This window comes from Streptomyces sp. NPDC030893, assembly GCF_055571535.1.
In genome coordinates, this window is sequence record NZ_JBVIFC010000006.1 from 114566 (window position 1) to 227441 (window position 112876).

Below are 112876 nucleotides of genomic sequence, written 5' to 3' on the forward strand. Positions count from 1 at the left end.
CGCGGCGCGGCGGCGCGGCCGGCCGCAACGCCGACCGTGACCTCGACGCCGTGTGCGCCCTGTTCGCGACCGCCGCCCGTGCGGAGGAACGCACCGGCGGCCGGGGCGCCCAGAACTTCCTGGAGGAGATCGAGGCCGAGGACATCGCCGCCGACACCCTCACCCGACGCGCCGCCCGGCCCGACGCCGTGCGCCTGATGACCGCGCACCGCTCCAAGGGCCTGGAGTGGCGCCTGGTCGTCGTGGCCGGTGTCCAGGAGGGCCTCTGGCCGGACCTGCGGCGCCGCGGCTCCCTGCTGGAAGCCGACCGCATCGGCCGCGACGGACTCGCCGAGCCCCTCACCCCCGGCGCGCTGCTCGCCGAGGAACGCCGGCTCTTCTACGTCGCCGCCACCCGCGCGCGCGAGCGTCTCGTCGTGACGGCCGTGAAGGCCCCCGCCGACGACGGCGACCAGCCCTCCCGCTTCCTGACCGAGCTCGGCGTCGAGCCCAAGGACGTCACCGGACGCCCCCGTCGGCCCCTGGCCGTCGCCGCGCTGGTCGCGGAACTGCGCGCCACCACGGTCGACCCCCGGGTCTCCGACCCCCTCCGCCGGGCCGCCGCCCAGCGGCTGGCCCGGCTCGCCGCCCTCGCCGACGAGGACGGACGCCCGCTCGTGCCCTCCGCTCACCCCTACCGCTGGTGGGGCATGCTCGAACCGACGGAGAGCAAGGTGCCGCTGCGCAACCGCGACCAGCCCGTCGTGCTCTCCGGCAGCGCCCTCGACCAGCTGGCCAACACCTGTGCCCTCCAGTGGTTCCTGGGCCGCGAGGTGAAGGCCGACGCCCCCGCCACCGCCGCCCAGGGCTTCGGCAACGTGGTGCACGTGCTGGCCGACGAGGTGGCCTCCGGGCGCACCCCGGCCGACCTCGCCGTCCTCATGGAGCGCCTCGACTCGGTGTGGAACGCGCTCGCCTTCGACGCGCCCTGGAAGTCGTCGCAGGAGAAGGAGAACGCGCGCGCGGCGCTCGAACGCTTCCTGAAATGGCACGTCATGGACCGCACCGGACGCACCCCGGTGGCCAGCGAGCACGACTTCGACATCACCCTCGAAGCGGGCGACTACCGGGTGCGCATCCGCGGCCAGATGGACCGCGTGGAGGCCGACGGCGAGGGACGCGCGTACGTCGTCGACTTCAAGACCGGCAAACAGGCGCCCAGCGCCAGGGAGGTGGAACGCCACCCCCAGCTCGCCGTCTACCAGCTCGCCGTCGGCCAGGGCGCCGTCGACGAGGTCTTCGACGGCAAGCGCCCCGAACCGGGCGGTGCCGAACTCGTCCAGCTGCGTCAGGGCGCCGCCAAGCGGGACGGCGGCGAGACCCTGCCCAAGGTGCAGGCACAGGAGCCACCGGAGGGGGAGTGGATCGGCGACCTGCTGGCCACGGCCGCCGGCAAGGTCCTCGACGAACGGTTCGCCCCGACCGCGGGCCAGCACTGCGCCCACTGCGCCTTCCGCGCCTCGTGCAGCGCCCGCCCCGAGGGCCGGCACGTCGTCGAATGACCGGCGTGACGCATCGCACCACCCGTGCCGACCTGCGGTTCTTCCCGTCCGACCGGTTCGGCCGGCCCTCGGTGTCAGTGCGCGCCGTTAGATTCTCCGTGTGCCCGCCCGTATCACCGATCCCGACCAGCTCAAGGAGCTCCTCGGGATCCCGTTCACCCCGGAGCAGACGGCCTGCATCGTCGCGCCGCCCGCCCCGCAGGTGATCGTGGCCGGAGCGGGATCCGGCAAGACGACGGTGATGGCGGCCCGCGTGGTGTGGCTGGTCGGCACCGGCCAGGTCGCCCCCGAACAGGTGCTCGGCCTCACCTTCACCAACAAGGCCGCCGCCGAACTCGCCGAACGTGTCCGCAAGGCCCTGATCAAGGCCGGTGTCACCGACCCGGACGCCATCGACCCGGACAACCCCCCGGGCGAGCCGGTGATCTCCACGTACCACGCCTTCGCCGGGCGCCTGCTGACCGACCACGGACTGCGCATCGGCCTCGAACCGACCTCCCGGCTGCTCGCCGACGCCACCCGCTACCAGCTCGCCGCGCGCGTCCTGCGCGAGGCCCCCGGCCCCTACCCGGCCCTCACCCGCTCCTTCCCCGACCTGGTCGGCGACCTCCTCGCCCTCGACGGCGAGCTCGCCGAACACCTCGTACGGCCCGACGACCTGCGCGCCCACGACGACGAACTGCTGCGCACCCTGGAGAAGCTCAAGCTCACCAACGCCGACCTGCGCAAGGTCCCCGAGGCGGCCGCCGCACGACGCGAACTCGCCGGCCTGGTGCTGCGCTACCGGGCGGCCAAACGCGAACGCGACCTGCTCGACTTCGGCGACCAGATCGCCCTGTCCGCCCGGCTCGCCGCCGTCCCCGAGGTGGGCCGCGTCCTGCGCGACGAGTTCCGCGTGGTCCTCCTCGACGAGTACCAGGACACCTCGGTTGCCCAGCGCGTCCTGCTGGCCGGCCTGTTCGGCGACGGCACCGGCCACCCCGTGACCGCCGTCGGCGACCCCTGCCAGGCCATCTACGGCTGGCGCGGCGCCTCCGTCGCCAACCTCGACGACTTCCCCGAACACTTCGCCCACGCCGACGGCCGCCCCGCCACCCGCCAGTCGCTCAGCGAGAACCGCCGCAGCGGAGGTCGCCTGCTGGACCTCGCCAACGGCCTCGCCGAACCCCTGCGCGCCCTGCACGCGGGCGTGGAGGCCCTCCGCCCGGCCCCGGGCGCGGAACGCGACGGCACCGTCCGCTGCGCCCTGCTGCCCACCCACGCGGAGGAGATCGACTGGATCGCCGACTCCATCGCCCACCTCGTGAACACCGGCAAGGCACCCGGCGAGATCGCCGTCCTGTGCCGCACGGCGACCGACTTCGCCGAGATCCAGGGCGCCCTGGTCGCCCGGGACGTCCCCGTCGAGGTGGTCGGCCTGTCCGGGCTGCTCCACCTCCCCGAGATCGCCGACCTGGTCGCCGTCTGCGAGGTCCTCCAGGACCCCGGCGCCAACGCCTCCCTCGTCCGGCTGCTGACCGGCCCCCGCTGGCGCATCGGCCCCCGCGACCTCGCCCTGCTGGGCCGCCGCGCGAGGAGACTCGTCTCCCACACGCGCGTGGACGGCGACGACGACCCCGACCGGCGGCTCGCCGAAGCCGTCGAGGGAGTCGACCCGGCCGAGGTGATCTCCCTCGCCGATGCCCTCGACACGTTCCTGGAGACCCCCCTGGACGGCCGCGGGGACGACGACGGCCTGCCCTTCTCCCCGGACGCCCGCGTGCGCTTCGCCCGCCTCGCGGCGGAACTGCGCGACCTGCGCCGCTCCCTCGACGACCCCCTCATGGACGTCCTGCACCGCGTCCTCGCCGTCACCGGCCTGGAGGTCGAACTGTCCGCCTCCCCGCACGCGCTGGCCGCCCGCCGGCGCGAAACCCTCTCCAACTTCCTCGACATCGCCGCCTCCTTCGCCGCGGGCGACGGCGAGGCCACCCTGCTCGCCTTCCTCGGCTTCCTGCGCACCGCCGCCCAGTACGAGAAGGGCCTCGACAACGCACTCCCCGGCGGCGAGAACACCGTCAAGGTGCTCACCGCCCACAAGTCCAAGGGCCTCGAATGGGACGTCGTGGCCGTCCCCGGACTGGTCACCGGCACCTTCCCCAGCGGCCAGGGCCGCGAGAAGTGGACCGCGCAGGGCAGAGTCCTGCCGCACGCGCTGCGCGGCGACGCCGACACCCTGCCCGACGTCCCGTCCTGGGACTCCAGGGGCCTGAAGGCCTTCCACGAGGCCATGAAGGACCACCAGCACACCGAGGAGCTCCGCCTCGGCTACGTCACCTTCACCCGCCCCCGCTCCCTGCTGCTCGGCTCCGGACACTGGTGGGGGCCCAGCCAGAAGAGGCCCCGCGGACCCTCCGACTTCCTCCACGCCCTCCACGAGCACTGCGCCGCCGGGTACGGCGAGATCGAGGCGTGGGCGGACGAACCCGCCGAGGACGAGGAGAACCCCGCCCTGCACCGCGCGGGCGACGACCACGCGTGGCCGCTGCCCCTGGACGACGCCGCCCTCGCCCGCCGCCGCGCGGCCGCCGAGACCGTCCTCGCCCACCTGGACGGCCTCACCGGCCCGCCGGACGCCCCCGCCACGGCCGTACACGACCCGGACACCTACGACGACCCGGACTGGCCACCGCCCCCGGACGACGAGGACCCCCACCCCGCGGAAGACCCTTTCCCCGGCGGCGACCCCCACCCCGCGGAAGACCCCTTCCCCGGCGACGACCCCTTCGCCGACGCCGGCCCGGACGACTGGGACTCCTGGTCCGCCACCCGCCCCACCGTCCCCCACCAGGCGACGGCCCCCGAAGCCACCGGACGCCCCCGCGCGGAGGAGAACCGGCCCGCCCGCGTGCCGGGAGAGCCCCCGCTCACACCCGAGGAAGCCCGCACCGTCGCCTCCTGGGACCGCGACCTCGACGCCCTCACCGGAGAACTGCTGCGCACCCGCGCGGGCGTCACCGAGGTCCCCCTCCCCGCCTCACTGACCGCCTCCGAACTGCTCCGCCTGGCCGAGGACCCCGACGGCTTCGCCCAGGAACTGGCCCGCCCCATGCCCCGCCCGCCCCAGCCCGCCGCCCGCCGCGGCACCCGCTTCCACGCCTGGATCGAGGCACGCTTCGAGGCACTGACCCTTCCCCTGCTCGGCCCCGAGGAGCTGCCCGGCAGCGACGCCGAGATCGACGACGAACGCGACCTGGAAGCCCTCAAGGAAGCCTTCGAACGCACCGAATACGCCCACCGGACCCCCCACCGCGTGGAGGCACCCTTCCAGCTGTCGATCGCCGGCCGGATCGTCCGCGGCCGCATCGACGCCGTCTACAAGGAGGACGGCGAGAACGGCACGACGTACGAGATCGTCGACTGGAAGACCGGCCGCGACCGCACCGCCGACCCGCTCCAGCTCGCCGTCTACCGGCTCGCCTGGGCCGAGCAGCAGGGAATCGAGGTGGAATCCGTCACAGCCGCCTTCCTGTACGTACGCACCGGCGAGGTGGTCCGTCCGCGCTCCCTGCCCGGCCGCGACGGGCTGGAGCGGCTGCTGCTCGAAGAGCCCCCCGGTGAGATACCGCACTCCGAGGACACCCCCGCGGGCCGATAGGCTCGAGACCATGAGCCAGCCCGTTGACAGTGCCGTCAGCGCCGTCCGTACGTACATCGAGCAGCACAAGGTCGCCTTCCTCGACGACCTCGCGGAGTGGCTGCGCATCCCGTCCGTCTCGGCCCAGCCCGACCACGCGCCCGACGTGCGCCGCAGCGCCGACTGGCTCGCGGCCAAGCTCAAGGAGACCGGCTTCCCCACCGCCGAGGTCTGGCACACGCCCGGCGCCCCGGCCGTCTACGCCGAGTGGCCCTCCGCCGACCCCGCAGCCCCCACCGTGCTGGTCTACGGCCACCACGACGTGCAGCCGGCCGCCCGCGAGGACGGCTGGGACACCGAACCCTTCGAACCCGTCGTCCGCGGCAACCGCCTCCACGCGCGCGGTGCGGCCGACGACAAGGGGCAGGTCTTCTTCCACACCCTCGGCGTCCGCGCCCACCTCGCCGCCACCGGCCGCACCACCCCGGCCGTCCACCTCAAACTGCTGATCGAGGGCGAGGAGGAATCCGGCTCCCCGCACTTCCGGTCACTCGTCGAACAGCACGCGGACCGGCTCGCCGCCGACGCCGTGATCGTCTCCGACACCGGCATGTGGTCCGAGGACACCCCGACGGTGTGCACCGGCATGCGCGGCCTCGCCGAGTGCGAGATCCGGCTGTACGGCCCCGACCAGGACATCCACTCCGGTTCCTTCGGCGGCGCGGTCCCCAACCCGGCCACCGCCGCCGCCCGCCTGGTGGCCGCCCTGCACGACGAGCACGCACGCGTGGCGGTCCCCGGCTTCTACGACGGCGTCATCGAACTCACCGACCGGGAACGCGAACTCTTCGCCGCGCTCCCCTTCGACGAGGACCGATGGCTGCGCACCGCCAAGTCGCACGGCACCCGGGGCGAAGCCGGATACAGCACCCTGGAACGCGTCTGGGCACGCCCCACCGCCGAGGTCAACGGCATCGGCGGCGGCTACCAGGGCCCCGGCAGCAAGACGATCGTCCCGTCCACCGCCATGGTGAAGCTCTCCTTCCGGCTGGTCGCCGGCCAGGACCCGGAGCACGTGGCGAACGCCGTCCGCGCCTGGGTGCCCGGGCAGCTCCCCGACGGCATCCGCCACGAGATCTCCTTCAGCCCCGCCACCCGGCCCTGCCTGACCCCGCTGGACCACCCCGCCCTGCGGTCCGTCGTCCGCGCGATGGGCCGTGCCTTCGGCAAACCCGTCCTGTTCACGCGCGAGGGAGGCTCCGGCCCGGCCGCCGACCTCCAGGACGTCCTCGGCGCACCGGTGCTCTTCCTCGGCATCTCCGTCCCGTCCGACGGCTGGCACGCCCCGAACGAGAAGGTCGAGCTGGACCTGCTGCTCAAGGGCGTCGAGACCAGCGCCTACCTGTGGAGCGACCTCGCCGAGCACTGGCGGCACGCCCCCTGACCGCCCCACGCCGTCCGAACCCGACGCCCGCGCGGGACACACCGGAACGGCCCGCCGCCACCGCGCCGCGCCGGAACCGCTCCCTCCCGCCGCACGTCCCGCCGAACCGCCCGCCGACCCAATCCGTTCCACCGGGGGAGTTGGAAGCACCCGTGACCACCTGGACCGACCACACCGCCGACCGCCCCATCTCGCTCACCACCCCGAGCGGCATCGACCGCGCCGCCCACCACCGGCTCGACGAGGCATGGCTCGCGGCGGCGTGGAGCCACCCCTCGACCCGCTGTTTCGTGGTCTCCGGCGGCCAGGTCCTCATCGACGAGACGGCGGACGGCCGCACCGAACTCGTCATGACCCCGTCCTTCGAGGCCCCGCTCACCGAGGCACACCGCTACTTCCTGGGCACCGACGAGGACGGCGTCAGCTACTTCGCCCTCCAGAAGGACTCCCTGCCCGGCCGCATGGACGACTCCGCCCGCCCGGCGGGCCTGCGCGAGGCGGGGCTGCTGCTGTCCCCGCGCGAGGCGGGCCTGATGGTGCACGCGGTCGCCCTGGAGAACTGGCAGCGGCTGCACCGCTTCTGCTCCCGCTGCGGCGAGCGCACGGTCATCGCCGCGGCCGGCCACATCCGCCGCTGCCCGGCCTGCGGCGCCGAGCACTACCCGCGCACCGACCCCGCGGTGATCATGGCCGTCGTGGACGACCGCGACCGCATCCTCCTCGGCCGCCAGGTCCACTGGCCCGAAGGCCGCTTCTCCACGCTCGCCGGATTCGTCGAGCCCGGCGAGTCCATCGAGCAGTCGGTGCGCCGCGAGGTCCACGAGGAGGTCGGCATCGACGTCGGCGAGGTCGAGTACATCGCCAGCCAGCCGTGGCCCTTCCCGTCCAGCCTCATGCTGGGCTTCACCGCCCGCGCCACCACGACCGAGATCAACGTCGACGGCGACGAGATCCACGAGGCCCGCTGGTTCTCCCGCGAGGAACTCGGCGCCGCCTTCGCCTCCGGCGAGGTGCTCCCGCCCTACGGCATCTCGATCGCGGCCCGGCTGATCGAACGCTGGTACGGCAAGGACCTGCCGACCCGCAGCGCCTTCTGAGCCGGGACACGAAGAAGCGGGGCGGCCTCCTCTCCCGGAGGGGCCACCCCGCTTCGCCGCACGAACCGCTCAGACGCCGACCTTCTGCTTCACCTGCGCCAGCGACGGGTTGGTGAGCGTCGAACCGTCGGGGAAGAGCACGGTGGGAACCGTCTGGTTGCCGCCGTTCGCCTTCTCCACGAACGCCGCGGACTCGGGGTCCTGCTCGATGTTGATCTCGGTGTACGCGATGCCCTCACGGTCCAGCTGGCTCTTCAGCCGGCGGCAGTAACCGCACCACGTGGTGCTGTACATCGTCACAGTGCCCTGCATGCCTCTCGCGCTCCTTCGGCGGCTCGGGGAAGTCCTCGTCGTGGGGGGAACGTACTCGAGAGCGCCGGCATTCCCACGGCCGGGTGTGCCGCGAGCGGGCGCACGGGCCGGGAGCGGGCGACGCCTGTCGTATTGATACGACTGCGAGGCCCTCCCTGTGGACAACCGGCTCACCTGTCTCCGGCGACCTGGCAGCATGGCTGTGTGACAGCAGCAACGCACTCCCCCCTCTTCCCGCAGGCACCGGACTCGGCCGACGCGGTGCTCGAAGGGCTCGACCCCGAGCAGCGGGCCGTGGCCACCGCCCTGCACGGTCCGGTGTGCGTGCTGGCGGGCGCCGGTACCGGCAAGACCCGGGCGATCACCCACCGCATCGCCTACGGGGTGCGCGCCGGGATCCTCCCGCCCTCCAGCGTGCTCGCCGTCACCTTCACCAACCGGGCCGCGGGGGAGATGCGGGGCCGGCTGCGCCAGCTCGGTGCCGTTGGCGTCCAGGCCCGCACCTTCCACTCCGCGGCGCTGCGCCAGCTCCAGTACTTCTGGCCGAAAGCGATCGGTGGCTCCCTGCCCCGGCTCGTCGACCGCAAGGTCCAGCTGGTCGCCGACGCGGCCGCAGCCTGCCGTATCCGGCTCGACCGGGGCGAGCTGCGGGACGTCACCGCCGAGATCGAGTGGTCCAAGGTCACCCAGACCGTCCCGGCGGACTACGCGGCCGCCGCGTCGAAGGCCGGCCGGGAGACGCCCCGCGACCCCGCGGAGATCGCCCAGCTCTACTCCGCCTACGAGGAGCTCAAGCGCGAGCGCGCGGTCATCGACTTCGAGGACGTGCTGCTGCTGACCGTGGCGATCCTGCAGGACCGGCACGACATCGCCGACCAGGTCCGTGCCCAGTACCAGCATTTCGTCGTCGACGAGTACCAGGACGTCAGCCCGCTCCAGCAGCGCCTGCTGGAACTGTGGCTGGGCGACCGGGAGAACCTGTGCGTGGTCGGGGACGCCAGCCAGACGATCTATTCGTTCACGGGAGCAACCCCCGACCATCTGCTCGACTTCCGCGCGCGGCATCCCGGCGCCACGGTCGTCAAGCTCGTCCGTGACTACCGGTCGACCCCCCAGGTCGTCCGGCTGGCCAACGGACTGCTCTCCCAGGCCCGCGGCCGCGCCGCCGATCACCGGCTGGAACTGGTCTCGCAGCGCGCCGCGGGGCCCGAGCCGGTCTTCACCGAGTACACCGACGAGCCCGCGGAGGCCGAGGGCGCCGCGAGCCGCATCCGTGAGCTGATCGACGCGGGAGTCCCGGCGAGCGAGATCGCCGTCCTGTTCCGGACGAACTCCCAGTCCGAGACCTACGAGCAGGCCCTCGCCGACGCGGGGGTGCCCTATCAGCTGCGCGGTGCCGAGCGGTTCTTCGACCGTCCCGAGGTGCGCAAGGCGATCGTTTCCCTGCGCGCCGCGGCCCGCTTCGGCCGCAATGACGCGCTCCTCGACGACGCTCCCGACCTGCCCTCCCAGGTGCGCGCCGTGCTCTCGGGCGAGGGCTGGACGGCGCAGCCGCCCGCCGGTTCGGGCGCGGTCCGGGAGCGCTGGGAGTCGCTGGCCGCTCTGGTGCATCTGGCCCAGGACATCGCCGCCGCCGGACAGCGCGTCACGCTCGCCGACCTCGTCGCCGAGCTCGACGAGCGGGCCGGCGCCCAGCACGCCCCGACCGTGCAGGGCGTCACGCTGGCCTCGCTGCACTCGGCCAAGGGTCTGGAGTGGGACGTCGTCTTCCTGGTCGGTGTCGCCGAGGGCATGATGCCGATCACCTACGCAAAGACGGACGAGCAGATCGAGGAGGAGCGCCGGCTCCTCTATGTGGGGGTCACGCGCGCCCGTGAACGTCTCCATCTCTCCTGGGCGCTCTCCCGCTCGCCGGGCGGCCGGCCGAACCGGCGCCCCAGCCGTTTCCTCGCCGGGCTGCGCCCCGGGTCGCACGCGGTCGCCGGGCGCGGCGGCGCGGCCGGTCCGGGAGGAGTGGAGCGGGGTTCCTTCGGAGCGGGGCCGGCACCGGCCGTGGAGCGTCCGAGGCGCGGGCAGCGCAGCCCGGCCCGCTGCCGGGTCTGCGGCCGGACGCTGACCGACGCGGGTGAGATGAAGCTGATGCGCTGCGAGGACTGTCCCTCCGACATGGACGAGGGGCTGTACGAGCGGCTGCGCGAGTGGCGTGCCGACCAGGCGCGGCGCAGTGGGCAGCCGGCCTTCTGCGTCTTCACCGACAAGACACTGATCGCCATCGCGGAGACGTCCCCCGACGACGAGCGGGATCTCGCCCGCATCCCCGGGGTGGGGAGGCGCAAGATGGGCCGGTACGGGGCGGATGTCCTGGCCATATGCGCAGGCCGTGAGGGAGTCCGGGAGCGGGATCCGGACTGATGCGAACTCGTCGAAAAAATAGTTTGCGCATGCCCCAGCGATCCCCATAGGTTCTTAGGCACGGGGACAGCGGCCTTCTCCAAGGCCCTGATTCCGTGTTCTACTTGCATATCCGCGGACTGGTTCACCCCAGTCCCTGAGACGCCGAGAGGAGGCGAGTCCAGTGATCAGCATCAACACCAGCTCCATCGTCAAACTGACCGATCGCTCGGCCGTCTCCGTGTGCATTCTCGGCGCCTCGAACCAGGGCACCGGTATGTCCGGCATCCGTGCCGCACACCTGGCGTCCTCCCTCGCTCCCGCGGCTCCTGCCGTCCGTGAGCGCGATGAGCGACCGACCGAGGCACTGGAAGCAGTAGTGGCACAGGCGCAGGCCTATGCCTTTGCGGCGGCCGGTGCCGGATTCCGGAAGCAGACGACGCAGCACCACCTGATGTGGGCCTTCCGTGGGCCAGAACCCTGGAGTGATCCAGCCTGATGTGATCAGGCCGGCGCCTTCAGGGCCGCGGAACCCCATCCGGGATCCGCGGCCCTTCTGTTTTCCCCGAACGGGGAGGCAGACCGAAGCGCCTCGGGACAAGAAAAGAACCCGGTACCAAGCCGCCACCCGGCCCAACCGGCCGGAAACGACCAGACGAGGAAGACGAACCGTGCAACTCGAAGCGCACGCCCCGTCCGTACCGCCTTCCGACACGATCCCCAAGTCCGGCCCCACGGAGGACCCGACCTTGACTCCGCTCACCGCGCTCACCGCGCTCGACGACGCCATCGAGAACCTCGGCGTGCCCGTCCCGTGCCGCTCCTACGACCCGGAGGTCTTCTTCGCCGAGTCGCCTGCGGACGTCGAGTACGCCAAGTCCCTGTGCCGCACCTGCCCGCTGGTCGAGGCCTGCCTCGCCGGCGCCAAGGAGCGGCGCGAGCCCTGGGGCGTCTGGGGTGGCGAGCTGTTCGTTCAGGGAGTTGTCGTCGCCCGGAAGCGGCCGCGTGGCCGCCCGCGCAAGAACCCGGTCACGGCATGAACACCGCAGGAACGATCGACCGCCCCCTCACGCACGACCCCCAGAAGCAGGCCCCGATGATGCCGTCCGCCCACGAGCCCGCAGGCTCCGCGACCGAAGACTTCACCACCAGTGGTGCGAATGACTCGCGCCAGAACAGGACCCGAGAGATGCAACTCATCCCAGAAGCCATGGCCCGTGCGCGAATGCACGAGCGACTGCACGAGGCGCAACAGGAGCGCCAGGCCGTACGCCTGGTGACCGCGCGCCGGATGCAGCGCCGGGCGGAGCGTGCCTCCCGGCGCGCCCGCCGCGCGCTCGCGATGGCGGTCATGCAGTAACCCGATCCACCTGAAGCGGTGGCCCCCCGACGGGGGGCCGGCTCTTCTTCCCGCGGGGGTCGGTCCGTGCCAACGGACCGGCCCCCGCGGTGCGTTGCGCCGGGCGACCGAGGCACGCCCGGACGAGCCGGCGGTGGTCGCGACGGACCCGCGCCTTCACCGGCCGCCGCGGTCATGCCTCCGCGGCCGGCTCCTCCTCCAGCGGCTCCTCGGGGACGAACATCGGCAGCCATTCCTCCAGTTCGTCCCGCAGCCGTACCGTCGCGCCGAGCTGGCAGAGCACTCCGATGGTGCTCAGGGTGACCCGGTGGATCAGCAGGTAGGCCGGGGGGAGGTTGAGCTGCTTGGCGAGCTGGGAGGCGGGGGAGCGGGGGTCGGCTATCCGGGCCGCCTGGCTGCGCATCCAGCCGCGGGTGAAGGTGAACTCGTCGGCCCGGGCCGGTTCGATGATCGGCAGGAGGTAGTCGAGGACGGCGTCGGGGTCCAGCTCGATCGACTCCTTGACGAAGCCCTCCGCGCAGAGCATCTCGTAGACGGCGTCCGCGTCGCCGTCCAGCGTCATGCGCAGGGCTTCCCCGATGGGGGAGGGCAGCCCGCCCGGGAGCCGGTCGACGGTGCCGAAGTCCAGGACGCCCAGGCGCCAGTCGTCCTCCCCGTCCGGCCCGCCCGGCAGCAGACGGAAGTTGCCCGGATGCGGGTCGGCGTGCAGCAGCCGGGTGCGGGCGGGGCCGGAGAACAGGAAGCGGGCCAGGAGCTGTCCGGCCCGGTCGCGCTGTGCCACGGTGCCGTCCGAGATGATCTCCGACAGCGGGATGCCGTCCAGCCACTCGGTGATCAGCACTTGATCGCACTGATGGACCACGTCCGGCACGACGACGTCGGGGTCGCCCGCGAACTCCTCGGCGTGGGTCCGCTGGGCCTGGGCCTCCAGGCCGTAGTCCAGTTCCTCCGACACCCGGTCCTTGAGTTCGGTGATCAGCGGCTTGACGTCCATGCCGGGGATGAGCGGGCCCAGCAGGCGGGCGAAGCGGCTCAGCTGGTTCAGGTCGGACAGCAGCGCCTCCCCCGCGCCCGGGTACTGCACCTTGACGGCGACTTCGCGGCCGTCGTGCCACACCGCCCGGTGCACCTGGCCGATCGAGGCGGCGGCGGACGGCTTGTCCTCGAACTCCGCGAACAGCTCCTGCCAGCCCTGGCCCAGCCGCTCCTCGAGCACCGTGTGAACGGTGCGGGTCGGCATCGGCGGGGCCGCTTCCTGAAGCTTCGTCAGCGCCGCGCGATAGGGACCGGCGACCTCCTCCGGCAGGGCCGACTCGAAGACCGACAGCGCCTGGCCGAACTTCATCGCGCCGCCCTTGAGCTCGCCGAGCACCTTGAACAGCTGCTCGGCGGTGCGCTGCTGCAGCTCGCGGCCGACAAGGTCGGCGGACTCGCCCACGATCCGCTTGCCGAGTCCCCAGGTCGCCCGCCCGGCGAAGCCGAGCGGGAGCGCGGCCAGCTTGGCGGTCCGGGTGACCGCCTTCCGGGGAAGATCAGACATGAGCCCTCCAAGTACCTGCCGGCCGCTCCGTGTCCGCCTGACGGCGCCGCGGGGACGGCCCCTGCACGGCCATTGTCGCGCGCGGCCCCCCGCATCCGGCGGTGTGTTCTCCCTTACCTTTTCCCGAGCCGTCGTCCGTCTCCTTCCCCGGGGCTCTCCCGGCGGCTCCGCACGGGCAGCCGGAGTGGGGCCACACCGGCCGGGCGTGCCAGTGCAGGCCGGGCAGGGACACCTCCCAGCGGGCGCCGGCCGTGGACGGAACATGGCCGTCCAGGAAGGCGAGCGCGTGGGCGGCCGCCAGTCCCGCCACCGTCGTGGCCAGGGTCAGATCGCAGGCGGCGGTTGCCCGGCGCCGGCGGCCCGAGCGCCACTGGGTGACCAGGCGGGGCCAGGTCGGGTCCCGGTCGACGCGGTCCTGCTGGAGACAGCCCGCGCAGCTCGTCTCGCCGGGCAGCACCAGCGGACCCGCCACGCCGGTTCCCTCCACGACTCCGGCGTAGAGATGGGGCGTACCGGAGGTGAGGAGGGGTTCGGCGGCCGACGGATCGGGCGCGTGCACGGCGACATCGTCCCGCGGGGCGATGACCACCAGGGAGAAGCCCGGGTCGTCCTCAGCGAGGCGCGACCGGGGGGTCCGGCGCGGCGGCCGGTCCGGTGCGGCGCGTCGCACCGCGCGGCGGGCGGCCTCCTCCCGGCGGTCGCCGACGGCCTCGGCGGGCAGCCCGCCCGGTGTGACGTCCCACGGTTCGACCCGTCCGACGTCCCGCACCAGCACCTCGCCCACACCGGCCCCCGACAGCAGCGCCGCGACCGTCGCGCCGACCCGGCCCGCGCCTCTCACCTGCACCCGCATGCCGCGCCGCGCCGCGAGCCGGCGGAGCGGATCGCCGGGCCCGGAGGTGGTCAGGCTGAGGGCGGCCAGGTCCGGGCGGAGCCGTTCGAGCAGTTCCGGCTTTCCGCGCAGGGCCTCGCCGGCCGGTCCGCCGCCCCGGGAGTCGTCCAGCAGCCCGGCCCGCGTCAGCCGCCGTACGAGCCGGTCGGTGTGACCGTCGGGCAGGTCCATGCGCCGTCCCTCCTCGCGCAGGAGCTCCAGACCGCGGGTGCCGTCGAGCAGGTCGAGGAAGCTGCCCGTGGCCGTGTCCATCGGACCCACCGTCAGCGCGTGCGCCGGTGTCATGCCGAACTGCACGGTGTTGAGATCGCGCCAGCCGCGCCTGAGCGCGGGCTTGACCATCGGATGCATGACTGGCCCCCGTATGTCCAGGATCGTCCCCGTCGACGGCCGAGCCCGTTCGCGGTTCGGCCACGCATGCCAGCATGCCGGGAGCTGTCGGAGACTGCCGAAAGTTGTCCACAGGCGCCGGAATTCATCGTATAAATCCGGCGCAGGGTGAGGCGATCGCCACGGAACCGTCCCGGAGTCAAGACTTCCCCGTGTGCAGCGGGTAACGTCGGGGCGTGCCCGCCGACCCACTGCACAGCGCCGGAACGTCACAGCGCAGCACGACGAGCCAGCCGACGAACGGCTCGAGGGCGAGCGCGATCGAGGTCCGCAGGAGCACCCGCCGACGCAGAACGGTCTCCGCGTACCGCGAGGGCGATCGCACCGTCGTGCTCATCCCCGCCCGGATGTCCGAGGCGGAGGAGCAGCGCTGGGTGAACGTCATGCTCGACAAGCTGGCCGCCCAGGAGAGCCGGCGGACCCTCGACGACACGGAGCTCGCCGAGCGCGCCCGGCGGCTGTCGGACCAGTACTTCGACGGGCGCGCCAGGCCCGCCACCGTGCGCTGGGTGACCAACCAGAACACGCGCTGGGGCTCGTGCACCCCTGCCGAGGGCAGCATCCGCCTGTCCCACCGGCTTCAGGGGATGCCCGAGTACGTCGTCGACTACGTGCTCTGCCACGAGCTGGGGCATCTCCTGGTGCCCGGGCACGGGCCCCGGTTCTGGCGGCTGCTGGAGGCGTACCCGAAGACCGAGCGGGCCCGCGGCTACCTCGAGGGCGTGGTCGCGGCCGAGCGGCTGCCGCACCTCCCCGGGGGCGCGTGATGCGTGAGCACGCCCCGAGGTGAGCGCACCGTAGGCCCGTGCACGCGTTGTGTACCGGGTCTGTACCGACTTCATCCGGTGTCGGTGTTTGCCGTTAGCCTGGCGCGACGCACTCACATTCGGGATGGGGGACGGTCGTACGCATGGCCAGGGAATTCCAACGCGGCCACAAGGCCAGGATCAGTGATCTGACGGCGGGCACGGATCTGTACGTAGGAGTGCAGATCTCCGGCCCGGGGCTGAACTTCGACATCAGCTGCTTCGGTCTCGACGCCGACGAGAGGCTCTCGGACGACCGGTACTTCATTTTCTACAACCAGCCGAAGTCCCCCGAGGAGTCCATTCAGCTCCTGGGCGCCCAGGCCGGCGACACCGAGTCCTTCCGTGTGACGCTGGACCGGATTCCGCAGCAGATCAGGAAGCTGTCCTTCACGGCGACGCTCGACGGCGACGGCCAGATGTCGCAGGTCGGCCCCGGCTACATCCGTATCGTCGCGGGCGGCGAGGAAGTGGCCCGGTACCCCTTCGGCGGTTCGGAGTTCTCCACCGAGCGGGCCGTGATGCTGGGCGACTTCTACTTCAAGGACGTGTGGCGGTTCGCCGCTGTCGGACAGGGCTTCGACGGCGGGCTCGACGCGCTGCTGAGGAACTTCGGCGGCGAGGTGGCCGAGGACGAGCTGGCCGCCCCGCAGCAGCCGCAGGCCGGCGCCGCCGCGCCCGGCTTCGCACCGCCCGACCAGGCCGCGGCCCCTCCCGCGTTCGGCGTACCCTCGGGCGGCGCGCCCGCCCCGGCGGCCTCCGCCCCGGCCGCTCCCGTCCCCGCGCCCACTCCGCCCCCCGCCCCTCAGCCCGCCGCGCAGGGCTTCGCGCCGCCTCCGGGCGCCACCCCGCCGCCGGCCCCCGCGCCCCCCGTACCGCCCGTGCACTCCGCGCCGACCATCGTCGCGCCCCTGCACACCCCGCCCGGCGGCTCCCCGGTACCGCCCCCCGCCCCGGCCCCCGCGCCGTACGGCCAGCAGCCGCCGCCGTACGGCCAGAGCGCCCCGCCGCCGCCGGGCTACGGCCACCCCCAGGCACCGCAGGCACCGCAGGCACCGGCCCCGCCGCCGGGTTACGGCCAGCCGCCCATGCCCCCTCCGGGCTACGGGCAGCAGCCCCCCGCCGGCCAGGTGCCCCAGCAGCAGGCCCCGTACGGCGCTCCCCAGGGCACTCCGCAGAGCCCCGGCGTGCTCGGCGCGCTCCAGCAGTTCAAGGAGACGCCCACCGGCCGGCGCTGGACCCAGCAGAACAAGAAGCTCGTCCGCGTGGACCTCGGCATCGGCGGGACGCCCGTGCTGGCCCGGCAGGGCAGCATGGTGCTCTACCAGGGCAAGGTCGACTTCAGCTACAAGGGCGCCGGCTTCTCCGGCCGCATCGTGGGCAACGCCACCGGCCAGGAGATGCAGCTGATGCGCTGCACCGGCCAGGGCCAGGTGTTCTTCGCCGAGAACTCCACGATGCTGCACCCGATCGAGCTCCAGGGGGACGCCGTGTGCGTCTCCGCCGAGAACGTCCTCGCCTTCGACGAGGGCCTCCAGTACGAGGTCCGCCGCATCGAGGGCCACGGCATCCCCGGCGGCGCCCTGTTCACCATGCAGTTCCAGGGCACCGGCACGATCGTCGTCAAGACCCACGGCACGCCCGTGGTGCTGCCGGTCACCCCCACCACCTTCGCCGACTGCAACGCCGTGGTCGCCTGGTCGGCCGCCTCCCAGGTGGTCGTCTCCAGCCAGGTGCGGATGCGACGCAACTCCTACCCCGGTGACACCGGGGAGAGCGTCAACCTCCAGTTCCGGGGCGCACCCGGCAACTTCATCGTCGTCCAGCCGTACGAGATCTAAGGAGCCCGTCATGAACCAGCCACTCGCGGGCTTCGCCCCCGCCCCCGTCACCGCCCGCATGGAGAACCACGGCAACCACATGCTGAAGGTCGCCATGCAGACCGGTAACGACCTTCTCGCACGTGTGGGCTCGATGGTCGCCTACGAAGGGTTCGTCCAGTACGAGCCCAACCCGCCGGCCGTGCGCCAGATCGCCAAGGACTGGCTCACCGGCGAGGGCGCGCCCCTGATGAAGTGCTCCGGCGACGGCCTGCTCTACCTCGCCGACTACGGCGCCAACGTCGTCGTGATCAACCTCAACGGCGACGGGATCTCCGTCAACGCCACCAACCTGCTCGCCTTCGACGCCCATCTCACGTGGGGCGTGGAGCGGGTCAAGGGCCTGGCGAAGTTCGCCGGACAGGGGCTGTGGAACACCAAGATCTCCGGACAGGGCTGGGTCGCGCTGACCTCGCGCGGCAAGCCGATCGTCGTCGACTGCGGCGGCGGCGACGACGAGACGTACGTCGACCCGGACGCCCTGGTCGCCTGGTCCCCGAACCTCAAGGTGAAGGGCAAGCGCAGCTTCCGCGCCCAGTCGCTGATCGGCCGCGGCAGCGGCGAGGCCTACCAGATGGCCTTCTCCGGTCAGGGCATCGTCGTCGTCCAGCCCAGTGAGGACAGCACCGACCGTCTCCGGGTCCGGGGCTGAGGGGGAGCAACCACATCATGCAGAGCCCGCTTTTCGCCTTCAACGACCAGCAGACTCAGGAACGCTGGAGCCTGCAGAACCAGCAGATGCTCCGCGTCGGCCTCGAGGGCCACGACGACGTTCTCGCCCGCAAGGGCACCATGGTCGCCTACCAGGGGCTCGTCGAGTTCGACGCCGAGTTCCAGAGCAACAGCGCCTCACGCGCGCGTGCGCAGACCGGTGAGGGTCTCGACCTGATGCGCTGCCACGGGCAGGGCACGGTCTACCTCGCCAACCTCGCCCAGCGCATCCACGTCATGGACGTGGACCAGGAGGGGCTGACGGTCGACAGCAGCTATGTGCTCGCCATGGACTCCTCGCTGCACCACGAGGTCATCGCCGTCGACAGCCTGTACGGCATTTCCGGCTCCGGGAAGTACCAGCTCAACATCACCGGCAACGGCAAGGTCGCGCTGATGACCTCGGGCATGCCGCTGCTGATGCAGGTGACACCGGACAAGTACGTCAACTGCGACGCCGACGCCATCGTCGCCTGGTCCACTTCGCTGCGCGTCCAGATGCAGGCGCAGACCCATTCCTCGGGGGTGTGGCGGCGCCGCGGCAACACCGGCGAGGGCTGGGAGCTCAGCTTCATGGGCAGCGGTTTCGCGCTGGTCCAGCCCAGCGAGCTGCTGCCGCCGCAGAACGCCCAGATCGGCTCGGGCCTGTCCGCCCAGTACGGCATGGGACAGCAGGGCGCCCGCGGCCAGAACCAGGGGAACGTCTGGAGCTGACCGGCGCACGGGCGAGGGGCGACCGCCGCGGCGGTCGCCCCTCGCCCTGTGTCAGAGGCCCAGCCTCGCCCGGGTCGCCTCGACCAGACGCAGGACCGAGGCGTCGGCCACCTCCGCGAGCGCGTCGCAGGGGAACCAGCGCAGGTCGAGGGATTCGTCGCTGATCGCGGGCGCCGCGTCCGGCGCGGCCACGGCCGCGTACTGGACGTCGAGATGCCAGTGGCAGGGCGGCGGAATGGGATGCCGGTCCAGCCGCACCGGCCCGCCCGCGAGGAGCGTCAGGCCCGGGATGCCGGACTCCTCCGTGGCCTCCCGCAGGGCCGCCGCGGCGAGCGAGGTGTCACCGGGCTCGCAGTGGCCGCCCATCTGGAGCCACATCCGCAGCTTCCGGTGCAGGGTCAGCAGCACCCGGTCGCGCTCCGGGTCGATCACCAGGGCGCTCGCCGTGAGATGGCCCGCCCGGCAGGCCTTCCACATGCCGTCCGGGTGGGCGGCGAGGTGGTCCAGGTAGGCCTGGCGCAGCTCGGGCTGGTCCTCGTACCCCTTGAGCACGAGGACCGCGTCGTCGTACAGGCTCACTCGGTGCCGTCGCCCTTGCCGTCGTCCTCGCCCTCGTCCTTCTTCCTGAGGTCGGGCTTGTCGGCGGCCTCGCCGAGCATCTTGTCCAGCTCCGAGAAGTCGATCTGCTCCCGGTGCACGAACCCGTCCGGGTCGTCCAGGTCGGTGGCCGTGGGCAGCATGTCCGGGTGGGCCCACAGGGCGTCCCGGCCGTCCACCCCGCGCGCGTCGGTGAGCGAGGCCCACAGCCGCGAGGCGTCGCGCAGCCGGCGTGGACGCAGCTCCAGACCGATCAGCGTGGCGAACGTCTGCTCGGCCGGACCGCCCGAGGCGCGACGGCGGCGCAGCGTCTCGCGCAGCGCGTCGGCCGACGACAGCCGCGGCTTGGCGGCCGCGTGCACCACCGCGTCGACCCAGCCCTCGACGAGCGCCAGCGCCGTCTCCAGACGGGCCAGGGCCGCCTTCTGCTCCGGCGTGTCCTCCGGCTGGAACATGCCCTGCTGGAGCGCCTCCTGAAGCTGCTCGGGGTTCTGCGGGTCGAACTGGCCGACCACGTCCTCCAGCTTGCCGGTGTCGACCTTGATGCCGCGGGCGTAGCCGTCGACCGCGCCGAAGAGGTGCGAGCGCAGCCACGGCACGTGCGCGAAGAGACGCTGGTGGGCGGCCTCGCGCAGGGCGAGGTACAGCCGCACCTCCTCCTGCGGGACGCCCAGGTCCTTGCCGAAGGTCTCGATGTTCAGCGGCAGCAGCGCGGCCCGGCGGGCCGGACCCAGCGGCAGGCCGATGTCGGACGAACCGACGACCTCACCGGCGAGCACGCCGACGGCCTGCCCGATCTGCGTGCCGAACATGGCGCCGCCCATGGAGCGCATCATGCCGATCAGCGGGCCGGCCATGGCCTGCATCTCCTCCGGCAGGACGTCGCCCATCGCGTTCCCGACGCGCTCGGCGACCGGGTCGACCAGCTCACGCCAGGCCGGCAGGGTGGCCTCGACCCACTCCGCGCGGCTCCAGGCCACGGCGGAGTTGGCGCCCGACGGCAGCGAGGTGGCGTCGTCCAGCCACAGGTCGGCCAGACGGACGGCGTCCTCCACGGCCTTGCGGTCCGCGGGGCCCACGCTCGCGTCCTTCGAACCGCCGGCGGTCCCCTGGGAGACCGTCTGCCGGGCGATCTGCTTGGCCATGTCCCAGTTCACCGGCCCGCCCTCGTAGGAGAGCATCTGGCCGAGCTGCTGGAACGCTGCCCCCAGGTCGCCCGGGTTCAGTGACCCGAACATCGCGGCGAACGGATTGTCCGCGCCAGGGCCGCCAAAGCCTCCGGCTCCGGGCATGCCGAAACCGAACGGGTTGGCCGGGCCCTGACCACCGCCGCTCTGCGGGTCCTTCTTCTTGCCCTCGTCGCCGTCGTCCGGCTCCTCCGGCGGAAGGCCGAATCCGAATGGGGTGTCACTCACGGGATTCCTCGGCTTGTAGGGCCGCCGGTTCTTTCCGGCGGCACGGCTGCCCGACAACACCACCCAGCGTAGACACCTGAAGCCGTTCGGGCCTCGGTGCTTCGCCGACAGAAGGCCTGCGGCAGGATGGATGCCACCTGGTACGTACGCGTCGCTTGCGCTCGTACTGAAGACAACCGCTGGAGACGCCCGGTGAGTTCCCCAGATCCGCAGGTTCGCGCAGCGCGAAACAACTCAACCAGTCCCGCCGCCGCACGCGGGCCCGTCGTCGCGGTCACCGGAGCCGCGTCCGGCGTCGGCGCGCTGCTCACCGCGCGGCTCGCCGCGTCGGAGGAGATCAAGCAGGTCATCGCCATCGACGAGCGGCGCGGGGAGTGCGCCGAGGCCCGCTGGCACATCCTGGACGTACGGGATCCGGCCATCGCGGACAAGCTGCGCGGCGCCGACGTGGTGGTCCACCTGGCGCTCGACCTCGATCTGGAGACCGACGCCGCCGCCCGGACGGCCTACAACGTACGGGGCACCCAGACGGTGCTGACCGCCGCCGCGGCCGCCGGAGTGCACCGCGTGGTGCTCTGCACCTCGACGATGGTCTACGGGGCGCTGCCGGACAACGAGCTGCCGCTCTCCGAGGACGCGGAACTGCGCGCCACGGCCGAGGCCACGGGCGTCGGCGACCTCCTGGAGATCGAGCGCCTAGCGCGCCGGGCACCCCGCGCCCACCCGGGTCTCAATGTCACCGTGGTCCGCCCCGCCGTGCTGGTGGGAGGCACCGACACCGCGCTGACCAGGTACTTCGAGTCGCCGCGGCTGCTCGTGGTCGCGGGGTCACGGCCCGCGTGGCAGTTCTGCCACGTCGACGACCTGTGCGGCGCCCTGGAGTACGCCGTGCTGGAGAAGGTCGAGGGCGAGCTGGCCGTCGGCTGCGACGGCTGGCTGGAGCAGGAGGAGGTCGAGGAGCTCAGCGGGATCCGGCGGATGGAGCTGCCGTCGGCGGTCGCGCTCGGCGCGGCGGCCCGGCTGCACCGGATCGGGCTCACCCCGTCCCCGGCCGGGGACCTGGCGTACACGATGTACCCCTGGGTGGTCAGCGGGAGCCGGCTGCACGACGCCGGGTGGCGTCCCGCGCACACCAACGAGGAGGTGCTCGAGGAACTGCTGGAGGAGGTGTCCGGCAGGCACACGGTCGCCGGCCGGCGGCTGGGGCGCAAGGACGCGACGGCCGCGGGCGCGGCGGGCGCGACGGTGGCCCTGCTGGGCGCGGCGGCGGTGGTGCGACGGGCGAGGAAGGCGCGGCGGCGGATCTGACCGACGGGCGCGCGGTGTCCCGGTTCCTCCTGTAGGAGGCTCCGAACGGGCCCGCGCGTGTACCGGGTGATGGCTCAATTCCGCGATGCCGGCGGGGTGGGGCACGATGGGGACATGGCATCGACGCACGATCACCCGGGTGAGCAGGCAGCACAGGATCCGCTCAAGCTGATCGCGATCCGCGACACGCCGCTGTCGGTGGACGAGGTCCTCCGCGCGGTCGGGGACGACGCGGCCGGCGGGACGGCGCTGTTCGTGGGGACCGTGCGCAACCACGACGGGGGCGCGGACGTCGACGAGCTCGGCTATTCGAGTCACCCCAGCGCCGAGGACGAGATGCGGCGGATCGCCGAGAAGGTCGCCGCCGAGTTCCCCGTGCGGGCGCTCGCCGCCGTCCACCGCGTGGGGGATCTCAGGGTCGGTGACCTCGCCGTGGTCGTCGGCGTGTCGTGCCCGCACCGGGGGGAGGCCTTCGAGGCCTGCCGGAAGCTGATCGACGACCTCAAGCACGAGGTGCCCATCTGGAAGCACCAGAAGTTCTCGGACGGGACCGAGGAGTGGGTGGGTGCGTAGCGCCGTCGTGGGTGGTGGCGGTCGGGTGACGGCAGGGCGGTGCGGCGCGTAGCGCCGTCGTCGGGGCCTCCGGTTGCGTAACCGCACCCCTGAGGTGAGCGTTGTCACTGCGGATGGTTAATCTGCTGATCACTCAGTTGCGGACGCTCATGGGGTTGGGAGGTCGGCATGGCGGCGCTCGCCTGGTTGCTGATTCCGCTTGTGGCCGCGATCGGAGCGGGGCTGTGGGGCAGTTGGGCCAACAGAACCCGCAAGGTGCGCAGCGACGGGCCCGAACTCATCGGTTACGCCCGTTTCCGCGAGGCCATGGAAAAGCCGCGCTCGGACCGCTGAAGCAGGAAAGCAGCAGGTCACGGCGTACGGTTCGGTCAGGGCCGCCCGTCCGGGCGGCCCTGACGGTGCGCTGACAGGCCCGTCCCGTACTGTCGATGCATGCCACGCCGCACCGCGACGATGCTCGCCTCCACCCTGATGCTGATCGCGTTGCTGTGCGCGGGAGTCTTCATCCCCGTGCCGTACTCGGAGATGTCGCCGGGGCCGACGGTGAACACGCTGGGCGAGCACGACGGGGAGCCGGTGCTGCAGATCGCCGGGCACAAGACCTATCCGGCGGACGGTCATCTCAACATGACCACGGTGCGGGTCACCGGCGCCGACTACCGGATGAACCTCGTCGAGGCCGTCTACGGATGGCTCGCGCACGACAACAAGGTCGTTCCGCACGAGACCCTCTACCCCGACGGCAAGACGGAGGAGGAGTCCACCCAGGAGAACGCCGAGGAGTTCAGTCAGTCCCAGGAGAGCGCCAAGGTCGCGGCCCTGGAGGCACTGGACGTGCCGGTGAAGTCGTGGGTGATCGTCGCCACCGTGGTCAAGGGGTCCCCGTCCGAGGGCAAGCTGCACGCGGGCGATGTGATCAAGGCCGTCGACGGGAAGGCCGTGAAGGAACCGGCCGACGTCGCCGAACTGGTCACCGAGCACAAGCCCGGCGAGGACGTCGTCTTCACGATCGTCCCCGCCGAGGAGCAGGCCGCTGCGGAGAAGGAGCAGCGGACGCCGGAGAAGACCGAGAAGGTCACCATCACCACCACGACCTCCGACGACGCCGGCGAGGAGCGCGCCATAGTCGGGATCTCCGCCGGCACCGACCACACCTTCCCGTTCAGCATCGACATCAAGCTCGCCGACGTGGGCGGGCCCAGCGCGGGCCTGATGTTCGCCCTCGGCATCTACGACAAGCTGACCCCGGGCAGCCTGACCGGCGGTGCGTTCGTCGCCGGGACCGGCACGATCGACGACGAGGGCAGGGTCGGGCCGATCGGCGGGATCGAGATGAAGACGGTCGGCGCACGCGACAAGGGCGCCGAGTACTTCCTCACACCCGCCGACAACTGCGCGTCCGCCGCCAAGGACACCCCCGAGGGCCTCACCCTGGTGAAGGTGGACACCATCGACGACGCCCTCGGCGCGCTGGCGGACATCCGCTCCGGCGACACCGCCGGCCTGCCGAAGTGCACGGCGTCCTGACCGGACGCCCTACTCCGCGAACGTCGCGGTCAGCGCCTCCGCCAGACCCGGCACCAGGTCGGAACCGGTGAGGACCTCCGTGGGCGAGTCCTTCTCGCGCAGCCGCAGCGCGGACTCGCGCGCGCCGTCGCGCAGCACCGCGACCGTCATCCGGACCTCCTGACGCTCCGGATGCCGGGCCACCCACTTGGTCAGCGCGGCCTGGTCGAGGTTCTCCGGGACCTGTGCCTCCGCCGACGGCGGCAGCATCAGACGTTCCACGGTCAGGGCGCAGCCGGCCACCGCCTCGGGCCAGGCGATCGTGCCCAGGAACTCGTCGAGCGGCTTGCCCGTTGGAATCTTGTCCTGCTCGATCGGAGTGAAAGCGGTGGCCTCCTGCTCGCCGTCGAGGCCGAGCCGCCCCGCGAGCGAGGGCTGCTCGGCCCGCAGCCGGGCGGTGTCGACGAGGGCGAACAGGCGGGCGGGCTGGTCCCAGCCGAGTCCGGAGGCGTACTCGTCGATCTCGAGCACGGCCCGGGTGAGCGGGTTCGCGGCCATGGGTGTGTTGGACATGGTCACAATCCTCTCTCGTTCCTGGGCCGAATCGGGAACCGAGTAAAGCGTGAGTAAGTTGCATAGGTGTGGACCCACGATCACAGGGGTCCGCACACGGTCCGTGGAACCGCGGGCCTGACGAATCAACAGCGAACTTCGAGGTGCCTACCTTGGCTTTCCAGATGCCGGACCGCGGCGGAGGCCCGACGGGGCCACGGATCAGAGTGGGCCGCCCGTCCCGGCGGGTCCGGACCCTGCTCATGACACTGGGCGTCCTGGCCGTCCTCGGCATGGTCTTCACCATGTTCGCGGGCTTCTGGACCGACTGGTTGTGGTACCGCTCGGTCGACTACTCGTCCGTCTTCACGACGACCCTGTGGACCAAGATCGGTCTCTTCTTCGTCTTCGGTCTGCTGATGGCCCTGGCGGTCGGCTTCAACATCTGGCTGGCCCACCGCATGCGGCCGCCGCTGAGCGCCATGTCGATGGAGCAGCAGAACCTCGACCGGTACCGGATGGGCATCGCCCCGTACAAGAAGTGGCTGCTGCTCGGCATCACCGCGCTGGTCGGTCTGATCGCCGGCGCCTCGGCGTCGAGCCAGTGGCGGACCTGGCTGATGTGGGTCAACGGCGTGCCGTTCGACCAGAAGGACCCGCAGTTCAACCTCGACGTCTCCTTCTACGCCTTCGACCTGCCCTGGTACCGGTTCCTGCTCGGCTTCGGCTTCGCCGCCACGATCCTGGCGCTGATCGCCGCCGCGCTCACCCACTACCTGTACGGCGGGCTGCGCATCACCAGCCCCGGCGCGCGCGCCACGGCCGCGGCCACCGGGCACCTGTCGGTGCTGCTCGGCGTGTTCGTCACGCTGAAGGCGGTCGCGTACTGGCTCGACCGGTACGGACTCGCCGTGAAGTCCAGCGACTTCAAGGCGACCGACAGCTGGACGGGCCTGAGGTACGTCGACGCGAACGCCTACCTGCCGGCCAAGACGATCCTGTTCTGCATCGCCGTGATCTGCGCGCTGCTGTTCTTCGCCACCCTGTGGCGGCGCACCTGGCAGCTGCCCGTCATCGGTTTCGGCCTGATGGTGCTCTCGGCGATCCTCATCGGCGGCCTGTACCCGGCGATCGTGCAGAAGTTCCAGGTCCAGCCGAACGAGCAGGCCAAGGAAGCGCCGTACGTCGAGAAGAACCTCAAGGCCACGCGTGAGGCCTACGGCATCGACGACGCGCAGGTCAGCGAGTACCCGGGCACGCCCCAGACCGACGACAAGACCCGGCTCCGGGACGACGTCGCCGACGCGGCGAGCATCCGGATCATGGACCCGAACGTCGTCTCGCCGACGTTCCAGCAGCTCCAGCAGATCAGGAACTACTACGCGTTCCCGACCAACCTGGACGTCGACCGCTACACCAAGGACGGCAAGGACCAGGACACGGTCATCGGTCTGCGCGAGCTGAACTACGACGGCATCCCGAAGCGGAACTGGATCAACGACCACTTCCGCTACACCCACGGGTACGGTGTCGTCGCCGCGGAGGGCACCAGCGCCGACGCGGGCGGCCGCCCGGCGTTCATCGAGTCCGACCTGCCGTCCGAGGGCGAGCTGGGCGAGTACGAACAGCGCGTCTACTACGGCGAGCGGACGACGACGTACTCGATCGTCGGCGGTCCCCAGAAGGAGATCGACTACTCCGACGACAGCGGCGAGAAGACGTACAGCTACAAGGGCGACAGCGGGGTCAACCTCGCCAACCCGATCAACCGGGCCGCCTACGCGGTCGCGTTCAGCGAACCGCAGATCCTGTACTCCGGCGCGATCGGGGACGGTTCGCGGATCCTGTACAACCGCACGCCCAAGGAGCGCGTCGAGGCGATCGCCCCGTGGCTGACCATCGACGGCGACGCCTACCCGGCGGTCGTGGACGGCCGGATCCAGTGGATCGTCGACGCCTACACGACGACCAACGGCTATCCGTACGCCTCGCGGACGACCCTCGGCGACACCACGGCCGACTCGCTGACCGCCACCAACGACCAGCGCGCGGTGGTGGCCCAGCAGAACCAGGTCAACTACATCCGCAACTCGGTGAAGGCGACCGTCGACGCCTACAGCGGCGAGGTCAAGCTCTACCAGTGGGACACCCAGGACCCCGTCCTCAAGACGTGGATGAAGGCGTTCCCGGACACGGTGGAGCCGAGGAGCGAGATCTCGGGCGACCTGATGGCCCATCTGCGCTACCCGCAGGACCTGTTCAAGGTCCAGCGCGAGCTGCTGACCCGCTACCACGTGAAGGACGCCAACACGTTCCTCTCGGGCAGCGAGGTGTGGCAGGTGCCGGACGACCCGACGAACAAGACGGGCGAGACGGTGCCTCCGTACTACCTGAGCATGAAGATGCCGGACCAGCAGGATCAGGTCTTCTCGCTCACCACGACGTTCACTCCCAACGGACGTGACAACCTCAGCGCCTTCATGGCGGTGAACGCCGACCCGGGCACCCAGGACTACGGAAAGATCAGAGTCCTGAAGGTGCCGACCAGTACGACGGTGTCCGGGCCGAAACAGGTCCAGAGCCAGTTCAACTCCCAGCAGGACATCGCCGAGACGATCAGGCTGCTGAGAGGCGGCGACTCCGAGGTCGAGTACGGCAACCTCCTGACCGTCCCGCTCGACGGAGGACTGCTCTACGTGGAGCCGGTCTACGTACGCGGCGGTGGACTGAAGTACCCGCTGCTGCGCAAGGTGCTGGTGACCTACGGCGGTCAGACCGCGTTCGAGGACACGCTCGAGCAGGCGCTGGACAAGGTCTTCGGCGGACAGGGCACGCCCGTGGAGCCACCGGCGGACGAGGGCGAGGGAACCGGTGAGGAAGAGGGCACCGAGTCGCCGCCGCCCGCGGCCGAGAATCCCACGGTCCAGAAGGCCCTGGACGACGCCCAGAAGGCCTTCGAGGCCGGCCAGGAAGCCCTGAAGAACAACGACTGGGAGGCCTACGGCAAGGCGCAGAAGGACCTGGAGAACGCCCTCCGCGAGGCCGAGGAGGCCCAGTCGGCCGAAGGGGGTGGCGGCGCCGGCGGCGGGGAGAGCAGTCCCAGCCCCGACGCGAGCCCCAGCGGTTAGCGAGCAGGCTGGTCGAACGCTCCTCCCGCGCCGTGCTACGGTTGCAACACAACGGCGCGGGGTGGAGCAGCTCGGTAGCTCGCTGGGCTCATAACCCAGAGGTCGCAGGTTCAAATCCTGTCCCCGCTACTGAAGTCGCCGGTCGGCGACGGCAAAGGCCCGGATTCCTCACGGAGTCCGGGCCTTTGTGGTGTGCGAACGCATGTACCTGGTCCGTCGACGGCCGTGCCGCCGACGGGAGTTGGCCGATCTGTGTTTGACTTGTCTCTCTGTGGGCATGTCGACAAAACGCTGAAGTGACCTCACTGGCTGCGGTATACCAGGTGTACCCAGGTTGCAGGTGGTGCGACGATGGATGTTATGGGGGACAAGGCAACTCTGTTCGGGACAGGGCGTTTTGTGCAGTCCTCCCTCCGGGAGGAACCTCGCGACGGGGAGGCCGCCGACGAGGCGGCGGAAGAGCTGCGCCGGCGGCTCGCCGCCGAGGCCGGTGATGTCGAGGCGATGAGTGTCCTCGGCGCCATGCTGCTGCGTCGCGGCGACCTCGACGGAGCCGAACCCCATCTGCGTGCCGCCACCGCAGCCGGCGACCGCGCCGCCGCCAACAACCTGGGTGTCCTGCTGCACCAGCGGGGCTACCCGGACGAGGCCGCCGGCTGGTGGCGGATCGCCGCCGTCGCCGGCTCCACCGCGGCGGCGCACGCGCTCGGCCGCCACCACCGCGAGCGCGGTGACGAGCCCGCCGCCGAGTACTGGCTGCGCCAGTCCGCCGAGCAGGGCCACGCCCTCGGCGCCTACGCCCTGGCCGACCTGCTGGAACACCGCGGGGACGCGGAGGGGGCGGAACGCTGGATGCGGGCCGCCGCCGAGCGGGGGCACCGGGAAGGGGCGTACCGGCTGGCCCGCGCACTGGACCGCCGGGCCGCGCGGGAATCCGAGCAGGACGGCGCCGCCCTGGTCGAGGAGGCCGGGCAGTGGTACCGCCAGGCCGCGGCCCGCGGCCACCGCCGGGCCGCGCTGCACCTCGGGGCGATCCTGGAGAAGCGCGGCGAACTCAAGGAGGCCGGCCGCTGGTACCTGACCTCCGCCAAGGACGGTGAGGCCCGGGCCGCCTGTGCGCTCGGCTTCCTGCTGCGCGACGCCGGTGACACCGAGAACGCGGCCGTGTGGTGGCTGCGCGCCGCCCAGGACGGCGACGGCAACGCCGCCAACGCGCTGGGTGCGCTGCACGCCGAGCGGGGCGAGACCCAGACCGCCGAGCGCTGGTACCGGGCCGCGATGGACGCCGGTGACATCAACGGCGCCTACAACCTCGGGCTGCTCTGCGCCGACCAGGGCCGCACCGCCCCCGCCGAGCAGTGGTACCGCCGGGCCGCCTACGCCGGGCACCGTGAGGCGGCGAACGCGCTGGCGATCCTGCTGCTGCGGGCCGGGGACGAGACCGGCGCGGAGCCGTGGTTCTCCAAGGCCGCGGAGGCGGGCAGCGTGGACGCCGCCTTCAACCTGGGCATCCTGCACGCCGGCCGGGGCGAGGAGCGGGCGGCGCTGCGCTGGTACGAGCGGGCGGCTGCCGCCGGACACACGGAGGCGGCGCTCCAGGTCGGCATGGCGCGCCTGCGGGACGGCGAGGAGAGCGAGGCGGAGCGGTTCCTGCGGTGCGCGGCGGGCGGGGGCAGCGCGGAGGCCGCGTACCGGCTGGCGTCGGTGCTGGACGCCCGCCGGCCGCCGGAGCCCGCGCACGAGCTGGGGGAGCCGGTCCACCGGCGCAGCGAGTGCGAGGAGTGGTACGAGCGGGCGGCCTGCCAGGGGCACCGGCGGGCGCAGGTGCGGGTCGGCATGCTGGCGGCGGCGCGCGGCGACGTGGTCGAGGCGGCGCGGTGGTACCGGGAGGCGGCGGAGGCCGGGTCGCGGAACGGGGCGTTCAACCTGGGGCTGCTGCTGGCGCGGGAGGGGAGCGAGCCGGAGGCGGCGGTGTGGTGGACGCGGGCGGCGGACGCGGGACACGGGCGCGCGGCGTTGCGGCTCGCGCTGGTGTACGCGCGGCGGGGCGAGCTGGCGGAGGGGCAGCGGTGGGCGGACCGGGCGGCCGTGCTGGGGCCTCCGGCGGTTACGGAGCGGGCTGCTCGGTTGCGGGACGCCTTGCGGGAGGAGCTGTCGGCGTGAGGTGTCGTGGCTGGGCGGGGGTGTTGCGCAGCCCGGCGTGTGCGGGGTGCCTCCCCCAGAGGGGGTACCCCCAGCGCCCACCCGTGCCGCCCCAGCGCCCACCCGTGCCGCCCCAGCGCCCACCCGTGCCGCCCCACCGGCACGACTGCCCGCAGCCAGCGGGGAGCGATTTGCTTTTGTTCTTGGGGTTGACGTAACGTTGCATTCATCGACGCGGGGTGGAGCAGCTCGGTAGCTCGCTGGGCTCATAACCCAGAGGTCGCAGGTTCAAATCCTGTCCCCGCTACTGAAGGCCGAGGGCCGGAATCCCACAGGATTCCGGCCCTCGGTCATGAAGCGAACAGCCCCGCTTCGGAGGCGCTTACGCCGACGCGCAGTTCGGGCAGACGCCGCGGTAGGTGACCTCGACGTCGGAGACCGTGAAGCCGAACCGCTCCGTGTCGGGCAGGTCGGCCAGCGGGTTGCCGGTCGGGTGGACGTCACGGATCGCCCCGCACCGCGCGCACACCAGGTGGTGGTGGGGACGGTGGGCGTTGGGGTCGTAGCGCTTGGCCCGCTTGTCGGTCGCGACCTCGACCACCTCACCGAGCGAGACCAGCTCGCCCAGGGTGTTGTAGACGGTCGCCCGGGAGATCTCGGGCAGCTTGGCGACGGCCCTGGCGTGCACCTCGTCGGCCGTCAGATGGACGTGTTCACCGTCGAGGACCTCGGCCACGACACGGCGCTGTGCGGTCATCCGCCATCCACGTCCACGGAGCCGTTCCAGAAGGTCACTCATGGGCACCAGCCTAACAGCAGGGGGATCGGGCCCCGAATGGGTGTGACTTTGGAGCCTCGCTTGACTTAGACATTGTCCATTGTAGGATCGAGTTCGGCTTTGGCCAAGCGTCCAGCGATCTCCCTCCGGGACGCGACCGACTTCGGCAAGCGGCTGGAGGCCGCGGTCAAGGCCCTGCGCGGCCGATTCCAGCGCTGGACCGCTTGTCGAACGCAACGGGCCGGACTCCCCTCGGGGGTCCGGCCCGTTCTCCATGCCGCTACACCGGGACCTGCTGGGCCCCCTGCCGTTCCGGTGCCCAGCAGCGGATGATGTCGCGGACCGAGACGATGCCGGCGGGTCCGCCGCGGTCGAGGACGATCAGATGGCGGAAACCGCCGCGGGTCATGGCGGTGGCCGCCTCCTCCAGGGTCCAGGACGGGGTGGCGAAGACGACGTCGGTGGTGGTGTGGGCGTGGGCGCGCTCGGTGTCCGGGTCCTGGCCCAGGCCGAGCGAGTTGAGGATGTCGCGCTCGGTCAGGATGCCGATGCCGGTGCCGTCGGGGTCGTGGACGACGGCCGCGCCCACCCTGCGGGTGGACATGAGGGTGGCGGCCTGGCGGAGTGTGTGGGCGGGGCCGATGGTGAGGACCACGGTGCTCATGGCGTCACGGACGAGCATGGATGGAGCCACCTCCTACCGGAAAACACGACGTCACGGGCGGGGGAGCCCGCTCGTTCGGGTTTTCACAAGTTCACAAGTGGGGGGACTCCCAGAGTGGCAGGCACAACGGGGGTCAACAAGAGGGCGCGTACGCCGGCTTGCGGAGGCTCGGCGGCGCTCCCCTTCTCAGTAGCGCTGGTTGAGATACCCCAGCAGCTCGTCGTGGAGCAGCCCGTTCGACGCCGCCGCGTTGCCGCTGTGCGGGCCGGGGCGGCCGTCGAGGCCCGTGAAGGAGCCGCCGGCCTCCGTGACGACGACCGCGGTGGCCGCCATGTCCCAGAGCGACAGCTCCGGTTCGGCGCACAGGTCGACCGACCCCTCGGCGACCATCATGTACGGCCAGAAGTCGCCGTACGCGCGGGTGCGCCACACCTCGCGCGTGAGGTCGAGGAAGCCGTCCAGCCGTCCCTGCTCCTCCCAGCCGCTCAGCGAGGAGTACGCGAACGAGGCGTCGGAGAGCCTGGAGACGCGGGACACCTGCAGCCGGGAGGCCGACGACAGGCTGCGGCCGGCGAAGGCGCCGTGCCCCCGGGCGGCCCACCAGCGGCGGCCCAGCGCGGGTGCGGACACCACCCCCACGACCGGCTGGAATCCGCCCTCGCCCGCCTCCATCAGGGAGATCAGCGTGGCCCAGACGGGCACCCCGCGGACGTAGTTCTTGGTGCCGTCGATGGGATCGATCACCCAGCGCCGCGGCCCCGTGCCCTCGACGCCGTACTCCTCACCCAGGACCGCGTCCCTCGGGCGGGCGCGCTGGAGATGGCCCCGGATGAGCTCCTCCGCCGCCTTGTCCGCCTCGCTCACCGGCGTCATGTCCGGTTTGGTCTCCACCTTGAGGTCGAGGGCCTTGAACCGGTCCATCGTCGCGGCGTCGGCGGCATCCGCGAGGACATGGGCGAGACGCAGGTCGTCGAGGTAGTCGGGCATGCAACGAACGGTATCCGCCGAGGTCGGTGCGGGGCTACCGGGGGCCGGGTCCGGGACCCCTTGACAGTGCCCGACGGCGCGTCAAATCTGAACCGCAGGACCGGCCGCTCGCCCCGAGGGAGGCGAAGATGCCTGCAGCGCGGGAATCTCTGCTCGACGCCGCGTACACGGCACTGGCGCGCCGGTCGTGGTCCGCCGTGCGGATGGTGGACGTGGCCGCCGCGGCGGGAGTCTCCCGGCAGACGCTCTACAACGAGTTCGGCAGCAAGGACGGCCTCGCCCGCGCCCTGGTCCGCAGGGAGGCCGACGGCTACCTCGCCGGCGTCGACCGCGCCCTCACCGGCCCCGCCGACCCGCGCGACCGGCTGACCGCGACCGCCGAGTGGACCGTCTCCAGCGCCCGCGGCAACGCCCTCGTCCGCGCCATGCTCACCGGATGCTGGGGCGAACGCCTGCCCGCGCCGGCCCTGGCGTCCGTGCCGTCCCGCTCCACCGTGCCCGCCCAGCGCCGCGCCGACGGCCCGCTGCCCTCACCCGCCGACCTCGTCGCCCTCGTCCGGGACCGCGCCGTCACCGCCCTGGCCGGCTCCGCCGCGCCCAGGAGCGACACCGCCGATCTCGCCCGCTCCTGCGAGCTCGTGGTCCGCCTCGCCCTGTCCTGCGTCGCCGCGCCACCGGCCGGCAACGGTGTCGCCGACCTGGTACGCGCCGCCCTGCACCGGCAGCCGGTGCCGTGAGAACCCCGGACCTCAGTGCGCCGACCCCGAGAGCTGGAGTCCGATCACGCCGACGATCACCAGCGTGATCGACACGATCTTCAGCGTGGAGACCAGGTCCCCCAGGAACACCATCCCGTAAATGGCCGTCCCCGCGGCCCCGATGCCCGTCCACACCGCGTACGCGGGACCCACGTCCAGCTTCTTCAGCGCCATGGTCAGCAGCCCGAAGCTGCCCAGCGCGAACGCGCAGAACGCGACGGTCGGCCACAGCCGCGTGAAGCCGTGCGACAGCTTCAGACACACGGCGAATCCGGTCTCGAGCAACCCGGCCACGATGACCAGCAGCCACGCCATGTGTCGTCCTCCCGCATTCCCACGCACGGTGACCGCTTCGCCAGGTTCGGCAGGTTCGGGTCCGGCTCGGTGCGATTATGCACTTACCGTCCGCACGGCCCGGCAAACACGCGAAGGTCAGTCGCCTTCGGTCCGCTCACGCGTGGCCAGCAGCCGCCGCAGCGAGTACAGCCGCGCCTGATCCGCGTGCCCCTCGGCCACCCAGGCGTCCAGCGCGCAGTCCGGCTCGTCGTGACTGCACGCGCGGGGACAGCCCTCGGTGCCCGGTTCCAGATCGGGGAAGGCGTGGATCACCCGGGACGGGTCGACATGGGCGAGCCCGAAGGAACGCACCCCCGGAGTGTCGATCACCCAGCCCTCGACGCCCGACAGCGGCAGTGCCAGCGCGGAGGTCGTGGTGTGCCGCCCCCGCCCCGTCACCGCGTTGACATGACCGGTCGTACGGCGCCGGTCCTCCGGTACCAGCGCGTTCACCAGCGTCGTCTTGCCGACCCCGGAGTGCCCCACGAACGCCGTGATCCGGCCGTCCAGCTGCTCGCGCACCCGGTCCGCCGCCGCACCGCTCTCCAGCTCCGCACGGCTGGTGACGACGTACGGGATGTCCAGGTCGCCGTACAGCTCCAGCAGCTTGTCGGCGGGCGCGAGGTCCGACTTGGTCAGCACCAGCAGCGGCTCCAGACCGCCGTCGTACGCCGCGACCAGACAGCGGTCGATCAGCCGCGGCCGGGGCTCGGGATCGGCGAGGGCGGTGACGACGGCGAGCTGGTCGGCGTTGGCCACGACCACCCGCTCGTACGGATCGTCGTCGTCCGCGGTACGGCGCAGCACCGACGTGCGCTCCTCGATCCGCACGATCCGCGCGAGCGTGTCCTTCCTTCCCGACAGGTCGCCCACGATCGCCACCCGGTCACCGACCACCGCCGCCTTGCGGCCCAGCTCACGCGCCTTCATCGCGATCACGGTCCGGTCCTCGACCAGGCAGGTCAGCCGGCCCCGGTCGACGGTGAGGACCAGCCCCTCGGCGGCGTCCTCGTGCTTGGGCCGGATGTGGGTGCGCGGCCGGTTGCCCTTGCGGTGGGGACGCGAGCGGATGTCGTCCTCGTCGGTGTGCTTGCCGTAGCGGCGCATGGCGGACCCCTACGCCCCGAGCATCCCGGTCCACAGGTCGGGGAAGTCCGGCAGGGTCTTCGCCGTCGTCGCCACGTTCTCGATCTGCACGCCGTCGACCGCGAGGCCGATGACGGCGCCGGCGGTGGCCATGCGGTGGTCCTCGTAGGTGTGGAAGACTCCGCCGTGCAGCCGGCGCGGGCGGATGTGCAGACCGTCGGCGGTTTCGGTGACGTCGCCGCCCAGTTCGTTGATCTCCTTGGTGAGCGCGGCCAGCCGGTCCGTCTCGTGCAGCCGCAGATGCGCCACACCGCGCAGCGTGGACGGGGAGTCGGCGAGGGCCGCCACGGCCGCGATGCCCGGCGTCAGCTCGCCGACCTCACTGAGATCCACGTCGATGCCGTGGACCGACCCGGAGCCGGTGAACACCAGTCCGTACTCGGTCAGCTCGCAGGAACCGCCCATCTCGGTGAAGATCTCCCGCAGCCTGTCACCGGGCTGGGTGGTGCGCTCCGGCCAGTCCGGGACGATCACCTTGCCGCCGGTCACCAGCGCCGCCGCCAGGAACGGCTGGGCGTTGGACAGGTCCGGCTCCACGGTCAGGTCCCGGCCGAGCAGGGCGCCCGGGGTCACCCGCCACACGTCGGGCTCGCCGCCCGACTCCGGGGTGTCCACCTGGGCGCCCACCGCGCGGAGCATGTCGACGGTCATCCGGATGTGTGGCAGGGACGGCAGCGTCGAGCCGGTGTGCCGGACCTCCACGCCCTGGTTGAAACGCGGCGCGGACAGCAGCAGGGCGCTGACGAACTGGGACGACGAGGAGGCGTCCACCTCCACGGTGCCGCCGTCCAGGGCGCCGCCGCCGTGCACCGTCATCGGCAGCGCGCCGCGGTCGTCGTCGTCGATACGGGCACCCAGCCGGCGCAGCGCGTCGATGACCCCGTTCAGGGGACGCTCGTACGACCGCGGGTCGCCGTCGAAGCGGACCGGGCCGTCGGCCAGCGTGGCGACCGGGGGCAGGAACCGCATCACCGTGCCGGCGTTGCCGACGTCGACGGTGGCCGGGCCGTGCAGGCCCGTCGGGAGCACCCGCCAGGCCTCGCCCGTGCCGTCGGGTCCGACGCCCTCCTCGATCTCCACGCCCATGGCGCGCAGGGCGCCCGCCATCAGCAGCGTGTCGCGGGAGCGCAGCGGGCGGCGCAGCCAGCCCGGCTCGGAGGCGAGGGCGGCGAGCACGAGGGCACGGTTGGTCACCGACTTGGACCCGGGCACGTGGACCGTCGCGTCGACGGCTCCGCTTGCGTACGGGGCGTGCCAGAGGGCGGTGTGCGTGGGGTTCGGGGCCATGGGGCCACTCTATAAGGAGGGGCGTGACAGGGCCGTTCGTCACCCGCGTCCGCGGCGGCCGGCCCGCGCGGCCGACGCCCGCGTGTGCGGTCGGCGTCACAGCCCCAGCAGCCACCTGCCCCCGCCCAGCAGCGAGCACAGCGACACCGCGTGGAACAGGAAGAGCCACAGCCCCGCCGGTACGTGCGTCAGCCGGGACAACTGGTCGGCGTCCGAGTCCCCCGCGCCCCCGCGCGCCCGCTTGGCCTGGAGCTCGAAGGCCGGACGCACCCCGCCGAGCAGCAGGAACCACACCACCGCGTACGCGAACGCCGCCTGCACCTGGGGCCCGGTCAGCCACGACACCAGCACGAACGTGCCGCCCGTGACCAGCACCGACACCGCCCCGTAGGCATTGCGGATCATCACCAGCATCGCCACCAGCAGCGCCGTCGCCAGCCACAGCAGCAGCGTGATGCGCCCGTCACCGAGCAGGGCGGCGCCGCCCAGGCCGAGCAGCGGGGGAGCGGTGTAGCCGGCGGCGGCGGTGAGGATCATGCCGATGCCGTGCGGTTTGCCGCGGCTGACCGTCAGGCCGCTGGTGTCCGAGTGCAGCCGTATCCCCGTCAGCGTGCGGCCGGTGAGCAGCGCCACCAGACCGTGCCCGCCCTCGTGCGCGATGGTGATGGCGTTGCGGGACACCCGCCACAGCCCGGGGGGCACGACCACGGCGGCCGCGACGACCAGAGTGGCCACCACGACCCACACATCGGGGTCGGGCTGGGTGCCGGACACCTCGTCCCAGAGGGAGCCGAGCGACGCGGACGCGGTGCTGACCATGCTTTCCATGTGTTTCGGATCGCTCCCTGTGTGCGTACGGAGTCTGGCAGTGTTGCACGTATGTGCGGACGGTATGCAGCGAGTCGCAGGCCCGAGGATCTCGCAGGAATCTTCGAGATCGAGACGTGGGAGCCGGAGGAGACCCTGGAGCCCGATTTCAACGTGGCGCCGACCAAGGAGGTCTACGCCGTTCTCGACCGTGCCCTCAAAGACGTGCCGGACCCGCGCCCGGTTCGGCAGCTGCGCAAGCTGAAGTGGGGACTGGTGCCCTCCTGGTCGAAGACCCCCGAGGGCGCCGCCCGGATGATCAACGCCCGCGCGGAGACCGTCCACGAGAAGCCGTCCTACCGCCGGGCCTTCTCGACCCGGCGCTGCATCCTGCCCGCCGACGGCTACTACGAGTGGGTCACCGGCAAGCAGGAGCGGGAGCTGGAGGTCGAGGGCAGGAAGAAGCGGCCCCGCAAGCAGCCCTACTTCGTGACACCGGCCGACGGCTCCGTCTTCGCCATGGCCGGGCTGTACGAGTTCTGGCGCGACCGGACGCTGCCCGACGACCACCCCCAGGCCTGGTGGGTGACGTGCTCGGTCATCACCACGGAGGCGGAGAGCAGCCCGCTCGCCGTCTCCCCGGAGGACGGCCCGCACGCCCTCGCCGAGATCCACCCGCGCATGCCGCTGATGCTCACCCCCGACCGCTGGGACGCCTGGCTGGACCCCGCCCGCACCGACGTCGACGAGCTGCGCGAGCTGCTCGCCCCGCCGCCCGCCGGCCTGATGCGCGCCTACCCGGTCGCCACGGCGGTCAGCAACGTCCGCAACAACGGACCGGAGCTGCTGAAGGAGCTGGCCGCGCCCGAAGAGGGCACACTCTTCTGACGTGACCCCCCACACGCCAGACATGACTGACACGCCAGACACGACAGACACGCCAGGCACGCCCGTCACGGCCGAGACCGTCGAGACGGAGGCGGGCACCGCCCGCGTCACCTGGCACCGTGCCCACGGCCGCGCCCGCCTCGTCCTCGCGGTGAGCCACGGCGCCGGCGGCGGCATCGAGGCCCGGGACCTGAGGGCGCTCGCCGCCGCGCTGCCCGCGCACGGAGTGAGCGTCGCCCTCGTCGAGCAGCCCTGGCGGGTGGCCGGCAAGAAGGTGGCCCCCGCGCCGAAGACCCTGGACACCGGCTGGCGCGGCATCTGGCCCGCGCTGGCGGAACCGGGCCTGCCGGTGATCTCGGCGGGGCGCAGCGCCGGCGCCCGCGTCGCCTGCCGCACCGCTGCGGAACTCGGCGCCCGCGCGGTGCTCGCCCTGAGCTTCCCCCTGCACCCCCCGGGCAGGCCCGAGAAGTCCCGCGCCGACGAGCTGCTGGGCGCGGGCGTGCCCACCCTCGTCGTCCAGGGCGGCAACGACCCGTTCGGCAGGCCCGGGGAGTTCCCCGAGGGGGCCTACGAACTCGTGGAGGTCCCGCACGCCGATCACGGCCTCGCCGTGCCCAAGCGGGCGGACATCAGCCAGGACCGGGCCCTGGCGGTCGTCACCGGCGCCGTCGTGCGGTGGACCGGCACGCTCCGCTGAGACGTGCGCCGGGAATGCCCCGGCGGCTCCGGCTGTTGGGACGGTCGTACGTGCCGGTGACGGCACCACCGTCGTAGGAGAGGAAGTCCGCCGCATGGGTTCCACCTTGTGCCCGCGCCCCAGTGCTCGCGCCGACCTGGACTGGACGGTGCTGCACGCGGCGAAGACCGCCCCTGTTCGGGCGGCGGGCGGACCGGATCGTCGTCTATCCTCCGATTCGGGTGAGACCGGCTTCGGTCTCACGACGACACTGGAGGAGGTGGGTCCGGTTCCCGGTACCGACGCAGGGACCGAACACGGCCAGGCGGAGCGGCCCGAAGGCGGGGGCGGCAGAGCGGAGTCGGCCGAGGAGCGCAGTGCGCGCTTCGAGCGGGACGCGCTCGAGTTCCTCGACCAGATGTACTCGGCCGCACTGCGCATGACGCGCAACCCGGCCGACGCGGAGGACCTGGTCCAGGAGACGTACGCCAAGGCGTACGCGTCCTTCCACCAGTTCCGCGAAGGCACCAACCTCAAGGCGTGGCTGTACCGGATCCTCACCAACACCTTCATCAACTCCTACCGCAAGAAGCAGCGTGAACCGCAGCGCAGCGCGGCCGAGGAGATCGAGGACTGGCAGCTCGCGCGTGCCGAGTCGCACATGTCGACGGGACTGCGCTCCGCCGAGTCGCAGGCGCTGGACCACCTGCCCGACTCGGACGTCAAGGAAGCGCTTCAGGCGATCCCCGAGGAGTTCCGCATCGCGGTGTACCTCGCCGATGTCGAGGGCTTTGCCTACAAGGAGATCGCCGACATCATGGGGACACCCATCGGTACGGTGATGTCCCGGCTGCACCGGGGGCGCCGCCAGCTGCGCGGCATGCTCGAGGACTACGCGCGTGAGCGCGGACTGGTCCCGGCGGGTGCCGGGGAGTCGAACGAAGCGAAAGGCTCGGGGTCATGAGCTGCGGAGAGCCGCACGAGACGGATTGCAGCGAAATCCTCGATCATCTCTACGAGTTCCTCGACCGTGAGATGCCGGACTCGGACTGCGCGAAGTTCGAGCACCACTTCGAGGAATGCTCGCCCTGCCTGGAGAAGTACGGGCTCGAGCAGGCGGTGAAGAAGCTGGTCAAGCGCTGCTGCGGGCAGGACGACGTGCCCGGCGACCTGCGTTCCAAGGTCATGGGCCGGATCGACCTGATCCGCTCCGGCCAGGCCGTCCCCGACCAGGACGTCACGGCCACCCCGCAGGAGTCCTGACCTCCCGCCGCACCCCGGCCCCCGTGTCACTCGTACGTGCTAATCCGCGGGCTGTCCGCCCGTGGAGGCAGCCCCCGCCGCCCTAGGCTCCTGAGCCTGGCGGACGGCAGGCCGAGACGGGGCGGGCACGGTCGGGGAGGGGCTCATGGAGGCGTTACCGGCACGGGCCCGCGCGTATGTCGCCGGTGTGACCCTGTCGGCCCTGCTCTGTCTGCCGCCCCTCCCGGCGCTCCCGTCACCGGGACTCCCGCCGGACGCCCCGATCCCCTGGACGCCGGTCCTCCTGCTCGCCGCGCTGTACGCCGGGTGCGAGCGTCTCGCCCGGTCGCGCCTCGTCCCCGCCCCGTACCCGGGCGGCATCTTCCACCCCGTGCTGCTGGCCGGGGCCTTCCTGCTGCCGCCGCAGGCCGCGGCGCTCGTCGCGCTGCCCGGGGCGCTGCTGCTCCCCGTGGACCAGCGGCCGTACCCGGTGCGCAGGCTCTGGCGGGCCGGTCGGCTGGTGCTCGCCGTGGCCGCCGCGAGCCGGGCCCACCTGGCGGCCGGGGGCCGCGACGCCGTGGCGGACTGCGACGTACCGGGCGCGCTCGCGGCGGCCGGGGCCGCGGTCGTGGCGTTCTGCCTGGTGCTCACCCTGCTCGACGGCGTCCCGGGGCCGGCGGTCGGCGGCAGCCCGCGCGGACGGCTCGGGGCGGTGCCCGCCGCATGGTGGCGGCGGTTTGCGAGGTCGCTGGCACCGCTCGCCGTGCACGGTCTCGCCGGGCTGATGATGGCCCTGCTGTGGCGCAGCGCGTACGGCCCCGTGGCGGCGCTGTTCGTGCTGCTGCCCATGGGCGTCTCGTGGTGGGCATTCGCCCAGTACCACCGCGAGCGGGCCGCCCATCGGGCCACGATCCGCGCGCTCGTCCAGGCCGTCGACATCAAGGACGGCTACACGCGCGGGCACAGCGAACGCGTCGGACGTGCCTCCATGATGATCGCGCGCGAACTCGGCCTGGACGACGAACGCGTCGAGGTGCTGCGCTTCGCGGGCATCCTGCACGACGTCGGCAAACTCGGCGTGCCCACCCGGCTGCTCACCAAGGACGGCCCGCTGACCCCCGAGGAACGCCGGGTGATCGAACTGCACCCCGAGTACGGGCACGAGATGGTCCGGGGCATCTCCTTCCTCGGCGAGGCCCGCGCGGCGGTGCTGCACCACCACGAGCGCCTCGACGGCTCCGGCTACCCCTACGGGCTGGCGGGCGGTCAGATCCCCGAGTCCGCCCGGGTCGTGGCCGTCGCCGACGCCTTCGACGCGATGACCTCCACCCGCTCCTACAGCAGGGCGCGACCCGTGCCGGTCGCGCTGGAGGAACTCCGCCGCTGCGCGGGCAGCCACTTCGACCCGCGCATGGTGGGCGCGCTGGTACGGGCGATCGGCCGGACGGGATGGCATCCCGCGGTGACCGCCGACGAGGCCCGCGCCACCGCCGTGCCCGGCCCCGCCGCCCCGGTCACCGACCGGCCGGGGGCGCACCGGTGAGGCCCCGCCTGCACACCGCCGTGCACGCCCTCGCCGCCCTCCTCGCCGCCGCCGCCCTCGCCGGCACCCTCCGCGACGGCGTCGGGGAACGGGGCGCCGCCCTGGCCTTCGGGGTGCTCGTCACCGTCGGCGAAGTCACCCGGCGCGGCGGGACCCGGATTCGGGAGGCCGCCCCGCTCGCCGCCGCCGGATCGCTGTCGTACGCGCTGCTCGGGGAGATCGCCGGTCGCCCCGCCCACCACGGCGCCGCCCAGGTCGTCACCGTGGTGCTCGCCGCGACCCTGCTCGGCAGCGTCCCGCGGGTCGGGCGCGGCGACGGACCCACCCTCGACACGGCGGCCCGCCGGGTGCTGACCGTCGGTTGCGTCGCCGTGTGCTTCCAGCCCCTCTCCGCGCGGGGCGTGTTCGACGACTGGGGCGGGCCCGCGCAGGCGCTGCTGCTGCTCGCCCTGCTGTCCCTCACCGCCCTGTGCGACGCCGTGCTCGCCGCCGCGCTCGCCCACTCCCGCACCGGCTGGCCCTTCCCGCCGCTGCTGCGCGACGAACTGCGGGCCGTCCCCGGCATCGGCGCCGCCGTCATCGCCACCGGCGCGGTGATGGCCCTCGGCGTCGCGGTCGTCGGGCTGTGGGCGCTGCCCGTCTTCTCCGTGCCCCTGCTGCTCGCCCAGCTGTCCTACCGGCGGTACGCGGCCGTGCGCGCCACCTACCGGCAGACCATCGCCTCCCTCGCGCGGGCCACCGAGATCGCCGGGTACACCCCCGCCGGGCACGCCCGCCGGGTCGCCGCGCTCAGCCAGGCGGTGGGCCGGGACCTCGGACTGACCGAACCGGAGCTGACCGTCCTGGAGTACGCGGCCCTGATGCACGACATCGGCCAGCTCAGCCTCGTCGACCCGGTCCCCGCCGGAGCCACCGCCGTCCTGCCGGTCACCGAACAGCGGCGGATCGCACTGCTCGGCGGCGCGGTCGTACGCCGGACCGGGGTCGATCCCCGGGTGGCCCGGATCGTCGAACGCCAGGCCGATCCGCACGGGGAGCAGCCGCTCGCCGCGCGGATCGTGCGGGCGGTGAACGCGTACGAGGAGAAGTCCAGGGAAGGAGGTCCCGGCGGGCCGCTGACCGCGCTGGAGGAACTGCGGCTCGCTGCCGCCGGGGAGTACGCGCCGGAGGTCGTCGAAGCACTGGCCCGGGTCCTGTCACGGAATGCGGAGGAGGCGCGTGAGTACCCGGAAAGCCCGCGGTGACAGCCGCGAACAGGGCTGTCTGACCCCGTACGAGGCTGGGTAACCCATGGGTAATGAGCGTCCTCGTGGCCGTACGTGGTTGGATGCGAAGGAGAGGGTGTCCGGGGGCGCGGATCGGATCGGCCGGCCCACCGAACGGAACTGGCAGGCGGGAATCGTGAGGATCTTCGGCAAGGGACGGCACCGGCCCTCCGCCTCCTGGCGGCAGGCCACGGACCGCGCGTTCACGCTCATCGGCGACGGCCGGTACGAGGACGCGGGCGCGCTGCTGACACGTGCCGCCGACCTGGAACCCTGGCTGTCGGAGTCCTGGTTCAACCTCGCCCTGCTGCACAAGTTCCGCCACGACTGGGAGCAGGCGCGCGCCGCCGGTCTGCGTGCCGTGGCGCTGCTCGACCGCGACACCGGCGCTCCGGACTGGTGGAACGTCGGCATCGCCGCCACCGCCCTGCAGGACTGGCCGCTGGCCCGGCGGGCCTGGCAGGCCTACGGACTGAAGGTGCCCGGCCCGGCCACCGACTCCGGTGAGCCCCTCGGCATGGAGCTGGGCAGCGCGGCCGTCCGGCTGTCCCCGGAGGGCGAGGCGGAGGTCGTGTGGGGCCGGCGTCTGGACCCCGCGCGGATCGAGGTGCTGTCCATTCCGCTGCCGTCCTCCGGGCGCCGCTGGGGCGAGGTCGTGCTGCACGACGGCGTGCCGCACGGCGAGCGCAGCACGGCCGCCGGCCACACCTACCCGGTGTTCGACGAGATCGAGTTGTGGGCGCCCTCGCCGGTGCCGACCTGGGTGGTGCTGCTGGAGGCCGCGACCGAGGCCGACCGGGACGCGCTGGAACAGCTGGCCTCCGACGCCGGTTTCGCCGCCGAGGACTGGTCCTCCTCGGTGCGGCTGCTGTGCCGGATGTGCTCGGAGTCCCGGATGCCGTCCGACGAGGGCGAGGGCGAGCACCTCGACCCGCACGACCACAGCGAGCCCGGGCATCCCGGGCCGCTGGGCCATGTCACGGACGGGCAGTCGTGGGTCCCGGAGCGCGAGTGCGGTCTGGCCGCGCCGGCTTCGCTGGTCCGGGGGTTGCTCGACGGCTGGGTCGCGGACAGCCCGGACTCGCGGGACTGGCGGGATCTCGAAGAGGTCTGCTGAGCTCGGGCGCCGCACCGTACCCTTGTCAGGTCAAACCCCGTTTTCCCAGGAAGGCACACCTCGGTCATGGCTCAGCAGGACACCGATCAGCAGCACGCGGGCGTGCTCCCTGTCGACGACGAGGGGTACGTCATCGATACGGAGGACTGCGAGGAGCGCGAGGCGGCCTGGCGGGAGCGCGGCACCTCGCGCCCGATCACGGTGGTCGGCAACCCGGTGCTGCACCAGGAGTGCAAGGACGTCACCGACTTCGGCGAGGAGCTCCAGCAGCTGGTCGCCGACATGTTCGCCAGCCAGCGCACCGCCGAGGGCGTGGGCCTGGCCGCCAACCAGATCGGCGTCGACCGGAAGGTCTTCGTCTACGACTGCCCGGACGACGAGGGCGTGCGGCACACCGGGGTGATCTGCAACCCGAAGCTGGTCGAACTGCCCGCCGAGCGGCGCCGGCTGGACGACAGCAGCGAGGGCTGTCTGTCGGTGCCCACCGCGTACGCGTCGCTGGCCCGCCCCGACTACGCCGAAGTGACCGGGCAGGACGAGAAGGGCAACCCGGTCCGGGTACGGGGCACCGGCTACTTCGCACGGTGTTTGCAGCACGAGACCGACCACCTCTACGGCTACCTGTACATCGACCGGCTCTCCAAGCGGGAACGCAAGGACGCGCTGCGGCAGATGGCCGAGAACGAGCCGCGCTACCCCGTGGTCGCCAACGACTGACGGCGGCGGGAGCCCCTCCACCGCCCCGCGCACGGCGCCCGGCCGGACCCCTCTCCGGCCGGGCGCCGTGCGTCTTCGTGTGCGGAGAAGTAGTGAAAGAAGCAAATCCGTTCCCACAACGGTCAGTTGTGGTGCTGAATGGAGGTGCGGGGATACGCGCGGCGTGCGCCCGGCTCGGGGGGCGGGCGCGCGCCGACTGGCGGCTGAGAGGGGATTGTTCGTGCATGCTTTGTCACACGGCACCACATCGACACCGACCACCATCGCAGTTCCACCGGCGCTGTCTCTTCCGGTGATCGAGACGGCGTTTCCCCGGCAACTCCATCCGTATTGGCCGACGCTTCAGGTGACGACCAGGGCGTGGCTGCTCGAAAAGCGGCTCATGCCCGCGGACAAGGTGGAGGAATATGCCGACGGCCTGTGCTACACCGACCTTATGGCGGGGTACTACATGGGCGCCCCCGACGAGGTCCTCCAGGCGATAGCGGACTACAGCGCGTGGTTCTTCGTCTGGGACGACCGGCACGACCGCGACATCGTGCACGGCCGCCCCGCCGCCTGGCGGCGGCTCAAGGACAGGCTGCACACGGCCCTCGACAGCCCCGGGGACCACCTCCGCCACGAGGATCCGGTGGTCGCGGGGCTCGCGGACAGCGTGCTGCGGCTGTACGGGTTCCTGCCGGACAGCTGGAACACCCGGTTCGCCCGGCACTTCCATGCCGTGATCGAGGCGTACGACCAAGAATTCCACAACCGTACGGAGGGGATCGTCCCCACCGTCGAGGAGTACCTGGAACTGCGTCGGCTCACTTTCGCGCACCGGATCTGGACCGATCTGCTCGAACCGAGCGCCGGAAGCGAACTCCCGGAGACGGTGCGGGAGAACCCGGCATACCGGAAGGCGGCACTGCTCAGTCAGGAATTCGCCGCCTGGTACAACGACCTGTGCTCACTCCCGAAGGAAATAGCGGGAAACGAGGTGCACAATCTCGGAATCAGTCTCGTCGTCCACGAAGGGCTGACGCTCGAAGAAGCGATCGCCGATATCAGGCATCGCGTGGAGGAATGCATCCGCGAATTCCAGGAAGCCGAGAGGGAAGCCTTACGGTTCGCCGACGTCCTGGACGACGGCACGGTGGGAGGAAAGGAGACGGGCGCTGCCGTACGCACATGCGTCGGCAATATGCGGAACTGGTTCAGTTCCGTCTACTGGTTCCACCACGAGTCCGGACGGTACCGGGTCGACAGCTGGGACGACCGGTCCACACCCCCGTACGTCGACAACGAAGCGGCAGGTGAGAAATGACCGTCGAATCGGTGAAGCCCGGTCAGTCCGGGACGACCGCACTGCACGAGCCGCCCCTGGCCGGCGGAGGACTCCCGGTCCTCGGCCACGGCTGGAAGCTGGCGCGCGACCCCCTGGCGTTCATGTCCGCGCTGCGCGACCACGGTGACGTGGTGCGGCTGAAGCTCGGACCGAAGACGGTGTACGCCGTCACCACCCCCGCCCTCACCGGGGCGGTGGCCCTGAGCCCGGACTACATCATCGCCGGACCGCTGTGGGAGTCCCTGGGGGACCTGCTCGGCGACGAGGGCGTGGCCACCGCCAACGGCCCGCTCCACCGGCGCCAGCGCCGCACCATCCAGCCCGCCTTCCGACTCGACGCGATCCCCGCCTACGGGCCGATCATGGCGGAGGAGGCGTACGCGCTCGTGGAGCGCTGGAGCTCCGGCGAGGAACTCGACATCACGGCGGAGTCCTTCCGGGTGGCCGTGCGGATCGCCGCCCGCTGCCTGATGCGCGGCAGCTACATGGACGCCCGCGCGGAGCGCATCTGCACCGACCTCGCCGCACTGTTCAGCGGCATGTACCAGCGCATGGTGGTACCGCTGGGACCGCTCTACAAGGTTCCGCTTCCCGCCAATCGGGAATTCAACCGGGCCTTGGCCGATTTGCACGTCCTGGTCGACGAGATCGTCGCCGACCGACGGGCAAGCGGTCAAAAGCCGGACGATTTGCTGACGGCTTTGCTGGAGGCGAAGGACGACAATGGCGAGCCCATCGGGGAACAGGAGATCCACGATCAGGTCATCGCCATCCTCACCCCCGGAAGTGAAACCGTCGGGTCCACGATCATGTCGCTCCTCCTGGTTCTCACCGAGCACCCGGAACTCGGTGACAAGATCCGCGACGAGGTGAAAGCCGTCGTCGGTGACCGTCCGGTCGCATTCGATGACGTCCGAAAGCTGACGTACACCGCGAATGTCGTCACGGAGACCCTGCGGCTCTATCCGGCCGTATGGATATTGACCCGCCGTGCGGTGGCCGAGACGGAACTCGGCGGATACCGCATTCCCAAGGGGGCGGATGTCATCTACAGTCCGTACGCCATCCAGCGCGACCGGCGGTCGTACGAGCGGCACGAGGAGTTCGACCCGGACCGCTGGCTCCCCGAGCGGTCGGGGGAGGTGCCCAAGTACGCGATGAGCCCGTTCAGCGTGGGCAACCGGAAGTGCCCCAGCGACCACTTCTCGATGGCCGAGCTCACGCTCCTCACGTCGGTGATCGCCTCGGCCCACCGGTTCGAGCACGTGTCCGGTTCGGACGCCCGGCCCCGGATCGGCATCACGCTGCGGCCGCGCCGGCTGATGCTGCGGGCACTGCCCCGCTGACCGGCGGCACGGCGCGCGTTCAGGCGGCCTCCGGGCCCCTGAACGTGCGCCGGTAGGCCTGCGGGGTGGTCCCCACGGCGCGTACGAAGTGATGGCGCAGCGCCGCCGCGTTGCCGAAGCCGGTGCGGCCCGCGATCGCGTCCACGGTCTCGTCCGTCGCCTCCAGCAGCCGCTGGGCGAGCAGCACCCGCTGGCCCAGGATCCAGCGGTAGGGCGTGGTGCCGGTCTCCTGCTGGAAGCGGCGGGCGAAGGTGCGCGGGGACATGTGGGCGCGGGCGGCCAGCTGTTCGACGGTGGTCTCCTCGTCGAGATGCCGCTCCATCCACACCAGCACCTCGGAGACGGTGTCGCCCCCGGGCCGCGGCAGCGGACGCTCGATGTACTGGGCCTGGCCGCCGTCCCGGTGCGGGGGCACCACCATGCGCCGGGCGATCTTGTTCGCGACCTCGGGTCCCTGCTCCTTGCGCACCAGATGCAGACAGGCGTCGATGCCCGCGGCGGTGCCGGCGGAGGTGATCACCGGGTCCTCGTCGACGTAGAGCACGTCCGGTTCCACGGTCAGATGGGGGTACTGCCTGGTCAGCTCCCCCGCGTGCTTCCAGTGGACGGCGGCGTGCCGGCCGTCGAGGAGCCCGGCGGCGGCGAGCACGAAGACCCCGGAGCAGACGCTGAGCACCCGGGCGCCCCGGTCCACTCCCCGGCGCAGCGCGTCCAGCAGCTCGGGCGGGAACTCCCGGGAGACGTAGGAGGAACCGGCGGGCACGGCGATGAGGTCGGCCGTCTCCAGACGCTCCAGGCCGTGCTCGACCTGGAGCGCGAAGCCGGTGCTGCTGCGCACGGTGGGGCCGTCCGCCGAGGCGACGGCGAAGTCGTAGGACGGCAGCCCGTCGTCACTGCGGTCGATCCCGAAGACCTCGCAGACCACGCCGAGTTCGAAGGGGTTCACACCGTCGAGGAGCACGGCGGCCACGTTCCGGAGCATGACCCCAGTGTGCCGCGCGATTGGCAGTAAATCGAGGGTGTACGGCAGCCCTGCCACTGCCGGTAAGGAGCGTAGGGCGCGACAGTGGTGTCCATGGATACGACACACGCACAAGCACTGATCGGAATGCTGACCGTTCTCGGACTGCTGGCGCTGATGGTTCTGCCCGCCGTGTTCGGCATCGTGCACGACCGTCGCATCGACCGGCAGCTCCGCCGGGCCGAGACCGGACCGGAGACCCTCCGTGCCGCAGCCGGCCCGGCCCGCCCCGAACGGAGCGCCGCCTCCCACCGCACCGCACGTGCGGCGTGAGGCGGCGCCGGGGAACACGTCCCGCTAGAAGTCCTCGTCCAGGTCGACCGTGCCCTCCACGGCGACCTGGTACGCGGACGGGCGCCGCTCGAAGAAGTTCGTCAGCTCCTGGACGCCCTGGAGCTCCATGAAGGAGAACGGGTTCTCCGAGCCGTACACCGGAGCGAAGCCCAGCCGCACCAGCCGCTGGTCCGCGACACACTCCAGGTACTGCCGCATCGACTCGGTGTTCATGCCGGGCAGCCCGTCCCCGCACAGGTCACGCGCGAACTGCAACTCCGCCTCGACCGCCTCGCGCAGCATGTCGGTGACCTGCTGTCCGAGCTCCTCGTCGAACAGCTCCGGCTCCTCCTTGCGCACGGTGTCGACCACGTCGAAGGCGAACGACATGTGCATCGTCTCGTCCCGGAACACCCAGTTGGTGCCGGTCGCCAGACCGTGCAGCAGACCCCGGCCGCGGAACCAGTACACGTAGGCGAACGCCCCGTAGAAGAACAGGCCCTCGATGCACGCGGCGAAGCAGATCAGGTTCAGCAGGAACCGGCGCCGGTCCGCCTGTGTCTCCAGCCGGTCGAGCTTCTCCACCGAGTCCATCCACCGGAAGCAGAACTCCGCCTTCTCCCGGATGGACGGGATGTTCTCCACGGCCGCGAAGGCCGCCGCCCGGTCGTCCGGATCGGGCAGGTAGGTGTCGAGCAGCGTCAGATAGAACTGGACGTGCACGGCCTCCTCGAACAGCTGCCGCGACAGATACAGCCGCGCCTCCGGGGAGTTGATGTGCTTGTAGAGGGTCAGCACCAGGTTGTTCGCCACGATCGAGTCACCGGTCGCGAAGAAGGCGACCAGCCGGCCGATGAGGTGCTGCTCCTCGGGGCTGAGCTTCGCCAGGTCGGCGACGTCCGAGTGGAGGTCCACCTCCTCCACGTGCCAGGTGTTCTTGATCGCGTCCCGGTAGCGCTCGTAGAAGTCGGGGTAGCGCATGGGGCGCAGCGTCAGCTCGAAGCCGGGGTCGAGCAGGTTCTTGTCGGTCATCACTGGCAGGCCTCGCAGGACTCGGGGTTTTCCAGGGAGCAGGCGACCGCCTCGGGGTCCGGGGCGGCCTGCACGGGGACGGTGGACCGGGCGGCGGCGCGGGCGATCCGCGTCGCCGGGCGGGAACGCAGGTAGTACGTGGTCTTCAGGCCCTGCTTCCAGGCGTACGCGTACATCGAGGAGAGCTTGCCGATGGTCGGTGTCTCCAGGAACAGGTTCAGCGACTGCGCCTGGTCGAGGTACGGAGTACGGGCGGCGGCCATGTCGATCAGGCCACGCTGCGGGATCTCCCAGGCGGTGCGGTACAGGGCGCGGACGTCCTCGGGGATCCAGGTGAAGCCCTGCACCGAGCCGCCCGCCTCGCGCAGCGCCTCACGGGTGCGGGCGTCCCACACGCCGAGCCGCTTGAGGTCGTCCACCAGGTACGAGTTGACCTGGAGGAACTCACCCGACAGCGTCTCGCGCTTGAACAGGTTGGACACCTGCGGCTCGACGCATTCGTAGGCGCCCACGATGGAGGCGATGGTGGCGGTCGGGGCGATCGCGAGGAGCAGGGAGTTGCGCAGCCCGGTCCTGGCCATCCGCTCGCGCAGTGCCGCCCAGCGCTCCGGCCAGGTGGTCTCGACGCCGTAGTGGTCGGGATGGAGCACGCCCCGCGCGGTGCGCGTCTTCTCCCAGGCCGGCAGCGGGCCGTGGCGTTCCGCCAGGTCGGCCGAGGTCTCGTACGCGGCGAGCATGATCCGCTCGGCGATGCGGGTGGAGAGGGCCTTGGCCTCGGGGGAGTCGAAGGGCAGCCGCAGCTGGAAGAAGACGTCCTGCAGACCCATGGCGCCGAGGCCGACCGGGCGCCAGCGGGCGTTGGAACGGCCCGCCTGCTCGGTCGGGTAGAAGTTGATGTCGACGACCCGGTCGAGGAACGTCACGGCCGTACGCACCGTCTCGTCCAGGCGCTCCCAGTCGATGTCCCCCCGCTCCACGAAGGCGCCGAGGTTGACCGACCCCAGGTTGCAGACCGCGGTCTCCCCGTCGTCGGTGACCTCCAGGATCTCCGTGCACAGGTTCGAGGAGTGGATGACATGGCCCGGCTCGGCGGTCTGGTTGGCCGTGCGGTTCGCGGTGTCCTTGAAGGTCATCCAGCCGTTGCCGGTCTGTGCGAGGGTGCGCATCATCCGGCCGTACAGCTCACGCGCGGGAAGGGTCTTGCGGGCCAGCCCCGCCGCCTCGGCCCCGCGGTAGGCGGCGTCGAACTCCTCGCCCCACAGGTCGACCAGCTCCGGCACGTCCGACGGGGAGAACAGCGACCACTGCCCGTCGGCGTCCACCCGCCGCATGAACTCGTCCGGCACCCAGTGCGCGAGGTTCAGATTGTGCGTACGGCGGGCGTCCTCACCGGTGTTGTCGCGCAGCTCCAGGAACTCCTCGACGTCCAGGTGCCAGGTCTCCAGGTAGACCGCCGCCGCGCCCTTGCGCCGCCCGCCCTGGTTCACGGCGGCCACCGAGGCGTCCAGCGTCTTCAGGAACGGGACGATGCCGTTGGAATGGCCGTTGGTGCCGCGGATCAGGGAACCCCGGGCACGGATGCGGGAGTAGGCCAGGCCGATGCCGCCGGCGTGCTTGGAGAGCCGGGCGACCTGGTGGTAGCGGTCGTAGATGGAGTCCAGCTCGTCCTTGGGGGAGTCGAGGAGGTAGCAGGACGACATCTGGGGGTGCCGGGTGCCGGAGTTGAACAGCGTGGGGGAGGAGGGCAGGTAGTCCAGGCGGCTCATCAGCCCGTAGAGCGCGGCGACCTCGTCCACCGAGCGGGCGCTGTCGTCCCCGGCGAGACCGGCGGCGACCCGCAGCAGGAAGTGCTGGGGCGTCTCGACGACCTTGCGGGTGACCGGGTGCCGCAGCAGGTAGCGGCTGTGCAGGGTGCGCAGGCCGAAGTAGCCGAAGCGGTCGTCGGCGCCGGGGTCGATCAGCGCGTCGAGCCGGCCGGCGTGCAGCCGGACGAACGCGGCGGTCCGGTCGGCGACCAGGCCCTCGCGGTGCCCGGTCGCGACGGACCCGGTGAAGGAGGTGACGCCCTGCGAGGCGGCCTCGGCGCGTACGGAGAGGGTCAGCAGCCGGGCGGCGAGCCGCGAGTAGGCGGGGTCCTCGGAGATGAGCCCGGCCGCCGCCTCGGTGGCCAGCTCCCGCAGCTCCGCCTCGTCGGCGGACGCGGACCGGCCGCGCAGCGCGGCGGCGGCGACCCGGCCGGGGTCGGCGCCCCGCAGGTCGGCGGACAGCTCGGTCAGGGTCCGCAGCAGCGCGGCACCGGGGCCCTCGCTCTCCCGGGTCACGTCGATCGCTGAAGCCGGATCGGCTGGCGCGATGGTCACGTGGGGCTCTCCCTCGCTCGGCACGGGGCCTCGAAGAGCGCAGGGGGCAGTACACGAACGCACGGGGCGTCGCGTCCACCGGCCCATTCCGCGAGGCCCGGACGTCGGGCACCCGGACCGGACGGCCGGGCGCACTGTCGGCAGGTCCTCGGACTGACGCCCACGCACACGCGGGCATGGGTACACCGTTGCGGGACAGTTCCGGATTCACACCGGATTCCCCTGCGGCGACAGCGAGCACGAGCATACATCTTGTGCCGGGTGCCGCCGACAGCCCCATATCTTGTGTCGCGTCGGTGTCAGAGCGTCAGTGTGTAGGCGAGGAGCATGAGGTCGTCCACGTCCGGCAGCGGGTTCCAGTCGCGTTCGGGTGCGCGGGTGAAGCCCAGCCGCTCGTAGATGCGGTGGGCGGAGCGCATCGTGGGCTGGGTCGACAGCACGATCGCCCGGCAGCCCTCGGTGGCCCGTGCCCGGTCGACGCAGGCCCGCACCAGGGCCTCCCCGGCGCCCCGGCCCCGGGCCGCGTGGGCGACCGCGAGCATCCGTATCTCCGCCTCGCCGGGCCCGGCTATGTCGCCCATCGGCCCGCCGCCCGGCACGAAGGTCACCCCGCCCAGCACCGTCCCGTTCTCCTCGGCGACCAGCACCTCGGCGGCGGCCGCCCGCTCCGCCACGTCCCGGAGCCGGTCGAGATACGGGTCGCTCTCCCCGAAGTCCAGCAGCCCGTCCCGCAGATAGGCCTGCGCGGTGATCTCACCGAGTTCCCCGTACTCGCCGGGCCGCGCCGGCCGGATGACGATGTCCATGAGGGGAGTGTGCCGGACGGGTACGACAACGGGCCGCCGGTTTTTCCCGGCGGCCCGTCACCCGACGGGGTGTCAGTGGCTGCTGCCCGCCGTGGCCGGCGGGAGCTCCGCCGCGACGCCGGGGTCGCCCGCGTCCGCCGTGTAGTCCTCCGGCGCGGTCCGGTCGATCCCCTCGGGCGCCTTGAGGGCCCGCATGACGAAGGTCAGCACGACCGTCACCACGACATTGAGCACGAAGGCCGTGAGACCGATGTAGCCGATCTCACCGATGCCCGGGATCTCCTTCGCGGACCCGCCGAAGTGCTTCTGCGTGGGCGAGGCCACCCCGTACGCGGCGACCGTGCCGTAGACCATGCCGACCGCCCAGCCGCCGATCAGCGCCCAGCGGTGGAACCAGCGGGTGAACAGGCCGCCCACCAGCGCCGGGAAGGTCTGCAGGATCCAGATGCCGCCGAGCAGCTGGAAGTTGATGGCGACCGTCTTGTCCATGGTCAGCACGAACGCCAGCGCGCCCACCTTCACCAGCAGCGAGACGATCTTGGAGACCTTGGTCTCCTGCGCCGGGGTGGCGTCCGGTCTGATGAAGTCCTTGTAGATGTTGCGGGTGAACAGGTTCGCCGCCGCGATCGACATGATCGCCGCCGGCACCAGCGCGCCGATGCCGATCGCCGCGAAGGCCACGCCCGCGAACCAGGCCGGGAACATGTTCTCGAAGAGCTGCGGGATCGCCAGCTGGCCGTTGTCGACCTCGACCCCGGCCGCGATCGCCATGAAACCGAGCAGCGCGAGCAGACCCAGCATCAGCGAGTACAGCGGCAGGATCGTGGTGTTGCGGCGGATCACCTCACGGCTGCGCGAGGACAGCGTCGCCGTGATCGAGTGCGGGTACATGAACAGCGCGAGCGCCGAGCCCAGCGCCAGCGTGGCGTACGTCCACTGGCCCGCCTCGCCCGGTACCAGCGAACCGCGCGGGGCTCCCGTGGCCGGGTTGGTCTCGCTGTACGCCTCCCGCGCGGAGGCGAAGATCTCGTCGAAGCCGCCCAGCTTCACCGGGATGTAGATGATCGCCACCGCGATCACCAGGTAGATCAGGGTGTCCTTGACGAAGGCGATCAGCGCGGGGGCCCGCAGCCCCGACGAGTAGGTGTACGCGGCCAGCACGCCGAAGGCGATCAGCAGCGGCAGGTCCTTGACGAACCAGTGGGTGCTCTCGCCGCCGCCGACGCCCATCACGTCCAGCACGGCCTGGATGCCGACCAGTTGGAGCGCGATGTACGGCATCGTCGCCAGGATGCCGGTGAGCGCGACGGCCAGCGAGAGTCCCTTCGAGCCGAACCGGCCGCGCACGAAGTCGGACGTCGTCACGTAGCCGTGCTTGTGCGACACCGACCACAGGCGGGGCAGGAAGGTGAAGATCAGCGGGTAGACCAGGATCGTGTACGGCACGGCGAAGAAGCCGGCCGCGCCCGCCGCGTAGATGGCCGCCGGCACGGCGACGAAGGTGTACGCGGTGTACAGGTCGCCGCCCAGCAGGAACCAGGTCACCCAGGTGCCGAACGAGCGCCCGCCCAGGCCCCATTCGTCGAGGGTGTGCTCGTTGGCCGCCTTGCGCCAGCGTGCGGCCAGGAAGCCCATCGCCGTGACGAGCAGGAAGAAGAAGATGAAGACGGCGAGTGCCACGCCGTTCACGCCGTCGTTCACCGAGGGTCACCGCCCTTCGAGGCCGGGCGGCGGGCGCGCTGGTCACGCTGCCAGAGCTTGTAGGCGACCATCGTCAGCAGGGTGGAGAGCAGCACCCACAGCATCTGGTACCAGTAGAAGAACGGGATGCCGATGACGACGGGGTCGGTCTTCGCGTACGAACCGACCCACAGCATGGCCACGAACGGTGCGACGAGACAGAGGGCGATGACGACGCGCACGGGCGTCACCACCGGCCCTCCTTCGGTTTCCGGGGCTTGTGACATCTGACGGTTCCGTCCCCTCACTGATCACCGGCGGTAAGGCGCAGGGAAATCTAGGTGAGGGCGCGGCGGGGTCGTAACCCCTCGTCGGCACAGCGGTATTCAGGCGCGGCTCAACCGAGAGGCAACAGCAACGAAAACCTTGTCAACCACCCGTTTTGTCGGGTTCTGGGAGGGCGTGAAACCGGTTCCGGGGGCATCGGGGTCACTCCCGGGGCGCGGGGGGCACGCCGGCGCGCCGCCGTCACTCCTGGGGGCGCTTGAGGCGCGCGACGAACTTGTACCGGTCGCCCCGGTACACCGACCGCACCCACTCCACCGGCTGCCCGTCCCGGTCCCGGGAGTGCCGGGACAGCATCAGCATCGGCAGGCCGACGTCGGTGCCGAGCAGTCCGGCCTCGCGCGGGGTGGCCAGGGACGTCTCGATCGTCTCCTCGGCCTCCGCGAGATGGACGTCGTACACCTCGGCGAGGGCGGTGTAGAGGGAGGTGTACTTCGTCAGGCTGCGGCGCAGCGCCGGGAAGCGCTTGGCGCTGAGGTGGGTGGTCTCGATGGCCATCGGCTCGCCGTTGGCCATGCGCAGCCGCTCGATGCGCAGCACCCGCCCGCCGGCCGTGATGTCGAGCAGCCCGGCGAGCCGGTCGTCGGCCGTGATGTAGCCGAGGTCCAGCAGTTGCGAGGTGGGCTCCAGGCCCTGGGCGCGCATGTCCTCGGTGTACGAGGTGAGCTGGAGCGCCTGGGACACCTTGGGCTTGGCGACGAAGGTGCCCTTGCCCTGGATCCGCTCCAGGCGCCCCTCGACCACCAGTTCCTGGAGTGCCTGGCGCACGGTGGTGCGCGAGGTGTCGAACTCCGCCGCCAGCGTGCGCTCGGGCGGGACCGGTGTGCCCGGCGGAGCCGTCTCGGTCATGTCGAGCAGGTGCTTCTTCAGCCGGTAGTACTTGGGCACACGCGCCGTACGGACCGTGGTCCCGCCCTCGTTCTCCGCACTGCTGACGTCGGTGCTCATGCTCTGCCTTCCCGGCTCCGGGTGCCGAAACGACCGACATCCCCATCGGCCGCGGCTGACATCGTGGCACGGCTCAGGGCGGGGGTGTGTCCCGCACGCTCCGTGATCCCCTTTGTATACCCCCGGGGCGAGGGCTGGTCCAGACCACGATCGCCGGTCAGATGCCCTGCCAGTCCGGCTTGTTGGCGTAGGCGTGGCGGAAGTAGTCGGCGAGCTTCAGCTTGGAGGCGGCGGCCTCGTCGACGACCACCGTGGCGTGCGGGTGCAGTTGGAGCGCGGACGCCGGGCACACCGCCGCGAGCGGGCCCTCGACGGTGGCGGCCACCGCGTCCGCCTTGCCCTCGCCGGTGGCCAGCAGGACCAGGTGACGGGCGTCCAGGATGGTGCCGATGCCCTGGGTGATGACGTGGTGCGGGACCTGGCCGATGTCACCGTCGAAGAAGCGGGCGTTGTCCACCCGGGTCTGCTCGGTGAGCGTCTTGATCCGGGTGCGGGAGACGAGCGAGGAGCACGGCTCGTTGAACCCGATGTGCCCGTCCGTGCCGATCCCGAGCAGCTGGAGGTCCACGCCGCCGGCCCCGGCCAGCTCCCTGTCGTACGCCTCGCACGCCGCCTGCACGTCCTCGGCCGCGCCGTCGGGGCCCATGAAGGCGTCCATTCCGATGCCGAGCGGCTCCAGCACCTCGCGCCGGACCACCGAGCGGTAGGACTCGGGGTGGTCGGCGGGCAGCCCCACGTACTCGTCGAGCTGGGCGATCCTCGCCCGGGAGGTGTCCACGGCGCCGGACTTCACCCGGGCCGCGAGGGCCCGGTAGACGGGCAGCGGGGTCGAACCGGTGGCGACTCCCAGCAGGGCGTCGGGTCTGCGCCGCAGCAGCTGGGCCATGGCCTCGGCGATGAGCTCGCCGCCCGCCTCGGCGTCCGCAACGATGACAACTTCCACGGTGGGCCTGCCGATCTTCAGGAGGACTCGACTGGGACGGGTCCCGACCGGCGGGACCAGGTGGTTTAGACCAATCTCAATCTAGCAGAGAGGCACGCTCCCCTCCCAGGCGGAGCCGCTCCGGGAGCCGTCCCGCGGGGCCGTCCGCCGAAATTGCCATGATGCTCCCGCCCGCGAGTGAAGTCCTACGGGATAGGCTGCATGGCGGACGCGTGTGCGCCGGGGCGGATCGGCGCCCGGCGGCAAAGAACGGCGTCCCGCGCATTTACAGGGACAGTGGTCTAGTCCACAATGCGTAGCAGAACACAGTAAGCCTGCCTTCCCCGCACAGGAAGGCGGACCGAGGATCCGGAGCTCTCTGCCCTGACTGCCCCGGCTCCTCATCCACGGCCGACCGGGACCGCACACCCCGCCGGCCGGAATTGCTCCGGGCTGCGGTGCCGGGAGGGTTGAGGGTCCCTCTCAGGCGCCGCGGCCCGCGGGTGTTTCCGGGGCCCGTACCGACCCCCGGGTACGCTCGCTGACGTGCCCTCCATGAACGAACTCGTACGCCAGCACACCGCCCTCGACGACACCGATCTCGAGTGGCTCCATCTGCTGGTCTCGGAGTGGCAACTGCTCTCCGACCTCTCCTTCGCCGACCTGGTCCTGTGGGTCCCCACCCGGGACGGCACCCGCTACGTCTCCGTCGCGCAGATGCGGCCCAACACCGGCCCGACCTCGTACCAGGACGACATGGTCGGTCATCTCGTGCCGCGCGGACGCCGGCCCATGCTGGACGCGGCCCTGGACGAGGGCCGGATCGTGCGCGAGGGCGACCCGGAGTGGCGCGAGGAGGTCCCGGTACGGGTCGAGTCCATCCCCGTCCGGCGTGAGGGCCGCGTCCTCGGCGTCATCGCGCGCAACACCAACCTGCTCACCGTGCGCACCCCGAGCCGGCTGGAGCTCACCTATCTCCAGAGCGCCTCCGACCTCGCGCAGATGATCGCGGCCGGCGCCTTCCCGTTCGCGAACCAGCAGCTGGAGATGGACGCCTCGCCGCGCGTCGGTGACGGGCTGATCCGGCTGGACGCCGACGGCATCGTCCAGTACGCCTCCCCGAACGCCCTGTCCGCCTACCACCGGATGGGGCTCGCCGCGGACCTGGTGGGCCATCACCTCGGCACCACCACCGCCGAACTGGCGCCCTCGCGCGGCCCGGTGGACGAGGCGCTGGCCAAGGTCGCCAGCGGCTGGGCGCCGCGCGAGTTCGAGATCGAGGCGAACGACGGGGTGATCCAGTTCCGGGCGATCCCGCTCAAACCCAAGGGAACGCGCATCGGCTCGCTGGTGCTGCTCCGCGACGTCACCGAACTTCGCCGCCGCGAACGCGAGTTGATCACCAAGGACGCGACCATCCGGGAGATCCACCACCGCGTGAAGAACAACCTCCAGACGGTGGCGGCCCTGCTGCGCCTCCAGGCCCGCCGCATCGGGTCCGAGCGCGGCCGCGCGGCGCTGGAGGAGGCCGTGCGCCGGGTGGGCTCCATCGCGATCGTGCACGAGACGCTGTCCCAGAACCTGGACGAGCGGGTGGAGTTCGACGAGATCGCCGACCGGGTCCTGGCGATGGTCGCCGAGATCTCCCCGGGCAAGGTCAGCGGCCGGCGCTCGGGCCGCTTCGGGATACTCGACGCCGAGGTCGCCACCCCGCTGTCGATGGTGCTGACCGAGATCCTGCAGAACGCCCTGGAGCACGGCTTCACCGAGGGGGAGACCGGCACGGTCGAGGTGTCCGCGGTCCGCGGTGGCACCACGAAGGAGGCCCGCCTGCTGGTCACCGTGCAGGACGACGGCGTGGGACTGCCCGAGGGCTTCGACCCGCACACCGCGGGCAACCTGGGCCTGCAGATCGTACGCACCCTGGTGGAGGGCGAGTTGGGCGGCACCTTCGGCATGGTGCCCGCCCCGAAGCGGGGGACCCGGGTGATCCTGGACATCCCCGTGCAGTCGGACAAGTAGCGCCGCCCGTGCCCGCGGGGCGCGTGCGGACACGGCAAAAGACCCCGGACCGGTAAGCGGTCCGGGGCTGATGCTCGTTTCTTCGGAGTTCCCCGCCCGAGCTGTTTCGGGCATCAGGGGAACTGCGCGCTGCGGCTCGGGGGCGGGAGATGCGTACGCGGTGTACGCGCCGCCAAGCTCAGGCTGTCAGCAGGGGTGTCAGGCGGAGGCCTGACGGGCCCGGTTGCGGGCGGCGCGGCGCTTCATCGCGCGACGCTCGTCCTCGCTGAGACCACCCCAGACGCCGGAGTCCTGACCGGACTCGAGCGCCCACTGGAGGCAGCTCTCGATCACCGGGCAGCGACGGCAGACGGCCTTGGCTTCCTCGATCTGCAGCAGCGCGGGACCGGTGTTGCCGATGGGGAAGAAGAGCTCGGGGTCTTCCTCGCGGCAAACGGCGTTGTGACGCCAGTCCATGGCTGCTACCTCTCCTTGGTATAACTGCACGTGCTTGTGAATGTGAACGCTTTCACGAATCCCCCAACAAGTGAAGGGCCGACCGCCAGGTTCCCTGGCGTGGTCCTTGGGTTCTGAAGAGGGGTTCCGGTGATCTGTGGAGGCCGGTGTTGCGGGCCGTCCCGATCGCCAAGAAGAGACTCGCAAACCTCGGCGGCGGATACAACCCCTTCCGGAAAGTTTTTTTTGATTCTTCGGTGTCGACTAGGTCACAGCCGTACTTCCATGGGGTGGATCCTGGCCTAAACGTTCGAGTGAAAGGACTTTCGCCCTTTCTGCTCACACAATCACACGCAGTGCACGGCGTACGCCTGTGAACGTCACGCTGGTTCGGAGCCCCAGGTGGTCACCGTCCATCTGGAGCGGCAGCGGCACCTTCGAATGCAAGGTGAAGCGGGTCAGATCGTGCCGGGAGACCACATGCTTGCCACGGGGTCCGCGCTCCGGGGACGAAGCGAGCAACTGCGTGCCATACCGGGCAACCGCGCCGGTGGACATCCGGCTCAGACCGAAGAGATCCAGACCCGTGTCGAACGAGGCCTGGGGCGACGCGTAGATCGGGCGATTGCCGAGGAACGTCCACGGCGAGGTGTTCGAGACTATGGACAGCGCCAGATCGGCGACCGGCTCCTCGCCCGGGTGCTCCAGGGTGATCACCCCGCGCCGGCGGTGCGGCTCTCCGAGCAGCTGACGGACGACCTGGCGCATGTACAGCGCGTGCGTCGACTTCCGGCCGCGCTCCCGCTGCTGCTCCACCCGGCCGACGACGCCCGCGTCGAAGCCCAGTCCCGCGTTGAAGGTGAACCAGCGGGCCGGGACCGCCTCGTCCTCGGTGCCCGGGGTGCCGGAGGCCAGACCCAGGCCCACGGTCCGCTCACGGCCCTCGCGCAGCGCGTCCAGCAGGACACCCGTCGCCTCCACGGGCTGGTTGGGCAGTCCCAGGGCGCGGGCGAAGACGTTGGTGGAGCCGCCGGGGACCACGGCGAGGCCGGGCAGGTGCTCCGGGTCCGGTCCCGCGTGCAGCAGGCCGTTGACGACCTCGTTGACCGTGCCGTCCCCGCCGAGGGCGACCACCAGGTCGATGTCGTCGCTCTCCGCCGCCTGCCGGCCCAGGTCGCGACCGTGCCCGCGGTACTCGGTGGTGACCGCCTCCAGCTTCATCTCGCTGGCGAGCGCGTGGATCAGCACATCGCGCGTGCGCGCACTTGTGGTGGTTGCCGCCGGATTGACCACGAGAAGAGCACGCATGACGTGCAGGGTACCTACTGAGCGGTACCGGGCCCAGACCGAGGCCGACCCCGCCCGGTGGTGAGGGCGTGAACCTCACCACGGGGGGCGCCCGCGGCGAGGGCTACCCTTCAGGGGTGAGCAGTGAGCGGAACCCCACGACCCCCACCACCACCGCCCCGGACGGCACCGGCCCTCGCCCGCGCCGTCTGACGTACGCCGCGGCGCTGGCCGCCCTGGAAGGGGTCGCGCTGGTGGCCATCGGTGTGTGGATGGCGGTGTTCGTCCTCACCGGTGAACCGGATGACCGTCAGCAGGCCGTCACCGGCGGAGTGACGCTGATCGCGCTCGCGCTGCTCCCGCTGATCGCCGCGCGGGGACTGTTCGCGCGGCGGAGCTGGAGCCGGGGCCCCGCCGTCATCACGCAGCTCATCGCCCTGCCGGTGGCCTACAACCTGCTGGTCTCCGACGGGGTGGCCATCCCCGCCGGCATCGCGCTCGCCCTCGTGGCGGTCACCGCGCTCGTCCTGCTGGTCAACCCCGAGACGACCCGGGCCCTCGGCATCCGAGGGCCCGGCAACGCCGGAAACTAGAGGGCGGCCCGGGCGCCCGGGTCACTCCTCCACGAGCAGCTTCTCCCGCAGCTGGGCCAGGGTGCGGGCCAGCAGCCGGGAGACGTGCATCTGCGAGATGCCGACCTCCTGCGCGATCTGCGACTGGGTCATGTTGCCGAAGAAGCGCAGCAGCAGGATCCGCTTCTCGCGCGGCGGGAGATCCTCCAGCAGCGGTTTGAGCGACTCGCGGTACTCCACGCCCTCCAGCGCCTCGTCCTCGGCGCCGAGGGTGTCGGCCACCGCCGGGGACTCGTCGTCGGTGTCGGGCACGTCCAGGGACAGCGTGGAGTACGCGTTCGCCGACTCCAGGCCCTCCAGGACCTCCTCCTCCGAGATGGCCAGCTTCTCCGCCAACTCGTGCACCGTGGGGGAGCGGCCGTGCAGCTGGGACAGCTCCGCCGTGGCCGTGGTGAGCGCCAGCCGCAGCTCCTGGAGCCGGCGCGGCACCCGCACCGCCCAGCCCTTGTCGCGGAAGTGCCGCTTGATCTCGCCGACCACCGTCGGGGTGGCGTACGTCGAGAACTCCACGCCCCGGTCCGGGTCGAAGCGGTCGACCGACTTGATCAGCCCGATGGTGGCGACCTGCGTGAGGTCGTCCAGCGGCTCCCCGCGGTTGCGGAAGCGGCGCGCGAGATGCTCGACGAGCGGCAGATGCATGCGCACCAGCCGGTTGCGCAGCTCCGCGTACTCGGGGGTGCCGTCCTGCAGCGTGCGCAGCTCGTGGAACAGGGCACGCGCCCCGCTGCGGTCCTGGGGGTCGTGATGCGCGTGCGCGCCGTGGGTCGCCGGCGCGCCCGGTGTGCTCCGCGCACTCTGCGGACCGGGCGCCCGCGGCGCCTCGTCCTCGGCGTGTCGCTCGTGCTCGCTCATCGCCTGGCCCGTTGCCCTTCCCCGAGCGCTCGCCTCGTCCCCCGTCGCGGACTCCGCCCGCGCGGGAGCACCCCCGTCGCCCCGGCCGGCACCGGCCCCGGGCCTGTCCCGCGCGGCATCCCCGGGCTGCCCGCCGCCCGGGGAGACGGCCTCCGTGGAGTCGTCCTCCGGATGCGGCCGGGCCTGCTCGGGGATACCGTCGATGCCGTCCGGCACGCGCTCGGCCGGCAGCTCCCGTGTGCCGCGTTCTTCGTCCCGCACCGGCCCGTCCTCGCTCCTCACGCCGGCCCGGGTCCCGCGCCGCGCTGTTTGTAGAGGCTGATCGAAACGGTCTTGTCCTCGTCCACGGCCGACGACACCTTGCCCGCGAGCGCCGACAGGACGGTCCAGGCGAAGGTGTCCCGCGACGGGGCGTGACCGTCCGTGGTCGGCGCCGAGACGGTCACCTCGAGCGAGTCGTCGACGAGGCGGAAGACACAACTGAGCACCGACCCCGGCACGGCCTGCTGGAGCAGGATCGCGCAGGCCTCGTCGACCGCGATGCGCAGGTCCTCGATCTCGTCGAGGGTGAAGTCCAAACGGGCCGCGAGGCCGGCCGTGGCCGTACGCAGCACCGACAGGTAGGCCCCCGCGGCCGGCAGCCGGACTTCCACGAAGTCCTGGGTCGCGGGCTCGCCTGCGATCTGGGACACCCTCACCTCCAAGGTGGTACAAGCGTTTCAGGGCCGGTTCGCCCCCGGGTAACGCGCTACGTGGTTCAGCGGTGACGCTATCGCGCTCTCAGCGGTCCTGTCCCGGGACCCCGGCCCACCATGCCGTCACTCATAGTAAAACTACGGATACGCTCCGTGGCTAGGGGTCTGCGGCTCCCAAATGGGAAGAGCGCGCGCCGGATTGACGTACCCAGACGTCAGACGGTCGAACCGTCCGGCACCCCGGTCGCATCCGGTCACAGCAGCACGTGGTCGACGAAGCACCAGCGCCAGTCCTCACCCGGCTCATGGGTCCGCATCACCGGGTGGCCGGTTCTGATGTGGTGCTCCGTGGCGTGCCGGTGCGGCGAGGAGTCGCAGCACCCGACATGACCGCAGGTCAGGCAGAGCCGCAGCTGCACCGGATCGGTGCCGTCGCGCAGGCACTCCGGACACGTCTCGCCCAGTGGGGCGGGTTCCGGGTCCGGCAGCGCGTCGGCGTGCGTGCACTGTTTCATGATTGCCACATTACGACGGGCGCGCGGACGACCGCGCCGGAAACCGAGGGCGGCCGGACATGGACGCGATGCGCCTGCTGTTGCTGGTGGCGGGCAGCGCCGCCGTCGCCGCGGCGGCCCGGCGCACCCCCGTACCGGCCCCGCTGCTGCTGGTCGCGGCCGGCCTGGCGGTCAGCTACCTCCCCGGGGTGCCCGCCTACACGCTCGACCCGCACGTCGTCCTGCCGCTGATCCTGCCCCCGCTGCTGTACACGGCCGCCGCCGAGAGCTCCTACCTCGACCTGCGGGCCCAGCTGCGGCCGGTGGCGCTGCTGTCGGTGGGATACGTGCTGTTCGCGACGTTCGCCGTCGGCTGGGTCCTGTACCTGCTCGTACCGGCCCTGCCGCTGACCGCCGCCCTGGTGTTCGGCGCCGTGGTGGCCCCGCCGGACGCGGTCGCGGCGACGGCGGTGGCCCGCAGGGTCGGCCTGCCCTCGCGCATCACCACCATCCTCCAGGGCGAGTCCCTGCTGAACGACGCCACCGCGATCACCGCGTTCCGGGTGGCCCTGGCGGCGGCGGCCGGCGAGGGCGCGACCTGGGCCGGGGGAATCGGGGAGTTCCTGCTCGCGGCCGTCGGCGGAGTGGTGTGCGGCCTGGTGCTGATGGCCCCGCTGCACTGGCTGCGCACCCACGTGAGGGAGGCGCTGCTGCAGAACACGCTCTCCCTCCTCATCCCGTTCGCCGCCTACGCCGTCGCCGAACAGGTGCACGCCTCGGGCGTCATCGCCGTCGTGGTCGTCGCCCTCTACCTGGGGCATCGCGCGTGGGAGGTCGATTTCGCCACCCGGCTCCAGGAGGAGGCGGTGTGGAAGATGGTCGCCTTCGTCCTGGAGTCCGCCGTGTTCGCCCTCATCGGACTGCAGCTGCCCGTCGTCGTCGGAGGCCTCGGCGAGCACGAGGGCTTCGCTTCCGCCTGGTACGCGTCGGTCGTCTTCGTGGTGGTCGTCGTCGTGCGGTTCCTGTGGGTCTACCCGGCGACCTGGCTGCCGTCGGTGCTCTCGGCACGGGTCCGGGAACGCGAGGGGAGACCCGAGTGGAAGGGCCCGTTCGTCGTCGCCTGGGCCGGCATGCGCGGAGTGGTCTCGCTGGCCATCGCCTTCTCGATCCCGGTCACCGCCGAGGGCGAGGACTTCCCGCACCGCAACCTGCTGCTCTTCCTGACCTTCACCACCGTCATCGGCACCCTGGTCGTGCAGGGCCTGACGCTGCCCCCGCTGATCCGCGTGCTGCGCCTCCCCGGGCGGGACACCCGGGCCGAGACCCTGGCGGAGGCCAACGCCCAGGCGCAGGCCTCCAGAGTCGCCGAGCAGCGGCTCGACGAACTCCTCTCCGACGAGCGCAACGCCCTGCCGGGCCCGCTCGCCGAACGGCTGCGCACCGTCCTGGAACGCCGCCGCAACGCAGTCTGGGAACGGCTCGGGCAGGTCAACCCCGTCACCGGGGAGTCCGTGGACGACACCTACCGGCGGCTGTCACGGGAGATGATCGGCGCCGAGCGCGAGGTCTTCGTCCGCCTGCGCGACGGCCGCCACATCGACGACGAGATGCTGCGGACGCTGCTGCGCCGCCTGGACCTGGAGGAGGCGGCGGCCCACCGAGAGACGACCTGACCGCCCGGTACGCCCAGGTCTGCCGTTAGGGGAACGGGCGCCCGGTGATCACCGCCGCGACCGTGCTCCCGCGCGGGAACGCGTTCTCCTCCGCGAGGGCGACAAGGGCATAAAGCAACTTGGCGACATAGACACGCTCCACCGGGACGCCGTGGCGCTGTTCGAAGTCCTCGGCGAACGCCTCCAGTTCCGGTGCGGTACGCGCGTAGCCGCCGAAGTGGAAACGCTCCTCGAGGCTCCAGTCGCCGCGCGGGCCGCCGAACGCCTCCGTCTGCAGGGCCCGTATCCCGTCGGCCAGGAAGCCGCCCCTGAGGACGGGTACGCCCAGCACGCGCACCCCGTCGCCGGCCCCGGCGGCCAGTCCCGCGAGGGTGCCTCCGGTGCCGCAGGCCACCGCGGCCACGTCCGCGCGGCCGGCCAGTTCCGCACCGAGGGCCCGGCAGCCCCGTACCGCGGCGGAGTTGCTGCCGCCCTCGGGCACCACGTACGCATCCTCGGCGTCCGCCGCGCGCAGGACGGCCGCCAGGGTCTCCGGCTCGGTCTTGCGGCGGTACGCGGCGCGGTCGACGAAGTGCAGCCGCATACCGTCCGCCGCGCACCGGGCCAGTGACGGATTGAGCGGGCGGCCGGCGAGTTCCTGGCCGCGGACCACGCCGACCGTGCGCAGGCCGAGCAGCCGGCCGGCGGCGGCCGTGGCCCGCAGATGGTTGGAGTACGCGCCGCCGAAGGTGAGCACGGTCCGCCCCGCCGCCTCGCGGAGGTTCGGCGCGAGCTTGCGCCACTTGTTGCCGATCAGCTCGGGGTGGATCAGATCGTCCCGCTTCAGCAGGAGCCGGACGCCGTGCCGTTCGAACCGGCCGTCCACGACCTCCCGCAGCGGCGAGGGCAGCCGCGGACGCAGCGCCGGGAGGGAGCCGGGGTCGACGTCGGAGCTGGTCACCGGGACATTGTCGCCCGGGGACCGCCCGCGCGGCAGCGGGGGTGCCGGGGCGGGCGACCCCACGGGGCTCCGCGTCTCACCCCGCGCCGGCCTCATCTCGCCGGCCTCACCCCACGTCCGTGCCTCACTCCACGTCCGTGCCGCACCCCGCGCCGCGCCTCACTTCAACCGGTCGCCGATTCGTTTCCTCATCGACGTCATGGTGAATCCGCGCGGGTCCGACTTCCCCGGCTGCCACTCCAGGTGCCCGATGACGGACCGCTCGTTCCAGCCGTGGTGGCGGCAGACCGCGGCCGCGGCCTTCTCGATCGCCTCCAGCTGGGCCGCCGGCCAGGGGTCCTCGCCGTCGCCCAGGTTCTCGCACTCGAAGCCGTAGAAGTGCCGGTTGCCGTCGGTGTTCGCCTCGTTGTCCGTCGGCAGCCGCTTCTCGGCGATCACCGCACGCAGCACGTCGTCGTCGCCGAGCCCCGCGTGGTTGGCTCTGCCGTAGCCGACCAGGTGGACCCGTCCGTCCTTGGTGATGACGCCGTGGCACAGCGGGCCCGGCAGGCCCGAGTAGCCCTTGCGGCAGAGCTCCACGGTCTTGGCGCTGCCCTTGGTGACCGTGTGGTGGATCATCACGCCGTGCACCGGGCCCCAGGGGCCCTTGTGGTTGCGGTTGTGGTCGCGCCAGTCGCCTACCTCGACGACCGTGAGCCCTTCCGCCTTCAGAGCCCGCAGGAACGCGCTCGCGGACATGGGTGGGGCCATGACCGCCCTCCTTCGTGCCGGGCGGCAGCCGCCGTACGCGACCGCCTGGTACAGGGCCTATACCTAAAAGGAGCGAGTTCAACTACTCGTTCGCATCCTGTGCGAGCCGATCCGGACAATCTCGTTCCGCTACCGCGCCGGTGAACGGGCGCCCCAGTGTGCCCAGCTGTCCCAAGATCCAACCCCGCTCGATCGGGTAATGGCGCGGGGACGCTGCGTGAGGAACGCTTGATCACGCAGGGCGACGGCCGGCGAGGCCGGGCGCCGATCATCATTTGGGGAGGGCAATTCCTTATGTCGGTAGGCGAAGAGGTCCGCACGGAGCAGACCAGGCAGCAGCAGAGCCTCGGGACGGCCGCGGCGCGGAACCTGGCCACCACGACCAAGTCCGTGCCGCAGATGCAGGAGATCAGTTCGCGCTGGCTGCTGCGGATGCTGCCCTGGGTCGATGTGCAGGGCGGTACCTACCGGGTGAACCGGCGGCTGACGTACGCCGTGGGTGATGGCCGGATGACGTTCGTGAAGACCGGCGACCGCGTCGAGATCATCCCGGCGGAGCTGGGCGAGCTGCCGGTGCTGCGGTCGTACGAGGACGAGGAGGTGCTGACCGAGCTGGCCTCCCGCTGCCGGCAGCGGGAGATCGAGGCCGGACAGGTGATCGCCTCCTTCGGCAGCCCGGCCGACGAGGTGTACCTGCTCGCGCACGGCCGGGTGGAGCGGGTCGGCACCGGCCCCTACGGCCAGGACGAGTCCCTCGGGATCCTCGCCGACGGCGCCTACTTCGGCGAGCAGGCCCTGGAGGGCGAGGACCCCATCTGGGAGTACACGGCCCGCACCCTCACCGCCTGCACCGTCCTGGTGCTGCCCAGGGAGGCCGTCGAGCAGGTCGCCGAGCGGTCGGACACCCTGCGCGAGCACCTTCGCCGGCGGCTGGCGGTCCCCGGGCAGCGCACCAACAAGTACGGCGAGAAGGAGATCGACCTCGCGGCCGGGCACAGCGGCGAGCCCGACATCCCGCACACCTTCGTCGACTACGAGGCGCGGCCCCGCGAGTACGAACTCAGCGTCGCCCAGACCGTGCTGCGCATCCACTCCCGCGTGGCCGACCTCTACAACCAGCCCATGAACCAGACGGAACAGCAGATCCGGCTGACCGTCGAGGCGCTGAAGGAGCGCCAGGAGCACGAGCTCGTCAACAACCGCGACTTCGGTCTGCTCCACAACTGCGAGTACGACCAGCGGATCCAGCCGCACGACGGGGTGCCGGGCCCCGACGACCTGGACGAGCTGCTCAGCCGGCGCCGCGGGACCCGGCTGCTGCTCGCCCACCCCCGCGCGATCGCCGCGATCGGCCGGGAGCTCAACAAGCGGGGACTCGTCCCGGAGACCATCGACATGGGCGGCAACCGCATTCCCACCTGGCGGGGGGTGCCCATCTTCCCGTGCAACAAGATCCCAGTGACCGAGGCCCGGACGACCTCCATCATCGCGCTGCGCACCGGGGAGGAGGACCAGGGCGTCATCGGCCTGCGGGCCACCGGCCTGCCCGACGAGATCGAGCCGAGCCTGTCCGTGCGCTTCATGGGCATCAACGAACAGGCCATCATCAAGTACCTGGTCACGGCCTACTACTCGGCCGCGGTGCTGGTGCCGGACGCGCTGGGCGTCCTGGAGAACGTCGAGATCGGCCGCTGGCGGTGACCGTCCGAGAGCTCCCGCGCCGCACGCCGTGTCCCCGCCCGCCGGGGCGGGTACACCTCGGAGGAACGTGCTCGACGGGTGCGGAAGCGCCACCCCTCCGCGCCTCCACCGAGTCGGTCCCAGGGGGAAGCCGATGACGGAGTCCATCACCGAGCCGCAGACGGGGCGCACGACGGAGCGTACGGGCGAGAGCCCCATGGTGCCGGAACAGCGCGCCGGCGACGGGCACGAGGCGACGATGCTGCTGGACCGGGCCCGGGCCGCCGTCGACCCGGTGCTGCGGGCGGCCCTCGACTCGCTGCCCGGCCCGATGCGCCGGATCGCGCTCTACCACTTCGGCTGGCAGGACGCGGACGGCACGGCGGCCCAGGGAGGTTCCGGGAAGGCGATCCGGCCCGCGCTGGTGCTCGCCGCGGCCACCGCGGCGGGCGGCCCCGCCGCCCGGGCGGCGGCCCTGCAGGCGGCCGCGGCCGTGGAACTGGTGCACAACTTCACGCTGTTGCACGACGACGTGATGGACCGTGACACCACCCGCCGGCACCGGCCCACCGCGTGGACGGTGTTCGGGGACGCGGCGGCGATCCTCGCCGGGGACGCCCTCCAGGCGCTCGCCCTGAGGCTGCTCGCGGAGGACCCCCACCCGGCAGCCCGTGCCGCGTCGGCCCGGCTCGCGGACTGCGTGATCGAGCTGTGCGCGGGGCAGCACGCGGACACGGACATGGAGCGGCGCGCCCCCGGAGAGGTCACCCTCGCCGAGACGCTCGCCATGGCCGAGGCCAAGACGGGTGCGCTGCTCGGCTGCGCCTGCGCGATCGGGGCGCTGTACGCGGACGCCGGGGACGCGGACGTGGCGGCACTCGACGCCTTCGGCCGGGAGGCCGGACTGGCCTTCCAGCTGATCGACGACGTGATCGGCATATGGGGTGATCCGCGCCGCACCGGCAAGCCGGCCGGTGCGGACCTGGCCGCCCGCAAGAAGTCCCTGCCGGTGGTGGCCGCGCTCACCTCCGGCACCCCGGCGGCCGCGGAACTCGCCGCGGTGTACGCGACGCCGCACCGGAAGGAGGACCTGGAGCTCATCGTCCAGACCGTGGAACGGGCGGGCGGCCGGGACTGGGCCCAGACCGAGGCGGCCGACCGGATGGCCCGGGCGATGCAGGAAGTGGCCCGCGCGATCCCCGACCCGGAAGCGGCGGGCGGACTGCTGGCCCTGGCCGAGTTCGTCACCCGGCGCAGCACCTGACGGCCCGCCGGCCGTCCCCGAGGCCCCGGAACCAGCCGGTGCCGTGCGGCCCCTGACTCCGCACGGCACCGTGGCTCCGGCCCGGCGGGTCCCGCACTTCCCCACGATGTGCGGGGCCCGCCCTTTCGGCAGCCGTCCCCGTTAGGCTCAACCCCCGTACGGACATGGACGGTTGAGGCGAAGGGGTGGACATGGGTGTGGCGATCCGGACGGCTGGGGACGACGACCGGGAGCTGATCGTCCGGCTCCTGGACGAGGCGTTCCAGGACGACCCGGTCAGCGGCTGGGTCTTCCCCGGCCGGGAGTACCGCCGTACGACGCACCACCGGCTCATGGCGGCCTTCACCGACATCGTTCTCGCCGACGGACGTGTCGACATCACCGAGGACGGCTCGGCCTGTGCCCTGTGGATGTCCGTGCCCGCCGACGACCCCGCCGACGACCCCGGCGACGGGCACGGGGGCGGGGGAGGGGCGGAGGACGACGGCTTCGCGCGGATGCGCCAGGACGTCGACCCCGGCAACGAGAGGGTGGAGCTGATCGGCCGGCTCACGGCCGGCGTCCACCCCTCGGACCGGGCCCACGAGTACCTGTGGATGATCGGTGTCGTCCCCGGCCGTCAGGGCGAGGGCCTCGGTACCGCGCTGATCGGTTCCGTGCTCGACCGCTGCGACCGGGAGGGACGGGCCGCGTATCTGGAGGCGAGCAGCGAGCGCAGCCGTCTGCTGTACGAACGCCTCGGCTTCGAGGCGGCCGGTGAGCCCCTGGCCCTCCCCGAAGGCCCGTACATGTGGCCGATGTGGCGCGAACCCCGGACGGCGTCCACCGGCCCGGCCGCCGGCCCGCAGGGCTGACCGCCCGGTCCGGGACACGGCCCATCGGCGCCGGGAAAGGGACGTTCGGCCCTGGTCGCCGGCGGCCGTCCCGGCTTCACTGGCCCGTGGCTGGGCCCAGTCCTCACCCCGTCGCCGTCCGCCCCCAGGGGCCGCCGGGAGCGTCTGCACGGCGTCGCACGGCGGACGGGAAGGTGACGACGGGCCCCGGCACCCGCCGACCGTCCCGAGGGATCCGGCGGGGCGGCGGACGACGAGGCGGGCGGGGGCACGATGGGTGCGGCGGCGGGCGACGGCGGCAGGACGGACGGGGACATCGTGGTGGTGGGGCACGCCGATCTGGCCCCGGACACCTACCCGCTGGTGGAGTCCGCGCTGCGGACCCGGCTGGCGCGCCACCCGGACCGGGGCATGGCCATGGTGCGCACGGGCGCCGGAACGCCCCTGGTGTCCGGCAGGGCCGCGCGGGCGTCGGGCTGCCCGCTGGCCGTGGTGATCCCCACCCGGTCCGGGGTGCCGGCCATGCCGCCCCGGCCCGACCGGATGGCCACCGGCGAACTGCTCACCCTCGCCGACCAGGTGCGCCTGCTGACCTACGACCCGGCGGACCGCGACTCCTGCATCGGCGCCGACGAGCGCCTCGTCGCGGCCGGCGGTCTCCTGCTGGCCGTCTGGGACGGCTCCCCGTCCGACGGCCGCGACGCCACGGCCCACCTGGTGACCTACGCCCGCGCGCGAGGCGTCCCCGTGGAGGTCGTGTGGCCCGAGGGCGCCGCCCGGCAGGACGCGCGGGCGGCGGGCCCCCTGGACTGAACACAGGGACCATTGGTCCCCGTCCCGGGACCTCCGCAGGGCCCCTTCGACCCATGTGGATCCCTCCCCAGGCCGCCGATCATGGGGCGCGCGAAACAGCTGGGGAGGAAGACATCCGGTGGATGAGATACGCATGGACCACGCGGACACCGCGGCGGAGGACCGGACGGCTCCGGTGCGGAACACGGCGGTCGTGGACCGCGGGAAAGAGGCCGCGGCAGCGCCCGCGGCGGGCCGGACCGCGTGGGTGGACTGGCTGACGACCACCGACCACAAGAAGATCGGCACGCTGTACCTGGTCAGCGCGTTCGTGTTCTTCGTCGTCGGCGGGGTCATGGCGCTGGTGATGCGCGCCGAACTCGCCCGGCCCGGACTGCAGATCATGTCGAACGAGCAGTTCAACCAGGCGTTCACGATGCACGGCTCGGTCATGCTGCTGATGTTCGCGATGCCGCTGTTCACCGGCTTCGCCAACTGGATCATGCCGCTGCAGATCGGCGCGCCCGACGTGGCGTTCCCCCGGCTGAACATGCTGGCCTTCTGGCTCTTCCTGTTCGGCTCCCTCATCGCCGCCGGCGGCTTCCTCACACCCGGAGGCGCCGCCGACTTCGGCTGGTTCCTGTACGCACCGCTGTCCAACGAGGTCTACTCACCGGGCATCGGAGCCGACCTGTGGATCATGGGCGTGGCCCTGTCGGGCTTCGGCTCGATCCTGGGCGCGGTCAACTTCATCACCACGATCATCTGCATGCGGGCGCCCGGGATGACGATGTTCCGCATGCCGATCTTCACCTGGAACGTGCTGCTGACGGCGCTGCTCGTGCTGCTCGTGTTCCCGGTCTTCGCGGCGGCGCTGTTCGCGCTGGAGTACGACCGCAAGTTCGGGGGACACATCTTCGACTCGGCCAACGGCGGGGCGCTGCTGTGGCAGCACCTGTTCTGGTTCTTCGGCCATCCCGAGGTGTACATCCTGGCGCTGCCGTTCTTCGGGATCGTCTCCGAGGTGATCCCGGTCTTCTCCCGCAAGCCGATGTTCGGCTACGTGGGCCTGATCGGCGCGACCATCGCCATCGCCGGCCTCTCGGTGACCGTGTGGGCGCACCACATGTACGTCACCGGCGGTGTACTGCTGCCGTTCTTCTCCTTCATGACGATGCTGATCGCGGTGCCGACGGGCGTGAAGTTCTTCAACTGGATCGGCACCATGTGGAAGGGCAGTCTCTCCTTCGAGACGCCGATGCTGTGGACGGTGGGCTTCCTGACCACCTTCCTCTTCGGCGGCCTGACCGGCGTCCTGCTGGCCTCGCCCCCGCTGGACTTCCACGTCTCCGACACGTACTTCGTCGTCGCGCACTTCCACTACACCGTCTTCGGCACGGTCGTGTACGCGATGTTCGCCGGGTTCCACTTCTGGTGGCCGAAGTTCACCGGCAAGATGCTCGACGAGCGCCTCGGCAAGATCACCTTCTGGACCCTCACGGCCGGTTTCCACCTGACCTTCCTCGTCCAGCACTGGCTGGGGGTCGAGGGCATGCCGCGCCGCTACGCCGACTACCTCGCGGCCGACGGCTTCACCGCCCTGAACACCCTGTCCTCGATCGGGTCGTTCCTGCTCGGCATGTCGATCCTGCCGTTCTTCTACAACGTCTGGAAGACGGCCAAGTACGGCAAGCCGGTCGGCGTGGACGATCCCTGGGGCTACAGCCGCTCCCTGGAATGGGCGACCTCGTGCCCGCCGCCGCGCCACAACTTCGTCCGCCTGCCGAAGATCCGCAGCGAGTCCCCGGCGTTCGACCTGCACCACCCGGAGATCGTCGCCCTCGAAACGGAGCGGTGAGCCGTGCCGCAGCCCGTGCTCGCCCTGGGATGCACGGCGGTGACGGCCGCCGGCAGCGTCTGGTTCCTGCCGGCCCTCGCCGACCTGCGCGCCGGAGCCGACCGGCCGCTGTCCCGCCGTACCGCGGCGCTCGCCTGCCTCACCGGCTGGGGCACGCTCGCCGCGGTCGCCGTGGCGCTGTTCGCGGCCCCGGTGTGGTGGATGCCGGCGGCGGTGGCGGCCGCGGGCGGTTCGGCCGCCGCCGCCCTGCGCCTCCACGCCGTACTGCTGCACGCCGCCGAGCAGCGGGAGGCGGCCCGGCAGTGGGCGTGGCTCTCGCACGGCCCGCCGCAGGCGGGCGGCCAACGCCGCCCTCGCGCGGTGGCCGTCGTCGTGGCCGTCGCCCCCGTCATGCTCGCCGCCCTGTTCCTGGTGATGGCCGGCCACGGCCCGCACCCGGGCTAGCGGCCCGCACGAGCGACGGACCATCAGGAAACCCGCGTACAGCAGAAGGCGCTGGACGCGTTAGCGTTGCGGCATGGCGGGCAGGGGGAGCAGGCGCCGGGCTTCATGGCGGTGGGGTGCGGGTGTCTGGGCGGCCGCGGTGGTCGTCGCGGGCGGACTCACCTGGTGGTTGCAGGAGGCGGCCGAGCCGCCGCGTCCGGCCGGCTGGGAGGAGACGCGCCCCTCTCCCGCCGGCGTCCCGGAGGACTGGATGGAGTCCCGGTGCCCACTCCCCGAGATCCCCCCGGACGTCGAGGACGGCGTCGTGGCCACCGCTTGCCTCTACGCCTACGACACGTCCGGCGGCGTGGACGGCCTGCCGCCCCTTCAGGGATCGCGGTCGGTCAGGCAGTAGGCGGCGCCCGTCGGGTCCCGCATCACCGTCCGGTGGGTGAACTCGGCGACGAGCACGGCCCCGGACTCCTCGTGCCGTGCGCGGGTCGCGGCGATGTCGGCGCAGGCCAGGTCCGGGTGGGCGGAGACGGGCCGTTCCTGTTCGAGCCGCTGGAGCAGGATGCGCAGCGGAAGCCCGGCCGGCGGACCGAGCACATGGAACTCCGGGAGCGAGCCGGGCCCGGAGCTCCAGCCGTCCAGCAGCGCGCTCCAGAAGGCGACTTCGGCGTCATGGCGGGACGGCGGAACGTCGAGGCACACCTGGTCCAGCCGGCTGCCGTGCACCACGGGCTGTCGCACCGACTCCCCGTGCCAGGGAATCGCACAGAACAACTGCCCGGCCGGCGACCGCAGTACGGTCCACCCCTCGTGCTCGGCGACCGTCACCGCACCGCACCGCAGCGCCGCCGCCACGAACCGGGGGATGTCGTCCACGGAGAAGTCGAGATGCACCCCGCCCTCACCCGAGACGATCCGCTGCACCCCCACACAGGCGTCGGCGCCGTCCGCGGCCAGCGTCACGAACTCCCCGCTGTCCCCGCTCGGTTCGGACGGCCGGGTGCCCGTGACCGCCGCCCAGAACGCCCCGGCCCGGCCGGCCCGTGCGCCGGGCCGGTCGAGGAAGGCGTAGGTCCAGCGGATGCTCACCGTCCGGGGCGTTCCATGAAGCGCAGCATGTTCCCCGCCGGATCCCGGAACGCGCAGTCACGCACCCCGTACGGCTGGTCCACCGGCTCCTGGATCACGTCCGCGCCGGCGGCCCGGACGCGTTCGAAGAGCGCGTCGCAGTCGGTGGTGGTGAAGTTGACCCCGCGCAGCATGCCCTTGGCCAGCAGTTCCGCCATGGCCTGCTTGTCACCGGGGGAGGCGTCCGGATCCGCGGCGGGCGGCTCCAGCACGATCTCCACGTCCTGCTCCGGCGAGGCGACGGTCACCCACCGCATCCCCTCGAACCCCACGTCGTTGCGGACCTCCAGCCCCAGGACGTCCCGGTAGAAGGCCAGCGCCTTGTCGTGATCGTCCACGGCGATGAAGCACTGGGCGAGTTTCGCGTCCGTTCCTGTGTCCATGTGCCCACGCTAGAAGGTTCCGCCCGTCTCGGCGCGGTTCCGGCCGCGAACGGGACGGGTGTACCTCCGTGCCGCGCACGGCGGGATCACCGCGCTCTCCTCGTGCGACCGGGCCCGGTACGCACTCGGCGTCTCGCCGACCAGCTCGGTGAAGCGCGAGCTGAACGAACCGAGCGAGGTGCAGCCGACCGCGAGGCACACCTCCGTCACCGTCAGATCGCCGCGCCGCAGCAACGCCTTGGCCCGCTCGACGCGCCGGGTCATGAGGTACGCGTACGGAGTCTGCCCGTACGCCGCGCGGAAGCTGCGCTGGAAGTGCCCCGGCGACATCAGCGCGGTCCGCGCCAGCTCGGAGACGTCGAGCGGTTCGGCGTACTCCCGGTCCATCCGGTCCCGGGCCCGCCGCAGCCGTACCAGATCCTCCAGCTCCATCCGCCCAGCATCCCACGCCCCGCACGGCCATCGCAGGCGTGTGACGGCCGGTACGGGGGTCCATGTGATCCTGGCCGGGACGGCACGTACCACCGCGGCGCCGTTTCCGCATCCGCACGTCCAGGAGAGAGCACCGTTGAGCACCGGCAGCTACTACGAGCCCATCGACGCGCACCGCTACAAGCCCACGGCCCACGCCGGTGGCGCCTGGGACACGAACGAACAGCACTTCAGTCCCCTCGGCGGGCTCGTCGTCCACGCCATCGAGCGCCATCTGGCGGCCCGTCCCGAGGGGACGGGTCTGCTCCTGTCCCGGATCAGCTTCGACATCCTGGGGCGCCTGGCCCTCGACGAGTGCGAGATCTGGGTCGAGACGATCCGGCCGGGCCGCACCATCGAACTGATCGAGGCCGTCGCCCTCATAGCCGGCCGGCCCGTGGTACGGGCGCGGGCCTGGCTCCTCGCCCCGGGCGACACCGCCGCCGTGGCGGGCGGGCCCGTCCCCGCCCTCACCCCGCCCGGCGCCCTCACCCGGTGGCCGATGGACGAGCTGTGGCCCGGCGGATACATCGCCTCCCTGGACGTGCGCCCGCTCGCACCCCCGCAGCCGGGCCGTGCGACGGTCTGGGTCTCCACCCCGCTCGACCTCGTCGCCGGACAGCAGGCCGGGCCGCTCGCGTCCTACCTCGCGCTCGTCGACACCGCCAACGGCATCGCCGTACGCCAGCCGCCCACCGCGTGGATCTTCCCCAACGTCGACCTGACCGTCCACCTCCACCGCCAACCGGAGGGCGGCTGGACCGGCCTCGACACCACCGTCACCTTCGGCCCCACCGGGCAGGGCGTCACCAGCACCGTCCTCCACGACACCACGGGCCCGGTCGGCCACGCCCACCAGATCCTCACGGTCCGTCCGCTGTGACGCCGAGCCGGCGGAACTCCTCCATCGGGTAGGGCGTCCGCCTGCTCCCGTCCCGGAACGCGAGGATGAAGTCGGACATCACCGCGGCGACCGCGTGCCGGGCGAGGATCGCCGCGGCCTCCGCCGGAACGCCCGTGGGGCGCCTGCCCTCCGCCAGCCCGCGCACCAGCGCCCGCCGGCCCTCCCGGTCCTCCCGGCGGAGCCCGCACAGGGCGGTGACGAGCCAGTTCACCAGGTACGCGGCGGTGTAGCAGCGGTCGTACGTCCGATGGCCGTCGAAGAAGGCGGCCTCCGCCGCCGACAGAGCGAACCCGGAGGAGACGGCGAGGCCGTAGTCCGCGAAGTAGAGGCGCCGGCCGTCGGTCAGGACGTTCTCGAAGTGCGCGTCGAAGTGCAGCAGGCCGCGGCTGTTCATGAACGAGACGCCGTCGGCCAGGTCCCGCTCCACCATGGCGCAGGCACGGCCGGCGGCCTCGCCGCCCGCTGCGACCCGGGCGCCCAGCCACCGGTGCAGGTTCTGCGGGATGTACTCCAGGAACAGCGCCACACTGGCCGGGGACCGCTCCAGGGCCCGGATCCGGCGGCGTACCCGCCGCCCGCCGCCCCAGTAGGCCACGGCCCGCTCGACATCGGCCAGTTCGTCCGGCAGGGGCGTCGAGTCCGGCAGCACCCGCCAGTGGTACATCAGCGGGAACCCCTCGTGCTCCGCCCCCAGCACCCAGCCGGTCGTCATGGTGTGCACGGCGAGTTCACGCCAGGCCCCGAAGCCCGGCCCGCCCAGGGCGCCGACGCCGTAGTGGCAGAAGAGGGGGAGGTCGAACAGGTTCGCCGTGGACCGGAGGTGCTCCGGTCGCAGCTCCGGCCGGGTGAGCGGCACCCGCTTCACGAAGACCGGCGTCCCGGCGACCTCCACCAGGGCGGCCTTCCCGCCGATACCGGCACCGGCCGGCACGGCCCCGTCCAGCAGCTCCCGCAGCGCGCGGTCACCGCACCGCGCGAGGAACGCGGAGACGGCGCCATGAGTCCGCAGCCGCGCACCGCGTGACATGTCGGGGAACGTCACCCCCGCCCCCGCCCTGCCGCCCCAAAGGACCGCACCCGGACCGCCGGAGGTGCCGTGGACGGCGTTCCGCGGGCCGGGTGCGGGGGAGGGACGCTGCAAATCGTGAGGAATCGCAGGTCGCAGGAGACGAAGGTCAGGCCTTCTTGGTCTCCCAGAAGATCTTGTCGATCTGGGCGATGTAGTCCAGGGCCTTCTGGCCGGTGGCCGGGTCCGTGGAGCCCTTGGCGGCCGACAGGGCCTTCAGGGTGTCGTTGACCAGCTGGTGCAGCTCCGGGTACTTCTCGAAGTGCGGGGGCTTGAAGTAGTCGCTCCAGAGCACGGAGACGTGGTGCTTCGCCAGCTCGGCGCGCTGCTCCTTGATGACCGTGGCACGGGCCTGGAAGTGCGGGTCGTCGTTGCCGGCCATCTTGTCCTGGATGGCCTTCACCGACTCCGCCTCGATGCGGGCCTGGGCCGGGTCGTACACGCCGCAGGGCAGGTCGCAGTGGGCGCTGACCTTGACCTTGGGGGCAAACAGGCGGGAAAGCATGGAGCGTTTCCTTCCTCGTGATCGTCTTCTCACACTGGACATTACTCCGTGCCGGACGGGTTTTCGCGGGTGCCCCCGCGGGCTTAGGACAAAAGTCCGGGGTGAGACTGAGACTGGTGGAGGAAGAACCGGGGAGGAGGTGCCGGAAGATGCCGGAGCTGCCGCAGGACGCCGAGCGGGCCAGGACGCCGCTGCCCTTCGGGGTGGCCGAGGTGACCGGGCCGTCGATGGTGCCCACGCTGCACCACGGGGACCAGTTGCTGGTGCACTACGGTGCCCGGATCAGACGCGGGGACGTGATCGTGCTGCGGCATCCGTTCCAGCAGGACCTGCTCGTGGTGAAGCGGGCCGTCGAGCGGCGGGACGGCGGCTGGTGGGTGCTCGGGGACAACGCGTACGCGGGAGGTGACAGCACCGACTACGGGGTCGTGCCCGACGAGCTGGTGCTGGGCCGGGTCCGGTTCCGCTACCGGCCGCGCACGCCGGAGCGGCGCTCGCCGCTGGCCGTGGTGGGCTGGGCGCTGTCGTCGGCCCGGCCCGTGCTCTCCGCCCGGTCGGCCTCCAGGCGTTTGCGCGCGCGGTAGGCGGCCACGTTGGCCCGGGTGGCGCAGCGGTCGGAGCAGTAGCGGCGGGAGCGGTTGGTGGAGGTGTCCAGGTAGGCGTTGCGGCACGGCGAGGCCTCGCACAGGCCGAGCCGGTCGACGCCGTACTCGGTGAGGTGGAAGGCGAGGCCCATCGCGGCGATGGCGGCGTAGCCGGCGGTCGCGTTGGAGGGGTGGTCGGCCAGGTGCATGTGCCACAGCGGGCGGCCGTCGTCGTCGCGGAAGTCGTGGCCGGAGATCTGCGGGCTGACGGGGAACTCCAGCAGCAGTGAGTTCAGCAGGTCCACGGCGAGGGTCTCGTCGCCGCCGTCCGCCGCTTCGAAGACCGAGCGGAGCCTGGCCCTCATGGAGCGGAACCGGGTCACATCGGCGTCGGTGGCGCGCCGGGCGGCCGACTGGTTCCCGCCGAACAGATCGCGCACGGTCTCGACCGAGGTGAGGGTGTCCTTGCCCCGGGCCGGTTCCTCCGTGTTGACGAGACGCACGGCGTAGTCGGAGTAATAGGCCAGTTCCACTTGTAGTCCTTACGTAGGGGAGTCTATCGTCAGGAGCGCGGTCGGTAACAGACGATCGTGCTGCAAGGGTATTACGTGACGTAGGCGAGGGAGGGGCTCGATGACGGACGCGCACACCACCACGGCGGACGCCGACTGGAACGCCTGGCAGGAGAGCTGGGACCGGCAGCAGGAGTGGTACATGCCCGACCGCGAGGAGCGGCTGCGGGTCATGCTCGACATGGTCGAGGCCCTCGTCGGCACCGCCCCCCGCGTGCTGGACCTGGCCTGCGGCACCGGCACCATCACCGCCCGGCTGCTCGCCCGCTTCCCCGAGGCCACCAGTACCGGCGTCGACCTGGACCCGGCGCTGCTCGCCATCGCCGAGGGCACCTTCGCGCAGGACGAGCGGGTCACCTTCGTCACCGCCGACCTCAAGGACCCCGGCTGGGCCGAGACACTGCCGTACGACTCCTACGACGCCGTGCTGACGGCGACCGCGCTCCACTGGCTGCACCGGGAACCCCTCGCGGACCTGTACGGGCACCTCGCGGGACTGGTCCGCGACGGCGGTGTCTTCATGAACGCGGACCACATGATCGACGAGACCACGCCCCGGATCAACGCGGCCGAGCGGGCCCAGCGGCACGCCCGGATGGAACAGGCCAGGGCGGACGGCGCCGTCGACTGGGCCGAATGGTGGCGGCTCGCCGCGAAGGACCCGGTCCTCGCGCGGCCCACGGCCCGCCGGTTCGAGATCTACGGCGAGCACGCCGAAGGTGACACGCCGTCGGCCGCCTGGCACGCGCGCGTACTGCGGGAGAAGGGCTTCGGCGAGGCCCGCCCGGTCTGGTGCTCGCCGTCGGACACGCTGCTGCTGGCCCTGAAGTAGCACAGGGAGAAGGGGCGGTACGGAAGATCCGTACCGCCCCTTCCGCCGTGTGCCGGGCCGCGGTCAGAGCACCTTGGACAGGAACGACTTGGTGCGCTCGTGCTGCGGGTCGGTCAGCACCTCGCGCGGGTTGCCGGACTCGACCACCACGCCGCCGTCCATGAAGACCAGGCTGTCGCCCACCTCGCGCGCGAAGCCCATCTCGTGGGTGACCACGACCATCGTCATCCCCGACTCGGCGAGGTCGCGCATGACGTCGAGGACGTCACCGACCAGCTCCGGGTCGAGGGCCGAGGTCGGCTCGTCGAAGAGCATCAGCTTCGGGTCCATGGCGAGCGCCCGCGCGATCGCCACCCGCTGCTGCTGGCCGCCGGAGAGCTGCGAGGGGTAGTTGCCGGCCTTGTCGCCGAGGCCCACCCGCTCCAGGAGCTGCATCGCACGCTCCCTGGCCTGGGCCTTGCTCCTGCCCTTGACCTGGACCGGCGCCTCCATGACGTTCTCGACGGCCGTCATGTGCGGGAACAGGTTGAAGCGCTGGAAGACCATGCCGATGTCCCGGCGCTTCAGGGCGACCTCGCTGTCCTTGAGTTCGTACAGCCTGTCGCCCTTCTGGCGGTAGCCCACCAGATCGCCGTCGACGTACAGGCGGCCGGCGTTGATCTTCTCCAGGTGGTTGATGCACCGCAGGAAGGTCGACTTGCCGGAGCCGGAGGGGCCGATGAGGCAGAACACCTCGCCGGTCCTCACCTCCAGGTCGATGCCCTTGAGGACGTCGACGTGGCCGAAGGACTTGTGGACACCCTCCGCCTTGACCATGGGGACGGCGGCGTCCTTCACGGGCGCGTCCGTCTTGCCGAGCTTCTCGCTCATGCCGTGCCTCCCTTCGGGCGGCCGAAGGAGAACGTGTTGGCCTTCACCTTCTGCCACGGCGTCGGCGGCAGCTGGCGGGTGGAGCCCTTGGCGTAGTGGCGCTCCAGGTAGTACTGGCCGACGCTGAAGACCGACGTCACCAGCAGGTACCAGGCGGCGGCGAGGAACAGCATCTCGGCCGGGGCGCCGGAGGTCTGCCCGATGTCCTGGGCCGCGCGGAGCAGCTCGGGATACTGGACGACCGACACCAGCGAGGTCGTCTTCAGCATGTTGATGACCTCGTTGCCCGTCGGCGGCACGATCACGCGCATCGCCTGCGGGATGACGATCCGGCGCAGCGTCTTGGCGTGGCTCATGCCCAGGGCGTGCGACGCCTCGGTCTGGCCCTCGTCGACCGCGAGCAGGCCGGCCCGGCAGATCTCCGCCATGTAGGCGGCCTCGTTGAGGCCGAGGCCCAGCAGCGCCGTCAGGAACGGGGTCATGAAGTCCGACCACTCGTCCTTGTAGAACGGCCCGAGGTTGATGTACTCGAAGACCAGGCCCAGGTTGAACCAGACGATCAGCTGGACCAGGACCGGGGTGCCGCGGAAGAACCAGATGTAGAACCACGCGATCGACGAGGTCACCGGGTTCTTCGACAGGCGCATCACGGCCAGCAGGATGCCGCCGACGATGCCGATCGCCATGGCCAGCACGGTGAGCAGCAGCGTCTTGCCGACACCGCTGAGGATGCGGTCGTCGAAGAAGTAGTCGGGGATCGTGCCCCAGTTGATCCTGCCCTGGGAGAACGCGTAGACGACCCCGACCAGCAGGGCGAGGGCCACGACGGCGGAGACGTACCGCCCGTAGTGCCGGACCGGGACGGCCTTGATGGCCTCCGGTCCGGCCGGCGGTGTGCCGTCCGGCCCCGCCGTCTTGTCGATGTCAGCAGTCACGGGTGTTGCCTTTCAGTGCCGCGCCGTCGCGGTCACTTGCCGCCGTTGACGGTGGCCTTGTCGACGGCGCCCTCGGCGACGCCCCACTTGTCCATGATCTTCTGGTACTCGCCGTTCTCGATGATGGCGTCCAGCGCGGCCTGGAGGGCGTCCCGCAGCTGGGTGTCGTCCTTGGCGACCGCGATGCCGTACGGGGCGGCCTCGACCTGCTCGCCGACCAGCTGGAAGTCGTTGCCGCCGCCGGAGGTCTTCACCGCGTACGCGGCGACCGGGAAGTCGGAGGAGCCGGCGTCGGCGCCGCCCGCGCGCAGGCGGGTCTGTGCCTGCTGGTCGTTGTCGAAGGCCTCGATGGCGAGCTTCTTGCCCGCCGGGCACTTCTCCGCCTCGGCCTTGGCGAGGTCCTCGGAGACCGTGCCGCGCTGGAGCACGATCTTCTTGCCGCACAGGTCGGACCAGGTCTTGATGCCCTGGTCGTCGCCCTTCTTGGTGTAGATCGAGACACCGGCGGTGAAGTAGTCGACGAAGTCCACGCCCTCGCCGACCTTCTTTCCGGTCTCGGAGTCGACACCGTTCTGGCGGTCCTTGGTATCGGTCATCGCGGACATGGCGATGTTGTAGCGGCCCGAACGCAGACCGGTGATCAGCGTGTCGAACGTGCCGTTCTCGAACTCGAACTTCACGCCGAGCTGCTTGCCCATGGCGTCGGCCAGGTCGGGGTCGATACCGACGACCTTGCCGGAGTCGTCCTTGAACTCGACGGGGGCGTAGGCGATGTCGGAGCCGACCTTGACGACGCCCGCGTCGCGTATCTCCTTGGGGAGCTTGTCGGCCAGCGGGGCGGACTTCGTCGCCTCGGCGTCGGTGCTGTCCGAGCCGCTGTCCTTGGTCTGGTCACCGCAGCCGGTGAGAAGCAGTGCGCCTGCGACCGCGATCGCGCCGACCGCTGCAATCCGGGAGCGCGCGGCGGTGGTACGACGGGTGGTGCTTGCGGTCATGGTGGGTTCCTCCGGCGGATGGGTGGAGTTGCCGATGGGGCCGGCGACTGCCGGAACGGCATCGCCATGGGTCGTCGAGAGCACACGCCTTCGAGTGTCGCGACCTCGTGTGATTACCGCATCTTGCCATTCGGACTGCTCCATTCAGGGGGCTCGCGATGTCAAAATCGGATAACGGGTGACGCTCGAACCCGACCACTCCGGTACATCGCGACCGGACAGTCTGCGGGAATCCTGCATTCCGGCCGGAAGATCTTCGGCGAGATGCGTGTTGCGAAAGCGACTGCGGTGACCTTTGGGGCAGTTGCGGGCTTGCTGGAGGTTCGTCCGGGTCTTGTCCTGATATCGGGCGAAGATTCCGGGGCTCGGCATGTGACCTTCACGTTATGGACTCGTCGCCGACGGCGTCCGTCCGGTAAGAAGGTTCTTTACACCCCTCATCCGGGGCTCGAGGGCGCGTGTGCGGCGCGCCCGTCGTGTTCGGCCCGTACGCATCAACCCATCGGGCCTTGCGCGGTCCCGCCCACCCCTCACCAGGAGTGGCAACCCTCAAACCATGAACACTTAAGGGGTAAAACCAAGTGGCAGCGGAGATTGTCAATCCTCGCAGCGACAGCGAAAGCCGTGACGGTCATAAGGAACCGGAGAGCGGGGCAGAGCCCCTGGATTCCTTCGACCCGGCGTTCGCGCTGCACCGCGGCGGCAAGATGGCCGTGCAGGCCACCGTGCCGGTCCGTGACAAGGAAGATCTGTCCCTGGCCTACACGCCCGGCGTCGCGAAGGTGTGCAGCGCGATCGCCGAGCAGCCGGACCTCGTCCACGACTACACGTGGAAGTCGCAGGTCGTCGCCGTCGTGACCGACGGCACGGCCGTGCTCGGGCTCGGGGACATCGGGCCCGAGGCCTCCCTCCCGGTGATGGAGGGCAAGGCCATCCTCTTCAAGCAGTTCGGCGGTGTGGACGCGGTCCCGATCGCCCTGAACTGCACCGACGTCGACGAGATCGTCGAGACCGTGGTCCGCCTCGCCCCGTCCTTCGGCGGAGTGAACCTGGAGGACATCTCGGCACCCCGGTGCTTCGAGATCGAGCGCCGGCTGCAGGAGCGGCTGGACATCCCGGTCTTCCACGACGACCAGCACGGCACGGCGGTCGTGTCGCTGGCGGCGCTGCGCAACGCGGCGCGGCTGAGCGGGCGCGCGCTGGGCGAGCTGCGGGCCGTGATCTCGGGCGCGGGCGCCGCGGGTGTGGCGATCGCGAAGATGCTGGTCGAGGCCGGCATCGGCGATGTCGCCGTGGCCGACCGCAAGGGCGTCGTCTCGCGCGACCGCGGCGACCTGACGCCGATCAAGGCGGAGCTGGCGTCGTTCACCAACAAGGCCGGTCTCTCCGGATCGCTGGAGTCGGCGCTGGCCGGGGCCGATGTGTTCATCGGGGTCTCCGGCGGCACGGTGCCGGAGTCGGCGGTGGCGTCGATGGCCGAGGGCGCGTTCGTCTTCGCCATGGCCAACCCCGACCCGGAGGTGCACCCGGAGGTCGCGCACAAGTACGCGGCGGTCGTGGCCACCGGGCGTTCGGACTTCCCGAACCAGATCAACAACGTGCTGGCGTTCCCCGGGATCTTCGCGGGCGCGCTCCAGGTGCGGGCCTCCCGGATCACCGAGGGGATGAAGCTGGCGGCGGCCGAGGCGCTGGCGTCGGTGGTCGGTGACGATCTCGCCGCCGACTACGTCATCCCGTCCCCGTTCGACGAGCGGGTCGCCCCCGCGGTGACGGCGGCCGTGGCCGCGGCCGCCCGGGCGGAGGGTGTCGCCCGCCGCTGAGGCGCGCGGGTTTCCCCGTCGGTCCCGTCCCCCGTGGACGGGGCCGACGTCTTTCCCGTGTCCTTCTCGGGTGGCAAGAGGGCGTGTGTCACAGCGGGGCCTGGTTCCGCCGGCGGTGCGGGCAACCTATCGTCAAGGTCATGTTCGCTGTCTACGCCGCCCGAATCGACCGCGACGAGCCGCTCAACGGCCTGGAGTCGGGGGAGCGTCCCGCTCCCGAGACCCGGCCCGGCTGGAGCACCGTCACGGTCAAGGCCGCCTCCCTCAACCACCACGACCTCTGGTCCCTGCGGGGCGTCGGCCTCGCGGAGGACAAGCTGCCGATGATCCTCGGCTGCGACGCCGCGGGTGTCGACGCGGACGGCAACGAGGTCGTCCTGCACTCGGTGATCGGCCAGAGCGGTCACGGGGTGGGGCCGAAGGAACCCCGGTCGATCCTGACCGAGCGTTACCCGGGCACCTTCGCCGAGCAGGTCGCCGTGCCCACCTGGAACATCCTGCCCAAGCCGAAGGAGCTCTCCTTCGAGGAGGCCGCCTGTCTGCCGACCGCCTGGCTGACGGCGTACCGGATGCTGTTCACCAACGCCGGGGTCCGTCCGGGTGACTCCGTCCTGGTGCAGGGCGCGGGCGGCGGGGTCGCGACCGCCGCGATCGTGCTCGGCAAGGCCGCGGGACTGCGCGTCTTCGCCACCAGCCGGGACGAGGCCAAGCGCAAGCGGGCGCTGGAGCTCGGCGCCGTGGAGGCGGTGGAGCCCGGCGCGCGGCTGCCGCAGCGGGTCGACGCCGTCATCGAGACGGTGGGCGCCGCCACCTGGTCCCACTCGGTGAAGTCGCTGCGTCCCGGCGGCACGCTGGTGCTCTCCGGGGCCACCAGCGGCGACCGCCCCTCGCACGCCGAGCTGACCCGGGTCTTCTTCCTGGAGCTGAAGATCGTCGGGTCGACCATGGGGACCAAGGACGAGCTGGAGGACCTGCTCTCCTTCTGCGCCGCCACGGGCGTACGTCCCGTCATCGACGAGGTGCTGCCGCTGGACCGGGCGCGGGAGGGCTTCGAGCGGATGGCGTCCGGGGAACTGTTCGGGAAGATCGTGCTCACCAACCCCTGAGGGGGGCGGGGTTCGTGTCGACGGCCGGTCCGGGTCTCCGGGCCGGCCGTCGGTGTGTCAACTGGGGTTGACAGCCGAGGAATGTCAACGTAGGTTGACATCATGACTGAGGCAACCGATCTCGCCGAGCGGGCGGGCGACCGCGATCCACGGGTCGGCCTGCGGGCCGTCGCCGCGCTGCGCAGGCTGCTGGAGCAACTGGAGACCGTCCAGGTGCGCAACGCGCGCAACCACGGCTGGTCGTGGCAGGAGATCGCCACCGAACTCGGGGTCAGCAGGCAGGCCGTGCACAAGAAGTACGGGAGGCATTGATGTTCGAGCGGTTCACGAAGGACGCCCGGGACGTGGTGAAGGGGGCGGTCGCGCACGCGGAGGGGGCGGGTGCGCGCAGTGTCGGCGCGGAGCATCTGCTGCTGGCCCTGCTCGACCGGGAAGGGAGCCGGGCCTCCTTCGCGCTGGCGGCGCTGGGGCTCGACGGGCGGCGGGAGTCGGTACGGGAGGCGCTGGAGCGGGCGCGGCGCCGGGCCGGGCTGACCCAGGCCGAGACGGACGCCCTCGCCGGGCTGGGCATCGATGTGCCGGAGATCGTCGCCCGCGTGGAGGAGACGCACGGAGCCGGGGCGCTGTCCGGTGATCGGCGCGCCGGTGGCCGCCGGGACGGTGGCCGGTGGTCGGGGCACCGCCCCTTCGAACAGGAGGCCAAGGACATCCTGACCGGGGCCCTGCGCGCCGCCACCGCCCGGCGGGACCGGCGCATCGGCGACCAGCACATCCTGCTGGCCCTCACCGTCCGCCCCGGCGTCCCCGCCGAGGTCCTCGCCGATCACGGAGTGACGTACCAGTCCGTGACCCGGGTGCTGTACGGGGACGGCGGGGAGGCCAAGGCGGGGTGACGGCGGCTCAGGCCTTCGGGGTGCGCAGTATCGCCCCGATCCGCGCCGCCGCCGTCGACAGATGGCGGCGGGCGTCACGCAGCTGGTCACCGGTGACCCCGTGGTCGCGGGCCGCGTCCCGGATGTCGTCCCGGAAGCGGTCCAGCAGCCGGTCCAGGTCGCGGGCCGGGTCGCCGGTGGAGTCCGAGGCGTCCTCGTGCGCCCACGCCGGGATGTAGTCGGCCGGGAAGTCCTCGGGGGTCTGGGAGTACGACGGCTCGGAGTCCTTGCCGGGGGCGCCGGTGCCGCTGCGGCCGAAAGCGAAGTCCTTGCCGAACTCGCCCATCTCCTTGGCCAGTTCACCCAGCCCTTCGCGCAGTCCGGTCGGCCAGTCGCCGCGGGCGAAGTGGCCCTGCACCTGCTCCTGGACCTGCCGCATCACGCGCTGCACCTCCTCCTGCGCCCTGTCCTGGGCCTCCTTGGCCTGGCGGCGGGCGCGCTGGGCCTCCTCGCGGGAGCGGCGGCTCTCGTCCTTGGCGCGCCGGGCCTGTTCCTTCCACTCCTGCTTGGCGCGGCGCATCTCCTCCTTGGCGGCCCGCCAGGCGTCCTTGTCGCCGAAGACCGAGAAGTCGCCGCCGAGGAGGCCCTCCTCCTCGGCGGAGGCGCCGTTGCTGCGGGACTGGCGGGCCTGGCCTGCGGCGGCGCGCATCTCGCGGCGCAGATCGCCCGCCGCGCCGCTGACGTCGGCCCGGATCTCGGCGGCCAGTTCGGCGACCGACTCCCGGATCTCCAGCTCCAGGTCGGCCAGTTCGGCGCTGCGGTCGGCGAGTTCGGCGCGGCCGGCGTCCGTGATCGAGTACACCTTGCGGCCGCCCTCGGTGGTGTGGGTGACCAGCCCCTCCGCCTCCAGCTTGGCCAGCCGCGGGTAGACCGTGCCGGCCGAGGGCGCGTACAGCCCCTGGAAGCGCTCTTCGAGGAGGCGGATCACCTCGTAGCCGTGGCGCGGGGCCTCGTCCAGCAGCTTCAGCAGGTAGAGGCGCAGGCGTCCGTGGGCGAAGACGGGGGGCATGTCAGAGCACCTTCTTGTCGGTCGTACCGGCACGGTCTCCCGGGGTGTCCCGCGGGTCCGGCTCGTCCTCACCGGGTGGGCGGCGCAGCAGGGCGATGGAGCCGGAGACGGTGGTGGCGCGCAGCTTGCCGCTGCCCGCGCCCAGTCGGCCGGTGAGCTTGTGGGCGCCCCACTGGCCCTGGACCCGGAGGGTGTCGAAGGCGTTGGAGATCGCGCCGCTGGCGGTGTTCGCCTCGACCTCGGCGTCCGCCGGGTCGGGGAGGCGGATGGCGATCTCGCCGGAGACGCTGGTCAGTTTCACATCGGTCGGGCCGTCGGGATCGAGGTCCACGATCATGGAGCCGCTGACGGTGTCCGCCCGCACGGCGGAGCCGGAGCCCTCGACGACGGTGAGGTCGCCGGAGACGGAGGCGAAGCGGAGGTCGCCGGTGACGGACTGGGCCTCCACGTTGCCCGACACGGTGTCGGCGCGGACGGGGCCGGAGAGGGAGACGAGGGTGGTGTCGCCGGCGACGCCCTTCACGGCGGCGGGGCCGCGGATGCCGGAGACGACGGCGGTGGCGCCGACGACGCCGACCTCGACGCGGGTCTGTGCGGGGACGGCGAGGGAGACCACCGCGGTGCGGCGCCAGCCCTTGCGGTCGAGCCACTTGAGGAAGCCCTTCCAGGGCAGGTCCTCGTAGGCCACCGTGAGGGTGCCGTCCTTCTGGGTGACGACCAGGGGCGGGCCGTCGATCTCGGAGACCTCCAGGCGGGCGGAACCTTCGTCGGTGCCCACGACGTTCACCGTTCCGTTGACGATGCGGACGTGGAGTTCTGTCACGGGGGCGTCGAAGGAGAGCTTGGTGGGTTCCGCTACGGACGATTCGGGCATGGGTTCCGACCTCCTGGGAAGCCCGGGGGTGTGGGCGGGACGCGCCATATCGCGTCTTACGTGATTCACGATATATCGCGGCAGGGGAAAGTCAAGGCACACGTTCGGGTGAGGGGTGGGTGGGGGTGCGGTGGTGCGTCTGCCCGGTGCCTGAGGGTGCCCCGCGTTGGTGTGGGCGGGCTACGCGCAGCCCGGCGCGGGTGGATGCCCGGCGTTGGTGTGGGCCGGGGGGGGTGTTCGCGCAGCCCGGCGCGAGCGGGGTGCCGTCGCGCCCACCCGTGCCGCCCCAGCGGCACGACTGCCCGCGGCTGCGGGGGGTGGGGCGGGAGGGTTACTCGTCGTCCTCGTCGTCGAGGCGGGCCAGCCAGGTGGCCAGGCGTTCCACCGGGACCTCGAAGTCGGGGTTCAGGTCGACGAAGGTGCGCAGCTGCTCGGCCAGCCACTCGAAGGTGACCTCCTCCTCCCCGCGCCGCTTCTCCAGTTCCTCGATGCCACGGTCCGTGAAGTACATGAGGACAGGATATGTGCGGGAAAACGGGCGGGCCGCACCCCCCGTGAGAGGGGTGCGGCCCGCCCGCGCGATGCCGCCGGTTACGCCTCGAAGACCTCGCGCACCAGCTGCTCCTGCTCGGCCTGGTGGCGCTTCGCGGAGCCGACCGCCGGGGACGAGCCGTGCGGCCGCGAGATGCGGCGCAGGCGCTCGTCGTGCGGGAGGTCCGCGCCGACCGCCAGGTCGAGGTGGTCGATCAGGTTGAGCGCGATGAACGGCCAGGCACCCTGGTTCGCCGGCTCCTCCTGGGCCCACAGGTACTTCTCGGCGTTCGGGTACTTCTTGATCTCCGCCTGGAGCTCCGCACCCGGCAGCGGGTACAGGCGCTCGATGCGGATGATCGCCGTGTCCGTCGTGCCGCGCTTCTTCCGCTCGGCGTCCAGGTCGTAGTAGACCTTGCCGGCCGTGAAGACGACCTTCTTGACCGCGGCCGGGTCGACCGAGCTGTCGCCGATGACCGGGCGGAACTGGCCCGAGGTGAACTCCTCCGCCTTCGAGGCCGCGGCCTTGAGGCGCAGCATCGACTTCGGGGTGAAGACCACCAGCGGCTTGTGGTGCGGGTTGTGCGCCTGCCACCGCAGGAGGTGGAAGTAGTTCGCCGGCGACGTCGGCATCGCGACCGTCATGTTGTTCTGCGCGCAGAGCTGCAGGAACCGCTCCGGACGGGCCGAGGAGTGGTCCGGGCCCTGGCCCTCGTAGCCGTGCGGGAGGAGCAGGACCACACCGGAGGTCTGGGCCCACTTCTGCTCGGCCGAGGAGACGAACTCGTCCACGACCGTCTGCGCGCCGTTGACGAAGTCACCGAACTGCGCCTCCCACAGCACGAGCGCGTCGGGGCGGGCCAGCGAGTAGCCGTACTCGAAGCCCATCGCCGCGTACTCGGACAGCAGGGAGTTGTAGACGTTCAGCCGCGCCTGGTCCTCGGAGAGGTACTGCAGCGGGGTGTACTCGTCGCCCGTGCTGCGGTCGATGATCACCGCGTGACGCTGGCCGAAGGTGCCGCGCTGGGAGTCCTGGCCGGCGAGGCGCACCGGGACACCGTCCAGGAGCAGCGAGCCGAAGGCGAGGGTCTCGCCCATGCCCCAGTCGATGGTGCCGTCCTCGACCATCGTCGCCCGGCGCTGCAGCTGCGGCAGCAGACGCGGGTGGACCGTGATGTGGTCGGGGATGTTCACCTGGGACTCGGCGATCCGCTTGACGGTCTCCGTGGTCACCGCCGTGTTCACGGCGACCGGGAACTCGGCCTGCGGATCCGACGGCTCGGCCGTCATCGGCTGCGCGGTGGCCTCACGGACCTCCGTGAAGACCTTCTCCAGCTGGCCCTGGTAGTCCTGCAGCGCCTGCTCGGCCTCTTCCAGGGTGATGTCGCCGCGACCGATGAGGGACTCGGTGTAGAGCTTGCGCACCGAGCGCTTCTTGTCGATCAGGTCGTACATCAGCGGCTGGGTGAAGGCCGGGTTGTCGGTCTCGTTGTGACCGCGGCGGCGGTAGCACAGGAGGTCGATCACCACGTCCTTGTTGAACGCCTGGCGGAACTCGAAGGCGAGCCGCGCCACGCGGACGCAGGCCTCCGGGTCGTCGCCGTTCACGTGGAAGATCGGCGCCTCGATCATGCGGGCCACGTCGGTGGCGTACATCGAGGAGCGCGAGGACTCCGGCGCCGCCGTGAAACCGACCTGGTTGTTGATGACGACGTGGACCGTGCCGCCGGTGCGGTAGCCGCGCAGCTGCGACATGTTCAGGGTCTCGGCCACCACGCCCTGGCCCGCGAAGGCCGCGTCGCCGTGGATCGCCACCGGCAGGACCGTGAAGTCCGTGCCGCCCTTGCCGATGATGTCCTGCTTGGCGCGGGCGACGCCCTCCAGGACCGGGTCGACCGCCTCCAGGTGCGAGGGGTTGGCGACGAGCGAGACCTTGATCTGCTCGCCGTCCAGGCCGGTGAAGGTGCCCTCGGCGCCCAGGTGGTACTTCACGTCGCCGGAGCCGTGCATCGACTTCGGGTCGAGGTTGCCCTCGAACTCGCGGAAGATCTGCGCGTACGACTTGCCCACGACGTTGGCCAGCACGTTCAGCCGGCCGCGGTGGGCCATGCCGATGACGACCTCGTCCAGGCGGGACTCGGCGGCCGAGTCCAGCACCGCGTCGAGCAGCGGGATGACGGACTCGCCGCCCTCCAGGGAGAAGCGCTTCTGGCCGACGTACTTGGTCTGCAGGAAGGTCTCGAAGGCCTCCGCCGCGTTCAGCCGGCGCAGGATGCGCAGCTGCTCCTCGCGCTCGGGCTTGGTGTGCGAGCGCTCGATGCGGTCCTGGATCCACTTGCGCTGCTTGGGGTCCTGGATGTGCATGAACTCGACGCCGGTGGTGCGGCAGTACGAGTCGCGCAGCACACCGAGGATGTCGCGCAGCTTCATCAGGGACTTGCCGGCGAAACCGCCGACGGCGAACTCGCGCTCCAGGTCCCACAGGGTGAGGCCGTGCTCGACGATGTCCAGGTCGGGGTGCTTGCGCTGGCGGTACTCCAGCGGGTCGGTGTCGGCCATGACGTGGCCGCGGACCCGGTAGGAGTGGATCAGCTCGAAGACCCGGGCGGCCTTGGTGACGTCGTCGTCGTGGGAGGCGTCGATGTCCTTGAGCCAGCGGACCGGCTCGTAGGGGATGCGCAGCGCCTTGAAGATCTCGTCGTAGAAGCCGCTCTCGCCGAGCAGCAGGTTGGCGACCTGGCGCAGGAACTCGCCGGAGGCGGCGCCCTGGATCACCCGGTGGTCGTAGGTCGACGTGAGCGTCATGACCTTGGAGATGCCGAGCTTGTTCAGGGTGTCCTGGCTGGTGCCCTGGAACTCCGCCGGGTAGTCCATCGAGCCGACGCCGAGGATCACCGACTGGCCGGGCATCAGACGCGGCACGGAGTGGACGGTGCCGAGGCCGCCGGGGTTGGTCAGGGAGACCGTGACACCGGTGAAGTCGTCCATCGTCAGCTTGTTGTCGCGGGCGCGACGGACGATGTCCTCGTAGGCCTGCCAGAACTCGAAGAAGTTCAGCGTCTCGGCCTTCTTGATGGCCGCGACGACCAGCTGGCGGTCGCCGTTGGGCTTCACCAGGTCGATGGCGAGACCGAGGTTGACGTGCTCCGGCTTCACCAGGGTCGGCTTGCCGTCCACTCGCGCGAACGAGTGGTTCATCGCCGGCATGGCCTTGATGGCCTGCACCATCGCGTAGCCGATGAGGTGCGTGAAGGAGATCTTCCCGCCCCGGGCCCGCTTGAGGTGGTTGTTGATGACGATGCGGTTGTCGAACAGCAGCTTCACCGGCAGCGCGCGCACGGACGTGGCCGTGGGCAGCTCCAGGGAGGCGTCCATGTTCTTCGCGACGGCGGCGGACGGGCCGCGCAGGGTCACCTGCTCGGGGCCGCTCTTGGCCTCACCGGCGGGCTCCGCCTTGGGCTTGGCCTCCGCCTTGGGCTTGGCCTCCGCCTTGGCCGGAGCAGGCTTCACGGCGGGAGCGGCGGCCTTCGCCGGAGCGGCGGCCGGGGCCTTGGCGGCCGGGGCCTTGGCGGCCGGCGCCGGTGCGGCGGCGGGCGCGGCGGGCTGGGCCGGTGCGGCCGGCTGGGCCGGGGGGGTGGTGGTTCCCGCGGCCCCCGCGGCCGCGGTACCCGCCGGGGCCGAGGTCGCAGGCGCGCCCGGCTTGTAGTCGGCGAAGAAGTCCCACCAGGCTCGGTCCACCGAGTTCGGGTCCTGGAGGTACTGCTGGTAGATCTCGTCGACGAGCCATTCGTTGGCACCGAAGGCCGCAGCGGGGTTCTTGCCCGCTTGGTCGGTGTCGGTCGAGATGCTCGAGTTACTGGGGGACTGTGGCGACACGGCGTCAACCGCCCTCTTCCGCTTCGCAAGATGATGGACAGCGGAAATAAAGGCTACGCCCCCGAGGGCGAGAAGGTCAGGCCGGGCCCGTTCATCGTCGTGTAAGTCACATCCCTGAGCGTGTTTCGGCGTGGGAAATGGCGGGAAACAAGCGGGGTTCCGGTTCTGCCGGCGCCTTTGGGCATCGCTCGGCCGTGGCCCGGCGCGCAGCTCACGCGGGCCTGTGCCTGATCACACGTGTCCGTCGGCGCGAACACGGATGGATCTTGTGGCTCCGCTTCGAACTTTACGTCAACCCGGTACGGAAGACGTTCCCGGAAGAGTGATGAGAATCCGGCATCCCCGCTCGGATTCGGCCACTCCGATCCGGCCGCCGTGCAGATCCACGGCCCAGCGGGCGATGGCGAGCCCGAGACCGGTGCCGCCGTCGCTGCCCGGCCCGTGCGGCCGGTTGACATTGCCCCGGTTGAACCGCTCGAAGACCCGGTGCCACTCGGCGCGCGGAATGCCCGGCCCCTCGTCCAGCACCTCGAGCTCCAGCGAGTCCGGCCGGTCGCCGCGCCGCGCCCGGACCGTCACCCGGCCGTGCGGCGGACTGTGCTTGACCGCGTTGTCGATCAGGTTGGAGACGACCTGGTGGATGCGCTCGGGGTCGGCGTGCGCGGTGAGCTCCGGCGGCGACACGTCGAGGTGCAGATGGACGTCCGTACGGGTGTGGCTGCCGGAGCCGGAGGCCATGCCCGCGCGGGCGGAGGCGACCATGTTGGCCTCCTTGAGCACGCCCGACAGATAGGGCCACACCTCGAAGCGGCGCTTGCGCAGGGGGACGACCCCGTTGTCCAGGCGGGACAGGTCCAGGAGCGTCTCCACCAGACGCCCGAGCCGCTCGGTCTGCTTCAGGGCCGTGCGCATCGTCTCGGGATCCGCCCGGGTGACGCCGTCGACGATGTTCTCCAGCACCGCGCGGAGCCCCGCGATGGGGGTGCGCAGCTCGTGCGAGACGTTGGCCACCAGCTCCTTGCGCCGGCGGTCCTGGGCCTCCAGCTCGTCCGCCATGACGTTGATCGTCTGGGCCAGGTCGCCCAGCTCGTCCCGGCGGTTCTCCCGCACCCGGCGGGTGTAGTCGCCGTGCGAGATGGAGCGGGCCACCGCGTTCATGTCGTCCAGCGGCGCGGTGAGCGAGTGCGCCACGAACTGCGTGATCAGCAGCGTGGCGATCATCGAGAAGACCGTGATGAAGCGCAGCTCCGTCTTGGTGTGCACGGCGATCACCGACAGGCCCGTGGTGATCAGCACCGAGACGACGACCAGCGCACCCAGCTTGGTCTTGATCGAGAAGGGTCGTACACCGCCCCAGGGCTGTGAGCCCCCGGGGCCTCCGCGTCCGGCCGGCCCGCCGCTCATGGCGTCGGCGTCTCCAGGGCGTAGCCCACGCCGTGCACGGTGCGGATCCGCTCGGCGCCGATCTTCCGGCGCAGCGCCTTGATGTGGCTGTCGACGGTGCGGGTGCCGGAGGCGTCCGCCCAGTCCCAGACCTCGGCCAGCAGCTGTTCCCGGGAGAGCACCGCGCGGGGCGTGTTCGCCAGGCACACCAGGAGGTCGAACTCGGTGGGCGTCAGATGGACGTCCTCACTGCGCACGCGCACCCTGCGCTGCGCGTGGTCGATCTCCAGTTCGCCCAGGCGCAGGATGCCGCTGCGCGGCGTGGTGGCCGCGAGGGCCGCGCGCTCCATGCGGCGCAGCAGCACATGCACGCGTGCCGCCAGCTCCCGCATGGAGAACGGCTTGGTCATGTAGTCGTCGGCGCCGACGCCCAGGCCGACCAGCATGTCGGTCTCGTCGTCCCGCGCGGTGAGCATCATGACCGGCACCGGCCGCTGGGCCTGCACGCGGCGGCAGACCTCCAGGCCGTCGAAGCCCGGCAGCATGATGTCGAGGATCAGCAGGTCGGGCTGCCAGGCCTCCGCCGTGTCCACCGCGGAGGGGCCGTCGCCCGCCGTTTGCACCAGGAACCCCTCGGCGCGCAGGCGGGTCGCGATGGCGTCCACGATCGTCGCGTCGTCCTCGACCACGAGGATCCGGCGCTGTGCGCCGGGCGCGGTCGTCGCCGTGCCGTTGTGGGAGGTCTGTGTCTGCTCCATCGCCCGCCCCTGAGGTGTGCTTTTTCCGGAATCCGTGGGGTGATCCGTCGTCTGCGCATCACTGCGATTGACGCTTGAATGATCCGCGTCAGGGCAGCAGCGTACGGGGATTCACCGTGGCTTTGCTATCCAGGGCGGACGCCGATGTGGACGACGTCCGGAACGCCCCGGGCAACGGGGATCTCTTCGGTACGCACCTGCCGGAACCCGGCATTCCGCAAGGTTCCCTCGAATTCCGGGGACGGCTTGGCCGACCACACCGCGAGCACCCCGCGCGGATTCAACACCCGTGCGCAGGCCGCCAGTCCGGCCGGTGCGTAGAGCCCCTCGTTGTCCTCGGTGACGGTCCAGTCGGGCCCGTTGTCGATGTCGAGGCAGAGCGCGTCGAACGTGTCGGATGTCTCATTGACGTACGCGACGAGATCCGTCTCGACGATCTCCGCGCGGGGGTCGGCGAGGGCCCGCGCGGAGATCTCCGCCAGCGGCCCCGCGCAGTGCCACCCGATGACCGCCGGCTCGCGTTCCACCACGGTGATCCGCCCCCAGCGGGGCTGTCCCGCCGCGTGCGCGAGCGAGAAGCCCACCCCGAGACCGCCGATCAGCACACGCGGGTGCGTCACGCGCGTGTCGAGCGCGGCCAGGGCGGCGTCGACCAGCCGCCGCTCCGAACGGCCGTCGGAGGTGTCCATCAGGAAGCAGCCGTTGGCGATGATCTGCAGCAGGTCACCGTGCCTGCGCAGCACGACCTCGCCGTACGGGCCCTCGCGGCGGTCCAGGACTTCGGGAGGTTCGGGAATGTCGTACGGGGTGGACATGCGTTCATCCTGGCAGCTCCGCTTTCCCGGCGGCCGGGGGCTCCGGAACCCCGGCGGAGGTGATCGCTCAGAGCGAACTACCTCCTGGGAACATTCGGCCGCTCCCCTGCATTGAGTCGGCATAGCTCAACTTGACTGCCGAAGGGGAGATCATGGCTGCTGAGTCCACACCGCTCGCCCTGCCCGTGCTGCCGCTCGACGACGAGGTCGTGCTGCCCGGGATGGTGGTTCCGCTGGACCTGAGCGACACCGAGGTGCGCGCCGCCGTCGAGGCCGCCCAGGCCGCCGCCCGCACGGAACCGGGCAAGCCCAGGGTGCTCCTGGTGCCACGCGTCGACGGGACCTACGCCGGCACCGGCGTCCTGGGCACGGTCGAGCAGGTCGGCCGGCTGGCCGACGGCGACCCGGGCGCCCTGATCCGCGGCCGGGGCCGCGTGCGCATCGGCGCCGGCACCACCGGGCCGGGCGCGGCGCTGTGGGTGGAGGGCACCCGCGTCGACGAGAGCGTGCCCGAGCCCCTGCCCGGGCACGTGAGCGAGCTCGTCAAGGAGTACAAGGCGCTCGCCACCGCCTGGCTGCGCAAGCGCGGTGCCTGGCAGGTCGTCGACCGCGTCCAGGCCATCGACGACGTCTCCGCGCTCGCGGACAACTCCGGCTACTCGCCGTTCCTGACCACCGACCAGAAGGTCGCCCTGCTGGAGACCACCGACCCGGTGGCCCGGCTGAAGCTCGCCACCCAGCAGCTGCGCGACCACCTCGCCGAGCAGGACGTCGCCGAGACCATCGCCAAGGACGTCCAGGAGGGCGTCGACAAGCAGCAGCGCGAGTTCCTGCTGCGCCGCCAGCTGGAGGCCGTACGCAAGGAACTGCGCGAGCTGAACGGCGAACAGGAGGGCGAGGAGTCCGACGACTACCGCGCCCGCGTGGAGGCGGCCGACCTGCCGGAGAAGGTCCGCGAGGCCGCGCTCAAGGAGGTCGACAAGCTGGAGCGTGCCTCCGACCAGTCGCCGGAGGGCTCCTGGATCCGCACCTGGCTCGACACGGTCCTGGAGATGCCGTGGAACGAGCGCACCGAGGACGCCTACGACATCCGGGGCGCCCGGGCCGTGCTGGACGCCGAGCACGCGGGCCTGCAGGACGTGAAGGAGCGGATCACCGAGTACCTGGCGGTGCGCAAGCGGCGCGGCGACCGGGGCCTGGGCGTCGTCGGCGGACGGCGCGGGGGCGCCGTACTGGCCCTGGTGGGCCCGCCGGGCGTGGGCAAGACGTCGCTCGGCGAATCCGTCGCCCACGCGATGGGCCGCACGTTCGTCCGCGTCGCCCTCGGCGGCGTCCGCGACGAGGCCGAGATCCGCGGCCACCGCCGTACGTACGTCGGCGCGCTGCCCGGCCGGATCGTGCGGGCGGTCAAGGAGGCCGGCTCGATGAACCCGGTCGTCCTGCTCGACGAGATCGACAAGGTCGGCTCGGACTTCCGCGGCGACCCCGCGGCCGCCCTGCTGGAGGTCCTCGACCCGGCGCAGAACCACACCTTCCGGGACCACTACCTGGAGGTCGAGCTCGACCTGTCCGACGTCGTGTTCCTCGCCACCGCCAACGTCCTCGAAGCCATCCCGGAGGCCCTGCTCGACCGCATGGAGCTGGTCCGCCTCGACGGCTACACCGAGGACGAGAAGGTCGTCATCGCCCGCGACCACCTGCTCCCGCGCCAGCTGGAGCGCGCCGGGCTGGACACCGACGAGGTGACCGTCGAGGAGGGCGCGCTGCGCAGGCTGGCCGGCGAGTACACGCGCGAGGCGGGCGTGCGCACCCTGGAGCGCTCCCTCGCGCGGCTGCTGCGCAAGGTGGCCGCCCGGCACGAGCTGGGCGAGCGGGAACTGCCCTTCACCGTCACCGCCGGAGATCTGCGGGACCTGATCGGCCGGCCGCACCACGTGCCCGAGTCCGCCCAGGACCCGGCCGAGCGCCGCACCGCCGTCCCCGGTGTCGCCACCGGGCTCGCGGTGACCGGCGCCGGCGGGGACGTCCTCTACGTGGAGGCGTCCCTGGCCGACCCGGAGACGGGCGCCTCGGGGCTCACCCTGACGGGCCAGCTCGGTGACGTGATGAAGGAGTCGGCGCAGATCGCGCTGAGCTTCCTGCGCAGCCGCGGCGCCGAACTGGAGCTGCCGGTGGGCGACCTGAAGGACCGGGGCGTGCACATCCACTTCCCGGCGGGCGCGGTGCCCAAGGACGGCCCGAGCGCGGGCATCACCATGACCACCGCCCTGGCCTCGCTGCTCTCCGGCCGGCTGGTCCGTACGGACGTGGCGATGACCGGTGAGGTGTCGCTGACCGGGCGGGTGCTGCCGATCGGCGGGGTGAAGCAGAAGCTGCTCGCCGCGCACCGCGCGGGGATCACCACGGTGATCATCCCCAAGCGCAACGAGCCCGACCTGGACGACGTCCCGGCGGAGGTGCTGGACAAGCTCGACGTGCACGCCGTCACCGATGTCCGCCAGGTCCTGGAACTGGCGCTCTCGCCGGCCGTGAACGGCGCGGCGCCGGAGGTTCCGGTCGCCGCGTGACGGAGGCGGCCGGAGGCGGGGGCCCGGGTCCCGTGAGGGACGCCCGGGCCCCCCGCCGCCGGTCCGGGGTCAGCCGGCCGCGAAGGTCCGCAGCCGGTCGACGGTGCCGTTGAAGCGGTCGTGGTCGCCGACGGTCGGGCCGGTCGACGTGTACTGCCACATCGTGTACGCGCTCCAGCCGGCGGGCAGTTCGCCCACGGTGGAGGCGTACCGGGCGACCCACAGCGGTGTGGTGGCGGCGAAACCGGCGTAGTTGCCGGTGCACTGCTTCCACCAGCTGGTGGCCGTGTAGATGACGGCGTGCCGGCCGGTGCGGGCCCGGTACTGGTCCAGGAAGTCGCGGATCCAGCTCACCATGCCGCTCGGCGACTTGCCGTAGCAGGCGTCGCCGTACGGGTTCCACTCGATGTCCAGCACACCCGGCAGGGTCCGTCCGTCGGCGGTCCAGGCGCCGCCGCGGTCCACGAAGTAGTCGGCCTGCGCGGCGCCGCTCGCCGTGTCGGGGGTGGCGAAGTGGTAGGCGCCGCGGATCATGCCGACGTCGTAGGAACCGTCGTACTGCTGGGGGTGGTACGGGTTGGTGTAGTACGTGCCCTCCGTGGCCTTGGCGTAGGCCCAGCGGACCCCGCTGTTCCACAGGGTCGGCCAGGCCACGTTGCCCTGGTGGCTGGAGACGTCCACGCCCTCCGTCTGGGTGGAGCGGACGGTGGGCACGCCGCTCGCGCCGTCGTGCGCGAGGACGCCCATGCCCATGTGGGCGGAGCCGCGCGGCGGGACGGTGGGGGAGGACCCGTCCGCGGCGGCCGTGCCGGGGAGGGCGAGGAGCGCGACCAGGACCGCTCCGGCGGCCGTCAGCGCGGAGGTACGGGTGGGGCCGGATCTGTGCACAGGCATGACGCATCTCCGAAGGTCGGTGGGGCGAACCCGGAACGTGTGAACCGCATCCCATGTGGCGGGCATGCCACGTAGTCGCCTGGTGGAGCCATGGCGCACGCGGACCACGACGACGGGCGGAACGGCCTCCCGTACCGCCCGAAGGACGTGGGAGGTGCCCACAGCCGCCATGGGTCCACGCCTGCGAAATACTGGTGGGGCCGCGGCGGCGTCGCCACTCGGCGGAGAGCTTTCACAACCGGAGACCGAGGCAGGGGCAGACGTGCACGAAGACGGAAACGGCGGCGGGGACCGCGCCGCCTCCCCGGGGCCCGAGCCCGGTTTCGACCAGCCCGGATTCCTCGCGCTGGAACGCGAGTTGACGGTCCTGCTGCGGCGCGCCCGGGCCAGCCAGGGAGAGATGGCCCGCGCGGTCCACCCCGGCCTGGAGCCGTCCGCGTACGGACTGCTGGTCCGTCTGGATGAGTGCGGCCGGCAGCGGGCCACCGACCTCGCCGGCTACATCGGCGTCGGCAAGGCGACCATGTCCCGTCAGCTGCGCGCGCTGGAGGAGCTCGGCCTGGTCGGCCGCGAGCCGGACCCGGCCGACGGCCGCGCCTGGCTGGTCGCCCTCACCGAGGAGGGACAGCGGCGGGTGAGGGAGGTCCGCGAGGCCCGCCGCGCGCGGTACGCCGGCCGGCTCGCGGACTGGGACCCGGCGGAGGTCACCGAGCTCGCCCGGCTGCTGCACCAGCTGAACCGCGGCATGGAGAGGTGACGCGCGCGGCCGGGCCCCAACAGGGTGACAGCTCGGCGTAGACCACGGTCGCGTCGTCGTGCGTCTTGCCCCGGCGCGGCGGCACCCGGTCCGCGTCGGCCCGCTCCAGGGCCCGTACGCGCTCCACGAGAGCCCGCGGCCCCTCCTCGCGGACCAGGGCGAGGCAGTCCGCCCAGTCGCCCTCGTGGAACCTCTCCACCCAGCGGGCCGCACCGTCCGTCAGCGCCGTCAGCGTGCGCACCTCGCCGCGCGGCAGCGTGCCGGTGACCGCGCGGGAGACCACCGAGGGATCCGCCGCCGCGGTGAAGAAGCCGCCCTCCTTGTTGCGCAGCGTGGTGTCCACCAGGGCGTGGGTGGCCAGGGCCGAGCGCGGCAGCCGGTCCAGCCGGTCGTCGAGCAGCGGGGTGACCGCCCCGTCCGGGGACTCGACGAGCAGCACCGAGTCCGACAGCACCAGGTACTCCACCGAGACCGGCGACCAGCGGGCCAGCACCACCGTCGCCTGCGGCGTGCGGGGGTGAGAAAGGTCACAGGTTGCCGCGTGGCTCCCGGCGGTACGCGCGAGGGCGCGGGACAGCACCTCCGCCAGGGGGGCGTCCGGGAGGGAAACGGACAGTTCGGTCAGGGCGCCGCCCAGCCGCGCCGTGAACCACGGCACCGAATGCAGACAGCCGCCCCCGTCGGACGGCGGCGTGACCCCGTCCAGCACCACGAGGGAGCCGCCCTGCCCGGAAGCGGGGAGCGCGACACCGGCGAAGTCCTCGTTGGGGCGGCCCGGATCACCCGGTTCCGAAACAAGCTCCGTACGCATCCGGCCAGTCTGCACGAGCCCTCCACAACGACCGCGAAAGGCGGGCAACGGTCGCCGGATCCCCGCGGCGACGCAGGTCAACCGCCTGGTTTGGGACGTAATGAAGCCCTCCGGGAAGACGTGGCGGCGAATATTGCCACCGCCGCCCGCAGACGTCCAACCGGCGTTCCGTGCACGGCCGCTGTGCGACCCGGCGGAACTTGCCCCCCAACTCACCTCCGGGGTTCACTCCTTCGAGTGGCGGGTCAGGTGATGCGCATCCACTGTCCACGGGCACTGGGAGGGTCGGGGAGCGACGGGGGCGCCTCGCTGCCCGAGCGCGGTCAGAAGCTCGGCGGAAGTGCCCGCACCTGTTGACGGAGCGTCACCCCGGGCCCACGGGTACACGAGTCAGGAATGCGAGCACCGGTGCAGAAGACGCGGCCTCGTCGCAAGGACAAGCAGACGGCCCCCACGGGGGACGCGGAGCAGACGCCCACCGTCGGCAGGGGCCGCCCCACCCACGTACGCAACCGGCTCATCGTCGCCGTGGCCGTGGTGGCCGCCGCGATAGCCGGTGCCGGGGCACCCTCCGTGATCGCCGCCTCCGGGCAGCTCAGCGACTCCCAGAGCCTGGTGACGCTCGCCGGGCAGACCGAGGACGCCCTCGCCCTCGCCCACTCCCTCGCCGACGAGCGCGACGAGGTCGTCCCCTACATCGCGGCGGGCCGGCCCAAGTCCAAGGCGCCCTCCGAGGAACACAGCGCCCGGGTAGACCGGCAGGTCGAGGAACTGAGCGCCGACACCGACACCTCGGAGGTGCTGCGCGAGGAGCTCGACGCCGTAGCGGCCGTACGGAGAGCGGCGCTCACGGGCAAGAGCAGCGCTCTCGAAGCGCATCAGGCGTACTCCGCCGCCATCACCCAGCTGCACCGGCTCGCCGAACGGCTGGCCGAGCGGACACCGCCCCGGGCCGGCTCCGGAGCCCACGCCTTCGCCGAACTGGACGCCGCCGTCCAGCAGGCCGCCGCCACCCGCGGACTGCTGCTCGCCGCGCTCGCCGTGCCCAGCACCACCGAGACCGTGATCGACCCGGTCACCGGCCTGCCCACCACCTCCACCGGATCCTCGGACGCCGACACCGAGCAGCGCGACGCCCTGAGCGCCGCCGCGCTCCAGGCCCGGCTGCGCTCCGACGCCGCCCTCGCCGACTTCCGCGACACCGCGCCCCGGGCCGCCCGCAACTCCTACGACTCCACGGTCAACGGCCCCGAGGTCGAATCCGCCGAGAAGTACCTCGCCCGCCTCACCGACGAGCCGACCCTCTCCGACTCCGAACTCGACACCAGCACCAAGAAGCTCGCGGCGGCGCTCACCGCGCGCATCGACACCATGCGCGGAGTCGAGTCCGCGCTCTTCGACCAGCGCACCAAGGACCTCGCCCGGCTCCGCGACGACGACGTCACCGAACTGGAGATCCGGGTCGCCGTCCTCGGCGCCCTGATGCTGCTCACGGTCGGCATCGCGACCGCGATGGCCCGCACGCTCACGCGCCCGCTGTCCGTGCTGCGCCGCGGCTCCGCCCGCCTCGCCGAGGCGGAGGACCCCGCCGGCCAGGAACCGGTCGCCTTCACCGGCCGCAACGACGAGTTCGCCCAGGTCGTCCGCTCCGTCAACGCCCTGCACGCGCACGCCGCCGGACTCGCCGAGCGGATCGCCACACTGGAGGCCGACCGCAAGCATCTCGTCGGCCAGCGGCAGAAGATGGCCGACGCCCGCGAGGAACTGCGCACCGAACTCGCCGAGTCCGCCGCCCACCTGGAGCGGCTGCGCGCCGGCATCGGCGGCACCTTCGTCAACCTCGCGCTGCGCACGCTGGGGCTGGTCGAACGCCAACTCGGCGTGATCGAGAGCCTGGAGGAGCGCGAGGACGACCCCGACCGCCTCGCCACCCTCTTCAAGCTCGACCACTTCGCCACCGTCATGCGCCGGCACAGCGAGAACCTCCTCGTCCTCGCCGGCACCGAACAGGGCCGGCAGACGGCGGGCCCGGTCCCGCTCGTCGACGTCGTACGGGCCGCGGTCAGCGAGATCGAACGGTACGACCGGGTCCGGATCGCCGCGCTGCCGCCGCACGCGCACATCACCGGGTTCGCGGCGGACGACCTCTCGCATCTGCTGGCCGAACTCCTGGAGAACGCCACGTCGTTCTCCCCGCCCGACCTGCCCGTCGAGGTCTCCGGCTGGCTGCTGGAGAACGGCGAGGTCATGCTCTCCGTCCAGGACGAGGGCATCGGCATGACCGCCGACCGGCTGGAACGGCTCAACTCCCGCCTGTCCGACTTCGATCCGGAGAGCACGTACGACACGGAGAGCGAGGACGGTCTCGGCCTCGGCCTGTACGTCGTGGCCCGGCTCGCCCACCGGCACGGTGTCCGGGTCCGGCTGCGCGAGCAGAAGCAGGGCGGCATCGCGGCGGTCGTCGTCCTCCCCGACCCCGTACTGGCCCCCGCCACGCCCACCGCGGTCCCCGCCTCGGTCTCCGGCGGCGCCGTCTCCCTGCCCGGCGCGGACGCCGAGGCCAACTCCAACGTCGTGCCCGGCCGCACGCAGTCGGACCACGACCCGCTGGTCGCCCTCGCGGAGAAGGCGCTGGAGTCGCCCGACGCGGGCACGGACGGACCGGCGGAGGCCCCCGCCGCACCCGAACACACGGGGACTGCCGCGCCGGTCGACGCGGCCGGCTCCGCCGAGGCCGGTGCGGCTGACGCCGCGGGCCGGCCCGAGGCGCCGGGCGACGAGGACGCGGACGTGCCGCCCGAGCGGTTCGCCGAGACGACGATGGAGCTGCTGATCCCGGCCCAGCCGGACCCGTCCGCACCGGCAGCCCTCCGGGACCACGGTCCCGCCACGGAACCCAGCCTCGACACCGGAGCCGCTGCGCCCGAACCGGCCGACCGGCCGGAGACCGAGACCGTACGCCCGGGCGCCGGACACGAGGGCGGACCGCAGGAACCCTCCGCGGACGCGCCGGGACGGCCCACCGACCGTCCGGACCCCGACGAGGACCCGGCCCCCGGGCCCCCGCGACCTGCCGAGAACGGGGCTGCACGCCCGGGTGCCGGGGCACCGGCGCCCGCTGCGGGCTCGCCGGGGACTGCGCACCGTCCGCAGGCCGATGAGGAGCCGGGTGTCGGGGCTCCGCGACCTGCCGAGGACGGGGTTGCACGCCCGGGTGCCGGGCACGGTGCCGGTGTGGATCCGTCCGGGTCTGTTGTCCGGCCGGAGACCGAGGCCGTGCGTCCGGGTGGCGGGCACGGTGGCGGTGTGGATCCGGCAAGGCCTGTTGACCGGCCGGAGGCTGGTTCCGTGCGTCCGGGGGGCCGGGAGGAGCCGGTTCTCGGGGGGCCGCAGGCGCCCCGGGGCGGAGACGCGTCCCCGGCGGAGCACGCGCGTGTCGTGGACGAGGGGCCCGTCACCGCGAAGGGGCTGCCCAAGCGCACCCCGAAGATCAGCGCGCCCGTCGCGGCCCCGCGCCCCCGTGCGGCGTCCGTGGACGCCGAGGCGCTGCGCCGCAGGCTGGGCGGGTTCCGCCGGGGGGCGGACGCCGGCCGCCGGGACGTCGAGGCGGAGATCGCCGAGCGGTCCCGTACCGGCCACCACCCGGAGCCGGACGGCACCGGCGCACCATCCGCAGAAGCCACGGGGGGCACCGTCGAGGAGGCAAGCAGTTGACCGCGCCCAGCACCTTCGGACTGAGCAGTGAGGCCCGCAACCTGCACTGGCTGCTGACCAACCTCGTCGAGGAGGTGCCCGGCATCCTCTCCGTCGCGGTGGTCTCCTCCGACGGGCTGCTGCTGCTCTCCTCCGACGAGGATCGCAACAGCACGGCCCGTGACGCGCGGACCGCGAACCGTTCCGGACCGCGCGGCTCCGTCGCCGACCTCGCCACCGTCGTCTCCGGCATCGGCAGCCTCACCGTCGGCGCCGCCAAGCTGATCGACTTCGGTCCGGTCAAGCACACGATGGTCGCGATGGACGAGGGCAGCCTCTTCGTGATGTCGATCAGCGACGGCTCGCTGCTCGGTGTGCACGGCGCGGCCGACTGCGACATGAGTGTGGTCGCGTACCACATGGCCCTGTTCGTCGGCCGCGCCGGCCACGTCCTGACCCCCGAGCTCCGCAGCGAGCTGCGCAAGAACCTGGAGTCCGAGTCCACCGGGAGTTCCCGTTGAGCAGCAAGCCCAGGAAGAACCTGCCGGTGCGCGGCGGCGACCGCAAACCCGCCCGCGTCCGCCCCTATTCGCTCACCGGCGGCCGTACCCGCTTCGGGCACGTCCTCCTCGTCGAGACGTTCGTCGGCGCCACGACCGGCCCCGCCGCGCTCGAAGCCGCCGGGGAACGCAAGGAACTGACCAACGGCGGCCTCACCTCCCGCGTGATGCCGGAGATGCGGGCCATCGTCGAACTGTGCCGCCGTATGCGCACGGTGGCCGAGATCGCCGCGCTGCTGAGGATGCCGCTCGGCGTGGTCCGCGTGCTGCTCAGCGACCTGGCGGACCAGGGAAGAATCCGTGTCTACGGAACGGGAACCGGCCACGGCACGGGCCGCCCGGACCGCGCGCTGCTGGAAAGGGTGCTGAGTGGACTCCGCCGTCTCTGACGCCGCTCACGGCGTCTCCCCGCTCGTCGACGAGGACGAGCCCCTGCTGCCCTGGCAGACGGACCGCACCCGCGCGCCGATCGCCACGAAGATAGTGGTGGCGGGCGGTTTCGGTGTCGGCAAGACCACGCTCGTCACCGCCGTCTCGGAGATCACGCCCCTGCGGACCGAGGCGCTGATGACCGAGGCCAGCGCCGACACCGACGACCTCACCGCCACGCCGGACAAGCTGACCACCACCGTGGCCATGGACTTCGGCCGCATCACGCTCGACGACGACCTGGTGCTGTACCTCTTCGGCACCCCCGGCCAGCAGCGGTTCTGGTTCATGTGGGACGACCTGGTGCGCGGCGCGATCGGCGCCGTCGTCATGGCCGACACCCGCCGTCTGAAGGACTGCTGGCCGGCGCTGGACTACTTCGAGAGCTGCGGACTGCCGTACGTCGTCGCGGTCAACCACTTCGACGGCAGTGAGCAGTTCGACGCCGAGGACGTCCGGGAGGCGCTGACGATCCCGGCGCACATACCCGTGATGGTCATGGACGCGCGCCGCCGGATCTCGGCCATCGAGACCCTCTTGTCCCTCGTGGGCCACGCGCTCGACGAAACCCCCGAGTAGCCGCCCCCGAGCAGTCCCCGAGCAGCCCTCTTAGGAGCGTCCCCCGCATGCGGAAGATACTCGTCGTCGGAGCCGGCCAGTCCGGTCTCCAGCTCGCCCTCGGCCTCCAGTCGCACGGGTACGAGGTCACCCTGATGTCCAACCGGACGGCGGACGAGATCCGCACCGGGCGGGTCATGTCGACGCAGTGCATGTTCCACACGGCCCTGCAGCACGAGCGCGATCTCCAGCTGAACTTCTGGGAGTCGCAGGCCCCGAGGATCCAGGGGCTCGGCGTCTCCGTCGCGGCCCCCGGCTCGTACGACCCGGGTCCGACACAGCGCGCGGTCGACTGGCTGGGCCGGCTCGACGGGTTCGCCCAGTCGGTCGACCAGCGGGTGAAGATGGCCGGCTGGATGGAGACCTTCGCCCAGCGCGGCGGCCAGCTGGTCATCCACGGCGCTGCGGTCGGCGACCTCGACTACTTCTCCCGCGCCTACGACCTCGTGCTCGTCGCGGCGGGCAAGGGCGAGCTCGTGCAGATGTTCGGCCGGGACGCGGAGCGCTCCCCGTACAGCGAGCCGCAGCGCGCCCTCGCCGTCGCCTACGTCCACGGCATGGGCCCGCGTCCGGAGCACCCGGAGACGGAGGCGGTCCGCTGCAACCTGGTCCCCGGTGTCGGCGAGATGTTCATCATGCCGACGTTCACCGTCTCGGGCCGCGCCGACATCCTGTTCTGGGAGGGCATACCCGGCGGCCCGCTGGACGCCTTCAAGGACGTCAGGGACCCCGCCGAACACCTCTCCCTGACCCTGGCGCTCATGGAGAAGTTCCTCCCCTGGGAGTACGCGCGGGCCACCAAGGTCGAACTGACCGACGCCGGCGGCACCCTCGCCGGCCGCTACGCCCCCACCGTCCGCAATCCCGTGGGCCGGCTCCCCTCCGGCGGACTCGTCCTCGGCGTCGCCGACGTGGTCGTCGCCAACGACCCGATCACCGGCCAGGGCTCCAACTCGGCGTCCAAGTGCGCCGCCTCCTACCTCGCCTCCATCCTGGAGCACGGCGAGAAGGAGTTCGACGAGACCTGGATGCGGGCGACCTTCGACCGCTACTGGGAGACGGCCCGGCACGTCACCAAGTGGACCAACGCCATGCTCGCCCCGCCGCCGGAGCACGTGCTGAACCTGATCGGCGCCGCGGGACGGCTCCAGTCGGCCGCCGACCGCTTCGCCAACGGCTTCGACGACCCGGCCGACTTCGAGAACTTCTTCTACGACCCGGAGCGGACCGGCGCCTACCTGGCCGACATCTCGGGCGCGTAACCGGCGGAGTACCCCGCGTCGGACCCCTCCGTCGCCCCCTCGGGGAGCTCCGGCATGTCGTAGCGTGCCAGGGGCTCCCCGTCGGGGTCGGGGCGTACGGCACCGAGCACCGGGTTGGCCGCGACGGGGGAGACCTTGATCCTCGCGCCGGGGCGGGGTGCCTGCACCACCATGCCGTCGCCGAGGTAGAGGGCCACGTGCGTGGCCTCCGGGAAGTACACGACGAGGTCCCCCGGCCGCAGCTCCGCCAGGTCGATCCGCTCAAGCCGGGCCCACTGCTCCTGGCTGGTCCGGGGGATCGGCGTCCCCGCGGCGCCCCACGCCTCGGAGGTCAGCCCCGAGCAGTCGTACGTCGCCGGCCCCTCCGCTCCCCACTCGTACGGCTTCCCGAGCTGCTCCACGGCGTACCGCACGGCCCGTTCGCCCGCCGCCGTGGGAGGCGCGCCGCCGCTGCCCAGGGCGCCGGAGGCGACCAGTTCCTCCTGCGCCTCGGCGACCCTGCCGCGCTCCAGCTCGGCCAGCGCGGCGAGCTGCCCGGCGGTCAGCGAGGCCAGCAGCTCCTCGACCTCGTGGAGCCGGGTCCGCACCTCGTCCCGCTGTTCCCGGCTCCGCTCGGTGAGGGCGCGCCGGACGTCGAGTGCCTCGCGGGCCCGGCGGGCCAGTTCGCCGGCGGTCCTCTCCTCACCGGTGAGCCGGCCCACCGTCGCCGCCCGGTCCCGTGCCAACCGGCCGATCACATGCCCCTGTTCGAGCGCGCGCTGCGGATCGCGCGCCAGCAGCAGACGTACGTACGGGGACAGCCCGCCGGCGCTCTGGTACTGCTGCCGGGCCAGCCGTCCGGCCTCCGACCGGCTGTCGTGCAGTGAGACGCGGGTGCGGGCGAGGGCGCGCTCCAGCCGTGCGGTCTCGGCGTGCTGCTTCCTCAGCCGTTCCTCGGTGGCGTTGTAGGCCTCGGTGGCCTTTCCCGCCTCCCGGTAACGGGTCTGAAGCTCCGTCAGCAGCTCGGCGACGGAGCGTGCGCCGGGGCCCTCCGCGCCCCCGCCCGGTTCCGGCGCGGCCGGCGCGGACACGGGTACGAGTGCGGTCCCGGCCGCCAGCGCCACCGTACAGACCAGACGCGGGAGCATTCCTGACACGCCATCACCTCCGACACGGGGCGGCCCGTCCGCTCCGCATCGCGAGCATGAGGCGGGCCGGCGGGGCCCGCTCGCCGAGTGTGCGCGGTTCGGCGCAACGGCGTCACCCGTCGGCGTCGTCCGGCTTGCCCTCCGGCGTGGCGTCCGGCACGGGCGCGGGCTTCGACCACGGCCACCTCGGCCGCTCGCCGGCCCGTCCCGCCGGGTCGTACAGATACTTCCACCCCCGGGCCAGCCCGGTGCGCGAGCTCTGCGCGCGGGGCACCCGCCGGTAGACCAGCACCGTGGGCGGGCCGCCGTCCGGAGCGGGGACGGGGATGCGGTACGTCTTGGGCGGGTGCCCGGTGATGCCCAGCAGCACGGGCAGGACGCGCCCGTCCATGGGCCCGCCCTCGAAGGGGGTGTCTTGGCTCTTCACCTCACCAGTTTCGGACATGGCGCCCGGTACCGGCCGCACGGGCCGTCCCGCCCGCTCAGAGCTCCGCGGCCAGGGTCCGCACCAGCTCGTCGCTCTGCGCGTCCCGCCGTGCGGTGACCGTCAGCAGCGCCACGAACTGCTCCACCAGCCAGTCCCGCAGCTCCTCCAGCGGCGGCTGCTTCTCCTCGTCGAGCCAGATCAGCGAGGCGGCCTCCACGGCGGTGATCCACATCCGGATGGTCATCCGCAGCCGGGGGCCGGGGCCGGCCACGCCGAGATGGCTGAGGATGTGCTCGGCGGCGGCCCGGCGCACCCCGTCCACGATCGCGGTCGTACGGGAGGTCTCCACGACGCTGCCACCCTGGAGCAGCGCGCTGAACCCGGCGTCGTGCTGGTCGACGAAGGTGAGGTAGCGGTCGACGGCGCGGGACAGCCGGGGCAGCAGCGGGCCCTCGTGCGGCTCGTCGAAGCAGTCGCGCAGCTCGTCGGCGGCGGACCTCAGGGCCGCCTCGTACAGTTGCTGCTTGCCGCCGGGGAAGTACCGGTAGACCAGGGGCCGTGACACACCGGCGGCCTCCGCCACGTCGTCCAGGGACACCTCCTCCGGGGCGCGGTGGGCGAAGAGGGACAGCGCGGCCTCGAGCAGCTGACTGCGCCGTTCCTCGACGCCGAGCCGCCGGTAGGCGGGGGTGGGGGCCTGCGGAGTCATACCCGCAGCGTAACCGTCCGCGCACGGTGCCCGCCCGGGGTCCCGCTACGCCAGCAGCCCCGACGACTTCCACAGCCGCCGCCCGGCCCCGCGCAGTATCCCGATGTCGTCGAGGAAGTCCGTCAGCCGCTTCGACCCCTGCTGCATCACGTCCCGGCGGTGCCCGCTGGCCTTCACCTGGGCGACGGCCTCCCGCCGGTCGAGGCCGACGTTCGCGTACACCTCGGGGTTCACGAAGGCCACGGAGAACACCCGGGCGAACTCCCCGGAGGTGACCCGGGTGAACTCCTGCGACCACTTCGGGGCGGTCACCATCTGCCGCCGCAGCTCCTCACGGGCGTAGCGCACGTGCCGGGCCTCCTCGACGACGTGGATGCGCGTGACGCCCCGGATCAGCGGCTGGACCCGCTCGTCCGGGAAGGTCAGCCGCTGCATCCAGTCCAGGACCTCCTCGCCGAGCAGGGTCGCGGTGAACGAACCGGGCGTGGTGGAGATCGTCTTGAACAGCCGGCCGAGGTTCCGGTGCACCCGGCTGACGGGGTACCAGGGCGTGCCCCCGCGGGTGATGACCCGGGCGAACATCTTCGAGTGCCGGCACTCGTCCTCGATCTCGGTGAGCGCGTAGCGCACGTGCGCGCTGGTGGCGGCCTTGTCGTAGATGTGCCGCACCAGCAGCTGCATCAGGATCAGCTCGAACCAGATCCCGAGCGAGGCCAGCGCCGCCGCCTCGTGCCGCGAGAGCAGGATGCGCTGCTCCTCGCTCATCCGCCGCCACATCGGGGTGTCGTACAGCGACACCAGCTCGGGCGGCCAGAACCACTTGCCCTCCTCGAAGGGGGCCTCCCAGTCCAGCTCCTCGTCCGGGTCGAAGGAGTGCCGGGCGGACGACTCGAGCAGCCGCTGGGCCACCTGCTCCCGGTCCTTGAGCAGTCCGAGCGCGTCCCGCAGGCCATCGATCGCGTCGGCTTCCGACAGGGTCGTCATGACGGTTCCACCTCGGGGGCGTCTCGGGTTACCGGCGGGTCACCCACTTATGAGACTGCCTGTCAGCAAGCCCGTCAATCCCTTGGGCGGGACTTGTCGACGACAGAACCACGGGGGGCGTCAACACAGCGCCGAACGGCCACACGACGGAGCGCACCATCCGCGATCAGTCCGAGTACGCTGATGGCGTCCGTCAGACTCCGGCACATGGGAGCGATCATGAGCGCCGCACGCGACTACGGGCTGGACGACGACTACGAGTGGCCGCGTCCGCCCGCAGCCGGCTGGACGGCGGACGACCTCGACGAGCTCCCCAACCTGCCTCCGCACACGGAGCTGATCGACGGGAACCTTGTCTTCGTGAGTCCGCAGACCACCTTCCACATGCGCACGATCCGCCTGCTCGACCATGCCCTTTTCCACCAGGCGCCGGACGAGTTCGAGGTCTACCGAGAGTTCACCGTGACACTCAACAGCCGGAATCGTCCGGAGCCTGACGTGCTGATCGCCCGCGCCGGGGCGGACACCGGGCCCAAGCAGACCAGGCTTCTGCACGAGGACGTCGTTCTGGCCGCCGAAGTGGTCTCGCAGGACTCGGTCGACCGGGACCGTGAGGTCAAGCCCCGCAAGTACGCGGGCGCCGGCATCCCGCACTACTGGCGCGTCGAGGAGAACGACGGGCTCCCCGTCGTCTACGTCTACGAACTCGACCCGATGACCAAGTCGTACGTCCCCATGGGCATCTTCCACAACCGGCTCAAGCTCACCGTCCCGTTCCCCGTCGACATCGACCTCACCGCCGTCGACCGCCGACGCTGACCGGTCCGGCCCCGCCTACGGCTTCAGCACCGCCTGCATCACCGCCCGCGCGATCGGCGCGGCCGTGCCGCCGCCGCTGATCTCACCCCGGTCGGCCGCCGCGTCCTCGACCACCACCGCCACCGCCACCTTCGGCTCCATGTCCTCCTCGTGCTGCGCCCAGGAGATGAACCAGGCGTACGGCATACCCGAGTTGCCCAGCCCGTGCTGCGCGGTCCCGGTCTTGCCGCCGACCACCGCACCGGGGATCGCGGCCTTCTGCCCCGTACCGTCCTCCACGACACCCCGCATCAGGTCCCGCATCCGCATCGCCGTCGCCGGATGCATGGCCCGCCGTACCGGACGGGAACCCGCCGACGACACCGTGCCCCCACCGGCCCGGGTGGTCCGCTCCACCAGGTACGGCTCCCGCACCTGCCCCCCGCCCGCCACGGCCGCCGCCACCATCGCCATCTGCAGCGGTGTGGCCCGCGTGTTGTACTGCCCGATCGACGACAGTGCCAGCTGCGCCCGGTCCACCGTGGTGTCGAAGGTGCTGCGCGCCACCGGGAACGGAATCCGCAGGCCGTCGTCGTTGAAGCCGAAGCTCTGCGCCATGCCCTTCATCCTCGCCACCCCCGTGTCCACCCCGAGCTTGGCGAAGACCGTGTTGCAGGACCACACGAACGCCTCCCGCAGTGTGGCGTCGCCACAGCCCTCGGACCCGTTGGTCAGCCGGGTCGTCGTCCCCGGCAGGGTGTACGGGTCGGGGGAGTCCGTCGGCTTGTCCAGGCCCTTCACCACGCCCGCGTCCAGCGCCGCCGCCGCGGTGACCACCTTGAAGGTTGAACCCGGCGGATACGTCCGCTGCACCGCCCGGTTCAGCATCGGCCGGTCCGGGTCGGCGTTCAGCCGCGCCCACGCCTCCCGCGCCGCCGTGCCGTTCCCCGACAGCAGCGCCGGGTCGTACGACGGTACCGACACCAGCGCCAGGATCCGCCCGGTCGACGGCTCCACCGCCGCCACCGCCCCCTTCCGCCCGCGCAGCCCGTCGTACGCCGCGCGCTGCGCCGCCGGATCGATCGTGGTCACCACGTTGCCTCCCGCGTTGCGGGAGCGGGTGAGCTCGTTCCACCGCGGCAGCGGCGCGAGCAGCGGGGCGGCGCCGGAGAGCAGCCCGTCCTCCGTGTGTTCCAGCAGCGTCGTGCCGTACTCCTGCGAGGCGAAACCGGTCACCGGGGCGTACAACGGCCCGTCGGCGTACGTCCGTTCGTAGCGCAGGTGCTCCCCGGTGTCCCGCGACCCGGTGACCGGCCGGCCGGCGACCAGGATGTCGCCGCGCGGCTGCTGGTAGCGGGAGATGGCGTCACGGCGGTTGGCCGGGTTGGTCTCGTAGTCCCCGGCGTGCAGCACCTGCACGCGCGCCGCGTTGACCAGCAGCGCGACCAGCAGCAGGGCGCAGAACAGCGCGGCGTGCCGGATGTGACGGGTCACCGCGGGCCACCCCCGTCGCCCTGCCGCCGCGCGCGGTCGCTCAGCCGGACCAGCAGCGCCACGATCGTCCAGTTGGTCACCACCGACGAGCCGCCCTGCGCCAGGAACGGCATCGCCATCCCGGTCAGCGGGATCAGCCCGGTCACCCCGCCCGCGATCACGAACACCTGGAGCGCCACCAGCGAGGCGAGGCCCACCGCGAGCAGCCGGCCGAAGGGGTCGCGCAGGGCGAGCCCGGCCCGGTAGCCGCGCTCCACCAGCAGCCCGTACAGCAGGAAGATCGCGGACAGCCCGGCCAGGCCCAGCTCCTCACCGGCCGTCGCCAGGATGAAGTCGGACTTCACGGCGAAGCCGATGAGCACGGAGTGCCCGAGGCCGAGCCCGGTGCCGAGGATCCCGCCCTCCGCGAAGGCGAACAGCGACTGGGCGAGCTGGCCCGGGCCCTCGCCCGCCTCGATGGAGGCGAACGGATGCAGCCACGTCTCGATCCTGTGGTGCACATGCGGCTCCAGCCGCCCCACGGCCACCGCACCCAGCGAGGCCAGCAGCAGCCCCACCGCGATCCAGCC

General features: G+C 71.9%; 107 protein-coding genes, 2 tRNA genes and 1 riboswitch (2 of these 110 cut by a window edge). Of the genes, 57 read left to right on the forward strand and 52 right to left on the reverse strand.

All coding sequences use genetic code 11. From position 1 onward, the window contains the following. From ACZ434_RS14615 to nudC, 4 genes are all read left to right on the forward strand, one after another. On the forward strand, positions 1-1541 hold the final stretch of the coding sequence (locus ACZ434_RS14615) for an ATP-dependent helicase (RefSeq protein ID WP_468455511.1). Its footprint begins 1822 nt before the window's first position; 1541 of the gene's 3363 nt are visible here — the last part of the coding sequence; its start codon lies off the left edge, out of view; the stop codon is at positions 1539-1541. A 100-nt stretch (positions 1542-1641) separates the two neighbouring features. Further along, on the forward strand, positions 1642-5178 hold the full coding sequence (locus ACZ434_RS14620) for a UvrD-helicase domain-containing protein (protein ID WP_468455513.1): 3537 nt from the start codon (positions 1642-1644) through the stop codon (positions 5176-5178). Between the two features lie 10 nt (positions 5179-5188). Continuing rightward, positions 5189-6601 carry a dipeptidase gene (locus ACZ434_RS14625; RefSeq protein ID WP_468455515.1) on the forward strand — a complete coding sequence of 471 codons (1413 nt, stop codon included), beginning with the start codon at positions 5189-5191 and terminating at the stop codon, positions 6599-6601. 152 nt (positions 6602-6753) lie between these two features. Then, positions 6754-7698 carry an NAD(+) diphosphatase gene (gene nudC, locus ACZ434_RS14630; protein WP_468455517.1) on the forward strand — a complete coding sequence of 315 codons (945 nt, stop codon included), beginning with the start codon at positions 6754-6756 and terminating at the stop codon, positions 7696-7698. 69 nt (positions 7699-7767) lie between these two features. Here the strand turns inward: nudC and ACZ434_RS14635 are convergent, their stop codons facing one another. Further along, positions 7768-8010 carry a mycoredoxin gene (locus ACZ434_RS14635; RefSeq protein ID WP_468455519.1) on the reverse strand — a complete coding sequence of 81 codons (243 nt, stop codon included), beginning with the start codon at positions 8008-8010 and terminating at the stop codon, positions 7768-7770. A gap of 204 nt (positions 8011-8214) precedes the next feature. On the opposite strand from ACZ434_RS14635, the gene ACZ434_RS14640 reads away from it, so the two are divergent. The 4 genes from ACZ434_RS14640 to ACZ434_RS14655 all read left to right on the forward strand — a co-directional run bounded on the left by ACZ434_RS14640 (position 8215) and on the right by ACZ434_RS14655 (position 11761). Next, positions 8215-10422 carry an ATP-dependent DNA helicase UvrD2 gene (locus ACZ434_RS14640; RefSeq protein ID WP_468455521.1) on the forward strand — a complete coding sequence of 736 codons (2208 nt, stop codon included), beginning with the start codon at positions 8215-8217 and terminating at the stop codon, positions 10420-10422. Between the two features lie 163 nt (positions 10423-10585). Continuing rightward, entirely contained in the window at positions 10586-10900 is a 315-nt protein-coding gene (locus ACZ434_RS14645) for a hypothetical protein (RefSeq protein ID WP_468455523.1), read from the forward strand. A 172-nt stretch (positions 10901-11072) separates the two neighbouring features. After that, complete coding sequence (locus ACZ434_RS14650; protein WP_468455525.1) at positions 11073-11441, forward strand: WhiB family transcriptional regulator; 369 nt, start codon at positions 11073-11075, stop codon at positions 11439-11441. Continuing rightward, positions 11438-11761, forward strand: coding sequence for a hypothetical protein (locus ACZ434_RS14655; protein ID WP_468455527.1), 324 nt, complete (start codon positions 11438-11440; stop codon positions 11759-11761). Before ACZ434_RS14650 ends, ACZ434_RS14655 begins: the two co-directional genes overlap by 4 nt. 172 nt (positions 11762-11933) lie before the next feature. Here the strand turns inward: ACZ434_RS14655 and ACZ434_RS14660 are convergent, their stop codons facing one another. Both ACZ434_RS14660 and ACZ434_RS14665 read right to left on the reverse strand, forming a co-directional pair. Further along, positions 11934-13301, reverse strand: a complete 1368-nt coding sequence (locus tag ACZ434_RS14660; protein ID WP_468455529.1) for an ABC1 kinase family protein — start codon at positions 13299-13301, stop codon at positions 11934-11936. Next, positions 13294-14544, reverse strand: coding sequence for a ThiF family adenylyltransferase (locus tag ACZ434_RS14665; protein ID WP_468455531.1), 1251 nt, complete (start codon positions 14542-14544; stop codon positions 13294-13296). The genes ACZ434_RS14660 and ACZ434_RS14665 overlap by 8 nt, the downstream gene beginning before the upstream one ends. 215 nt (positions 14545-14759) lie before the next feature. On the opposite strand from ACZ434_RS14665, the gene ACZ434_RS14670 reads away from it, so the two are divergent. The 4 genes from ACZ434_RS14670 (at position 14760) to ACZ434_RS14685 (ending at position 18694) form a co-directional block, all read left to right on the forward strand. Continuing rightward, entirely contained in the window at positions 14760-15350 is a 591-nt protein-coding gene (locus ACZ434_RS14670; RefSeq protein ID WP_468455533.1) for a M48 metallopeptidase family protein, read from the forward strand. A 143-nt stretch (positions 15351-15493) separates the two neighbouring features. Continuing rightward, positions 15494-17230: a TerD family protein gene (locus tag ACZ434_RS14675; protein ID WP_468455535.1), complete on the forward strand. Its 1737-nt coding sequence runs from the start codon at positions 15494-15496 to the stop codon at positions 17228-17230. A gap of 10 nt (positions 17231-17240) precedes the next feature. Further along, positions 17241-17921 (forward strand): AIM24 family protein, encoded by a 681-nt coding sequence (locus tag ACZ434_RS14680; RefSeq protein ID WP_030219997.1) that lies wholly within the window; start codon positions 17241-17243, stop codon positions 17919-17921. A gap of 17 nt (positions 17922-17938) precedes the next feature. Beyond that, positions 17939-18694, forward strand: a complete 756-nt coding sequence (locus tag ACZ434_RS14685) for an AIM24 family protein (protein ID WP_468455538.1) — start codon at positions 17939-17941, stop codon at positions 18692-18694. 51 nt (positions 18695-18745) lie between these two features. On the opposite strand, the gene ACZ434_RS14690 is transcribed toward ACZ434_RS14685, so the two are convergent. Both ACZ434_RS14690 and ACZ434_RS14695 read right to left on the reverse strand, forming a co-directional pair. After that, positions 18746-19273, reverse strand: coding sequence for an NUDIX hydrolase (locus ACZ434_RS14690; protein WP_468455540.1), 528 nt, complete (start codon positions 19271-19273; stop codon positions 18746-18748). Continuing rightward, positions 19270-20706 (reverse strand): zinc-dependent metalloprotease, encoded by a 1437-nt coding sequence (locus ACZ434_RS14695; protein WP_468455542.1) that lies wholly within the window; start codon positions 20704-20706, stop codon positions 19270-19272. The genes ACZ434_RS14690 and ACZ434_RS14695 overlap by 4 nt, the downstream gene beginning before the upstream one ends. Before the next feature lie 192 nt (positions 20707-20898). Between ACZ434_RS14695 and ACZ434_RS14700 the strand changes: the two genes are divergently transcribed. The 4 genes from ACZ434_RS14700 to ACZ434_RS14715 all read left to right on the forward strand — a co-directional run bounded on the left by ACZ434_RS14700 (position 20899) and on the right by ACZ434_RS14715 (position 24114). Then, entirely contained in the window at positions 20899-22014 is a 1116-nt protein-coding gene (locus ACZ434_RS14700; RefSeq protein WP_468455544.1) for an SDR family oxidoreductase, read from the forward strand. A gap of 114 nt (positions 22015-22128) precedes the next feature. Then, complete coding sequence (locus tag ACZ434_RS14705; RefSeq protein ID WP_468455546.1) at positions 22129-22587, forward strand: molybdenum cofactor biosynthesis protein MoaE; 459 nt, start codon at positions 22129-22131, stop codon at positions 22585-22587. A 168-nt stretch (positions 22588-22755) separates the two neighbouring features. Further along, positions 22756-22920: a hypothetical protein gene (locus ACZ434_RS14710; RefSeq protein WP_228969642.1), complete on the forward strand. Its 165-nt coding sequence runs from the start codon at positions 22756-22758 to the stop codon at positions 22918-22920. Positions 22921-23019: 99 nt separating this feature from the next. Next, on the forward strand, positions 23020-24114 hold the full coding sequence (locus ACZ434_RS14715; protein WP_468455549.1) for a YlbL family protein: 1095 nt from the start codon (positions 23020-23022) through the stop codon (positions 24112-24114). Positions 24115-24123: 9 nt separating this feature from the next. On the opposite strand, the gene ACZ434_RS14720 is transcribed toward ACZ434_RS14715, so the two are convergent. Beyond that, the gene (locus tag ACZ434_RS14720; RefSeq protein ID WP_468455551.1) at positions 24124-24666 is read right to left on the reverse strand and encodes a PPA1309 family protein; all 543 of its coding nucleotides are present in this window, start codon (positions 24664-24666) and stop codon (positions 24124-24126) included. Between the two features lie 164 nt (positions 24667-24830). Between ACZ434_RS14720 and ACZ434_RS14725 the strand changes: the two genes are divergently transcribed. From ACZ434_RS14725 to ACZ434_RS14740, 4 genes are all read left to right on the forward strand, one after another. Further along, positions 24831-27773 (forward strand): UPF0182 family membrane protein, encoded by a 2943-nt coding sequence (locus ACZ434_RS14725; protein WP_468455894.1) that lies wholly within the window; start codon positions 24831-24833, stop codon positions 27771-27773. A gap of 55 nt (positions 27774-27828) precedes the next feature. Beyond that, positions 27829-27902, forward strand: a tRNA-Met gene (locus tag ACZ434_RS14730). 222 nt (positions 27903-28124) lie between these two features. Continuing rightward, complete coding sequence (locus ACZ434_RS14735) at positions 28125-29936, forward strand: tetratricopeptide repeat protein (RefSeq protein WP_468455553.1); 1812 nt, start codon at positions 28125-28127, stop codon at positions 29934-29936. 212 nt (positions 29937-30148) lie between these two features. Beyond that, positions 30149-30222 (forward strand) — tRNA-Met (locus tag ACZ434_RS14740). 75 nt (positions 30223-30297) lie between these two features. Here ACZ434_RS14740 and ACZ434_RS14745 read toward each other — a convergent pair. The 3 genes from ACZ434_RS14745 to hisN all read right to left on the reverse strand — a co-directional run bounded on the left by ACZ434_RS14745 (position 30298) and on the right by hisN (position 32344). Continuing rightward, positions 30298-30714: a Fur family transcriptional regulator gene (locus ACZ434_RS14745; protein ID WP_468455555.1), complete on the reverse strand. Its 417-nt coding sequence runs from the start codon at positions 30712-30714 to the stop codon at positions 30298-30300. A gap of 259 nt (positions 30715-30973) precedes the next feature. After that, a complete protein-coding gene (locus ACZ434_RS14750; protein WP_468455557.1) occupies positions 30974-31375 on the reverse strand; it encodes a CBS domain-containing protein in 402 nt (133 codons plus the stop codon). Between the two features lie 168 nt (positions 31376-31543). Further along, entirely contained in the window at positions 31544-32344 is an 801-nt protein-coding gene (hisN, locus tag ACZ434_RS14755) for a histidinol-phosphatase (RefSeq protein WP_468455560.1), read from the reverse strand. A 128-nt stretch (positions 32345-32472) separates the two neighbouring features. Between hisN and ACZ434_RS14760 the strand changes: the two genes are divergently transcribed. After that, positions 32473-33081, forward strand: a complete 609-nt coding sequence (locus ACZ434_RS14760; protein WP_468455562.1) for a TetR/AcrR family transcriptional regulator — start codon at positions 32473-32475, stop codon at positions 33079-33081. A 12-nt stretch (positions 33082-33093) separates the two neighbouring features. Here ACZ434_RS14760 and ACZ434_RS14765 read toward each other — a convergent pair whose 3' ends face one another. The 4 genes from ACZ434_RS14765 to ACZ434_RS14780 all read right to left on the reverse strand — a co-directional run bounded on the left by ACZ434_RS14765 (position 33094) and on the right by ACZ434_RS14780 (position 36690). After that, entirely contained in the window at positions 33094-33417 is a 324-nt protein-coding gene (locus ACZ434_RS14765; RefSeq protein WP_189559290.1) for a DMT family transporter, read from the reverse strand. A 117-nt stretch (positions 33418-33534) separates the two neighbouring features. Then, positions 33535-34545 (reverse strand): ribosome small subunit-dependent GTPase A, encoded by a 1011-nt coding sequence (gene rsgA, locus ACZ434_RS14770; protein WP_468455565.1) that lies wholly within the window; start codon positions 34543-34545, stop codon positions 33535-33537. Between the two features lie 9 nt (positions 34546-34554). Then, positions 34555-35871 carry a 3-phosphoshikimate 1-carboxyvinyltransferase gene (aroA, locus tag ACZ434_RS14775; RefSeq protein WP_468455567.1) on the reverse strand — a complete coding sequence of 439 codons (1317 nt, stop codon included), beginning with the start codon at positions 35869-35871 and terminating at the stop codon, positions 34555-34557. Between the two features lie 96 nt (positions 35872-35967). Continuing rightward, positions 35968-36690, reverse strand: a complete 723-nt coding sequence (locus tag ACZ434_RS14780) for a M50 family metallopeptidase (RefSeq protein ID WP_468455897.1) — start codon at positions 36688-36690, stop codon at positions 35968-35970. Positions 36691-36750: 60 nt separating this feature from the next. Here ACZ434_RS14780 and ACZ434_RS14785 point away from each other — a divergent pair, with 60 nt between their 5' ends. The 10 genes from ACZ434_RS14785 (at position 36751) to ACZ434_RS14830 (ending at position 46799) form a co-directional block, all read left to right on the forward strand. Continuing rightward, positions 36751-37566 (forward strand): SOS response-associated peptidase, encoded by an 816-nt coding sequence (locus tag ACZ434_RS14785; protein WP_468455569.1) that lies wholly within the window; start codon positions 36751-36753, stop codon positions 37564-37566. 22 nt (positions 37567-37588) lie between these two features. After that, positions 37589-38263 carry an alpha/beta hydrolase family protein gene (locus ACZ434_RS14790; protein WP_468455571.1) on the forward strand — a complete coding sequence of 225 codons (675 nt, stop codon included), beginning with the start codon at positions 37589-37591 and terminating at the stop codon, positions 38261-38263. Positions 38264-38522: 259 nt separating this feature from the next. Further along, positions 38523-39206, forward strand: coding sequence for an RNA polymerase sigma factor SigR (sigR, locus tag ACZ434_RS14795; protein ID WP_468455899.1), 684 nt, complete (start codon positions 38523-38525; stop codon positions 39204-39206). After that, positions 39203-39505, forward strand: coding sequence for a mycothiol system anti-sigma-R factor (gene rsrA / locus ACZ434_RS14800; protein WP_468455573.1), 303 nt, complete (start codon positions 39203-39205; stop codon positions 39503-39505). The genes sigR and rsrA overlap by 4 nt, the downstream gene beginning before the upstream one ends. A 145-nt stretch (positions 39506-39650) precedes the next feature. Then, complete coding sequence (locus ACZ434_RS14805) at positions 39651-41027, forward strand: HD-GYP domain-containing protein (protein ID WP_468455575.1); 1377 nt, start codon at positions 39651-39653, stop codon at positions 41025-41027. Next, the gene (locus ACZ434_RS14810; protein ID WP_468455577.1) at positions 40934-42271 is read left to right on the forward strand and encodes an HD-GYP domain-containing protein; all 1338 of its coding nucleotides are present in this window, start codon (positions 40934-40936) and stop codon (positions 42269-42271) included. Before ACZ434_RS14805 ends, ACZ434_RS14810 begins: the two co-directional genes overlap by 94 nt. A gap of 157 nt (positions 42272-42428) precedes the next feature. Further along, positions 42429-43409, forward strand: coding sequence for a tetratricopeptide repeat protein (locus tag ACZ434_RS14815; RefSeq protein ID WP_468455579.1), 981 nt, complete (start codon positions 42429-42431; stop codon positions 43407-43409). A gap of 66 nt (positions 43410-43475) precedes the next feature. Further along, positions 43476-44126, forward strand: coding sequence for a peptide deformylase (def, locus tag ACZ434_RS14820; RefSeq protein WP_468455581.1), 651 nt, complete (start codon positions 43476-43478; stop codon positions 44124-44126). A gap of 220 nt (positions 44127-44346) precedes the next feature. Continuing rightward, positions 44347-45432, forward strand: coding sequence for an epi-isozizaene synthase (gene cyc1 / locus ACZ434_RS14825; RefSeq protein WP_468455901.1), 1086 nt, complete (start codon positions 44347-44349; stop codon positions 45430-45432). Further along, positions 45429-46799, forward strand: coding sequence for a bifunctional albaflavenone monooxygenase/terpene synthase (locus tag ACZ434_RS14830; protein ID WP_468455584.1), 1371 nt, complete (start codon positions 45429-45431; stop codon positions 46797-46799). Before cyc1 ends, ACZ434_RS14830 begins: the two co-directional genes overlap by 4 nt. A gap of 19 nt (positions 46800-46818) precedes the next feature. Here the strand turns inward: ACZ434_RS14830 and ACZ434_RS14835 are convergent, their stop codons facing one another. Next, complete coding sequence (locus tag ACZ434_RS14835) at positions 46819-47781, reverse strand: GlxA family transcriptional regulator (protein ID WP_468455586.1); 963 nt, start codon at positions 47779-47781, stop codon at positions 46819-46821. 93 nt (positions 47782-47874) lie between these two features. On the opposite strand from ACZ434_RS14835, the gene ACZ434_RS14840 reads away from it, so the two are divergent. Beyond that, positions 47875-48093, forward strand: coding sequence for a hypothetical protein (locus ACZ434_RS14840; RefSeq protein ID WP_468455588.1), 219 nt, complete (start codon positions 47875-47877; stop codon positions 48091-48093). Between the two features lie 24 nt (positions 48094-48117). Here ACZ434_RS14840 and ACZ434_RS14845 read toward each other — a convergent pair whose 3' ends face one another. The 7 genes from ACZ434_RS14845 to nagB all read right to left on the reverse strand — a co-directional run bounded on the left by ACZ434_RS14845 (position 48118) and on the right by nagB (position 56207). Continuing rightward, positions 48118-49125, reverse strand: coding sequence for a ribonucleotide-diphosphate reductase subunit beta (locus ACZ434_RS14845; RefSeq protein WP_468455590.1), 1008 nt, complete (start codon positions 49123-49125; stop codon positions 48118-48120). Next, positions 49125-51485 carry a ribonucleoside-diphosphate reductase subunit alpha gene (locus ACZ434_RS14850; RefSeq protein WP_468455593.1) on the reverse strand — a complete coding sequence of 787 codons (2361 nt, stop codon included), beginning with the start codon at positions 51483-51485 and terminating at the stop codon, positions 49125-49127. The genes ACZ434_RS14845 and ACZ434_RS14850 overlap by 1 nt, the downstream gene beginning before the upstream one ends. A 122-nt stretch (positions 51486-51607) precedes the next feature. After that, a riboswitch (cobalamin riboswitch) is annotated at positions 51608-51770 on the reverse strand. Positions 51771-51784: 14 nt separating this feature from the next. Continuing rightward, positions 51785-52291, reverse strand: a complete 507-nt coding sequence (locus ACZ434_RS14855; RefSeq protein WP_468455595.1) for a GNAT family N-acetyltransferase — start codon at positions 52289-52291, stop codon at positions 51785-51787. A gap of 72 nt (positions 52292-52363) precedes the next feature. Continuing rightward, on the reverse strand, positions 52364-53992 hold the full coding sequence (mctP, locus tag ACZ434_RS14860; protein WP_468455597.1) for a monocarboxylate uptake permease MctP: 1629 nt from the start codon (positions 53990-53992) through the stop codon (positions 52364-52366). Further along, a complete protein-coding gene (locus ACZ434_RS14865) occupies positions 53989-54258 on the reverse strand; it encodes a DUF3311 domain-containing protein (RefSeq protein WP_468455599.1) in 270 nt (89 codons plus the stop codon). Before ACZ434_RS14865 ends, mctP begins: the two co-directional genes overlap by 4 nt. Before the next feature lie 241 nt (positions 54259-54499). Next, positions 54500-55264: a GntR family transcriptional regulator gene (locus tag ACZ434_RS14870; RefSeq protein ID WP_468455601.1), complete on the reverse strand. Its 765-nt coding sequence runs from the start codon at positions 55262-55264 to the stop codon at positions 54500-54502. 157 nt (positions 55265-55421) lie between these two features. Beyond that, positions 55422-56207, reverse strand: coding sequence for a glucosamine-6-phosphate deaminase (gene nagB / locus ACZ434_RS14875; protein WP_468455604.1), 786 nt, complete (start codon positions 56205-56207; stop codon positions 55422-55424). Between the two features lie 525 nt (positions 56208-56732). On the opposite strand from nagB, the gene ACZ434_RS14880 reads away from it, so the two are divergent. Next, positions 56733-58208, forward strand: coding sequence for a sensor histidine kinase (locus ACZ434_RS14880; protein WP_468455606.1), 1476 nt, complete (start codon positions 56733-56735; stop codon positions 58206-58208). 198 nt (positions 58209-58406) lie between these two features. Here ACZ434_RS14880 and ACZ434_RS14885 read toward each other — a convergent pair whose 3' ends face one another. Both ACZ434_RS14885 and ACZ434_RS14890 read right to left on the reverse strand, forming a co-directional pair. Continuing rightward, complete coding sequence (locus ACZ434_RS14885) at positions 58407-58664, reverse strand: WhiB family transcriptional regulator (RefSeq protein WP_030219886.1); 258 nt, start codon at positions 58662-58664, stop codon at positions 58407-58409. A gap of 318 nt (positions 58665-58982) precedes the next feature. After that, a complete protein-coding gene (locus ACZ434_RS14890; RefSeq protein WP_468455609.1) occupies positions 58983-59951 on the reverse strand; it encodes a diacylglycerol/lipid kinase family protein in 969 nt (322 codons plus the stop codon). 116 nt (positions 59952-60067) lie between these two features. On the opposite strand from ACZ434_RS14890, the gene ACZ434_RS14895 reads away from it, so the two are divergent. After that, the gene (locus ACZ434_RS14895) at positions 60068-60523 is read left to right on the forward strand and encodes a hypothetical protein (protein WP_468455611.1); all 456 of its coding nucleotides are present in this window, start codon (positions 60068-60070) and stop codon (positions 60521-60523) included. Between the two features lie 21 nt (positions 60524-60544). Here the strand turns inward: ACZ434_RS14895 and ACZ434_RS14900 are convergent, their stop codons facing one another. From ACZ434_RS14900 to ACZ434_RS14910, 3 genes are all read right to left on the reverse strand, one after another. Beyond that, entirely contained in the window at positions 60545-61675 is a 1131-nt protein-coding gene (locus ACZ434_RS14900; protein WP_468455613.1) for an RNA polymerase sigma factor SigF, read from the reverse strand. A 17-nt stretch (positions 61676-61692) separates the two neighbouring features. Beyond that, positions 61693-62106 (reverse strand): ATP-binding protein, encoded by a 414-nt coding sequence (locus tag ACZ434_RS14905; protein WP_004925829.1) that lies wholly within the window; start codon positions 62104-62106, stop codon positions 61693-61695. Between the two features lie 257 nt (positions 62107-62363). Beyond that, entirely contained in the window at positions 62364-62624 is a 261-nt protein-coding gene (locus ACZ434_RS14910) for a UBP-type zinc finger domain-containing protein (RefSeq protein WP_468455615.1), read from the reverse strand. A 59-nt stretch (positions 62625-62683) separates the two neighbouring features. Between ACZ434_RS14910 and ACZ434_RS14915 the strand changes: the two genes are divergently transcribed. Further along, positions 62684-64276, forward strand: a complete 1593-nt coding sequence (locus ACZ434_RS14915) for a Na+/H+ antiporter (RefSeq protein WP_468455617.1) — start codon at positions 62684-62686, stop codon at positions 64274-64276. Positions 64277-64301: 25 nt separating this feature from the next. Here ACZ434_RS14915 and ACZ434_RS14920 read toward each other — a convergent pair whose 3' ends face one another. After that, the gene (locus tag ACZ434_RS14920) at positions 64302-65216 is read right to left on the reverse strand and encodes a 1-aminocyclopropane-1-carboxylate deaminase/D-cysteine desulfhydrase (RefSeq protein ID WP_468455619.1); all 915 of its coding nucleotides are present in this window, start codon (positions 65214-65216) and stop codon (positions 64302-64304) included. A gap of 159 nt (positions 65217-65375) precedes the next feature. Continuing rightward, the gene (locus ACZ434_RS14925; protein ID WP_468455621.1) at positions 65376-65966 is read right to left on the reverse strand and encodes an N-acetylmuramoyl-L-alanine amidase; all 591 of its coding nucleotides are present in this window, start codon (positions 65964-65966) and stop codon (positions 65376-65378) included. A gap of 294 nt (positions 65967-66260) precedes the next feature. Here ACZ434_RS14925 and ACZ434_RS14930 point away from each other — a divergent pair, with 294 nt between their 5' ends. The 7 genes from ACZ434_RS14930 to ACZ434_RS14960 all read left to right on the forward strand — a co-directional run bounded on the left by ACZ434_RS14930 (position 66261) and on the right by ACZ434_RS14960 (position 73231). Next, positions 66261-67667 (forward strand): family 2B encapsulin nanocompartment shell protein, encoded by a 1407-nt coding sequence (locus tag ACZ434_RS14930; protein ID WP_468455623.1) that lies wholly within the window; start codon positions 66261-66263, stop codon positions 67665-67667. Between the two features lie 196 nt (positions 67668-67863). Continuing rightward, positions 67864-68910, forward strand: coding sequence for a family 2 encapsulin nanocompartment cargo protein polyprenyl transferase (locus ACZ434_RS14935; RefSeq protein ID WP_468455903.1), 1047 nt, complete (start codon positions 67864-67866; stop codon positions 68908-68910). 191 nt (positions 68911-69101) lie between these two features. Continuing rightward, positions 69102-69764 carry a GNAT family N-acetyltransferase gene (locus ACZ434_RS14940; RefSeq protein ID WP_468455625.1) on the forward strand — a complete coding sequence of 221 codons (663 nt, stop codon included), beginning with the start codon at positions 69102-69104 and terminating at the stop codon, positions 69762-69764. A 252-nt stretch (positions 69765-70016) separates the two neighbouring features. Further along, complete coding sequence (locus ACZ434_RS14945) at positions 70017-70556, forward strand: hypothetical protein (protein ID WP_468455627.1); 540 nt, start codon at positions 70017-70019, stop codon at positions 70554-70556. 118 nt (positions 70557-70674) lie between these two features. Further along, positions 70675-72393, forward strand: a complete 1719-nt coding sequence (gene ctaD / locus ACZ434_RS14950; protein ID WP_468455629.1) for an aa3-type cytochrome oxidase subunit I — start codon at positions 70675-70677, stop codon at positions 72391-72393. 3 nt (positions 72394-72396) lie between these two features. Continuing rightward, on the forward strand, positions 72397-72837 hold the full coding sequence (locus tag ACZ434_RS14955; RefSeq protein WP_468455631.1) for a hypothetical protein: 441 nt from the start codon (positions 72397-72399) through the stop codon (positions 72835-72837). 73 nt (positions 72838-72910) lie between these two features. Next, a complete protein-coding gene (locus tag ACZ434_RS14960; RefSeq protein ID WP_468455633.1) occupies positions 72911-73231 on the forward strand; it encodes a hypothetical protein in 321 nt (106 codons plus the stop codon). Here ACZ434_RS14960 and ACZ434_RS14965 read toward each other — a convergent pair. From ACZ434_RS14965 to ACZ434_RS14975, 3 genes are read right to left on the reverse strand one after another with little or no spacing between them, the layout of a single operon-like run. Continuing rightward, positions 73204-73917: a VOC family protein gene (locus ACZ434_RS14965; protein ID WP_468455635.1), complete on the reverse strand. Its 714-nt coding sequence runs from the start codon at positions 73915-73917 to the stop codon at positions 73204-73206. The two genes, ACZ434_RS14960 and ACZ434_RS14965, sit on opposite strands and share 28 nt — an antisense overlap. Next, on the reverse strand, positions 73914-74339 hold the full coding sequence (locus ACZ434_RS14970; protein ID WP_468455637.1) for a VOC family protein: 426 nt from the start codon (positions 74337-74339) through the stop codon (positions 73914-73916). Before ACZ434_RS14970 ends, ACZ434_RS14965 begins: the two co-directional genes overlap by 4 nt. A gap of 9 nt (positions 74340-74348) precedes the next feature. Next, the gene (locus tag ACZ434_RS14975) at positions 74349-74771 is read right to left on the reverse strand and encodes a helix-turn-helix domain-containing protein (protein WP_468455639.1); all 423 of its coding nucleotides are present in this window, start codon (positions 74769-74771) and stop codon (positions 74349-74351) included. A gap of 136 nt (positions 74772-74907) precedes the next feature. Between ACZ434_RS14975 and ACZ434_RS14980 the strand changes: the two genes are divergently transcribed. After that, positions 74908-75693, forward strand: coding sequence for a thioesterase family protein (locus ACZ434_RS14980; protein WP_468455641.1), 786 nt, complete (start codon positions 74908-74910; stop codon positions 75691-75693). Here ACZ434_RS14980 and ACZ434_RS14985 read toward each other — a convergent pair. Further along, a complete protein-coding gene (locus tag ACZ434_RS14985; protein ID WP_468455643.1) occupies positions 75674-76741 on the reverse strand; it encodes a protein kinase family protein in 1068 nt (355 codons plus the stop codon). The genes ACZ434_RS14980 and ACZ434_RS14985 overlap by 20 nt on opposite strands. A 148-nt stretch (positions 76742-76889) precedes the next feature. Continuing rightward, the gene (sodN, locus tag ACZ434_RS14990; RefSeq protein ID WP_190201221.1) at positions 76890-77285 is read right to left on the reverse strand and encodes a superoxide dismutase, Ni; all 396 of its coding nucleotides are present in this window, start codon (positions 77283-77285) and stop codon (positions 76890-76892) included. A 149-nt stretch (positions 77286-77434) separates the two neighbouring features. Here sodN and sodX point away from each other — a divergent pair, with 149 nt between their 5' ends. Further along, entirely contained in the window at positions 77435-77869 is a 435-nt protein-coding gene (sodX, locus tag ACZ434_RS14995) for a nickel-type superoxide dismutase maturation protease (protein ID WP_468455646.1), read from the forward strand. On the opposite strand, the gene ACZ434_RS15000 is transcribed toward sodX, so the two are convergent. Continuing rightward, positions 77752-78402: a CGNR zinc finger domain-containing protein gene (locus ACZ434_RS15000; RefSeq protein ID WP_468455648.1), complete on the reverse strand. Its 651-nt coding sequence runs from the start codon at positions 78400-78402 to the stop codon at positions 77752-77754. The genes sodX and ACZ434_RS15000 overlap by 118 nt on opposite strands. 100 nt (positions 78403-78502) lie before the next feature. Here ACZ434_RS15000 and ACZ434_RS15005 point away from each other — a divergent pair, with 100 nt between their 5' ends. Next, positions 78503-79273, forward strand: a complete 771-nt coding sequence (locus ACZ434_RS15005) for a class I SAM-dependent methyltransferase (protein ID WP_468455650.1) — start codon at positions 78503-78505, stop codon at positions 79271-79273. A 63-nt stretch (positions 79274-79336) separates the two neighbouring features. Here the strand turns inward: ACZ434_RS15005 and ACZ434_RS15010 are convergent, their stop codons facing one another. Genes ACZ434_RS15010 through ACZ434_RS15020 form a run of 3 tightly spaced genes read right to left on the reverse strand, consistent with a single transcriptional unit; the run spans position 79337 to position 82073 of the window. Then, positions 79337-80143: an amino acid ABC transporter ATP-binding protein gene (locus ACZ434_RS15010; protein ID WP_468455652.1), complete on the reverse strand. Its 807-nt coding sequence runs from the start codon at positions 80141-80143 to the stop codon at positions 79337-79339. Beyond that, positions 80140-81078 (reverse strand): amino acid ABC transporter permease, encoded by a 939-nt coding sequence (locus ACZ434_RS15015; protein WP_468455654.1) that lies wholly within the window; start codon positions 81076-81078, stop codon positions 80140-80142. Before ACZ434_RS15015 ends, ACZ434_RS15010 begins: the two co-directional genes overlap by 4 nt. Positions 81079-81110: 32 nt before the next feature. Then, positions 81111-82073 (reverse strand): ABC transporter substrate-binding protein, encoded by a 963-nt coding sequence (locus ACZ434_RS15020; protein WP_468455656.1) that lies wholly within the window; start codon positions 82071-82073, stop codon positions 81111-81113. A gap of 581 nt (positions 82074-82654) precedes the next feature. Between ACZ434_RS15020 and ACZ434_RS15025 the strand changes: the two genes are divergently transcribed. From ACZ434_RS15025 to ACZ434_RS15040, 4 genes are all read left to right on the forward strand, one after another. Further along, positions 82655-83893, forward strand: a complete 1239-nt coding sequence (locus tag ACZ434_RS15025; protein ID WP_468455659.1) for an NAD(P)-dependent malic enzyme — start codon at positions 82655-82657, stop codon at positions 83891-83893. A 140-nt stretch (positions 83894-84033) separates the two neighbouring features. Then, entirely contained in the window at positions 84034-84999 is a 966-nt protein-coding gene (locus ACZ434_RS15030; protein WP_468455661.1) for a zinc-binding dehydrogenase, read from the forward strand. A gap of 102 nt (positions 85000-85101) precedes the next feature. Then, positions 85102-85311 carry an HTH domain-containing protein gene (locus ACZ434_RS15035; RefSeq protein ID WP_145827309.1) on the forward strand — a complete coding sequence of 70 codons (210 nt, stop codon included), beginning with the start codon at positions 85102-85104 and terminating at the stop codon, positions 85309-85311. Then, positions 85311-85892 carry a Clp protease N-terminal domain-containing protein gene (locus ACZ434_RS15040; protein ID WP_468455664.1) on the forward strand — a complete coding sequence of 194 codons (582 nt, stop codon included), beginning with the start codon at positions 85311-85313 and terminating at the stop codon, positions 85890-85892. The genes ACZ434_RS15035 and ACZ434_RS15040 overlap by 1 nt, the downstream gene beginning before the upstream one ends. 7 nt (positions 85893-85899) lie before the next feature. Here ACZ434_RS15040 and ACZ434_RS15045 read toward each other — a convergent pair whose 3' ends face one another. The 7 genes from ACZ434_RS15045 to ACZ434_RS15075 form a co-directional block, all read right to left on the reverse strand. Beyond that, positions 85900-86940 carry a PadR family transcriptional regulator gene (locus ACZ434_RS15045; protein ID WP_468455666.1) on the reverse strand — a complete coding sequence of 347 codons (1041 nt, stop codon included), beginning with the start codon at positions 86938-86940 and terminating at the stop codon, positions 85900-85902. Position 86941: 1 nt separating this feature from the next. Next, positions 86942-87814: a DUF4097 family beta strand repeat-containing protein gene (locus ACZ434_RS15050; protein ID WP_468455668.1), complete on the reverse strand. Its 873-nt coding sequence runs from the start codon at positions 87812-87814 to the stop codon at positions 86942-86944. Between the two features lie 331 nt (positions 87815-88145). Continuing rightward, positions 88146-88325 carry a DUF6104 family protein gene (locus ACZ434_RS15055; RefSeq protein ID WP_003992906.1) on the reverse strand — a complete coding sequence of 60 codons (180 nt, stop codon included), beginning with the start codon at positions 88323-88325 and terminating at the stop codon, positions 88146-88148. Between the two features lie 80 nt (positions 88326-88405). Next, positions 88406-92221 carry a multifunctional oxoglutarate decarboxylase/oxoglutarate dehydrogenase thiamine pyrophosphate-binding subunit/dihydrolipoyllysine-residue succinyltransferase subunit gene (locus ACZ434_RS15060; protein ID WP_468455670.1) on the reverse strand — a complete coding sequence of 1272 codons (3816 nt, stop codon included), beginning with the start codon at positions 92219-92221 and terminating at the stop codon, positions 88406-88408. Positions 92222-92512: 291 nt separating this feature from the next. After that, positions 92513-93625, reverse strand: a complete 1113-nt coding sequence (locus ACZ434_RS15065; protein ID WP_468455672.1) for a sensor histidine kinase — start codon at positions 93623-93625, stop codon at positions 92513-92515. Continuing rightward, positions 93622-94362 carry a response regulator transcription factor gene (locus ACZ434_RS15070; protein ID WP_468455674.1) on the reverse strand — a complete coding sequence of 247 codons (741 nt, stop codon included), beginning with the start codon at positions 94360-94362 and terminating at the stop codon, positions 93622-93624. Before ACZ434_RS15070 ends, ACZ434_RS15065 begins: the two co-directional genes overlap by 4 nt. 125 nt (positions 94363-94487) lie before the next feature. Further along, positions 94488-95177, reverse strand: coding sequence for a spermidine synthase family protein (locus ACZ434_RS15075; RefSeq protein ID WP_468455676.1), 690 nt, complete (start codon positions 95175-95177; stop codon positions 94488-94490). Between the two features lie 152 nt (positions 95178-95329). On the opposite strand from ACZ434_RS15075, the gene lon reads away from it, so the two are divergent. Beyond that, positions 95330-97744, forward strand: coding sequence for an endopeptidase La (lon, locus tag ACZ434_RS15080; RefSeq protein WP_468455678.1), 2415 nt, complete (start codon positions 95330-95332; stop codon positions 97742-97744). Positions 97745-97813: 69 nt separating this feature from the next. Here lon and ACZ434_RS15085 read toward each other — a convergent pair whose 3' ends face one another. Then, entirely contained in the window at positions 97814-98638 is an 825-nt protein-coding gene (locus tag ACZ434_RS15085; RefSeq protein ID WP_468455680.1) for a lysozyme, read from the reverse strand. 262 nt (positions 98639-98900) lie between these two features. Between ACZ434_RS15085 and ACZ434_RS15090 the strand changes: the two genes are divergently transcribed. Continuing rightward, positions 98901-99395, forward strand: a complete 495-nt coding sequence (locus ACZ434_RS15090) for a MarR family winged helix-turn-helix transcriptional regulator (RefSeq protein ID WP_468455682.1) — start codon at positions 98901-98903, stop codon at positions 99393-99395. Here ACZ434_RS15090 and ACZ434_RS15095 read toward each other — a convergent pair. Continuing rightward, positions 99343-100206 (reverse strand): protein phosphatase 2C domain-containing protein, encoded by an 864-nt coding sequence (locus ACZ434_RS15095; RefSeq protein WP_468455684.1) that lies wholly within the window; start codon positions 100204-100206, stop codon positions 99343-99345. The genes ACZ434_RS15090 and ACZ434_RS15095 overlap by 53 nt on opposite strands. A 408-nt stretch (positions 100207-100614) precedes the next feature. Here ACZ434_RS15095 and ACZ434_RS15100 point away from each other — a divergent pair, with 408 nt between their 5' ends. From ACZ434_RS15100 to ACZ434_RS15120, 5 genes are read left to right on the forward strand one after another with little or no spacing between them, the layout of a single operon-like run. Then, positions 100615-103920 (forward strand): sensor histidine kinase, encoded by a 3306-nt coding sequence (locus tag ACZ434_RS15100; RefSeq protein WP_468455686.1) that lies wholly within the window; start codon positions 100615-100617, stop codon positions 103918-103920. Further along, complete coding sequence (locus ACZ434_RS15105; RefSeq protein WP_468455688.1) at positions 103917-104420, forward strand: roadblock/LC7 domain-containing protein; 504 nt, start codon at positions 103917-103919, stop codon at positions 104418-104420. The genes ACZ434_RS15100 and ACZ434_RS15105 overlap by 4 nt, the downstream gene beginning before the upstream one ends. Next, the gene (locus ACZ434_RS15110; protein WP_468455691.1) at positions 104417-104848 is read left to right on the forward strand and encodes a DUF742 domain-containing protein; all 432 of its coding nucleotides are present in this window, start codon (positions 104417-104419) and stop codon (positions 104846-104848) included. Before ACZ434_RS15105 ends, ACZ434_RS15110 begins: the two co-directional genes overlap by 4 nt. Next, positions 104829-105467 (forward strand): GTP-binding protein, encoded by a 639-nt coding sequence (locus ACZ434_RS15115; protein WP_468455693.1) that lies wholly within the window; start codon positions 104829-104831, stop codon positions 105465-105467. Before ACZ434_RS15110 ends, ACZ434_RS15115 begins: the two co-directional genes overlap by 20 nt. 47 nt (positions 105468-105514) lie before the next feature. Further along, on the forward strand, positions 105515-106768 hold the full coding sequence (locus ACZ434_RS15120) for a styrene monooxygenase/indole monooxygenase family protein (RefSeq protein WP_468455695.1): 1254 nt from the start codon (positions 105515-105517) through the stop codon (positions 106766-106768). Here the strand turns inward: ACZ434_RS15120 and ACZ434_RS15125 are convergent. From ACZ434_RS15125 to ACZ434_RS15140, 4 genes are all read right to left on the reverse strand, one after another. Then, complete coding sequence (locus tag ACZ434_RS15125) at positions 106741-107904, reverse strand: C40 family peptidase (RefSeq protein ID WP_468455697.1); 1164 nt, start codon at positions 107902-107904, stop codon at positions 106741-106743. The two genes, ACZ434_RS15120 and ACZ434_RS15125, sit on opposite strands and share 28 nt — an antisense overlap. A 103-nt stretch (positions 107905-108007) precedes the next feature. Continuing rightward, positions 108008-108322: a hypothetical protein gene (locus ACZ434_RS15130; protein ID WP_468455699.1), complete on the reverse strand. Its 315-nt coding sequence runs from the start codon at positions 108320-108322 to the stop codon at positions 108008-108010. Positions 108323-108377: 55 nt separating this feature from the next. Beyond that, positions 108378-109031, reverse strand: coding sequence for a TetR/AcrR family transcriptional regulator (locus tag ACZ434_RS15135; protein WP_468455701.1), 654 nt, complete (start codon positions 109029-109031; stop codon positions 108378-108380). 45 nt (positions 109032-109076) lie between these two features. Next, positions 109077-110015 carry an AurF N-oxygenase family protein gene (locus ACZ434_RS15140; RefSeq protein WP_468455703.1) on the reverse strand — a complete coding sequence of 313 codons (939 nt, stop codon included), beginning with the start codon at positions 110013-110015 and terminating at the stop codon, positions 109077-109079. A 219-nt stretch (positions 110016-110234) separates the two neighbouring features. Here ACZ434_RS15140 and ACZ434_RS15145 point away from each other — a divergent pair, with 219 nt between their 5' ends. Continuing rightward, a complete protein-coding gene (locus ACZ434_RS15145) occupies positions 110235-110834 on the forward strand; it encodes a Uma2 family endonuclease (protein ID WP_468455705.1) in 600 nt (199 codons plus the stop codon). Between the two features lie 15 nt (positions 110835-110849). Here ACZ434_RS15145 and ACZ434_RS15150 read toward each other — a convergent pair whose 3' ends face one another. Beyond that, positions 110850-112307, reverse strand: a complete 1458-nt coding sequence (locus ACZ434_RS15150) for a penicillin-binding transpeptidase domain-containing protein (RefSeq protein WP_468455707.1) — start codon at positions 112305-112307, stop codon at positions 110850-110852. Then, positions 112304-112876, reverse strand: the final stretch of a protein-coding gene (locus ACZ434_RS15155; RefSeq protein ID WP_468455709.1) for an FtsW/RodA/SpoVE family cell cycle protein. It continues 792 nt past the right edge of the window; only the last 573 of its 1365 coding nucleotides appear in the window; its start codon lies off the right edge, out of view — the gene reads right to left on this strand; the stop codon is at positions 112304-112306. Before ACZ434_RS15155 ends, ACZ434_RS15150 begins: the two co-directional genes overlap by 4 nt.

Coding starts and splice junctions, on each gene's coding strand:
- ACZ434_RS14930 (WP_468455623.1), top strand. CDS start 66,261: ATGTCGGTAGGCGAAGAGGTCCGCACGGAGCAGACCAGGCAGCAGCAG.
- hisN (WP_468455560.1), bottom strand. CDS start 32,344: ATGCCCGACTACCTCGACGACCTGCGTCTCGCCCATGTCCTCGCGGAT.
- ACZ434_RS14735 (WP_468455553.1), top strand. CDS start 28,125: ATGGATGTTATGGGGGACAAGGCAACTCTGTTCGGGACAGGGCGTTTT.
- ACZ434_RS14870 (WP_468455601.1), bottom strand. CDS start 55,264: ATGAGCACCGACGTCAGCAGTGCGGAGAACGAGGGCGGGACCACGGTC.
- def (WP_468455581.1), top strand. CDS start 43,476: ATGGCTCAGCAGGACACCGATCAGCAGCACGCGGGCGTGCTCCCTGTC.
- ACZ434_RS15085 (WP_468455680.1), bottom strand. CDS start 98,638: ATGCCTGTGCACAGATCCGGCCCCACCCGTACCTCCGCGCTGACGGCC.
- ACZ434_RS14830 (WP_468455584.1), top strand. CDS start 45,429: ATGACCGTCGAATCGGTGAAGCCCGGTCAGTCCGGGACGACCGCACTG.
- ACZ434_RS14940 (WP_468455625.1), top strand. CDS start 69,102: ATGGGTGTGGCGATCCGGACGGCTGGGGACGACGACCGGGAGCTGATC.
- ACZ434_RS14960 (WP_468455633.1), top strand. CDS start 72,911: ATGGCGGGCAGGGGGAGCAGGCGCCGGGCTTCATGGCGGTGGGGTGCG.
- ACZ434_RS14720 (WP_468455551.1), bottom strand. CDS start 24,666: ATGTCCAACACACCCATGGCCGCGAACCCGCTCACCCGGGCCGTGCTC.
- ACZ434_RS15145 (WP_468455705.1), top strand. CDS start 110,235: ATGAGCGCCGCACGCGACTACGGGCTGGACGACGACTACGAGTGGCCG.
- ACZ434_RS14835 (WP_468455586.1), bottom strand. CDS start 47,781: ATGCTCCGGAACGTGGCCGCCGTGCTCCTCGACGGTGTGAACCCCTTC.
- ACZ434_RS15005 (WP_468455650.1), top strand. CDS start 78,503: ATGACGGACGCGCACACCACCACGGCGGACGCCGACTGGAACGCCTGG.
- ACZ434_RS14765 (WP_189559290.1), bottom strand. CDS start 33,417: ATGGCGTGGCTGCTGGTCATCGTGGCCGGGTTGCTCGAGACCGGATTC.
- ACZ434_RS15035 (WP_145827309.1), top strand. CDS start 85,102: ATGACTGAGGCAACCGATCTCGCCGAGCGGGCGGGCGACCGCGATCCA.
- ACZ434_RS15070 (WP_468455674.1), bottom strand. CDS start 94,362: ATGGAGCAGACACAGACCTCCCACAACGGCACGGCGACGACCGCGCCC.
- ACZ434_RS15050 (WP_468455668.1), bottom strand. CDS start 87,814: ATGCCCGAATCGTCCGTAGCGGAACCCACCAAGCTCTCCTTCGACGCC.
- ACZ434_RS14865 (WP_468455599.1), bottom strand. CDS start 54,258: ATGTCACAAGCCCCGGAAACCGAAGGAGGGCCGGTGGTGACGCCCGTG.
- ACZ434_RS14840 (WP_468455588.1), top strand. CDS start 47,875: ATGGATACGACACACGCACAAGCACTGATCGGAATGCTGACCGTTCTC.
- ACZ434_RS14715 (WP_468455549.1), top strand. CDS start 23,020: ATGCCACGCCGCACCGCGACGATGCTCGCCTCCACCCTGATGCTGATC.
- ACZ434_RS14925 (WP_468455621.1), bottom strand. CDS start 65,966: ATGGCCCCACCCATGTCCGCGAGCGCGTTCCTGCGGGCTCTGAAGGCG.
- aroA (WP_468455567.1), bottom strand. CDS start 35,871: ATGGCCCCGAACCCCACGCACACCGCCCTCTGGCACGCCCCGTACGCA.
- ACZ434_RS14660 (WP_468455529.1), bottom strand. CDS start 13,301: ATGTCTGATCTTCCCCGGAAGGCGGTCACCCGGACCGCCAAGCTGGCC.
- ACZ434_RS14845 (WP_468455590.1), bottom strand. CDS start 49,125: ATGACCGACAAGAACCTGCTCGACCCCGGCTTCGAGCTGACGCTGCGC.
- ACZ434_RS14685 (WP_468455538.1), top strand. CDS start 17,939: ATGCAGAGCCCGCTTTTCGCCTTCAACGACCAGCAGACTCAGGAACGC.
- rsgA (WP_468455565.1), bottom strand. CDS start 34,545: ATGCGCCGCTACGGCAAGCACACCGACGAGGACGACATCCGCTCGCGT.
- ACZ434_RS14675 (WP_468455535.1), top strand. CDS start 15,494: ATGGCCAGGGAATTCCAACGCGGCCACAAGGCCAGGATCAGTGATCTG.
- ACZ434_RS15135 (WP_468455701.1), bottom strand. CDS start 109,031: ATGACTCCGCAGGCCCCCACCCCCGCCTACCGGCGGCTCGGCGTCGAG.
- ACZ434_RS14760 (WP_468455562.1), top strand. CDS start 32,473: ATGCCTGCAGCGCGGGAATCTCTGCTCGACGCCGCGTACACGGCACTG.
- ACZ434_RS14970 (WP_468455637.1), bottom strand. CDS start 74,339: ATGGACACAGGAACGGACGCGAAACTCGCCCAGTGCTTCATCGCCGTG.
- ACZ434_RS14625 (WP_468455515.1), top strand. CDS start 5,189: ATGAGCCAGCCCGTTGACAGTGCCGTCAGCGCCGTCCGTACGTACATC.
- ACZ434_RS14635 (WP_468455519.1), bottom strand. CDS start 8,010: ATGCAGGGCACTGTGACGATGTACAGCACCACGTGGTGCGGTTACTGC.
- ACZ434_RS14885 (WP_030219886.1), bottom strand. CDS start 58,664: ATGGACTGGCGTCACAACGCCGTTTGCCGCGAGGAAGACCCCGAGCTC.
- ACZ434_RS14680 (WP_030219997.1), top strand. CDS start 17,241: ATGAACCAGCCACTCGCGGGCTTCGCCCCCGCCCCCGTCACCGCCCGC.
- sodN (WP_190201221.1), bottom strand. CDS start 77,285: ATGCTTTCCCGCCTGTTTGCCCCCAAGGTCAAGGTCAGCGCCCACTGC.
- ACZ434_RS14655 (WP_468455527.1), top strand. CDS start 11,438: ATGAACACCGCAGGAACGATCGACCGCCCCCTCACGCACGACCCCCAG.
- ACZ434_RS14915 (WP_468455617.1), top strand. CDS start 62,684: ATGGACGCGATGCGCCTGCTGTTGCTGGTGGCGGGCAGCGCCGCCGTC.
- ACZ434_RS14975 (WP_468455639.1), bottom strand. CDS start 74,771: ATGGAGCTGGAGGATCTGGTACGGCTGCGGCGGGCCCGGGACCGGATG.
- ACZ434_RS15055 (WP_003992906.1), bottom strand. CDS start 88,325: ATGTACTTCACGGACCGTGGCATCGAGGAACTGGAGAAGCGGCGCGGG.
- ACZ434_RS15140 (WP_468455703.1), bottom strand. CDS start 110,015: ATGACGACCCTGTCGGAAGCCGACGCGATCGATGGCCTGCGGGACGCG.
- ACZ434_RS14805 (WP_468455575.1), top strand. CDS start 39,651: ATGGAGGCGTTACCGGCACGGGCCCGCGCGTATGTCGCCGGTGTGACC.
- ACZ434_RS15020 (WP_468455656.1), bottom strand. CDS start 82,073: ATGACCGCAAGCACCACCCGTCGTACCACCGCCGCGCGCTCCCGGATT.
- ACZ434_RS15075 (WP_468455676.1), bottom strand. CDS start 95,177: ATGTCCACCCCGTACGACATTCCCGAACCTCCCGAAGTCCTGGACCGC.
- ACZ434_RS14790 (WP_468455571.1), top strand. CDS start 37,589: ATGACTGACACGCCAGACACGACAGACACGCCAGGCACGCCCGTCACG.
- ACZ434_RS14910 (WP_468455615.1), bottom strand. CDS start 62,624: ATGAAACAGTGCACGCACGCCGACGCGCTGCCGGACCCGGAACCCGCC.
- ACZ434_RS15095 (WP_468455684.1), bottom strand. CDS start 100,206: ATGCGTACGGAGCTTGTTTCGGAACCGGGTGATCCGGGCCGCCCCAAC.
- ACZ434_RS14705 (WP_468455546.1), top strand. CDS start 22,129: ATGGCATCGACGCACGATCACCCGGGTGAGCAGGCAGCACAGGATCCG.
- lon (WP_468455678.1), top strand. CDS start 95,330: ATGGCTGCTGAGTCCACACCGCTCGCCCTGCCCGTGCTGCCGCTCGAC.
- ACZ434_RS15065 (WP_468455672.1), bottom strand. CDS start 93,625: ATGAGCGGCGGGCCGGCCGGACGCGGAGGCCCCGGGGGCTCACAGCCC.
- ACZ434_RS14750 (WP_468455557.1), bottom strand. CDS start 31,375: ATGCTCGTCCGTGACGCCATGAGCACCGTGGTCCTCACCATCGGCCCC.
- ACZ434_RS14945 (WP_468455627.1), top strand. CDS start 70,017: ATGGGTGCGGCGGCGGGCGACGGCGGCAGGACGGACGGGGACATCGTG.
- ACZ434_RS14725 (WP_468455894.1), top strand. CDS start 24,831: ATGCCGGACCGCGGCGGAGGCCCGACGGGGCCACGGATCAGAGTGGGC.
- ACZ434_RS14855 (WP_468455595.1), bottom strand. CDS start 52,291: ATGGACATCGTCATCCGGCCGGCGCGGCCCGGCGAGTACGGGGAACTC.
- ACZ434_RS14810 (WP_468455577.1), top strand. CDS start 40,934: ATGGCATCCCGCGGTGACCGCCGACGAGGCCCGCGCCACCGCCGTGCC.
- ACZ434_RS14780 (WP_468455897.1), bottom strand. CDS start 36,690: ATGGTCAGCACCGCGTCCGCGTCGCTCGGCTCCCTCTGGGACGAGGTG.
- ACZ434_RS15010 (WP_468455652.1), bottom strand. CDS start 80,143: ATGAGCGAGAAGCTCGGCAAGACGGACGCGCCCGTGAAGGACGCCGCC.
- ACZ434_RS14935 (WP_468455903.1), top strand. CDS start 67,864: ATGGTGCCGGAACAGCGCGCCGGCGACGGGCACGAGGCGACGATGCTG.
- ACZ434_RS15120 (WP_468455695.1), top strand. CDS start 105,515: ATGCGGAAGATACTCGTCGTCGGAGCCGGCCAGTCCGGTCTCCAGCTC.
- ACZ434_RS14710 (WP_228969642.1), top strand. CDS start 22,756: ATGGCGGCGCTCGCCTGGTTGCTGATTCCGCTTGTGGCCGCGATCGGA.
- ACZ434_RS14665 (WP_468455531.1), bottom strand. CDS start 14,544: ATGCATCCGATGGTCAAGCCCGCGCTCAGGCGCGGCTGGCGCGATCTC.
- sodX (WP_468455646.1), top strand. CDS start 77,435: ATGCCGGAGCTGCCGCAGGACGCCGAGCGGGCCAGGACGCCGCTGCCC.
- ACZ434_RS14785 (WP_468455569.1), top strand. CDS start 36,751: ATGTGCGGACGGTATGCAGCGAGTCGCAGGCCCGAGGATCTCGCAGGA.
- ACZ434_RS15045 (WP_468455666.1), bottom strand. CDS start 86,940: ATGCCCCCCGTCTTCGCCCACGGACGCCTGCGCCTCTACCTGCTGAAG.
- ACZ434_RS15030 (WP_468455661.1), top strand. CDS start 84,034: ATGTTCGCTGTCTACGCCGCCCGAATCGACCGCGACGAGCCGCTCAAC.
- ACZ434_RS14890 (WP_468455609.1), bottom strand. CDS start 59,951: ATGCGTGCTCTTCTCGTGGTCAATCCGGCGGCAACCACCACAAGTGCG.
- ACZ434_RS14745 (WP_468455555.1), bottom strand. CDS start 30,714: ATGAGTGACCTTCTGGAACGGCTCCGTGGACGTGGATGGCGGATGACC.
- ACZ434_RS15040 (WP_468455664.1), top strand. CDS start 85,311: ATGTTCGAGCGGTTCACGAAGGACGCCCGGGACGTGGTGAAGGGGGCG.
- ACZ434_RS14985 (WP_468455643.1), bottom strand. CDS start 76,741: ATGTCACGCGGTGCGCGGCTGCGGACTCATGGCGCCGTCTCCGCGTTC.
- rsrA (WP_468455573.1), top strand. CDS start 39,203: ATGAGCTGCGGAGAGCCGCACGAGACGGATTGCAGCGAAATCCTCGAT.